Source organism: Anaeromassilibacillus sp. An250, assembly GCF_002159845.1.
GTDB lineage: Bacteria > Bacillota > Clostridia > Oscillospirales > Acutalibacteraceae > Anaeromassilibacillus > Anaeromassilibacillus stercoravium.
Map to the genome: position 1 here is coordinate 172681 of NZ_NFJK01000002.1, position 115343 is coordinate 288023.

Below are 115343 nucleotides of genomic sequence, written 5' to 3' on the forward strand. Positions count from 1 at the left end.
AAATTGTTTTTCATCGAGAAAATAGCAAAGCCAGCCGAGCCAGTCAACGGTCAAGATGAACGGCGCATTTCATGCGCCGCCGTTGACAGTCCCGCCCGTCTTTGCTAAAGGGTAATCAAGGCGGGAAAGCCCTAAAATGGCTTCACACCTATTTCAATAATTGGAGGAGATAAAAATGAGATCAGAAAAGGAAGTTTATGATATTGTTTTGAATTTTGCAAAAACAGACAAACGCATTCGCATGGTTACTTTGGAAGGATCTAGAACAAATACAAATATTCCGCCTGATGATTTTCAGGATTTTGATATTACTTTTTTTGTTACGGATATGGACAGCTTCACAAGTGATGATAAATGGCTAGATATATTTGGTGAAAGGTTGATTCTGCAAAAGCCGGAAGATATGGAATTATTTCCAGCTGTAGAAAAGGGATTTTCATATTTAATGCTGTTTACTGATGATGTTAAGATAGATTTAACTTTGCTGCCGCTGGAACTGATAGACGAGTATTTTACATGGGATAAACTGGTAAAGTTACTGTTGGATAAAGACAACCGTATCGTAAAGCCGCCAATACCAACGGATATAGACTACCACTTGCAGAAGCCTACTCAAAGAATGTTTGACGATTGCTGTAATGAATTTTGGAATACTACAACATATGTAGTAAAGGGCTTATGCCGCAAAGAAATTCTTTTTGCTATTGACCATATGAATGATATAGTACGAAAAGAATTGCTTCGCATGATTTCCTGGCTGATTGGTATCAAACAGGGATTTCATTTCAGTTTGGGAAAAAACTATAAATTTATGAAGCAATATGTCCCAGAGGAATTGTGGGAACGACTTATGTCTACTTATAATATGGATTCCTATCCCCATATGTGGGAATCCTTTGAACAATGTATGGCATTGTTCCGGGAGGTTTCGTCAGAAGTGGCATGCCAGTTGGATTACCAGTATCCACTATATGATGAAAAAATCAGTAATTATGTGATTCGGCAAAAGAAAAAATATGGCATTGAAGATGATAACAAATAAAATTTTTTCAATCGAAAAAATTTATTTTGATTATTCAATTTTGAAAAACTGAATACCTCAAAATCAGAAAGAGCGCGGCCAAGCACTTTGAGGGATTGGCCGCCTTGTCCACCCATCCAGCGGGGCGGCGGGCGGCGGTCAAGGCCGGGTGTAACCCCGTTCATTTCAGCCTTGACGGTTGCCCGCTGTCCTGCTACTTTTCCGGGAGTGTGGCCACAACTTCGGGACACTTTGTCCACAAGTCGGAGCGTAGGACGAGGGACGGGGGCTTTCATATACGCCCTGTCTGCTGATGAAACCAGACCTGCGCTTGCGGCTCCACGCCACGCAAGCACAGCCCTGTTTTCTTGCCGCTTCAAATCTTGCCGCTTCAAATGCCCTTGCCCTCCCCGGCGGCAACGGCATTTTCACGACAACGCCGACAGAGCGTATAACACACTACACTTTGCTTCGCAAAGTCGTGTGCCAAATGGGGGCGTTGCCCCCTTTGGAAACCCCCACAAGAAAAGGCGATATGCTACCCCTCCACGGGGCGCATACCGCCTTTTCTTGTTATCCAGCCCTCCGGCTGTATTGGTTGAGCAAAAGTCAGCGTGGGATTGGTGTGGTATCTTTATCTAAGTGAACCCCCGGCGTCGCTGTCCAGCATATCGATGCCGCCCACCATGCGGTTGATCTCCTTGGCGATGTAAATCCCCTCGGACAGGTCGCTCTCCGCCGTGACACAGCGCACAAGCGCTCCGCTGGGGTGTTGTGCCTCCAAAAGCCGCTGCGATCCTTCGTTTTCCGAGATGACCGGGAGCGCGCAGCGCAGGATCTCCGGCGTGGAGCGGTAGTTTTTCAACAGGCGGATGGAACGCATAGCCGGGAAGCTCTCTTCCAGGCGGGCAAAGCAATGGGCGTCCGACCCGCGGAATCCATAGATGGACTGGTCCGGGTCGCCGATCACAAACAGGCTTTTTCCGTTTCGGTTCCACGCCTGTACCAACCGGAATTGCAGGGCGTTGATGTCTTGAAACTCGTCAACGAGAAGATAGTGGAACCGTTTGGCCCATTTGGCGTTTTTCTCCGTCTCCGCTTCTGCCATCGCAACGGCTTGTAGGAGAAGATCGTCAAAGTCCAGGACATTCGCCGTGTGCAAGCACTCCTGATATGCGTCGAATGCCTCGGAAGAGAACGCGCTTTCCGATGGTTCCAACCCGTTTTTCCGGCGGGAGACCTCTTGCAGAAAGGCTGTGGGGGAGAGCTTGCAGGCGTGCGCTTTGCCGATTTCGTCCGCAATTTCCCGCGCTTCGTATTCATCCAGCAGATTGACGCCCTGCGTGTGTTCGGTCAAAAGCTGAAGGCAAATGGCGTGGAACGTGCCGATGGTCATGGCGCGGACCGCACGTTTGCCGCCGAGCTGCTTTTCCAGGCGTTCGCGCATTTCCCCGGCGGCCTTGTTCGTGAAGGTTACAGCGGTGATTTCCGAAGGCTTGACGCCGCGGTTCTGGATGAGATAGGCGATGCGCGAGACGAGCGTCTTGGTTTTTCCCGTGCCTGGACCGGCGCTCACCGATACCGTGCGTTCCGGCGCGGTTACAGCGGCAAGCTGTTCTTCGTTCAGGCCGTCGAGGGGCCCAGAAGGGACGGTGGGTGTGGATTCGGCTGGGGCGGATTCCGCCTTTGCGGCGCGCTTTTGGAGCTTTCTAGCAGGTCCTTTCTTCGCGGGCGTTTGTCCAAGGAAGAAACTGATCTGCCCGTTTAGTGCGTCGATTTCGTCCGGACGAAGCAGCTGGATTTTTCCATATGCACCGTCGTATCCGGGGGAACGTTCAACCTTCCCGGCGCGCAGGCGGCGAATCCCCTCCGCAACACAGGGGCCGGCGGCGCGCTCGATGTCCTCCGGCGCGATTTCGCGCAGGATGGGGAATTCCGGACCGAGCTGCCGCAGCATGGATTCGTATTGTGCGGAGACCTTGCTCCCAGTGGCGGATAAACCGGTCGAGCCTGCGATTACCTCCGGCAGAGGGGCGAGGCTTTCGAATGGGTTTGCGCCCGGCGCACGGACATCCTCGCCCCGGTCCGCGAGCTGTTCCACCCGGTGCTGCACACCGATGGTCAGCTTACGCCCGCAGACGGGGCATATCCCTCCGTAACGCTCCGCCTCCGCGGGACTTAGGCAGAGGTTGCAGTTCCGGTGCCCATCGTAATGGTATTTTCCTTCTTCTGGGAAGAACTCAATGGTCCCCGCAAGCCCTTCCCCGGTCTGTAGGGCGTGGGAAAGGGCGGGGTAGGAGAGTGAAATATCCAGCAGATTGGCCTCCCTGCCCAGCTTGGACGGGGAATGCGCGTCGGAATTGGAGATGAGATGGTAACCGTCCAGCGCAGAAAGCCGCCAGTTCATGGGCGGGTCCGAAGAAAGGCCGGTTTCCAGGGCGTGGATATGGGGCGTCAGGTCTTCGAAACACTCCTCAATGGTGTCGAACCCGGAGAACGCGCCGAACAGTGAGAAGTGCGGCGTCCATATGTGCGCCGGGATGAAGACGGCGTCCGGGCACGCCTCCAAGGTGATTTCCAGCAGGTCACGGCAATCTAAGCCCAGAATCGGCCGCCCGTCCGAGTGAATGTTGCCGATTGCCTCCAGCTTTTGTGCGAGCGTTTCCGCCGCCTCTAAGCTGGGAAGAAGGATGACGTTGTGCACCTTGCGGACCCTGCCGCCCTTTTTGTAAATGGAACTGATTTCGCCCGTCACCACAAAGCGGGGACGCCGTAGCCCGTCCGTACAGGCGTCGTGCAGGCGGTATTCCTCCCGGAGGGTATAGAGCCCTTCTTCCGCGGGGACCAGCTTTTCGTTCAATTCTTCGCGCCATGCCGGGTGCGTAAAGTCCCCCGTGCCGACGATATCGATACCTTTGCGCCTTGCCCAGAGGTCCAGATATTCGGGGACACATTCCCGGCTGGTGGCGCGGGAATATTTGGAATGGATATGTAAATCTGCAATATACATCTCGTTCACCTGTTTTTGACAAAATTCGCGTTTTCTCCCTCATTATAGGAAGTTTTTGCCCTTTGTGCAATGCAAGAGGTTCCTTGAAAATACAGCGCGCTGAAACTTGCCTTTTTCGACAGAACGCGATACAATATGCCTGTTATACCGGCGGAGGGAACGTCCCCTTCCCGGAAGGCGAGCCCCGCCGCCGCGCGGGAAATCCAACATGAGGAGAATCATTGAATGAACAGTTTAGGATTTTATCCGGCAAATGTCCTGCTGCCCACCCAAACAGACCTCACCAAGTGGAGCGTTGTCGCGTGCGATCAATACACGTCACAGCCTGATTATTGGCAAGAGGTGGAATCGTTTGTGGGGGACGCCCCCTCCACCCTGCGCATGATCGTACCTGAGCTTTACCTGGAGCAGCCAGGGGTTGAGCAGCGGATTGCGGCGGTGAATGCAGCGATGGACCGGTATTTGGCAGACGGGATCTTTCGCACGGTAGAGAATTTTATCTATGTGCGCAGGACGCTCCGCGATGGGAAAATCCGCCGCGGGCTGATCGGTGTGGTCGACCTGGAAAAGTATGATTTCACAAAGGGGTCCCAGTCCCTGATCCGCGCAACGGAGGGGACGGTGTTGGAGCGCATCCCGCCGCGCGTCAAGGTGCGCGAGAACGCTGCGCTGGAGTGCCCGCACATTATGCTGCTGATCGACGATCCGATGAAGACGGTGATCGAGCCAGTGGAAGACCGCGCGGGCGAATTGGAACAGGTGTATCAGTTCGACCTGATGCAGGACAGCGGGTCGCTGGAGGGAATCCTCTGCGATGATTCCGAGGCGCGGCGCATTTTGGCCGCTTTGGATGAGCTGGCAGACCCGGAGGCCTTTAATGCCCGGTATGATCTCACTGGGAAGGCCCCCCTGCTTTTCGCCGTAGGCGACGGCAACCATTCCTTGGCGACGGCAAAGACCTGCTATGAGAATTTGAAGAAAGTCCTCCCGCCCGAGGAAGCCCGCGTGCATCCGGCGCGGTATGCGCTGGTCGAGGTGGTCAACCTGCACGACGCCTCTTTGGAATTTGAGCCGATCCACCGGGTGGTATTCGGCGTGGATGAGAAAAAGCTGCTGGAAGCGCTGAAGGCCCAATGCGGTGCGCCGGACGGCCAGCGTGTGGTCGTATGCAAAGGAAAAGAGAAAACCGAGCTGTATTTCTCCCAAGCATCGTCCAATCTTCCGGTGGGGACGCTTCAAAAGTTCTTAGACGCCTACATAGAAGAAAACGGCGGACGGGTCGATTATATCCATGGAGAGGAAGTCGTCGAAGAGCTCTCCGCCCAGGAGGGAAACATCGGGTTCCTGTTGGAAGCCATGCCGAAAAAAGAACTCTTCAAAACGGTTGTGCTCGACGGCGCATTGCCGCGGAAGACCTTTTCAATGGGCCATGCGTGGGATAAGCGGTTTTACATGGAGTGCCGGCAAATTCAAGAATAATTCAAAAAAGAGAAAGGACTTTTGCATCGGAAGAAAGATGCAGGGTCCTTTCTTTGTTTAGGGTTAAGAATCCCCGGTTTTATGCTTGTCTGTGCCGTCGAGGCTATCCAAAGACGTAACGACGGCATATAGCTGCTCCAGCTTGCAATAGAGTTCATTCTGATTTTGAATGATGGTGTTTAAATTTTGGTTGAGTTGTTCCAGGTCCCGATCGATTTTCCGGTGATGACATCTGCGTTTCATTACAAGTTCTCCCCCAATCTATGTGTTCAGTATACCATATTTTACTTCATAGGCAATATCCCGTAAAGAGACACCTATCGGATTTCTAGGAATACCATAAAGGAGAGGGAGGGACTTGTATGCATCCACAGCAGTTGCTTTGGCAATTAGACGCTGCGCACAGGATCGTCTTGGCTGTGCAAAGACTCCAAAATCAGGTGTTTCAAACGAGAGCGCTGCTTCGAACCGCAGGAAATATAGCGGATCTTTGTTCCCTAGCGGAGGTGATTCAACAGGTTAGCGGTGCTTTGCGGCCAGCGAATAGCCCTCCAAACCGGCGCTCTTTTTAAACATTTTCAAATTTTTCTTACATTTTCATCCAATATTGTGCTAAAATAAAGATACAGCGTGAACGTTTGATAAGGAGTCCCTTAGCTTCAAAGATGGCGCTGCTTGTTTTAGCAAATGGTGAATGCATGGTGCGAGTGGGATGGCCGGTGGGTATGTTCCCTTGACCACCCCGACGAGAATGAACGCAGAGTTCGCCCATTTGCTGACGTTGTGAAAGGATACGTTGGTTGTTTTTTTGGAGGGCGAGAAAATGTTTCAGAAGGGCGATTTGATTGTTTATGGAAACACGGGAATTTGCCGTGTAGAAGAGGTTGGCACGCCGGAGAGCCTCCCCGGGGTCGATAAGGAGAAGCTGTATTATAAGTTGGTCCCGGTTCGAAGTGCCAGCACGATTTATACGCCGGTGGACACCAGTGTGTTTATGCGTCCGGTGATGACAAAGGAAGCGGCGGACCACCTGATCGACCGCATCCCGGAAATTTCGGAGGATTCTTTTGAGTGCCGCGACCCGCGCATGTTGGCAGAGCATTACCGCACATCCCTGCAAACGCATGAGTGCGAGGATCTCATCCGCTTGATTAAGACGGTTTACCGGAAGAGCAAAAAGCTGGTCCAAAACGGAAAGAAACCGGGCAAAACGGATCAACAATATCGGAAACGTGCGGAAGAATTGCTACACGAAGAGCTGTCCGTCGCATTGGGCATCTCGTTTGATGAAGTACCCGCCTATATTGAGCAAAGAATCTCTGCGCTGGAAGTTGCGCAGGGCGCGTGAGTTTTTCCTCGGCAAAAATAAAAAACAAAGGGGCTGTCCATTCTTTGATCTGAACGGACAGCCCCTTTTTGCGTATTCTTATTCGTGCAGGCCGCAGGCGCATTCTTCGCACTCTGCGAGTTCCCCCACCAGCGGGGTGGGGTCAATCCCCTGCCGTTTGTAGTAGTCGGCGACCGCCGCTTTGATGGCCTGTTCCGCCAAAACCGAACAGTGGACCTTAACCGGCGGCAGGCCGTCCAGCGCTTCCATCACCGCTTGATTGGTGAGCTTGAGCGCGTCTTCGATCGTTTTCCCTTTGATCAGCTCGGTTGCCATGGAGCTGGTGGCAATCGCCGCGCCGCATCCAAAAGTCTTGAATTTCACATCGGTGATGGTGTCGCCCTCCACCTTGATGTACATGCGCATGATGTCGCCGCAGCGGGAATTTCCCACCTCGCCGACGCCGCTGGGGTCCTTCATCTCCCCAACGTTGCGGGGATTTGCAAAATGGTCCATTACTTTCTCACTGTATGCCATAAAAAACAACCTCTTTTCTCTGTCCTGGTGTTTTAATTCAATCGGCCTTTTGCCCGTTCACGATCTCTTCCCATAGGGGGCTCATGGAGCGCAGCCGTTCCACAATGCCGGGAAGTACTTCCAAGATGTAATCGACGTCTTCCTCCGTGTTTTGGTCGCTGAAGGAGAGGCGCAGGGAGCCATGCGCAATTTCATGTGGGAGGCCGATTGCGAGAAGCACATGGCTGGGGTCGAGGGAACCGGACGTACAGGCCGAGCCGGACGAACCGCATACGCCGTTTAAGTCCAGCAGCAGCAACAAGGACTCCCCCTCGATGCCCTCAAAGCACAGGTTGACGTTCCCTGGCAGGCGTTTGGTCCGGTCGCCGTTCAGGCGGGTGCGCTCGATCTGCAATGCCCCGTCGATCAGCCGGTCCCGCATAGCGGTCAAACGCTTGGCGCGCTCCGCCATGGTGGCACAGGCCTCTTTGAGCGCAACGCTCAATCCGACGATCCCGGCCACGTTTTCCGTGCCGGCACGCCGTCCGCGCTCCTGCGCGCCGCCGTCGACCAAATTGGGAAGCGAGATGCCTTTGCGGATAAACAGCGCGCCCACGCCTTTCGGCCCGTGGAACTTGTGCGCGGAGAGCGAAAGCAGGTCGATGTGCTGCTCCTTGACGTCGACCGGCAGTGTGCCGGCCGCTTGTACAGCGTCGGTGTGGAACAAAACGCCGTGCTTCTGGCAGATGGCGCCGATTTCCGAAACCGGCTGGATCGTGCCGATTTCGTTGTTCGCATACATGACCGTCACCAGGGCCGTGTCCTCGCGGATCGCCGCTTCCAATTCCTCCGGCCGGACGAGTCCATCAGCGTGGACGTCCAAATAGGTGACGGAAAAGCCCTCTTTTTCCAGCGATGCGCAGGTATGAAGCACCGCATGATGCTCAAATTTGGATGTGATGATGTGCTTCTTCCCCTTTTTGGCAAGCTGATGGGCAATCCCTTTGATCGCCCAGTTGTCCGCTTCGCTTCCGCCCGATGTAAAAAAGATCTCGTTGGGTTCGGCGTTCAGGCAGGCCGCGACGTCTGCGCGGGCCAGTTCCAGGTGCTTTTTGGCCTCCCGGCCCACGGAATATAGGCTGGAGGGATTGCCATAAAGGTCGGTATAAAACGGTTTCATGGCCGCAAAGACGGTAGGGGAAACCGGCGTAGTTGCGGCGTTGTCCGCATAAACAAAACGTGCCATGGATACGCACCTTTCCTTTCCAAAATGTGATTGGTACTTCCATACCCCGTACCAGGGATTGCCGGTACAGGAATATTTAATCCTTACTAATTTACTATGAATTGAATATACACTATTCCAGTATACTTTGCAAGCCCTTTTTGCAAAAAAGTTTCAAAGTGGCAAAGGTTGTTGAAGGATGGCAAAATAGGGGAGAATCCTTGCAGGAGGCCCGTGTAGACAGAGGGGGCACACACGCTTGCATCGCCAAGGGTCAAACGACTGCACCGGCGGCCTTGGCGCGTTCGGCGCCCGCAACGGCCAAACGGTCGCACCGCTCGTTCTCCGGATGCCCATTGTGCCCGCGCACCCAGACGATCTCCACGCGATGGATTTCCAGCAAGTGCAGGAGGATCTCCCAGAGGTCGGTGTTCAGGGCGGGGGATTTGTCTGCTTTCCGCCAGCCATTTTGCCGCCACTTGACCGCCCAACCCTTTTCGATCGCGTTGCAGACATACTGCGAATCGCTGCAAAGCGTGACGGCGCAGGGTTCTTTCAAGCATTGCAGCGCGCGGATCACCGCCATCAGCTCCATGCGGTTGTTGGTGGTGTCCGGGTCGCCCCCGCTGATTTCTTTTTCTACGCCGTTGAAGCGCAGGATAGCCCCCCATCCGCCGGGGCCGGGATTGCCCTGGCAGGCGCCGTCCGTAAAGATTTCTACGTGTTTCATAGTTTCCGTCCTTTGTTTCCGCTTATGCGGTTGATTGCGTATCCCATACAAGCTTTTCCGAGTCCCGTCCACTTAAAAGAGGCGAGAAGCCTGAGAAATGCTTGGGAGGACCCTGGCAGGAAGCATGGCAGCGCTGGCTGCGCCGGTATGGATTGTCCTCATTATATCATAATTTTGCAGAAGAGTTTTTTCGATTTTGGCCTATGAAATGTTTGAAGAAAATTGCAAGGGGCAATAATAGGGATAACGACAGGGATTCCGGCCGGCGGTTCATACCTTGACAGCTATACGGAATCAAGGTACAATAATGACAATTAAAACTGGTGGGCCTGACGAATCCAAATGGACATCCAGCCCGCGGTCGGCATACAATTGAGGCAGAGCGATTAGGAGGCGCCGGGGAACGGGCCTCTTTGCTGTTGTGTACGTTAAGGTTTTGTTTTGGCAATTAATGCGCGCGGTTCCGGGGCGTGTGGGAAGGCACAGCGCGGGGCAATGGAGTGCGGATTAAAAATATATCATTATGATTTTTGGAGGGCCAACGCCGCCAGGCACCGTTTGCAGGCGGGCGTTTTATCGGCGTATCCAAGAGACAATGGAGGTTGTACTTTGATAGAACAAAATAGGAATCATGAAGGAACATCCAATCCGCCTGAGAAAAACGAGATGGGTATAGCGGCGGGCATCCACCCTGCGCTTTATGGGAAAGTGACGCTGCCGCAGCGGCCGGAACAGCCCATCCAGGCGGAGGCGCCGGCGGCGAAAGCGGAACCGTCAAAGCGCCGCACGATGCGCCGTGCTCCGAAAAAGGCGGAGCCGGAAAAGGCACAGCACCAGAACAGCAAGGAAACAAAGGCTGCGGCCCCGCGGGGAAAAAAGCGGGGGCAGAACAGTGGAGCGAAGAAGCCGTCCATCCGGATTTACTTTTTGGGCGGCCTGAATGAGATCGGGAAAAACTTTACCCTCTACGAGTGTGAGGGCGATATGCTGATCGTCGACTGCGGCATGTCTTTCCCAGACGACGATATGCTGGGCGTAGACCTGGTGCTGCCGGATTTCACCTTTGTGGAGCGCAATGCGGATAAGATCCGCGGGATTGTGCTCACGCATGGGCACGAGGACCACATCGGTGCATTGCCGTATCTGCTCAAAAGGGTGAATTTGCCCATCTACGGCACGATGCTGACCCTTGGTTTGGTCGATGGGAAACTCAAAGAGCACGGCCTTTCCGGGAAGGTCAAGATGAATGTGGTCAAGCCGGGCCAGACGGTGAAATTGGGTTGCATGGATGTGGAATTCATCCATGTGAACCATTCGATCCCGGATTCTGTGGGCTTTGCCATCCACTCGCCCGCTGGCACGGTGGTTTACACCGGCGACTTTAAGATCGATTGCACGCCCGCTTGGGGCGAGATGATCGACTTGGGCCGCTTTGCAGAGCTGGGAAACGAGGGCGTTTTGGCATTGCTGGCCGATTCCACCAACGCGGAGCGTCCCGGTTACACCAAGACCGAGCAAATGGTGGACAATACCTTCGAAAGCCTGTTTAAGAAGGCGGAGAAGAAGCGCATTATCATCGCGACATTTGCCTCCAACATCAGCCGCGTGCAGCAGATTATCAACTGTGCGGTGCGCTATGGCCGCAAGGTGGCGCTTTCGGGCCGAAGCATGCTGAACGTCATGGGTATCGCGGTGGAAATGGGCTATTTACAGGTTCCGGACGGCGTGTTGATCGACATCGACCTGCTCAACCGGTACCCGCGCGAGAAAGTGGTCTTGATTACAACCGGCAGCCAGGGGGAGCCGATGAGCGCTTTGACGCGCATGGCGTTTGCCGACCACCGGAAGGTGGAGGTCGGCCCGGAGGACTTTATCATTATTTCGGCAAGGCCGATCCCCGGCAACGAAAAGACCGTGGGCGCGGTGGTCGATGAGCTCTTAAAGCGGGGCTGCGAAGTGATTTACGAATCCATGTATGAAGTGCATGTGTCCGGCCACGCCTGCCAGGAGGAACTCAAAATCATCCAGGGCATCACAAAGCCGAAATATTTCATCCCGTTCCATGGCGAGCAAAAGCACCTGCGTAAAAATGCAGGGCTGGCCATCTCTATGGGGATGGACCCCGCCAATGTCTATATCGGCGACATCGGCGATGTGTTGGAGATCAATCACGAGTATATGAAGAAGCTCACCTCCGTACCCGCCGGGCGTATCCTGGTGGACGGCCTCGGCGTAGGGGACGTGGGGAGCATTGTGCTGCGGGACCGCAAGCATCTGGCAGAGGACGGCCTGATTGTCGTGGTATGTACCATCGACGACAACGGGCAGATCGTGGCCGGCCCGGATGTGGTCTCCCGCGGATTTGTCTATGTGCGTGAGGCGGAGCCGTTGATCGACGAGGCCAAAAAGCGCGTCGCCGCGGCGTTGGAGAGCTGTTCCGAGCACCATATCCACGATTGGGGCACGCTCAAGACGCGCATCAAAGATGAACTTTCCCGGTTCCTGTATGAGCGCACGCGCCGCAGCCCGATGATCCTCCCCATCATTATGGAGGTCTGAGGCCCTGCCATGCGCAAGAAGCACGGGAGTGTTGAAGGAGATCAACCGTGAAAAAAAAGGTTTGGGTGGCATCGCCGATCTGCTTTGTACTGGCGGCGGCGATGCTGATTATGGCGCTGATCAGCTGGTTTACCGGCCACAAGATGGTTTTTTTCATCGAGGCGGTGGTAGCCGTTGTAGCGATCCTCGCCATTGCCATTGTGCATATCCGCTTCCAGAGCTATGTATACACCTCTGTCAAAGCGGCCAAGAAGGTGCTCTTCGGAAAAGAGTACGATGCTCTGGAACAGTTTACCATGCCCATGGCGATCGTGGGGGAGGCGGGGGACATTGTTTGGGCCAACGCCGCCTTTTTAGAGAGCGCGGGTAGGGCGCGCGATTGCCGCGGGGAAAATGTGATGAAGTTCCTGTACCCGCACACCATCCAGCAGGTGGTGGCGGCCAAAGGGACGGATGTGACCATCGGGGACCGGCAGTTTACTGCATTTGCGTCAAAGACGGAGCAGGGGCATATCCTCTGCTTGGTGGACGACACCTATTATAAGGCGATCAACCGGGAATATGTGGAAAAGCACCCGGTAGTAGCGCTGGCGCATTTTGATAACCGGGAGGAATTGGCGCGCGATTCCAGCGGCAGCGAGGACGCGCGCATTGCCTCGGAGGTGGAGCAGGTGCTCACCGAATGGGCGCAGAGCATGGGCGGCTTCCTCCGGCGGCTCTCCGGCGGGCGCTTTTTGATCCTGACGGATGAAATTCATATCCGGCAGGCCATGGAGAAACGCTTTGAAGTCCTGGACAAGATCCGGGAAATCAAGGCGGGGGAGCGCCGCAGCGCGACGGTTTCGATCGGCGTGGCGCGCGGGGCGGAATCTCTGCAAGAGGCGGAACAATGGGCGCGCAAAGCGCTGGAAATGGCGCTGGGGCGCGGCGGGGACCAGGTGGCCGTCAAGCAGAAAAACGATACATATGAGTTTTTTGGCGGCTTGAGCAAGGGCGTGGAAAAGCGCGACAAGGTGCGCACGCGGGTCATCGCTGCGACGCTCTCCGACCACATCAAAGAGTCGGAAAACGTGTTGATTATGGGGCACCGCTTTTCTGACCTCGACTCGATGGGTGCGGCGGTCGGCCTGTGGAGCGTGATTACAAAGGCGCTTCACAAACCCGCTTTTGTCGTGGTGGACCGCCAGCAAACGCTTGCGGGGCAGATCGTGGAACGGATCGATGCCAATTCGGGCGACCGCGTGGTGTTCCTTTCCCCGATGGACGCGATGGAGCAGTTGTCCCCGCGAACGCTGTTGATTGTGGTCGATACGCATTCCCCGGACTTTGTGGAAAGCCGCGAGTTGCTCAACCATGTGAGCCGCGTGGTGGTGATCGACCACCATCGCCTGATGGTCAAGCGCATTGACAATGCCATTGTCTTTTACCACGAGCCCTATGCCAGTTCCGCCTCGGAGATGGTGGCGGAACTGGTGCAATACATCGGGGATAGCACGCTCACCCAGCACGAGGCCGAAGCGCTTTTGGCGGGAATTATGCTGGATACAAAGAGCTTTGTGCTCAAGACGGGCGTGCGGACCTTTGAGGCGGCCGCCTACCTGCGCCGCCGTGGAGCCGATACGGTGGAGGTCAAGCGCATGTTTGCCGATTCCATCGACAGCTATAAGGCGAAGTATAAAATTGTCTCCGGGGCCGAGATTCAACAGAACTGCGCCATCGCCTGCGCCGATAAGGAATTCCCGGACATCCGGGTCGTCTCCTCGCAGGCGGCGGACGAGCTGCTTTCCATCCGGGGCGTTAAGGCGTCCTTTGTCATCTACCCAACGGGGAATGTGATGAATATTTCCGCGCGCTCCCTGGGGGACATCAACGTCCAGCTGGTGATGGAGGTGTTGGGGGGCGGAGGCCATCTCACGATGGCGGCAACCCAGCTTCCCAATTTGACCATTGAACAGGCAAGGACTAAGCTGGTGGCAGCGATCAAAGAAAAAGCGCAGCTCCCGGCTGGGCAGAAATAAAGGGTTTTTTGCATCGGAATCACGGAGAAAGACAGGGCGTTTCCTGCCTTTCTCCGTGGTTCCGGTCCGTCTCTGGTTTCCATCAGGGACTGGAACAGTTTTTTTAAGATGGAGGGAACAATCATGAAAGTCGTATTGCTTCAGGATATTAAGGGGACCGGTAAGAAAGGGGAGCTCGTCAGCGTTTCGGACGGCTATGCCCGCAACTTCCTGTTCCCGCGCAAGCTGGCGAAAGAGGCCAATGCGCAGGCGATGAACGAATTGAAGAACGCAGAGGCTGCGAAGGCGCACAAGATCGAAGTGGAGAAGGCCAATGCGAAGGACGCCGCGGAAAAGCTCGAGGGCAAGAGCATCAAGCTGTATGCCAAGGGCGGGCAGGGCGGCCGCCTGTTTGGGTCCGTCACGGCGAAGGAGATCGCAGAGGAGATCAAGAAGGTCTATCACATCGACATCGACAAGCGCAAGATCGAAATCGACGGCGATATTAAAGCGTTCGGCACATATGAATGCCAGATCAAGCTCTATACAGGGATCAGCGCGAAGATTTATGCGGTGGTTTCCGAAGCGGAGTAATTTTGGATTTTGCATATCAGAAGTAAGGAGGAGGTTCCGGGATGGACAATCTTTCAACGGGCTATAGCGCTTTGAATTTGCCGTTCAGCCCGGAGGCCGAGCAGTCCGTGCTGGGCGCGATCCTGCTGGATTCCTCCTGCCTGGACCGCGTGGCGGAGATTTTGCCGCGGCCCGATTACTTTTACCAGACGAATAACGGCCTGATCTACGGCGCGATGCTGGATATGTTTACCCTGGGCAAGCCGGTGGACTTTGTCACGGTCCTGGAGAAGCTCAAAGAGAGCCGGGAGTTTGACGAGGCGAGCGGGAAGACGTATCTGCTGCAATTGGCGCAGATCGTGCCGTCCATCAGCAATGTGGAGTCGTACGCCCGGATTGTCCGGGACAAGTACGACATCCGCACGCTGATTACCACCGCGCGGGAGATCATGGAAGAGGCAGCGGACGGGACGGCGGATGCAGCGACCCTGTTGGATTCCGCGGAGCAACGCATCTTCGACATCCGGCGCGGGAAGAATATGCAGGGGTTGCAGCGGATTGACGAGATCATCATCCAGACGCTCGACCGGCTGGATCTGCTCAATTCGCCGGACAGTGACCAATATAAGGGCGTGCCCACCGGCATCAAGGAGCTGGACGACACCATCACGGGGCTGAACCGTTCGGATTTGATCCTCTTGGCGGCCCGCCCCGGCATGGGCAAGACGAGCTTTGCGCTGAACATCGCACGCCATGCGGCGGTCAAGGCGGACAAGCGCGTCGCCTTTTTTTCATTGGAAATGACCAAGGAGCAGCTGGTTTCGCGCCTGCTCTCCACGGAGGCCCTGGTGGGCGGCACCAAATTGCGCACCGGCAAGCTCACGGAGGAGGAATGGGTCCGCTTGATCGAGGGCGGCGACATCCTCTCGAAAACGCAGATGTATTTTGACGACAGCTCCGGCATCACGGTCCCGGAGATGAAGGCAAAGCTGCGCCGCCTCAAGGACGTGGACCTCGTGGTGATCGACTATTTGCAGCTGATGTCCGGTTCCACCAAGCGCAGCGGGGACGGAAACCGTGTGCAGGAGATTTCCGAGATCACGCGAAATTTGAAGATCATGGCAAAGGAACTCAACGTCCCGGTGCTGACGCTGTCCCAGCTCTCCCGTGCGAGCGAACAGCGCACCACGCACCGTCCCATGCTCTCAGACCTGCGCGATTCCGGTTCCATCGAACAGGATGCGGACATCGTCCTGTTTTTGTACCGCGAAGATTACTATGCCTCTGCGGATGCGCCGGGCGAATCGGAGGACCGCAACAGCGGCGAGTGTATTGTTGCAAAGAACCGCCATGGCGAGACAAAGACGGTCCCGCTGCATTGGCAGGGTGAATTTATGCGTTTTACCGCCCAGGAGGTGCTGCGTCATGAATGAGGAGATGCAGCAGATCCTAGGCCAAATCAAAGGGGTAATCGCCGAGTTTGGCCTTTTCCCACCGCAGGGCAGGGTGATTGTCGGCCTGTCCGGTGGGGCCGACTCGATGGCGCTTACCCATTTTCTCGTTTATCACACCGATTTGCAGGTGTTGGCGGCCCATGTCAACCACGGCTTGCGCGGGAGCGCGGCCGATCAGGACGAAGAGGTGGTCCGGCGCTGGTGCGAAGAAAGCGGAATCCCTCTGCGCGTCCTGCATGCGGATGTAAAGCAGCAGGCGCGGGAGCGCAATCTCGGCCTTGAGGAATGCGGGCGCGAGGTGCGGTATGCCTTCTTTCAGGAGCTGGCGGACCGCGAGACGGACCGCATCGCCACAGCGCACACCCTTTCGGACCAGGTGGAGACCGTGCTGCTGCATCTGACGCGCGGCGCGGGGCTGCGCGGGCTGTGTGGAATCCCGCCGGTGCGGGGGATGATTGTGCGCCCGTTTTTGCGCATCACGCGGGAACAGGTGGAGGCGTATTGCCGGTTTTACCATCTGCCATACGTGACGGATCAAACCAATGCCGACCGCGGGTTTGCCCGCAACCGGGTCCGGCTGGACGTGGTGCCCGCGCTCAAAGCGGTCAACCCGGCGTTGGAACGGGAGATTGCGGGGATGACAGCGCGTCTTGCCCGCGACGAGGCCTATTTGCAGGAGGAGGCACAGCGGGCGGTCGAACAGGCAAAAACGCCAAACGGCTATTCCCGCACGGAACTTGCGGCGCTGCCCACGGCTATTTTGGTCCGGGCGCTGGAGCGAATCCTCCGGCGTGCGGGAGGCGCCCAGCCGGAGGCAATTCATCTGGAACAGGCGGCGGCGATGGTCCGCGCGGGGCGCGGCAGCCTGAGCGCGCCGGGTGGAATACAACTCGCTGTGCAGGGCAATACTCTCTTTGTGGCGCAGAAGCCGCTTCCCCCTTGGAGTCTGCCCGTCACAGGGGAAACGACCCGCCTGCCGGACGGCCGGATGGCCGCTTTAAGGAAAATCCACAAGAAAGACCTGGAGAACCAAAATAAATTTAAAAATTTGTTATTTCATAATTGCATCAACTATGATACAATTACATCTAAACTGTTCTTTCGAAACCGCCGGGAGGGAGATTGCTTCCGTCCGGCGAAGCGCGGCGTTTCGAAATCGTTAAAAAAGCTGTTTAATGAGGCTAAAATAGAGCCTCTGCTGCGGGATCGCATCCTCCTATTGGAGGATGGGAAGGAAATTCTATGGATGGAGGGCTTTGGTCCGTCGGAGCGTGCCCGTGTGCCAAAGGATGCGGAGCAGATGCTTCTGATTACCGTATGGGAGCCGGAGGAAGCAGCGGATCAACGTGTTTCAGACAATTCATGAGGAAAGGAACGGGCAGAACATGTTAAACGACATCAAAGAGGTGCTTTTTAGCGAAGAATATCTGGCCAACATTGTCCAGCGGATGGGGAAACAAATCAGCGAGGATTATAAGGACAAGAATCTGCTGATGGTGAGCGTCCTGAAGGGGTCCGTCGTCTTTATGGCGGATCTGATGCGGGCCATTTCCGTTCCCTGCCGGGTGGATTTTATGTCGGTGTCCAGCTACGGTTCGGGCGTGAAAACCTCCGGCGTCGTCAAGATTGTCAAAGATCTGGACATTCCGCTGGCTGGCTACGACCTGTTGGTGGTGGAAGACATCCTGGACAGCGGCATGACGCTGAGCTACATACTGGAGCTCCTGCAATCCCGTGGTCCCCGGAGCATCCGGCTGTGCACGCTGTTCGATAAGCCGGAGCGTCGCACCGTAGACATAACCGCAGATTATGTTGGCACAACGGTCCCGGACGCCTTTATTGTGGGCTACGGGCTGGATTACGATGAGAAATATAGGAATCTTCCCTTTGTGGGCATTTTAAAGCCGGAGGTGTACGGCGGCTGACCGTCCCTCTGTGAAGGAGTGGATAACTTGGACAATAGAGACAAAATGAAACGTCTGCTGATCTATCTCGGCATTCCGATTGCGCTGTTTTTGGTGATCGGCCTGTTGTTTAGCAGCCGCCCCACCGAGAAGAGCTATGTCTATTCGGACATCGTGAATTACTTTGAAGATCAGCAGGTCACGGCTTTCTCGATCAATATGGGCACGGGCGAGATGCGCCTCCAGCTCAACGACGAGAGCAAGACGATCATCAACTATACGGCGCCGAATTCGACCTATCTGTTGCAGGAGATTCAGCCCTATGTGGATGAATACAACGCCAACCATCCGGGCAATGCGCGCATGCAGCGCGACATCCAGCGCGCTCCCGAGACCTCCTGGCTGGTGAGCATGCTGCCCATGCTGATCGTGCTGGGGTTGGGCGTTTTCCTGTGGTGGTTTATGATGAAACGTCTGAATTCCACCATGGGGGATGCCGGCAAGCAGATGAACTTCGGCAAGGCCAAGATTAAGCAGATGGCCGACGAAAAGCGCAAGACGACCTTTGCCGATGTAGCCGGTGCGGACGAGGAAAAGGAGGAACTGCGCGAGATCGTAGAATTCCTCAAGAATCCGAAGAAGTACAACGAGCTCGGCGCGCGCATCCCCAAGGGCGTTCTGTTGGTGGGCCCTCCGGGAACCGGTAAAACGTTGCTGGCCCGTGCAGTCGCAGGCGAGGCGGGCGTGCCGTTTTTCTCCATTTCGGGTTCCGACTTTGTGGAGATGTTTGTCGGTGTTGGCGCCTCCCGTGTGCGCGACCTGTTCGAACAGGCGAAGAAGAATTCCCCCTGCATCATCTTTATCGATGAGATCGACGCGGTGGGCCGTCAGCGCGGCGCAGGTCTGGGCGGCGGCCATGATGAGCGCGAACAGACGTTGAACCAGCTCCTGGTGGAGATGGACGGCTTTGGCGCGAACGAAGGCGTGATTATGATCGCGGCCACGAACCGCCCGGACGTCTTGGACCCGGCTTTGATGCGGCCCGGCCGTTTTGACCGCCAGGTGGTGGTGAGCTACCCGGACATCAAGGGGCGCGAGGAGATCCTCAAGGTCCATGCGCGCGGCAAGCCGCTTGCCCCGGATGTGAATCTCAAGACAATCGCAAAATCGACCGCTGGCTTTACCGGCGCCGATTTGGAAAACCTTCTGAACGAGGCCGCACTGTTGGCGGCACGCCGGAATTTGAAGGCGATCACCATGGCGGAAATCGAAGAGGCCACGATCAAGGTTGTGGTGGGCACGGAGAAGAAGAGCCACGTGATGACGGACCGCGAAAAGAAGCTGACGGCATATCATGAGGCCGGCCATGCCGTGGCGACCTACTATTGCCCCACGCAGGACCCGGTGCATCAGATTTCGATTATCCCGCGCGGTATGGCGGGCGGTTATACCATGCATTTGCCGACGGAGGACCGCTCCTATCAGTCCCGCAAGGAGATGAAGGAGGACCTGGTGGTGCTTTTGGGCGGCCGTGTGGCCGAAGCCCTGACGTTGGACGACATCTCGACGGGCGCCTCCAACGACATCGAGCGCGCCACCAAGGTTGCACGCTCCATGGTGACCAAGTACGGCATGAGCGACAAGTTGGGACCGATCCAGTACGGTACGGACGACAGCGAACCGTTCCTCGGCCGGGACATGGGGCATATCCGCAATTATTCCGAGGAGACTGCCTCCGCGATCGACAACGAGATCAAGATGTTGGTGGAGGATGCATATCACAAGACGGAACGCATCCTGACCGAGCATATGGATCAACTGCAGAAGGTGGCCGAATTCCTTTTCCACAACGAAAAGATGAGCGGCGAGGAATTCCGCGCCGTGATGGAAGGGACCTATCAGCCTCCGGAGGAAAAGCCCCAGGAGGAAAAGCCGCAGTCCGATTCGTTCGTCAGCGATTTCGATACAGAGAAACATTGATTGTTGTTTATAAAATGTGTGTCAAAGGGGTCGCTGCCAATGCAGAAGTTGCATTGCGCAGCGTCCTTTTTTTGCCAGTCAGCGGCGGACAATTTTATTTGCAAATTGTATTGTTTTGACATATAATTACGTGTTGTATATGATTTGGACTTTTTGAGTGATTGAGGAGAGGGCAAAAATGGCAAAAAAACCGGTTTACGGCAATGAGAGCATCTCCTCCCTGAAGGGGGCGGACCGGGTCCGCCGCCGTCCAGCCGTGATCTTTGGCTCGGACGGGATCGAGGGATGCGAGCATTCGATCTTTGAAATTTTATCCAACTCCATCGACGAAGCGCGCGAAGGCTATGGCAAGGAGATCACCATCACACGCTTTGCCGACGATTCGGTGGAAGTGATTGACCGCGGGCGCGGCTGCCCGGTGGATTATAACCAGAAGGAGCAGCGCTACAACTGGGAGCTGGCCTTCTGCGAGCTGTATGCGGGCGGCAAATACAACAACGCCTCCGCAGAGAGCTATGAGTATTCCCTGGGGCTGAACGGCCTGGGCCTGTGCGCCACGCAGTATGCCTCCGAGTATATGGATGTGGAGGTGTGCCGCGACGGGTTCCGGTATACCCTGCATTTTGAGCGCGGCGAAAATGTGGGCGGCCTGCAAAAAGAACCGTACAGCGGAAAGGCAACCGGGACCAAGATTCGCTGGAAGCCCGATATCCAGGTCTTTACGGATATCCATATCCCTGTGGAGTACTATCTGGATACCATCAAGCGGCAGGCCATTGTCAACGACGGCATCAAATTTGTGTTCCGCAACCAGGTGAACGGCAAATTTGAGACCACGGAATTTTTGTACCAAAACGGCATTGTCGATCATGTGAAGGAAATGGTGGGGGAGGATGCGCTGACCTCGGTGCAGTTCTGGCAGACGGAGCGCAAGGTGCGCGACCGCGCCGACAAGCCGGAATACCGCACCAAGATCAATGTGGCGCTGGCCTTTTCCAACCGCAATAAACAGGTTGAATACTACCACAATTCCAGCTGGCTGGAGCACGGCGGCGCGCCGGACAAGGCGGTGCGCAATGCGTTTGTCTACCAGATCGACGCGTATTTGAAGCAGACGGGGAAATACAACAAGAACGAGAGCAAAATTACCTTTGCCGATGTGGAGGACTGCCTGGTCCTGGTAATTTCCTCCTTCTCCAACCAGACCTCCTATGAGAACCAGACGAAGAAGGCCATCACCAACAAGGGCATCCAGGAGGCGATGACGGAGATGCTCCGCCATCAGCTGGAAATCTACTTTATTGAAAACCCGATGGAGGCGGACAAAATCGCCGCGCAGGTGCTCATCAATAAGCGCAGCCGCGAAGATGCGGAAAAAACCCGCCTGAATATCAAGAAAAAGCTCACCAGCACCATGGACGTCACGAGCCGCGTGGCCAAATTTGTGGATTGCCGCAGCCGCGACGCGAGCGAGCGGGAAATTTTTATCGTGGAGGGCGATTCCGCCCTGGGCGCCTGCAAACAGGCGCGCGACCCGAATTTCCAGGCGATCATGCCGATCCGCGGCAAGATCTTGAACTGCCTCAAGGCCGATTACGATAAGATCTTTAAGAGCGAGGTCATCACGGACCTTTTGAAGGTCCTGGGGTGCGGCGTGGAGGTCAAAGCAAAGGCCAACAAGGAGCTTTCCACTTTTGACCTGTCGCTGCTGCGGTGGAACAAAGTCATCCTCTGCACGGACGCGGACGTGGACGGCTTCCAGATCCGCACGCTGCTGCTGACCATGCTGTACCGGCTGACGCCGACCCTCATCAACGAGGGGAAGGTGTTCATCGCGGAGTCCCCGCTGTTTGAAATCACGACGAAAAATGAGACGTATTTCGCCTACACGGAGAAGGAAAAGGACGATTTCCTCAAGCAGCTGGAGGGGAAAAAGTACACCATCCAGCGCTCCAAGGGGTTGGGCGAGAATGAACCGGATATGATGAATTTGACCACGATGAACCCTGAGACACGCCGCCTGATTAAGGTCATGCCGGAGGACGCGGCGCGGACGGCGGAGATGTTTGACCTCCTTTTGGGGGACAATCTCTCCGGGCGGAAGGATTTCATCGCAGAGAATGGATACCGCTACATCGATACGGCGGACGTGAGCTAAGGAGGGGAAACAGATGCCGAAAAAACGCAAAGACCCGCCCCAAGCCCGTCCCAAGGCGAACGGCGTGATTGAAGGCGCGGGCGAGGTGGTGGAACAGCGGATCACCCGCACGCTGGAAGAGAACTACATGCCCTATGCGATGAGCGTGATTCTCTCCCGCGCCATCCCGGAAATCGACGGCTTCAAACCGGCGCACCGGAAGCTGCTGTACACCATGTATAAGATGGGATTGCTGGGCCCGACCCGCACCAAATCGGCCAATATTGTGGGGCAGACGATGAAGCTGAATCCCCACGGCGACGCCGCCATCTATGATACCATGGTGCGCTTGAGCCGGGGCTATGAGGCGCTGTTGCACCCATACATCGATTCCAAGGGAAACTTTGGCAAATTTTATTCCAGGGACATGGCGTGGGCGGCCTCCCGTTACACAGAGGCCCGTCTGGACGATCTCTGCAAGGAGCTCTTCAACGACATTGACAAGGACACCGTGGATTTCGTAGACAACTACGACAACACCTTGAAGGAACCCACCCTACTGCCCGCAAGCTTCCCGTCCGTGCTGGTCAATGCCAACACGGGCATCGCGGTTGGCATGGCGAGTTCCATCTGCCCATTTAACCTGGCGGAGGTCTGCCAGACGACGATTGCCCTGATGCGCGACCCGGAGCACGACATCGCCACCACCCTGCTGGCGCCGGACTTCCCCGGCGGAGGCCAGCTCGTTTACGATGCAAAGTCCATCCAGGAGATTTACCGGACCGGACGCGGCAGCTTCCGCGTGCGCGCGCGGTATAGCTACGACAAATCCGTCAACTGCATCGACATCACGCAGATTCCCCCTACAACCACGGTGGAAGCGATTGTCGAAAAAGTGGTGGATCTGGTAAAGCACGGCAAGCTCAAGGAGATTTCCGACATCCGCGATGAAACGGGCCTGGATGGGCTGAAGATCACCATTGACCTGAAGCGCGGCGTAGACCCGGACCGCCTGATGCAGCGCCTGTTTAAGTTTACGCCCTTGGAGGACAGCTTCTCCTGCAACTTCAACGTGTTGATCGCGGGCGTCCCGCGCGTGCTCGGCGTGGGCGACCTGTTGCAGGAGTGGGTGGCGTTCCGCATCGAATGCGTGCGCCGCCGCACGCATTTTGACCTGAGCAAAAAGCGCGACAAGCTCCATCTGCTCAAGGGCCTTCAAGCGATCCTGCTGGACATCGACAAGGCCGTGGCCATTGTGCGCAACACGGAGGAGGAGGCCGAGGTGGTCCCGAACCTGATGATCGGCTTCGGCATCGACGAGGTGCAGGCGGAATATGTGGCCGAGATCAAACTGCGCCACCTCAACCGGGAATACATCCTCAAGCGAACGGAAGAGGTTGGCCAGCTGGAAAAGGACATCGCGGAGCTCCAGGGGATTCTGGACAGCAAGGCAAAGGTCAAGGGGATCATCATCAAGGAATTGCAGGCGGTGGCAAAGCAATACGGCCAGCCGCGCCGCACGATGCTGCTCTATTCCGACGAGTTGGAGGAGTACCGGGAAGAGGAGGAAATCCCCGATTATCCCGTGCATTTGTTTTTCACCCGCGACGGGTATTTCAAGAAGATCACACCGCAGTCGCTGCGCATGAGCGGGGAGCAGAAGCTCAAAGAGGGCGACGAGGTGGTGCAGCAGGTGGAGAGCACCAACAATGTGGACCTTCTGTTCTTTACGGACCGGGCGCAGGTGTACAAGGCGAAGGCCTCCGATTTTGGGGACACCAAGGCCAGCGTATTGGGCGAATACATCCCCGCGAAGCTCGGAATGGACGAGGGCGAAAACGCCATTTATATGGCGGTGACAAAGGACTACGGCGGGTATATGCTGTTCTTCTTTGAGAATGGCAAAGTTGCCAAGGTCAATATGGAATCCTACGCGACCAAGACGAACCGCCGGAAGCTGCTCGGCGCGTACAGCGATAAATCCCCGGCGGCATCCATCGCGTATATCCAGGAGGACTGTGAGTTCCTTCTCACCAGCGCGCAGGGGCGGATGCTCCTGATGCATACGGGCGCCATACAGCCTAAGACGACGCGCAATACGCAGGGCGTTGCGGCGATGACACTGCGCAAGGGCGGGCGTCTGCTGCGGGCGGTGCCGTATGCCGAGGGGATGCTGAAAAAGCCGGACCGCTACCGCAAGAATATCCCTGCACTGGGCGCGCTGCCCACCCCGGAGGAGACCGAAGGGGAACAGCTGACACTGTAATTTTTGCCAGCGCATCCGATTGTGGAGACCGGATGCGGACGAAGGATGGCCGGGGACAGAAACCGGCATATAGCAATCGAAAGATGGAGCGGGAGAACCGAAGAACCGGTTCTTCCGCTTCGCTTATACGCTAGGGGCGAATCCATACCATTTCTTACCGGATTGCGATGTGTTACAAAAGCAAACGGGCGCCAGCGGCCAATAGCCGCCAGCGCCCGAAGCGGTTTCCGAAACGGCAAACGCATGCATCCCGGAATTCCTTTGTTAGAATGTCCGTATCCGGTTCGGTTTATACGTGATTCTGTGCATCAGATTGGAAAATAGCGCGGGACTTCATGCGGCCTCGGGCTGGATGAGGTCCAACAGGTTTTCGGAGACATAATCATAGACGGAGAGAGCCCATTCAAAATCATAGTCGGGAAAGAGATCTTGCTGTTCCTGGATTCGGTCTTCGAAGCTCTCGTCCGAATAGAAAAAGCCTGTCACGTCGCAAATCAAATAGCCGTTTTTTTCCACTATGCATGTTTTCCGGACGTCTGCGGTGGGGATGGATTGCTCGTTTAGCAGGACGCAAGTTCCATCGTTGCATTCGCTCTCTTTAAAACATTGCAGAATAAACATGTTGTTAGGCGTAAAGTCGACCATCCGCTCGCTGGTATCCACATGGATGCGGGTCACGTTTCCGTAAAATTCGCCGCTGTTCCAATAGTCGGGGACTGCCGTGTGTTCCGCTCCCCAGAGGCCATCGGCGTTCCGATTGGGATCGTGAAACGTTTTGGATGTGTCCACCGTCAAACCGATGTCCTGAAGCGAATAGCCTTGAATGACCTTGGCATATTCGGTTGAGGAGTCCGTAGGCAAAAATTCAGGAGCTTGCGAATCATCAATACTTTGGTTGGAAGAAATAGGAGTGGAATTATTTATATTCGATGATGAGGGATTTCCGTAATTTGTACAGCCATAAAAAATGAATAGCAGTACAATTGATGTTAATAGATAACAATGTTTTTTCATAAAAAAGCTCCCTCTTAATATGACGATTCAAAATTAGTACTTGTAACTATAAACCCGATTAATGATATATCCTTGGTTGGTATAGTCTTGAAGAGTGGGATAATTGTAAGAAGCAGGATCTTTAATATAAATTAATTCTCCACTGTATGCATAAGCAACAACGTAATGAGTATTACTTCCTTTCGCCATACCAATCATTACGGGTCTCTTTTTATTGCTAATAGAATCGGCCACAATAGGCGCAAGTTCTGCCGTGGTATATGTCCGAGAACTATCATGCAAATCTAACGTTAAGCTACAACGACTTCCTGCTTGTTCATAATAAAAATGGAATCATCCTCCTATATATCTACTAATTCTAAAATAATAATATACTTTAAAATTGTCAATAAAAATTACAGATTTGAAATTATTTTAAACAATTTTTATAAAGAATATGTGAAAAATATAGATGTATTTAAAATAGAAAATACACCTTTCGAAAAGATGCTTGCAATACAGGCGTGTTTGTGCTATTATATTCTAAGCTAAAAAGCGGATTGGGAGAATCGTCCCAGTTCTATTTTCGGAGGTGCACTATGGGCGTTTGGCAGATTATCTTGGGGATTGTCCTGATTCTGTTCTCCGTCGCCATCATTGTTGTTGTTCTGTTGCAGGAAGGCCATCAGGCAGGGCTCGGAGCAATTACAGGCGGTGCGGATACATTCCTTGCGAAGAACCAGGCCCGCACAGTTGACGCGTTCCTTGCCCGGTGGACAAAGGTGTTTGCAATTGGATTCTTTGTCCTTGTCATCGGTCTGAATGCGCTTGTGTTCTTTGCCCCGTAAATCAAGACGCGAAAAGCCCCGCTTGTATAAGCGGGGCTTTTTTCTGCCAAGAATCCAAAAGAGAAAGCAATAAATTGCACAGGGACTGGGAAGAATTTTTGTTGAGAAGCGCCGCACGATGGGCGCAATAGGAGTATCGAGTATGTTGGAAGAAATGAAAGATCAGATTTTAAAGTTTGTGCAAAAGACGCCGCAGGCGATGACTTCGCGTGGGCTGATGAAAAAAATGCGTGTAAAAGATCCAAAATTGTTTTATCGGGCGATGGACCAGCTGCGGCAGCAAGGGGTTTTGCAGGTCAATAAAAAGCACCGCGTGCGCCTTGCCGCGTCTTCCGCGCGTTCGAAACGGGCGGGTTCCCCAAGGGAAAAGCGGCCTTTCAGCGGCACACTCCGCGAAAAATTGCGCGGTCCGGTGGAGAAGATCAACGGGGTCAAAAGAGCGGTGATTGTCTCCCTGAGCAAGGGGTTTGCCTTTGCCCGCCCGGAGGACGGCGGGGAGGATTTGTTCATCCATGCGGATCATCTGAAGTCCGCCTTCATCGGGGATACCGTTGTGTTGAACCATTTGGAGCGCAGCGGCAAGGGGCTTTCCGCAGATGTGGAACAGATCACTGAACGGGCGAGCCGTCTGCTCACCGGGACGTTGGTGGAGGGCGAAGAGGGGCTGGAATTTGCGCCGGATGACGCCATCCGTTACAACCTTTCTCTTTCCAGGAAAAGCTTGCCACATCTCCGCCCGCATGTGAAAGCGCAGGCGGAGATCCAGCAGATTCCCGGGACGGACCGGCTGACTGCCCGCGTAATCAAGGTTTATGGCAATTCGGACAGCGCAAAGATTTGCGCGGATGCCATCATTGACCAGAATGGGATTCGGACGGAATTCCCGGAAGAGGTCCTCGCAGAGGCGGAAAAGATTCGAAAGTCAAAGATCACGGAGAAAGACCGCAAAGGCCGCCTCGACCTGCGCGGGCTCGGCATCTGTACGATCGACGGGCCGGACGCAAAGGACCTGGACGACGCGATCTCCGTCAGCCGTACGCGACTGGGGTATCGCCTGGGCGTGCACATTGCGGACGTATCGCATTATGTCAAGGCGGGAAGCGCCATCGACTTAGAGGCGCGGGAGCGCGGTACGTCGGTTTACTTTGCGGACCGCGTGATCCCCATGCTGCCGGAAGCGCTGAGCAACGGCGTTTGCTCGCTCAATGCGGGGGAAGATAAACTTACGTTTTCCGCCATCATCGAATTGGACAAGCAGGGGACGATCCTTTCGTTCCGCTTCCGGAAGAGCATCATCAATTCGAAGGTGCGCGGCGTTTACGGCGAGGTCAATCAGCTGTTCAACGGGACGGCGGATAAAGCGCTGCGCAAAAAATATTCGCCGGTCATCCGGTCGCTCCATGCGGCGCGGGAGCTTGCGGAGATCCTGAAGGCACGCGCGAAGCGCAGTGGCACGGTGGAATTGGACAGCACAGAGTCCCGCTTTGTATTGGACGGGCAGGGCGTCTGCGTGGATGTGCAGCCCCGCGAGAGCGGGGAGGCGGAGCAGATGATCGAGCAATTGATGATTACCGCAAACCAGGCGGCAGCGCAATTGGCGAAACGCGCCAACCTCCCCTTTGTGTATCGTATCCACGAACAGCCGGCCCCGGACCGTGTAGAGTCCCTGGCCGATTTAGTGGGGGCCTTGGGATTGAATCCGGTCTCCCTGCGGCACAGCGCAAGCGTCAAGACGGCGGATTTTGCGGCGATCATGGAGCAGGCGGAAGGGACGCCCGCGCAGAGGGTGATTTCCCATCAGCTGCTGCGCACCATGGCAAAGGCGCGTTATGATACCCAGCCGGTCGGCCATTTCGGCTTGGCTTTGGAGGACTACTGCCATTTTACCTCCCCGATCCGGCGGTACCCGGACACGGCGATCCACCGCATCCTGTCCGCGTACCTTGCAAAGGATAAGCAGATTGCCGCGCATTATACGGAGTTTGCCCGCGAAGCAGCGTCGAATTCCTCCAAATGCGAGGTCCGGGCGATGGCGGCGGAGCGCAGTGCAGAGGATTGCTACATGGCGGAATATATGCGGCAGCATATCGGGGAAGAGGCCACCGGTGTCATCAGCGGCGTAACCATGCGGGGGGTATTTGTCGAGCTTCCCAATACAGTGGAAGGGTTTGTCCCCATCACCTCCTTTGAAGGGGCCCATTTTGAATTTGATGGAATGATTACGCAATACGACGCCACCACCGGCCGGAAGCTGACCATCGGCCAGCCGCTGCGCGTCAAGGCTGTGGCGGCGGACGTCGCAAGCGGGCGGATTGATTTCCTCCCGGTGGAGCCTACGCCTGAAAATGCATAATCGGCAATGCCCGGAAAGAGCGCTCTATTTCAGAGTCCCTTTCGGGGCTTTTTTTATTTTTTAAAGCTTTTTACCGCAAACTGGTATAAAGGATGGAATAAATGTCCACCATATTCACATAGAAATAAAAATACACGCGGAAGATTCATGCATTGAGGAAGCGCTCTTTTTCCAATGCATGAGGACGGCAATGGAAAGTGGTGTGCGTATGGAAACGGTGTTGAAACTGATACAACGTGTGGACAGCCGGGAGACAGATAAAAAGCAGGAACAGGAGAAACGGCAGCTCCTGGAGGAACTCCGGGAGGTTGCGCGGCTCATGGCCTGCAACGACCTTTGGTTCCAGCTGGAGTGCGATGAAAATTTGATCGAAGCATGCATCTACCAGCGCGAGGCGTTACAGGCGCGGTACCGTTATCTGTTGGGGACGGCGCGGCGCAAAGGGATCAGCTGCGAACCGTTTCAACCGAAGAGGGCAGAGGGATAAGTCCATGGTGGGCTTGTCCCTTCCCTTGTTTTACGGGGAGTTTTTGGAAAAGGAGTGATGTGAGAAAAAGAAGCCCGGCCGCACCAAGCGTTCCATCTTCCGGGCCATTTTCCGCGGTGTAATGGGCAGATGTTTCAGATTGCTATGGGAAAGGGGAAAGGGACATGAATCATTGGACGATGCTTTTGATTGGATTGGGCGTTTTTGCCCTGTTGGTGCTTTTGCAGGCTATTGTACGGGCAGCGCATCCAGTCCAGCGCGCCATAGGAGGGATTGTGATGGGCCTATGCGCTTTGGTTGCCGTCAATTTGACAGGCGTTTTTACCGGGGTCTCCATCCCGCTCAGCCCCCTGGCGATCGGGGTGTCCGGCGCAGCGGGAATCCCAGGGGTGACGCTCTTGCTTTTGCTAAACCTGATCTTTGTATAGGGAAGAAGAATTGCCAGCCGTTTCAAAAATGGATGATGCTTAACGAAGGGCCTGAGCATCCAGAGCTTTATTTTGAAGGGATCACCGCTTATCTGGATTTTTCCACCGGAATGTGATACAATCGGAAAAAGAAAAATATGGGAGGTCACTTATGAAGGATTTTCTTTTGGAAGCTTGCGTGGACAGCACGGCTTCGGCGGAAGCAGCCCACCGCGGCGGAGCGGACCGCCTGGAGCTTTGCAGCGGATTGGTCGTTGGCGGTTTGACGCCGGGTCTTTCCTTCTTCCGTCAGGTCAAAGAACGCACAGGGATGCGTGTACATGTGCTGATTCGCCCACGGTTCGGAGATTTTTGCTATTCGGAAGAGGAATTCGCAGTGATGGCGGAAGATGTGAAAGCCTTTGTGGAGGCGGGGGCGGACGGAATTGTTGTGGGCTTTTTACAGCCGGATGGGAATCTCGATCTTTCCCGCATGAAGCGGATCCGGGAACTCTGCGGGGACTGCCACTTGACGCTGCACCGCGCGTTCGACGTCTGTGCAGATCCGTTCCGCGCGCTGGAAGAAGCAAAGGAACTAGGGGTCAATACCATCCTAACCTCCGGGCAGAGGGACAGCGCGCTCGAAGGAGCGGCGCTCCTGCATGATTTGGTACAGGCTGCCGGCGGGAAAGTGGACATTCTTGTGGGCAGCGGCGTCCATTCCGCCAATATGGCGCAGCTTGCCGCCAAGACGGGCGCAAAAAGCTTCCATTTGTCCGCCAAAAAAGAAAAAGACAGTGCCATGGCCTATCGGAAATCCGATGTGCATATGGGACTGCCTATGATGAGTGAATATACCATTTTTGAAACCGATGAGCGGGAAATCGCCGCAGCACGGCGCGTGCTGGAGCAATTTGAAGGATGACGGTTCAGCCCTTCATTTCCTTTAAAAGGTCGGAAACCATATCCCGGTTATTGGTGACCAGCGCCAGCATCATGCGATAGACGTTTTCCGGGGCGCGGTGGAAGTTGCGCTTTACCATGCGGGCCTGAAAGAGGTCCGGGACATAGAGTGTAAAGTTCATCAGCTCCATGTCGCCCCCGGAAACGTGGCAGGTCACATTGTATCCGCGCTCTGTCCGGTTGATTTCCACCTTGTTTTCCCGCTCGCGCTTTGCGGCGGCCAATAGGTTGACCGCTGCGGAAACCGCCCGTTCACGAACGGAGAGCGGCACAGCCGCATCCAATTGTTTGGCGATCATGCGCGCTTGCCGTGTGGCGGAAAGCAGATCGGGATGCTCTTCATCGGCGGTAATATTGCCATTGCCCAAAAGTTCCGCTAATGCGTCCGTCACTTCAAAATAATTGGCAAGCCCGTTATCCTGCATAATACCGATGATGTCTTGTCGGGAAAGAGGAGCGTCCACGCTGGAGAGCAGATAGCAGATTAAGATCCGGATCTGATTTTTGGTGCGGAGCCCCCCCGGCTCGACTCCGCCGGTAAAAGCATCAAATTCCATGAGAAATCCTCCCTTTGTCCTTGCGGACGCCGCGACAACCACATGCCCGAAACCTTGCAAAGTCCCCAGGTAAGGGCTATGCGTTACAAAAAAGCCAAAGCCACTCGTCCCCCTTTTGGACAGGTACGCTTTGACTTTGTTTTTCTTCTTTATTAGTTTAACACATGGTACGGCGCCTTGCAAGACGAAAGAGGGGGTTTTATTTTTTCAGACCGCAGATGTCGTTGGCACTCTGTAAGATTTCTTCCTGCTCTTCCGGCGTGGCAGAACGGAAAATGCCAACCAGCAACCGTTCGTCTGCCGAAAGGTCATAGATGTATTTGATGTGGTCAAAACTATCGCTCCTACTCGAATCCCGCAATTGCCCTGCCTCCGACTCGTCCATCAACAGCTCCATCAGGGAAACGTTATAGATCTTCGCCAGCAGCTTTAAAACGGAAATAGAAGGTGTGGTTTTTCCGGTTTCGTAATAGGTATAGGTGGAACGCGAGCAATTTAAAATTTTCGCGATTTCCATCTGTTTGAATCCATTATTCTCCCGCAAAGTACGCAACTTATCGCAAAGCTTTTTGTTAGTCAAGGCCTATTCCCATCTTTCTTATAAATTCTAGATCTATATGCTATATTATAATATAGTTACATGATTTTCGGATTATTATGTCAATAATCTTCACGGAATTAGAGGCGATAAAAATAGTATCCGCGGATATAGAGAAAAGTTTATAGAAAATGTACTTTTTTTTCGAAAAGCCCTTGACGTTTGAATAAAAATTTTGTATACTATCAAAGTCAGCCGTACTAAATATGCTACTGTGGCTCAGTCGGTAGAGCAGCTGATTCGTAATCAGCAGGTCGGCAGTTCGAGTCTGCCCAGTAGCTCCAAAAGGACCGTATGGACAAGCCCTTGTTGGTGTGCCATACGGTTCTTTTTATTTTCCGAGCAGAGCAAAGGAAAGCGCTCCCGATCGCTTAGGGTCAAATCCCCATGCAGTCGGGAGCGTTTTGTGTAGCATAAAACGGGTTAGATTTGTAAAAAAGCCTACCTCTGTTGCGTAGGTTAAAGGCTCAAGATTTCACTCACCGTGGGATGCGGAAAGATGGTCTGGGAGAGCTGCTCCGCCGTCAACCTGGCGTTCACAGAGGCAGTCAGTCCGCCGATCATCTCAGAGGCATGGGGACACATGAGTTGTGCCCCAAGAAGGACGTCCGTGTCTGCGTCAAACACAAGCTTAGCAAAGCCGCGTTCCGCCCCCTCCACCACCGCTTTTCCGTTGGCAGAGGTCAACGATTTGCGCACGGTCACCTTGCGTCCCTCCGCTTTGGCGGCATCCGCCGTCAGCCCCACAGAGGCGATCTCCGGTTCTGTAAAGATGCAGGCGGGGATGGCGGATACATTCTTCACCGGAGCGCCTCCAAACATGGCGTGAACCGCATTTTTGGCCTCTGCCTCCGCTGCATGGGCCAGCTGGATGCCGCCGGATACGACGTCCCCCACCGCGTAAACTCCGGGGATTTGAGTCCGATACTGTTCGTCCACCGGGATATAGCCGCGCTCCATCGGGAAATCAAACGATGCGGCAAAGAGCCCCTCGGTGTTGGGCCTGCGGCCCGTGCACACCAGCAGGCAATCCGCCGCGGTTTCCAGATCGCTGCCTTTTTGCGAAAAGCGGCAGAGGAGTTCGCCGTCCCCGGAGGCGATCTCCTGCACAGAGGCGCCTGTGTAGACCGATACACCGCGCTTTTTGAGGATCATCGAAAGGTTTTGGCTGATTTCGCGGTCCATGGTGGGAAGCAGGCGCGGCAGGGCTTCCAAGATGGTGACCGCGCACCCCAGGTCACTGTAAATCTGCGCAAATTCCACCCCGATCACACCGCCGCCGATGATGGCCAGGCGCTTGCAGTCCACACCGTCCCCCTGCAAGAGCTGGTCGCTCGTTACCACGCCGGGGAGATGAATCCCGGGGATGGGAGGCATTGCCGGGAGGGAACCTGTGGCGATCAAAAGGTTTTGCGCCTCATAGGGGGTCCCATCCACCAGGACACGTCCCGGCGCTTCAATCTGGGCGGAACCGTGCAACAGGGTGATGTTCCCCTTTTGAAAGAGCAGTTCGATCCCGCTGCGCAGCTGCGCCGTTACCTTCTGGACATGCGCATACATCGCCGCCCGATCACAGGAGGCGTTCTGCACGTGGATTCCCAATTCTTCGGAACAGGTAGCCTCTCGAAAGACACGGGAGGCGCGCAAAAGCGCCTTGGTGGGGATACAGCCGCGGTTTAAACAGGTGCCGCCCACCGCGTCGCGCTCTACCACCGCCACGGTTTTCCCCAGCTTGGCCGCTTCCAGGGCCGCCACATAGCCGCCGGGTCCTCCGCCGATGACAATCAAATCAAAACCATTCATAACATGCATTCCTCCAGAAGCGACCGGATGTCCCGAGACATCTGCGCTTGTTCTTGATCTTCCATGGGAAGGGCTTTGACCGCGGCGCACAGGGAGCCGCAAGTAAAAGGAAGGCCCTTCCAGGCTTGTTGGACACGTTGTGCATAGAAAACATCCATCGCGTCGGTATAGACAGCCGCTTCCTCGACCTGTCCGGCGGAGACGCGAAATTGGATCGTAATTTCGCCCCCAAAAAACCGCCGGGAAAGCGCATAGGTGAAGTCCGCCTCTTTCCCCATGCGCCACTCCCAGGAGGCAAATTTTTCTTCCAGACGGCGCAATTCTTCCCCAGCCAGGCGTTCGGTGGGAAAGGGAAGAGGCGTCCCATGGTAGACCTCGCCAAAAGCGGCGGTGAGCGCCTGCCGGACCGTTTCCACGGTGATCCCCGGGACCAGTTCCACGAGGTTCACCACGCGGGACCGCACAGAGGGAACGCCTTTGGATTGCAGTTTCCCGGCGGAAACATGCAGGTAGTGGGACATCTTTTCCGCATCCACATCGATCAGAATGGTCCCATGGTGATAGCACCGGCCGCCGCTGGAATAGAAGGCGTTTCCGGAGAATTTGCGGCCGCCCGCTGTCAGGTCGTTGCGGCCGGATTTTTCCGCCTGAATCCCCAACGCCTGCACCGCCCGGAGGATTACGTCCAACTGGCGTGGTACGCTGTAATCCTCCTTGTGGACCAAAAAGGTAAAATTGAGGTTGCCCAGGTCGTGGAATACCGCGCCCCCTCCGGAAAGGCGGCGGGCCAGAAAGCCCCCGTCGCGTTCCAGGGCTTCCACGCGGCATTCCCGGCGGCTGTTTTGGTTGCGGCCGATCACGACCGTGTTTTGGTTTTGCCAAAGGTAGAGGATACATTCCCCAGGGAGGACAGCGTTTAGCAGGGCCTCTTCCAGGGCTAAATTGGCGTATGGATTGGTACCGCTCGCCGTGGCGATATACAGGGTATTAAGCATCGAAGGAATACCGCAGTTTCGGGGTGCGCGCAGCGCGCACCTCGTCCGGCCGGCGAATGGGCGTGCGCGTGGGCGATGCGTGGAGCGATTCCGGGTCGGTGTGGGCGCGCTCCAGGATTTCAGCGATCGTCTGCGCCGCCCAGTCCAACGTCTCCTTGGATTCAGTTTCCGTCGGTTCAAACATCAGCGCCTCCGGGACGATCAGAGGGAAGTACATGGTCGGCGGATGCATGCCGTAGTCCAGCATCGATTTCGCCACGTCCATGGCGGAGACGCCGGTCTCCTTCTTGAGATGCTCCATAGTGAGCACAAATTCGTGCATACAGAGACCGGGCGTTGCGGCGTCGCAGTGCGGTTCTAAGAGTTTCTTCAAATAGTTGGCGTTCAGGACAGCGGTCTGCGCAGCATCCCGCATCCCATCGCCGCCGAGCATTTTCATATAACAGAGCGCACGGACCACCACCAGGAAGTTTCCGTAGAACGCCTTTACGCTGCCGATGGTCTGCTCTGCATCCTCGAAGGTATAGTGGCCATCCTTTTCCACCACATGGCGGTTGGGGAGGAAGGGCACAAGGAGGTCTTTTACGCCCACAGCGCCGGAACCGGGACCGCCTCCTCCGTGTGGGGTGGAAAAGGTCTTGTGCAGGTTGAGGTGCACCACGTCGAAGCCCATATCGCCCGGACGCGCGACCCCCATCACGGCGTTGAGGTTGGCGCCGTCGTAGTAGTTGAGGCCGCCCGCCTCATGAACGATGCGGGTGATTTCCAAGATGTTTTTGTCGAACAGTCCCAACGTGTTGGGATTTGTGAGCATCAATCCGGCAGTGTCGGGGCCTGCGGCCTTGCGCAGCGCGTCGAGGTCCACACAGCCGTCCGGCGAGGACGGCACGTTGACCACTTCGAATCCCGTCATGGTGGCGGAGGCTGGATTGGTGCCATGGGCCGAATCCGGGACGAGGATTTTGGTGCGCTGTAGGTCCCCGCGAGAGCGGTGGTAGGCCTTGATGAGCAGAAGGCCGGTGAATTCTCCGTGCGCGCCTGCGGCGGGCTGGAAGGTCATCGCTTCCATGCCGGTGACGGCGCAGAGGATGCGCTCCGCCTCGGCCAGTACCTCCATGCAGCCCTGTGCCGTGTACTCCGGCTGCAGCGGATGGATTCCCGTGAAGCCCGGCAGGGCGGCGATCTCTTCGTTGAGCGCGGGATTGTATTTCATCGTGCAGGAGCCCAGGGGATAGAAGCCGTCGTTCACCCCGTGGACCCGCTTGGAAAGCTCCGTATAGTGGCGGCTGATGTCCGTCTCGGAGAGTTCCGGGAGATGAAGGGGTTGCTGGCGGGCGAATTGCTCGGGCAGCGCGGCATTTGGAACGTCGCAGTCCGGCAGGAGCGTACAGGCCCTCCCGGGGACGCTTTTTTCAAACAGCAGGTTCATGCGCACACCTCCTTCAACAGGCCGATCAGGGCATCTATTTGCGCTTTGGTGTTCTTTTCCGTTGTACACCAGAGGATGCCGCCCTCCACGGGGTAGCCTCCCAAGATGTCATGCGCTTCCAGCTTGGCGAGAATTTGCTCCGCCGGGAGAGGCGTTTCTGTGACAAATTCCTGGAAAAACGCGCCGGGATAGCGGCGCGGGAAGCCGATCTTTTCCAGCTCTTCCGCGAGGTAGTGCGCCTTTGCATAGCTGAGCTGCGCTGCTTTTTGCAACCCCTGGGGCCCCATCGCCGCCAGGTAGACGGCCGCGCGCATGGCACAGAGGGCCTGGTTGGAGCAGATGTTGGAGGAGGCCTTTTCCCGGCGGATGTGCTGTTCCCTGGCCTGGAGCGTGAGCACAAAGCAGCGTTCGTCCGCTGCGTCCACGGTTTCGCCCACAATGCGGCCCGGCAGCTTGCGGAATAGCGCCTGTGTACAGGCCATGAACCCGAGGTACGGTCCGCCAAAGGCGAGCGGCATCCCGAGCGGCTGGCCTTCTCCCACAGCGATGTCCGCGCCGCATTCGCGCGGCGATTTGAGTATGGCCGCCGCAATGGGGTGGATGCCCAGGATGAACTTGGCCCCTGCTTCGTGGGCAACGGCGCCGGTGGCCTCCGCATCCTCCAGGTTGCCGTAGAAATTGGGCTGTTGCAGATAGACGCAGGCGTCCGTATCGCAGAGCATGGCGCGCAGGGCGTCCAGATCGGTGCGCCCGTCCTTAGTTGGAATGAGCGCAACCTCCGTATCCGCGCCCGCACAATAGGTTTGGATGGTTTGAATCACCGCCGGGTGTGCGGCGGCAGAGACCAACGCGCGATTGCGTTTGCGGTCGCGGCACATCGCCACGGCTTCCGCGGCGGCGGAGGCGCCGTCGTACACGGAGGCGTTGGAGGCGTCCATGCCGGTCAGCTCACAGATCATGGTCTGGTATTCAAAAATGGATTGCAGGATCCCCTGGCTGATTTCCGCCTGATAGGGGGTGTAGGCGGTCAAAAATTCTTCCTTATTGCAGACGCGCTCCACAATCGCGGGGATATAGTGGTCGTATGCGCCAGCGCCGCGGAAGATGGTGTGGAACACGTGGTTTTTATCGGCCAACGCACACATCTGCGCGGAGACTTCCATCTCCGAGAGGCCGGGGGCGAGGTCTAGGCCGTCCAGACGGATGGATGCCGGCACATTGTCATAGAGCGCCTCGATCTGTGAGACGCCGACAGCCTCCAACATTTGCCGTTTCTGTCCGGCGGTGGACGGAAGGTAACTTCCCATGGCGATTCTTCCCTTCTCAATCGTTTTTGTAGGGCGTCAATGCTTTGCCTCTTCTTCCGCGCAGAACGCTTCGTAGGCGGCGGCGTCCATCAGGTCGCCGTACTCCGTGATTTCCCCCACCTCGATGAACCAGGCGTCATAGGGAGCCTCGTTGATGCGCTGCGGGGCGTCGAGAAGCTCCTCGTTGATGGCGGAAACCGTGCCCCCCACCGGGCTGTACAGGTCGGAGACCGCTTTGACGCTCTCCACATCTGCAAAGCTTTCGCCCGGCGTGACCGGGTCGCCGACCTCGGGCAGATTGACAAACACAAGGTCGCCCAATTGGTTTTGTGCGTAGTCGGTTACACCGACGCGCGCGGATGTCTCATCGAGCTTTTGAATCCATTCGTGGGACCGGGTGTAGAGCAGTTCATTTGGAATTTTCATAAATGCGTCCTCCTTAAAAATGCGTTTCTATGGAATGTTTATTTGGATTTTGTGCGTTTGTAAAAGGGCAACGGGACGATTTCCGCTGCAACGCGGCGCCCGCGGACCTCCACTTCCACGGCGGTGCCGGGGGCGGAACAGGCGGTATCGATATAGGCCATCGCGCAGCTTACCCCCAGATAGGGGCAATGGGTGCCGGACGTGGTGACGCCCACTTCTTTTCCGTCGATCCAGATGGGCTGATCTTCCCGGAGAATCCCGCGCCCCGTCGCTTTGAGGCCCACACGCACGCGGGCGGGCTCTCCCAGCTGCATCAGCGCGCTCTTCCCGATGAAATCCTCCTTATCGAGTTTGACGGCAAACCCCAAGCCCGCACAGAGCGGGTCCATGTGGTCGTTCAATTCGTGCCCATAGAGCGGCATGGAGGCCTCTAGCCGCAGCGTGTCGCGCGCGCCCAAGCCGCAGGGGGTGGCCCCCGCCTGGACCAGCGCCTCCCAAACCGCCGGGGCGTCTTTGGGCTCCATATACAGCTCATACCCGTCTTCCCCGGTGTATCCGGTGCGGGAAACCATGCAGGGGACACTAGCCACGGTCACGTGCTCCACGAAGGAATAATACTTTTTAGGCAGCGCTTCCAGGTCGGCCAGCCCGGAGAGGACTTTGTCCGCCTCCGGCCCCTGTACAGCGATCTGGGCCACGCGGTCCGAGAGATCGGTGAGGGATGCCTCCCCTTGCAGGTGTGCGCGAAGCCATGCGAGATCCTTTTCGGTGTTGGCCGCGTTCAGAACCAGGAAAAAGGAGGTTTCCGAGCGGCGGTAGACGATCAGGTCATCCACCACGCCCCCGGTTTCATTGAGCATCAGGGTATAGCGCGCCTTCCCGACCGGCATCCCTGTGAACTGGTTGGAGAGGATGTAGTTGAGCGCTTGTTCGGCCTGCGGCCCCTCGATCAACGCCTCCCCCATGTGGGAAACGTCAAAAAGCCCCGCATGCTGCCGCACCGCCATATGTTCGGCGATCACACCTGTGGGGTACTGCACCGGCAAAAGGTAACCGGCAAAGGGAACGATGCGCCCTTTGAGGGCAATGTGTTGTTCATACAGGGGTGTTTTCTTTTCCATGGGAACAATCCTCCTCATAAACAAAATTCCAGGAAAATAAAAAAAGACGGGGCGCGCAAATCTTTGCACGCTCCGTCATACAACCTGAAAGATTCTCCCAAAACGGGATTGCTTCTTCGGTGCCGCTTGTTGGCCGGAAGACCGGCAGGCATACGGCTTTTCGGAGTTTTGTCGGATACCGGTCCCTTTTGCCTGAGAGTTTTCGGCGTAGCCCCTTCGGCGCCGCAAATGCGCGGTCTCTCCCGGTATCTTCATCCATCCTATGTACTTTTCAAGCTTAGTATAAGAAATTTTTGGGGGTAAGTCAAGAAAATTTTGATACAGATTTTACACAATTCAAAGGCAAACGGCCGAAAATCGCCGCGGAATTGTATGCGCAGCAGGCCTATTCCAAAGGCTTTTTGGGCGGGAACCTTTTCCATGTATATGAAGGATTTCGTAAAAGATGACCGGCTGTGTGCGCAATGCGCACCCGCTGGATTCCCAGAAAAACAACGAGGGAAACCAGAATCCATTCTGATTTCCCTCGTGTTTTTTTAAAGGCTTTGTACAAAGTCCTTGATGTCGCCCAGCTCTTCCAGCAGGGGGGCGCCGATGACCTTGGAGAGCGCTTGATTCAGCTCGGAATATTCGTTACCTGTGATTTGAATCTGATCGTACTGGTGCTCGCGCAGAAGGTCCATGCGGCGGTCCAGTTCCGCGATGATCTCCTTTTTGATGTCCTTTGCCATGGAAACACTTCCTTTTGTTCAAAATACGTGCAGCCGCAATGGATGCGGCCGTATGGAACGGATGGAAGTAGTGTCCCCTGGGAAGCGGCGCTTATGCGTATTATTTGCTCATCGCTTTGGACTTTTCGGTGCAGACGTTAACCGCGCGGATGACGGCGGCGCGCAGGCCGTCCTGCTCCAGGCTGGCGACCGCCTCAATCGTGGTGCCGCCGGGCGAGCAGACCATGTCCTTCAAAGCGCCTGGGTGCATGCCGGTTTCCAGAACCATGCGTGCGGAGCCCAAAACAGCCTGCGCCGCAAAGGTATATGCCTGCTGGCGCGGCATCCCCTGCAACACGGCGCCGTCCGCCAGCGCTTCGATAAACATATATACATAGGCAGGGGAAGAACCGCTGACCCCTGCGACGACGTCCATCATGTTTTCCGCGACGAACTCCGCCTTGCCGAAGCTTTCAAAAATTTCCCGGACCTCGTTCTTTTCTTCGTCGGTAACATAGCTGTTTGCACAGAGCGCCGCCATCCCTTCGCCAACGAGGGCCGGCGTGTTGGGCATGGCGCGCACGATTTTGATGTTGCGGCCAAAGCGCGCCTCATTGACGGCGATGGTCTGCCCGGCGGCGATCATCACGATCACCACGTCCTGCTTGACCGTGTCACGGATCTCTTCAATGACGTCCGCGTACAGATACGGCTTGACCGAAAGCACCAAAATATCGCATTTTTTTGCGGGGACCAGATTGTCCTGCGTGACACAGATGCCGTATTCCTTCTGCACATGGTTCAGGTTTTGTTCACTGGGGTCGGCGGCATATACCTGCTCCGGGGGGACAAGGCCGGATTTTACAATCCCGCCGATCATCGCCTGCCCCATGTTACCGCAGCCGATAAATCCAATTTTTTTATCCATAAAACGTTTCGCTCCTTTTCCAGACGCCGCGTCCGCCTTGGGCACGGTGTTTTCTTTCTATTTTACAGCGCAAGCCGGAGAAAGACAAGGCGCGGTTTCCCCACCTTCAAAAAATAGGCATGCAGCGTTTTTTGCTGCATACAATGGAATGGCGGATGGATGGACCGGATTTTTCAGTGAAATTTCCGAACTTTTCAAAGTGTCTTCAAAAAACGGTCACATTGCGCCAGTATACTAAAGACAACATCAGGAAAGGAGATGAGAGACCGGAACATAAAATCAAAACGGAAATGCAATTTTTGATACATATGATACTACTGTTGAAGCTGACCGGGTGGCTGGAATACCAGCCCGGTCGGCGGGACAGACAAACGAGAACTCATGCCGAGGGCATGGGCTTTTTTTATTTTATGCACCTTTGGTTGATTTTTGCAGAGGTTTGCCCAACCGGTCCGGTCAGATTCATTTTGAAAAAAGAATATGCAGCTTCCGCAGCAATCTAAGCGTCTACTTTTTATGTGCCTTTTTAGGATATTGGTTGCGGAGCAAGAATCCATAAAAAAGCGGTTAGAAAACCACAAAGATTATGTAAACAATTGACGCATTTTTCCTTGAATATTTTGGGCTTTTACGGTATAATCAAAACATATTTTGGAAAAATAGCCGTTTTTTGTTTGTATTTTATTTTGATTTATCGGAATAATATAGAGCGCCGCCGAAAGGCGGGGCAGGAACCCGGTATGGCATGCCGGTTGGGGAATAGGAGTGAACAGATTTGAGGAAGCATTTTCGGCGGATGGGCTCGGCAGCGGCCGCCCTATTGTGCACCGTTTCTCTCGCAGTCACCGCGCTGCCAACAGGTGCATGGGCGGCTTCGACGGCGCAGACAACGGATTATCTAAATTTGCGCACGGGCGCCGGCCAGTCCTATTCCGTCCTTTTGACCATGCCAAAGGGCACGGAAGTCACCATCCTAGACGATTCCCAGGGCGAATGGGCCAAAGTGCGGTTGGCCTCCGGCCAGGAGGGGTATTGCAGCAAGGAATATTTGACGGCGGTTGGCAGCCTTTCCACCGCTACATACGGGGCCTTGGCGACGGGCGATACAGCGGTCACCACGGCAAACCTCAACGTGCGCAAAGGGGTGGGCACCAGCTATGGCATTGTCACCACCTTGGCGGAAGGCGCGTCGGTCACGATTTTGGACAGCTCCCATGCAACCTGGGCAAAGGTGCGCACAGCCAGCGGGCTGGAAGGGTACTGCCTGAAAGAGTATTTGAGCGGTTCGGCCGCAACGGGCGGTTCTTCGTCCTCTACCGGTTCGGGTACTTCCACCGGCATGACGGCGGTCACCCAGGATTATCTCAATCTGCGCACCGGTCCCGGGACCAATTACGACCGCGTGCTGACCTTGGCACAGGGGGTTTCCGTCTCCGTATTGGATAATTCCAATGCGGAGTGGGTGAAGGTGCGCACGACCTCCGGCCAGGAGGGATATTGCAGCCGGCAGTATTTGACCATCTCCGGGAGCTCGTCCGGCGGCAATACCGGTTCCTCCAGCTCTGGGACCAGCGGGGAGATCATCGCGACCGTGAAGGAAAACTTAAACCTGCGGGAGGGCGCGGGTCCCAGCTACGCGATCATCAAGACCATGCAACAGGGCGATACCGTCACCGTGATCGACAATTCCCATCCGACATGGGCCAGGGTCCGCACAGCGGATGGGACGGTGGGGTGTTGTTCCAAAGAATTTTTGGACATCCAGGCCAATTCCGCTTCGGGTACGCCGTCCGACCCGTCGGATGCGGCGGGCGGATCGTCCACTGCAAATGAAAGCTTGCCCGCAACGGCAAAGGAGAGCGTTGCTATGCGCACCGGGGCGGGGACGAGCTATGAAGTGATCCGTGCGCTCTTCCCCCAGGAAAACGTCACCGTGACGGATAATTCCCATGCGACCTGGGCAAAAATCCGGACGTCGGATGGGACGGAAGGGTACTGCATGAAGCAGTACCTCGACATTCAGACAGCCTCCACGGGCACCGACCCAGGGACCGGGAACACAGGGGACGGGCAGACGATCACCGGGGCGACGGTAACGGCGGATGCGCTGCGCTTGCGCAGCGGCCCGGGTACGCAGTACGACCAGGTGGCAACCCTGCTCAAGGGCGCGACCCTCACGGTACTCGACACCTCCAATGCCGGGTGGACCAAGGTGCAGACGGCCAACAATCTGACGGGATATGTCAGCAACGAATACATTCAATTCCTCTACAATGGGCAGACGGGCGTTTCGGCGGATGCTTTGACGATTTCCCGCACCTCCGGGACGGTTTCCGCGGGCAAGACGCTCTATATCAAGGCGACGGCAAATCCAAGCACCGCGTCGGTGACTTGGAGCAGCAGCAATACCGCTGTGGCGACCGTCACCAACGGCTATATCTATGGCGTTTCCCCCGGTACAGCGGTGATTACGGCCACATCGGGTTCCCAGCCCAAGACCTGCACGGTCACTGTGACGGCGGCGGAGCCGGTGCGCACCGCCTATGCGTCGCCCAACATTGCCGGCGTGGGTTCTGCGGTGACATTTACGGCCATTACGGACACCACCCGCGACGGGGTGCGCTTTACGGTGCAGTTCCCGAGCGGCACGACGCAGATGATTTCCGCCACATCCAGCACGACGGAGACGACCGGCCAGACCAGCACAAAGGTCTGGAAAGCGGCGATGAATCTCACAGAACAGGGGACTTACCGTGTGACGGTCAGCTCTTCGCAGGGCGGCGTTTACAGCGCGGAGAGCTTTGAAACCAGCGCTTATGTGGTGTCCTCGCAGGATTACACCGTGACCACCTCCGAACAGCGCCGCGCCAGCGACAAGATGATCGAGCTGATCGCCAATTGGGAGGGCTACAGCGCATCCGTCTATGCGGACAAGCTGACTTCCACCCAGGTACCGACCCTCGGCTATGGCCTCACGCTCAAAGAGGGCGATACATTCTATAACGACCTCTCCAAGACGGAGGCATGGTCCCTGCTGGTCAACACTGTCAACAGCGCGTCCTATACCACAGAGGTCAATAAGTTTATCACGCAGAACAATTTGCTGATGAGCCAGTGTCAATTCGACAGCCTGGTGAGCTTCGGATACAATGTAGGCGCGGGCTATTGGAACAGCACGTCGTCGGAGATCGACCTGCGGCGCATCATTTTGAATGCCGTGGTCCCGCCCCAGGATTTTGGCACGGGGATGTCTGCCACGATCAGCAAGGCGACAGTGGTGCGTTCCACGCCGAGCTTATCCGGGACGCAGGTCTGTGAAGCCGAAAAGGGAACGGCCATCACGGTCACATCGGCCAATTTCAGCAACCAGAAGGACGGCTGGTATCTGGCGACGCTGCCGAATGGTTCCACGGGCTGGATCAATTCCGGCTATGTGACCTTAAACGGTGCGAATCTGGTCCATGACCTCAATTACACAAACGCCTATGCGTTTGGAACCGATATGCTGCGCTGGAACCAAGCGGGTGGAAAGAGTTATGCGGGGCTCTTGTACCGCCGGTTGGGTGAGGCGAATGTCTACAACTACAACGACTACAGCGCCTCCCGTGTGAACACCTATGGGTATACTTATCCCGCTGCGCTGGCCTATCTGGACACGCAGTAAATCCCAAAGCAACCGAATGGAAAAATCTCCACCAACTCTTTGGTGGAGATTTTTTAAAGCCAGGAGGCCGGAGCGGCCGCCTTTGGTTGTAGAGGGCGGGCAGAATAAAAATGAAAATCGATGGCAATGCCATGATGGGGAGGAGTTTTACAATGACTGAGCGTGAAAAGATGGAAAAGGGCCTCTGGTACGATGCCAATTATGATGCGGAACTGCTGGAAGAGCGGTTGCAGGCCGAAGATTTATGCTTTGCGTTTAACCAGACGCGCCCCAAAGAATCCGAGCGGAAGGAAGAGATTCTGAAGCAGCTTTTACCCCATAAGGGCGAACATGTCACCATCCTGGCCCCGTTTTACACGGACTACGGCTACAATTGCCGGATCGGGGAGGAGACCTTTCTCAACCACAATGCCTACCTGATGGACGGCGCGCCGATCACCATCGGCAAGCATTGCTTTATCGGCCCCAATTGCGGCATGTACACGGCAAACCATCCGCTTGTGGCAGAGGAGCGAAACCAGGGCTTGGAGCAGGCAAGGCCGATTACCATTGGCGACAATGTTTGGATTGGGGCCGACGTCACCATCCTTCCGGGGGTCACCATTGGCGAGGGGAGCGTCATCGGCGCGAAAAGCGTGGTGACAAAGGATATTCCCCCCAATGTCATTGCCTTGGGGAACCCTTGCCGCGTCCTGCGTGCCATCACCGAGGCGGATCGGGTTCAGAAAGCCGATGAACCTCAAGTGGGGAAATAAAGGCTGCATTTCCCAGAAATGCCGGCTTCCCAGGCCGGGAGGATGATGTCTCCAAAGGAAAACTGTCCCTAGAAAAGAATCGTTTGATCGAGCGAAAGCGCCGGAGCACCCGCTGTTTTGCGTGGCTGCCGGCGTTTTTCCGTTGTAGTAGCTGTTCTGCATTTTATGTAGGTGTGTGAGAAAATTTCACAAGAGAAATCTTGACTTGAAACTGGACTGCATTGTAGCGTATGTAATGCGCATAAAGCGAGGTGATCAGGCAGCGCGAAAGAAAACGGGTCATCCTTTTTCTATGGATAACATACGGGAATGATTCCTTCCATAAGGAAATGGAGCATCCCCATTGCTACAGCCGCACGATCGGCGGCCGCGCAAATCTGTCCTTCTGTGTGGAACGGCCATTCAAGGGGCTGTAACAGATGATCTGGAAAGGAAAAACACCATGAGAAGTATTTTAGAGCGCCTATATGAAGGGGAACTTTATCCAGCGGAGAAGATTGTTTCCACGGACCCCAAATATCCTCTTTTGGAACGCGAAATCCACAAAGTGCAGAAGGATCTGCATGTGTTATTGAACGAGGATGGGCGAAAACAGTTGGAGCATTTGGGCAAGCTCTATATGGAAGAAAACACCATGGACTGTTACGCGGGGTTTCGCCACGGTTTCCAATTGGGCGCCCGGCTGATGTACGAGATTTTTATCCGGGAAGAGCGTTAATCAGGAAAGCGGGATAGAGCGTCCTGTGTTCAAATGACAAAAGGCCGGAACCACAGAGGGTTTCGGCCTTGTATTCTGCATATTTTATAGCTCCCGCATCCAATATTTGCGGTCTAAAGCGCGGTATTGGACCGCTTCCGCTGCATGGACGGCTTCGATGCAATCGCTGCCATCCAGGTCTGCGATGGTGCGGGCCACCTTGAGCACGCGGTCGTATGCGCGGGCCGACAGGCCGATGGTTTCGAAGGCGCGCTTGAGAAGCGCCCGGGCGCTGTCGCTCAGAATGCAGTAGGTATGCAGGCGGTCCGGCGTGATGCGGGCATTGCAGGGGATGCCCGTCCCGCGAAAGCGTTCGTTTTGGATGGCACGCGCCGCGTCTACCCGCTTCTTGACCGACGCGGAAGATTCCGCGGGCTCCGCCGAATCCAGTTTGTCAAACTCCACGGCGGGCACCTCGATGTGAAGGTCGAGGCGGTCGAGCAGTGGGCCGCTCACACGGGCGAGATAGCGGGAAACAGCGCCTGCGCTGCAAATACAATGCTTGGTAGGGTGGCCGAAATATCCACAGGGACAGGGGTTCATTGCGGCCACCAGCATGACGCTGCACGGATACGATACCGTCCCCTGCGCGCGGGAAATGGTCACACGGCCGTCCTCGATCGGCTGGCGGAGGACCTCCATGGCGCTGCGGGAAAATTCCGGAAGTTCGTCCAGGAACAGGACCCCATTGTGGGAGAGGGAGAGCTCCCCCGGCTTTGGCAGGGCTCCGCCTCCGGAAAGGCCGGCTGCGGACACCGTGTGATGGGGCGAACGGAAGGGCCTTGTCCGGACAAGGGGAGCGCTGGCGGGCAGTACCCCTGCAATGGAATGAATTTTGGTGGTCTCGATCGATTCCGCAAAGGTCATATCCGGCAGGATGGAGGGGAGCCGCTTGGCCAACATGCTTTTTCCGGAACCCGGCGGGCCGATCAACAGGACATTGTGCATGCCGGCAGCCGCGACCTCCAGGGCGCGCTTGGCTTCCTCCTGCCCGCGGACCTCGGAAAAGTCGGGCAAGGGGACGCCGGTTTGCGTCGGATGTTCCTCCGGAATTGCAGAGGCAAGCGGTTGCCGTCCGGTTAGATGTGCAAAGAGTGCTGCGAGATTTGGGACCGGGTAGACCTCCAATCCCTGCACCACCGCCCCTTCGGGAGCGTTTTGCGCGGGGATATAAAAACGCCGGAATCCCGCTTCCTTGGCCGCAATCGCCATGGGAAGTGCGCCGCGGATGGGGCGCACTTCCCCGGAAAGGGAGAGTTCCCCCAAAAACACACTGTCTTCCAACCCGGCGTCCAGCTGGCCGGAGGCGCGCAGCAGGGAGATCAGGATTGGAAGGTCATAGAGTGTACCTTCTTTGCGCTTGTCCGCCGGGGCGAGATTCACGGTGATCCGGCTGACGGGAAACTGAAACCCCACGTTTTTCAGCGCCGCCCGGACACGGTCCCGCGCTTCACGTACCGCGGCGTCCGGCAATCCCACCATCTCGAAGGCGGGGAGGCCCCGCGAGAGATCCGTTTCTACCTCGACCACAAAGGCGTCCAACCCATACAGCCCCATACTGTGTACTTTTTCCACCATCGTTCCTTCCCCCGCTCCTGCATGAAAGTCTCTTCAAATTATACGGCATGGAGCGAAGGAATGCGGAAAAGGTGGCAAATGGTCACCTAACAGGACGGCTCGCGATACCGCTTGAGCAGATTCGGGATGTCCTCGACGCGGACCGATGCATAGAGCGTTTGGTCGACCGTCAGGTTGGGCGCGCTGCCGCATTGCTTCAGGCAGTTGCGGGTTTCCAGCCGGAAGCAACCGTCCGGCGTGGTCTCGCCGGGGGCAATTCCCAGGGCATTTTCCACAGCGCGCAGAAGGGCCGTCCCGCCTTTTGCCGAGCAGCGCGGGCCGGTACACACTACAATCCGGTGGCGGTAGGCCGCCGGAGTAAGCCCCGGCACCCTCCGCACCAGCGCTGCAATCAGGGAAGGCGCCGTACCGACGGCTTGGGCAACCCGCTGTTGTACGCTGTCGGGGACGCAGCCGTAGAGCTGCTGCACTTCCCGCAGGAGCGCGATGACGGCCTGTTGGTCGCCGGGCCCCGCCGTATCTTTATATCGTTCTAAGATGTTTTCCAATGTGATTTCCTGTTTTTCCATATATTTCAGACCTCCTTGCTGCATTTCTGAGGGTATTTTTCCCTTCCACTTTATTTGGAATACGAACGCCCTGCCAAACGGCAGGGCGTGGATGTTTAGGCAAGCTGCATATTGGGATAGACCTTCTTTAGATATTCGTCTGTGTAATGTTCGTCCAGGAAAACGGCTATGGGATTGTTCGCGGGGATGCCCAAATGCCGGTTGGTCTGCCGGCGGATTGCCGCGGAAGAGATTATAATATCAAACACCATAAAGACCAGCAGCACCCAGGCGATCACCTTTCCGGGCCGGTTGGGGATGCGCTCAATGAGATTGGTGAAAAACGGGAGCATGTGCTTTAAGAAAATCAATCCCAAAATGCCCCAGCAGACCGCGAAAAAGACATTGGTGCGCCCCTGGACATTCAATGGGGAGTCGCTGTATTCCCAGGATACCGTGCCGAAGATCAGCTCCTGGAACAGGGAACACAGGTATTCAAAGACGCCGCCGATGATGCCGCTGGCGAGGAAGATTACCACGCCGTTTGCATGCCGGAAGCGGTAGAGGACCACCGTAAAGATCACAGCCCCGATTCCATAAACCGGGCTGAACGGGCCGTAAATCAACCCCTGGCGGCTCTCAAAATACCCGAGGCGCAAGTAACACCAGAGCATCTCGATGCAGTAGCCGACAACACACCCGATCATAAAAATAAAGAATAACTTATAGAAATTTAAACCGTGGGCAAAGGAATCCTTGCGTCCTTCTACGGGGGTATAGCTATGTACTTTTTCTTCCTTTTTTCCAAATTTGACCATGGGACACCTCTTTCTCATACAATATATGTCGGACAATGTCGGTAAGGGAAATCTTAACACAAAGTACCTCGCCTGTAAAGCAAACAAAGAAATCCGGGAAACCGGAAAAGTCTTTGTGAAAAACCATTCAAGGCTTTTGTGAAAAGAGCTTTGCCCTCCGCATTGACGAAATAAAACAAATATATTTTTTTCGAAGGGTAAATATTTGTTGACTTTATAGAGAGAATGCAGTATGATATAAAAAGTCATAAGGAATGCGAGTCTCATGAGGTGTTTGGTTTGGCCGCAGAAACGCACAACAACCGAATGGAATCTTATCCCGATCAGCAGCTGGCCGCACTTGTGAGAGACGGAGATCCGGATGCCTTTTTGGAATTGACTTCCCGTTATATGACGCTCATCCGGGCAAAGGCGGCGCCGTTTCACGGCACCATGCTGGAGGCGGACGATTTGTGTCAGGAAGGGCTGTTGGGATTGCTGGATGCAGTCCGAAGTTTCCGGGAGGACGGGGGCGCAAGCTTCCGGACGTATGCGGGGACTTGTATCACCAATCGCATCATTATGGCTTACCGGTGGGCGGCCGGTCGGAAAAATCTTCCGCTGAACAATTTCGTCCCGCTCAATGAGGAGGGGACTTCCTGCGGCGCATTCGCCGGGGAGGAGGTCAACCCCGAAAAAATGCTGGTGGAGGAAGAAGACCTGCATCTTCTCAAACAGTTCATCAGCCGTGGTTTGTCTAAAATGGAACGCCAGGTGCTTATGCTTTATTTGGGCGGTTATAGTTACAAGGAGATTGCCGACTCCCTCCGCATTACCTCGAAGGCCGCAGATAACGCCCTGCAACGTGTGCGCCGCAAGCTCAAAGAACCGTTTTAGTCCCATTCATATGCCCAGCTCAAGAGGAGCGTTGTTTTATGGCAAAGGCGCGGTGCAAATCCGGCAAGGGCAAATATCTTTAATCTGAAGCGAGGTATATCAAATGTACGAAGACAAGACTCTCATCTGCAAAGAATGTGGCGCTGAATTTGTTTTCACCGCCGGTGAGCAGGAATTCTATGCTTCCAAGGGTTTCGTAAACGAGCCCCAGAGATGCAAGGCCTGCCGCGATGCGCGCAAGAATGCTGCAAAGCCTGAGCGCGAAATGTTCACCGCCATCTGCGCGAGCTGTGGCAAGGAAGCAAGAGTTCCCTTTAAGCCCCGTGAGGACCGCCCGGTTTACTGCAGCGAGTGCTTTGCAAAGATGAGGGAAGAATAAGTTATATACATTCTTTCATTTGCCAGTCGAGCGCCCCGGAATGTTCCGGGGCGTTTTTCGTTTTGCAGTGGGGAATGTGTCAAATCTTCGTATTGCAATCCGATGGACGGGGTATTATAATAAAAACCAGAATTTTGCTTTCTATATATGAAGCGCAATCGAAACGATAGGAGGAACCAACATGGCTGCTGTTACAAAAGATACCATCATTGGCGATATTCTCGATATGGACAAGACCACCGCTCCTTTCTTTATGGAGATGGGGATGCATTGCCTGGGCTGCCCGGCTTCCCGCGGGGAGACGTTGGAGCAGGCCTGCATGGTACACGGTGTGGACCCGGAGGAAATGGTGAAAAAGCTCAATGCCCATATGGAGGGCAAATAAGCTCGGATCGGTTTACACGCCGCCCGTCAACATGTTTGGCGGGCGGCGGTTCCATATTTGGAGAAAAGGAGGCCCATTGTATGCCCCATCCGTTGTTTCGCCTGGGCAACCGCCTGGCGTTGTGCGCTTCCATGGTGCGGGAGGGGACAAAGCTGGCGGACATCGGGACGGACCACGCCTATTTACCCATCTGGCTCGCGCGCAAGGGGCGGGTTTCCAGCGCCATCGCCGCGGACGTCAAGCCCTTGCCGCTGCGTTCCGCAGAACAGAATATCCGCCGCTACTATGTGGAGGAACAGGTTACCACCCGGCTTTCAGACGGGCTGCGCGCGTTATCTCCGGACGAAGCGGACGACATCGTCCTGGCGGGCATGGGCGGGGAACTCATCATCCGCCTGATCGGGGAGGCGCCGTGGCTGAAAGCGGGTGACAAGCGCCTGATTTTGCAGCCGATGACGTCGGCGGAGGAGCTGCGCCGGTTCCTAGAGCGGGAGGGGTTTGCGATCCTGCGCGAGCAGGCGGCCGAGGAGGACGGCCACGTCTATTCCGTCATGCTGGTGGAGTACTGCCCCGCGCAGGCGGGCGGCGGCGAGCTGTACCCCTATATCGGCAAGCTGGATGGGTCCACGCCGGAAAGCCGCGCCTACATAGCGAAATGTGCGCGGCGGCTTTCTAAAAAAGCGCAGGGGATGCGTCTCTCAGGAAATGCGGAAGAGGCGTCAAGCCTGCAAATGATTTTGGAGAAGCTGCAACAGCTCTGTGAGACGAACAACGAAAAAGGAGGATTGGTTATGGCGACTGTTGGACAATTTTATGATTTTATCGATGCATTTGCACCGTTTCATACCGCAATGGGATTTGACAACCCGGGCCTTCTTGTGGGAGCGCGCGATACGGAGGTCCGTTCGGTGTTGTTTGCTTTGGACATTACGCCGCAGGTGGTGCGTGAGGCGGCGGAAATGGGGGCGCAGTTGATCGTAAGCCACCATCCTGTTATTTTCCACCCCTTGAAGAGCCTTTCGCCCGACTCGGCGCCCTATCTGCTGGCACAGTACGGGATCGCCGCCATCTGCGCCCATACCAATCTGGATATGGCGCAGGGCGGGGTGAACACCTGCTTGGCGGAGCGGTTACAGCTCAAAAACGTGCGGATGCTCAAGGAATACGAGCACAGCGACCTGCCGGAGGGCCTGATCGGGGAGACCGGCCATCCCTACACGCCGGAAGAATTTGCTGCGTTTGTAAAAGATGTGTTGGGGTGCGACGGCCTAAAATATGTGAACGGGGGCAAGACCATCACCACTGTGGGCCTCTGTGGGGGAGCTGGAGCGGACCTCACGCCGGACGCTGCCGCGCAGGGGGCGCAGGCGATGGTCACCGCGGACACGAAGCACAACCAGCTTCTCGATGCGGAGGATATGGGGATCACACTGGTGGACGCAGGCCATTTCTTTACGGAGGACGTGGTGATTGCGCCGCTGATGGAGCGGCTTCAGAACCGCTTCCCGGAGGTAAAAATGGCCAAGTCCGTGCGGGCGCACAGCCCGGCCCGATTCCTCTAATCCCATGCCGGCGGTAAAAGCTCGCCGCGATGGAAAGGATGGATACCAATGGCTCTGGATGGAGCATTTTTGAGACATTTAAAAAAGGAACTTGAAGAAGCCGCGCTCGGGGCGCGCGTGGAGAAGATCGCGCAGCCAAACCGGGAAGAGATGGTGTTTACCCTGCGCACGCGGACCGATCACTATAAACTTCTCCTGTCTGCACGGGCAAACAGCGCGCGCATCCATTTTACCCAGTATGTGCCGGAGAACCCCAAAGTGCCGCCCATGCTGTGTATGCTGCTGCGCAAGAGGCTGTCCGGCGCGAAACTGGCCGCTGTGCGGCAGCCCGGCCTAGAGCGCCTGCTACTTTTGGATTTTGATGCGATCAATGAATTGGGCGACGAAGTGCGCCTGACGCTGGCGGTGGAGATCATGGGCCGCTACAGCAATATCATTTTGGTGGACGAAAACGGCAAGATCGTCGATGCGCTCAAGCGCGTCGATGCGGAGATGTCCTCTGAGCGCCTGGTGCTGCCGGGGTTGACGTATCAGCTCCCGCCGCCGCAGAACAAGCTCTGCATGCTCGAAGCGGAGCCGGAGGAGATTTTGGCGCGCCTGCGGGCGTTGCCCGCCGATACGGAGCTCTCAAAGGCGCTGCTGTCCAGTTTGCAGGGCGTTTCGCCGGTGGTCTGCCGGGAGTTGCAGCATTTGACCGGGCGCGGCGCCGATCTGTATACCCAGGAGATGACGGAGGAACACTGGGAACGTCTGCGCTTTTTCCTGACCCGCCTGGTCCGGGAAGTGCGCGGGACCGAGGGCGCGCCTTACATGGCGGTCAGCGTGGCCAAAAAGCCGATGGATTTTTCGTTTATAAATATTACGCAGTATGGGACGGCGGCCGTCGTCAACCGGCAGGAGACCTTTTCCGGCCTTCTGGATGCCTTTTATGCGGGCCGCGACCGGATCGAGCGCATGCGCGCCCGCTCGCAGGATCTGCTGCGGGTGCTCTCGAATGCGTCCGACCGCCTGAGCCGGAAGATCAACATCCAGCGCGCCGAGTTGGAGAAGTGCGCGGAGCGCGACCAGCTGCGCATCTGCGGCGACTTGATCAGCGCCAACCTCTATCAGATTGAAAAGGGCAGCACGGTTGTGTCCCTGCAAAATTTTTACGAACCGGATGCTCCGCTGGTCAAAATTAAGCTGGACCCTTCGAAGACGCCTTCCCAGAATGCGCAGAAGTATTACAAGGACTACCGGAAGGCGCGCACGGCGGAGGAGAAGCTCACCGAGCAGATCGGCCAAGCCCAGCAGGAACTGGAATACCTGGATACGGTCTTTGAGGAATTGAGCCGGGCCAAGGTGGAACGCGACCTTTCCGAGATCCGGCAGGAGCTGGTGGAGCAGGGGTATATCCGCGCGCAAAAGGGGAAGCAGAAGCCCGTAGCGGCCGCAGCGCCGTTGGAATTTACATCCAGCGACGGCTTCCGTATTTTGGTGGGGCGGAACAACCGGCAGAACGACCGCCTCACGCTGAAGCAGGCAAACAACAACGACATCTGGCTGCATACCAAGAATATCCCCGGTTCGCATACGATCCTGGTGACGGATGGGCGCGAACCGACGGAGACAGCCATCCGCGAGGCGGCGATGCTGGCGGCGGCGCACAGCCGCGCGCGGGATTCTTCACAGGTGCCTGTGGATTACACGCAGGTCCGCAATGTCAACAAGCCATCCGGGGCGAAGCCCGGCATGGTGATCTATGTCAAGTATAATACCGTTTATGTGACCCCCGCAGCCTCCGAAGAGGTATAACGTTGGCGATTGATACAGGGAATGGTTTGAAGAAACGATTTGTTGTTTCAAAGGACATCCGATGGCCAGAAAATGGTTGTTTTGGCAGTGTGGGGGCTTTCTGCTCCAGCCTTCCCGACGCAGAAACCGTCCGGTGCGTTGACAGAAAAGAAACGGAGGGTATATAATAACCCTTATATTTTAGGGACAGCTGGATGGTTTTGGCGAACCATGTGGAAGATACAGGGAATACACAATTTCGGTTTGGAGGATACGGAATGAACGAATATACGGAGAAATCTGGCAATCTGCTGGAGCGGGCCGCAGATTTGCTTGCGGATTTGATGCAGACCATCTTCTTAACAGTGCTCAAGCCCTTTGTAGGGCTGGCGCAGAGGATGAGCGACCGCTTGAAGAATTTTTTGATTAGCGCATCGTTCTTTGGAATCATGGTCATCATCTATTTGGAACACACAAACATCACCAGCCTGATTTTGCAGCATCTTCCGCTGCCGTCGGTCGTGAAATATGTCTTTTTCGACCTGCTCGGCTGTGTGCTGATGGCAGTGGTGGCAGTCTGTTCCATCAAGGGCCCCTTACAGCGGAGGCGCTGCAATGCGATGATGACGCTGTTGTGGGCCGGCATGTGTATCTTCTTTATCGTATCGGCGATCTACACGTCGCTTGACTGGGCGGCCATATCGATCATCTTTACTTTGGTGTTCCCGTGCGTCTATTTTATCTGGAATAACCGCAGGGATTACGGAACCCTGTTCCGCCTGGTGACAAAGGGCTTGGTGAGCTTTAACCTGGTCTTTTTTGTGCTGAGCGTTCTGTTCAGCCCGATCACCGGCGGCCAGTACCGCGCCCTGTTTACCAATGCCAATTCCCTTGGCCAATACCTGACCTGTACCATTCCGCTCTTCATGATGAATTACACGCTTGCATGGCGCAAGATCGGCCAGAAACCCCGTGTTGCCGCGCCGGTGCGTTTCGACGCGCACCGTCCCGGCACATGGTTCCGGTATCTGGCGTTTGTCTGCCGCATGCATAAGGAGCTGATCCCCTCCCTGTTGGGGCTGGGCACCTCGGTCGCCCTGATCGTATTCAGCCGTTCGCGTACCGCGCTGCTCGCCGCGGCGGTCACGCTTGTCCTTTGGTTTGTTTTAAACTATATTGTGGCGCATTGGGGCGAAGGCTTTAAAGCGATCGCTCTGCGCGCTGTCCAGCACATCGTCCCGATGGTCCTGGCGGTTGTCATCTGTGTTCCCGGCACGTTTTGGCTTATTAAGGGCGGCACGTATGTGGTGTATTACTATGCAGCGGTCAACGATTTGCTGCCGGAGGGCTATGAATACCTCGATCCGCGCCTGCAGGGGACAAGGTTGGACGACGCCATCAATGCGGCTATGGACCGCTTGGATACGGAGGGGAAGACCGCCGACCAGGTGACCACGCACCGCACCTTGATTTGGAAGGCGTTTGCGCAGCGCATAGAGCCCTTCGGCCATGAGCGCGGCCAGATCTATGTGCACGATTATGGCGTCGCGGCAACCGCGCACAACTGCATCATACAGATCTTGTATGACAGCGGCATTTTTACCGCTTTGTTCTATTTTGCGATCAATGTGGCGTCCGGCTTCCGCGCGCTGCTGTATTATTTCCGCCGCCGGAAAGGGGATGCGTATGCCATTTTCCCGGTGTTGCTGATGCCGGGCTATCTGGTGACCTCGCTGTTGGCGTCCTCCTATCCGCCGTTTGCCTACAGCATTGCCCTGGTCTATTGGCTGATCCAGGCGCCGCTCTTTGAAAAGAAGATTCACAAGCTGGATAGCCTGCCCGAATCTGTGTAAACAGGAGCATCGTTATGAAACGACTCATTTTAATCACCGATCACTATCCTTATACCAGGGGGGAACTGCCGTTTGTCCAGCCGGAGCTCGCGGTGACGTGCCAGCATTTTGAGGTGAGCGTCATCTGTAAGAGTCCCGCGGAAAAGCAGGAGTATCCGCTTCCTCCTGGTGTGAAATTGTATCACTATCATAAAGACGCGACCATGGAGGAGAAGATCCGCAACCTATTCGGCTGCCTCCTGGATGGCAATTACTACCGCAGCGTATTTGGGAAGGAACATGCAAAAGGGTCGTGGCGTGCCCGCGAAGCAGAGGTGCGCAATTTCAGGCTGTCCGCCCATCTCTTTCGAAAATACCTGCGGGATGAGGGCTTTTTCGACCGCATCGAACATACCATTTATTACTCCTATTGGTACAATTACGGGGCTATGGCGCTTGCATTGGAGAAACAGCGCCACCCGCGGATGCGCATCATCACGCGCACGCATGGCTATGATCTCTATAACGAGCGCTCTCCGGCTGGCGTCCAGCCGTACAAGCGCTTTATGGACCGGCATATGGATGCGGTGTTTTTCGTATCGCGCCGGGCCTGTGCGTACTATAAAAAGCATTTTGCTACGCAGGACAATGGGCATTATCAACTGGCCTATCTTGGCGTACCGGATAATGGCCTAAATCCGCCCGGCAAGGGGGAGGAGATCAGCCTGTTCTCCTGTTCCAACGTCATCCCGATCAAACGTGTGGGCCTTTTGGTGGAAGCGCTCTCCTTGCTCCCGGGGCGGAAGATCCGCTGGGTCCATGCGGGCGGGGGCAGCCAGGAGGAAGCCGTCCGCCGGCTTGCAGAGGAAAAATTGGGTGGAAATCCAGAGGTTTCCTATGCATTTCTGGGGGCTGTTCCGAATGAGGAAGTGATTGCTTATTATAAATCCACGCATGTGGATTTGTTCCTCACTGCTTCGGAGACGGAAGGCGGAACACCGGTGTCCATTATGGAGGCGTTTTCCTTTGGCGTGCCCGCTGTGGGGACGGATGTCGGCGGGATACCGGAGATGATCAATGCAGGGACCGGCTTTTTGCTCAGCGCAAACCCAACCCCGCAGGAGATTGCAGCGGCGATCGCCGCCTATGCTGACGCGCCCGCTGCCAAAAAGACCGCTTTGCGCAGCAATGCACGCCAGATGTGGCATGCCTCTTTTTACGACAAGGCCAACCACACGCGCTTTGCCAGCGAATTGGAAAAACTGTAGCAGGGTGTTGTGCCCGGATATACGCAAGTAAGATGCGAATTTGGTCTTTGGAGGGTACACATTGGATAAATATAAACGATTGATTTCCAATACCGTGATCTTTGCAATTGGCACGTTCAGTTCGAAGGTGCTGGTTTTCCTATTGATGCCGCTGTATACGCGCGTATTGACGGATGCGGAATATGGCGTCACCGATCTGATCGTACAGACAGGGAATCTCCTGCTCCCGCTGGTGTCCTTAGGGATTATCAATGCGGTGATCCGCTTTGGCCTGGACCGGCAGGTCCGCAAGAGCGATGTGTTTACAACGGGGCTCTCCGCCATTCTGGTCGGCTTTTGCGTCATGCTTCTGTTGTATCCGCTCCTGAGCTTGTTGGATTTCCTTTCGGACTATACGGTGCTGATCTACGCCTTCGTGCTGATGTCCAGCCTGCGGTCGCTCTGTTCCCAATTTGTGCGGGCGCGGGGCCAGGTGCGGCTCTATGCCGTGGACGGCATTGTCAGCACGCTCACGACCATTTTATTCAATGTTTTGTTCCTGGTCGCTCTCGATTGGGGCATATTCGGTTATGTCCTGGCAATTGTGTGCTCGGATACGCTCTCGGTGCTCTTTTTAGGATTGAATGCGCAGCTGTGGCGCTTTATCCGGTTCAAGGGGCTCCGCCGCACCGTATCGAAGGCGATGCTGAAATATGCCATACCGCTGATCCCCAACAATGTCCTCTGGTGGATCACGAATGTGTCCGACCGGTATATGGTTGCCTATCTGCTGGGAAACGACGCCAACGGCCTCTATGCGGTGGCCTATAAGGTGCCTTCGATTGTGGTGCTGGTCTCCGGCATTTTTATGGATGCCTGGCAGATGTCCGCCATCACAGAGACGCAGGGACGTGGAAGCTTTTTTACCAGGGTATTCCGTTCTTATACCTCCCTGCTGTTTATCACTGGCTCTGGAATTATCCTATTCAGCAAGGTGATCACGAAGCTTTTGGTGTCCGAAGCATTCTATCCATCATGGCAGTACATCCCCTTTTTGGTTATGGCGACGGTATTTACTTGTATTGTCAATTTCCTGGGAAGCATCTATATGGTGGAAAAGAAGAGTATGCTGTCCCTGGCGACCACAGCGGTGGGCGCTGTGACCAACGTAATTTTAAATTTTTTGCTGATCCCGCGCTTTGGCGTAAACGGCGCGGCATTCGCCACCTTTATCAGCTATTTCGTGGTCTTCCTGCTGCGCGCGGTGGACACACGGCGCTTTGTACGGATGCGTTATAGCGAACTCCGCTTGGCAATCAATATGATTCTTTTGTTGCTGCAAAGCTTTGTGATGATTTTGGAGCTGCCTTATTGGATCGCAATGGAGATTTTCTTGACCGCCTTGATGATCCTGCTGAACGCAGGGGAACTGCTGGTCAGTTTGCGGAAGATATTGGCACGCAGATAAAAAGCGGGCACGCCGGCGTGCATGGGAGCGGTCTGTTCCCATGTACCGGCGTGCCCGTTTCGGATGAGAAAATAAGAAACGTTTTAGGAGGAAACCGGCGCATCAGCGTGTGCGGCTGTTGCCCTCTTTTTGTTGCAGACCGTCTGGATTCCGGTTTTCCGGCTGCGGAATGGCATAGATTTCCGTATATGCCTCCGCTTCCTCATCGGACACCGGCGGGGTCTGGATCAAGCCGGTGCATTCGGTGGCAGAAGCGACCGTGTCATAATCGAAGAAGTCATCCTCCATGTCCATCGGCGCCATCTGCTTGTTTTTTGGATTGTTCATTCTGGCGAGGCTCCTTTCCGCCGGATCCTGTGATTGCCTTCGGCGGCCATTCATTTCCCCGGCATCGTTTAGTTTCTCTCACATTTCGAAAAAAATACCCAGAAATCTCCGCAACAGGCGGGCCGCTTTGGGCGCATCCATTGGTTTGCTTGAAGTGGATATGGCGGAAAAACTGCTGTTTGCCGGCATCCGTTTCGGGATTTTTGCTAGAAGTTGGCGATTCCTTCCGCCGCTGTATTGACTTTGTTCTCCAGATCGGGGTAAACTATACCCGTTTGGTAATTTCCGGTTTGATGTGAAGGGCAGGAGGGACTTGTGAACATACAGATTTTTGGAAAGAAGAAGTGCTTTGACACTAAGAAGGCGGAACGCTATTTCAAGGAGCGCCGCATCAAGTATCAGATGGTGGACCTAGCGCGCTTTGGCATGAGCAAAGGGGAGCTGTCCAGCGTCAAAGCGGCGGTGGGCGGCCTGGAACCTCTGGTGGATGAAAAGGCGGAAGGGGCGCTGCTCCTTCGGTATCTGGCCAGCGAAGACGCAAAAATCGAAAAGCTTTTGGAGTCCCCTGCGCTTTTCCGTACGCCGATCGTCCGGAACGGGAAGCAGGCGACGGTGGGCTATTGCCCGGACATTTGGAAAACATGGGAGTGAAACAGATGGCATATTTGTTTGTGGAATATCCAAAATGCACCACCTGCCAAAAGGCAAAAAAGTGGTTGGAGGAAAACGGCATACCGTATACGGACCGCCACATCGTGGAACAGAACCCCACGGTGGAGGAACTGAAGGAATGGCACACGCGCAGCGGCCGGGAGCTGAAACGGTTCTTTAACACCAGCGGTTTGCTGTATAAGTCCATGCACTTAAAGGAGAAATTGCCGGAGATGTCGCCGGAGGAGCAGTTTGAACTGTTGGCGACAAACGGAATGTTGGTGAAGCGCCCGCTTCTGGTGGGCGATGATTTTGTCCTGATCGGGTTCCGTCCCGCGGAATGGGAAGCCTGGAAGGAGGCACACGCATGACGGAGGTAGCCGCAGCGATTTTGCGCAGGGATGGGAAAATCCTGATTTGCCAGCGCAAAGAGGGCGGAAACTGCTCCCTTCTCTGGGAGTTCCCCGGCGGCAAACGGGAGGCCGGGGAGACCATGGAGCAGTGTGTGGTCCGAGAATGCCAAGAGGAGCTGGGGATCGTGATTCGTCCCAAGGGCCTTTATGCGCAGGAGCATTACACCTACGGCACGGAACCGTTCTCCTTTGCGTTTTTTAATGCGGAAATCGCAGAAGGGGAGCCGGAGAACCACGTCCATCGGGCGATGAAATGGGTGCGCCCGGCGGAACTTCTCAGCGAGCCCTTCTGTCCCGCGGATGAGGGGATTGTCCGCCGGTTGGCGCAAGAGGGCTCCTTCCTCCAGGCGGTACATCATGTGGCGATCATTGTTTCCGACTATGAGAAATCAAAGGCGTTCTATGTGGACACCCTTGGGCTGGAAGTGGTCCGCGAAAACTACCGGGCTGACCGCGGCTCCTATAAGCTGGATGTCAAACTTGGGGATTGCGAGCTCGAAATCTTTTCCTTCCCCGGCAGCCCGCAGCGCCTGACCCGGCCGGAAGCCTGCGGCCTGCGCCATTTGGCGTTCCGGGTGGCCGACATCCACGAGGCCGTCGCAGAATTGGAACGCCGCGGCGTCGAGGTGGAGCCAATCCGCGTGGATGCCTATACAGGGGATTTGTACACCTTTTTTATGGACCCGGACGGCCTGCCGCTGGAGCTCAAGCAGTGTGCGGCGCCCGGACAAAATTAAGCAGTTGGAGGAACAGCCTTGTCTAAGTATGTAAATGAAATTGAGAAAAGAAGAACCTTTGCGATTATTTCGCACCCGGACGCCGGTAAAACGACCCTGACGGAAAAGTTCCTGCTGTACGGCGGGGCAATCGCCATGGCGGGCGCGGTCAAAGGGAAAAAGGCGGCGCGTCATGCGGTCTCCGACTGGATGGAGATTGAGAAGCAGAGGGGCATTTCGGTCACGTCGTCCGTGATGCAGTTCCATTACGAGGGATATTGCATCAATATTTTGGATACGCCGGGCCACCAGGATTTCTCGGAGGACACATACCGCACCCTGATGGCGGCGGACTCCGCCGTCATGGTGATCGACGCGGCAAAGGGCGTGGAACCGCAGACCCGCAAACTGTTTAAGGTCTGTTTATTGCGTGACATCCCCATTTTTACCTTTATCAATAAGATGGATCGCGAAGCGCGCAACCCATACGACCTTTTGGACGAGATCGAATATGAGCTGGGGATCAAAACCTATCCGATGAACTGGCCGATCGGCTGCGGCAAGGAGTTCAAGGGCGTTTACGACCGGAATAAGAAGGAGATCATCGCGTTCCGTGCCAACGATGAAATGGCGAACGGCCAGCGCCAGGTGGCGGCCATCGAAGCCGACCTCAGCGATCCAAACCTGGCGGAGCTGATCGGCGAGGATCACCGGCAGACGCTGGTGGACGATGTGGAGCTGCTGGACGGCGCGGGCTATGAGTTCGACCTGGAGGCGGTGCGCCACGGGCGGCTTTCGCCGGTGTTCTTTGGTTCGGCGCTCACCAATTTTGGCGTGGAGCCGTTCTTGGAGGACTTCCTGCATATGACGACGCCCCCGCTGCCGCGCAAGTCGGACGCTGGGGAGATCGATCCCTTCGACGACGATTTTTCCGCGTTTGTCTTTAAAATCCAGGCGAATATGAACAAGGCGCACCGCGACCGTGTGGCGTTCATGCGCATCTGCTCCGGGAAGTTTGAAAAGGGCATGGAGGTGCTGCATGTGCAGGGGGATAAGCGGATGAAGCTTTCCCAGCCCCAGCAGCTCATGGCGCAGGAGCGCGAGATTGTAGACGAGGCCTATGCGGGCGACATCATTGGCGTTTTTGACCCGGGCATCTTTTCCATCGGCGACACCATCAGCGTGCCGGGGAAGAAGTTCCGGTTTGAGGGCATCCCCACATTTGCGCCGGAGCACTTCGCTTTGGTGCGCCAGGTGGACACCATGAAGCGCAAACAGTTCATCAAGGGGACTTCCCAGATCGCCCAGGAAGGCGCAATCCAGATTTTCCAGGAGCTGGGCGGCGGCATGGAGGAAGTGATCGTCGGCGTGGTGGGCGTCCTCCAATTTGAGGTCTTGGAATACCGGCTAAAGAATGAGTACAATGTGGATATCCACATGGAGCGGCTTCCCTATGAGCATATCCGTTGGATTGAGAATGAGGATCTGGACCCCAAAACGTTGAACTTGACCTCCGACACAAAGCGGATTCAGGATCTGAAAGGGAACCGCCTGCTCATTTTTGCCAATAGTTGGAGCATTAACTGGGCGTTGGAGCACAATGAAGGGCTGAGGCTTGCCGAGTTTGGAAGATAACGTCCTCTAATTTTATAGATAGAAAAATAATTTAGGATTTTTAGGTATATACTTTACCTGAAAATCCTTTTTATTTAAACTAGGATTTGTCTATCTTTTATCTTTGTACATAAAATTTTTAAAAAGATATAGGCTTTTTTCATCTATACCTTGAAAATTTTGCAGATGTACATTATACTTAGGGTAAAGTAACGAAAGGCCGTTGATGGCTTGCTTAACGCTTGTTCGGAAGAAGTAGCAGGGGTTGTATCTTTAATATTTTCCAAAAAGAATAAATTTTCTGCCATTAAATGGTATAATCCATATGAATTAGAAAGTTCGTCTCAATGGCGTTTGATTGGATAGCTCCCTCTATGGAGAAATGCAGAGTTCTTCAAGAGGATGTTAGGTTTAGAAGTTTTATAGACCAGGAGGGGCAGATATGAAAAAGCGGGCATTTTCCGTTTTCCTTTCGCTGACGATTGTTTTTTGTGCGATTTCTGCATATTTAACACAGGCGGCAGCGGAGCAATTCCTGGGAAGCGGCGCATGGCATGTGGATGATGAAGGCGCCCTCGTGCAAGAGGACGGCTATTATGTCTATACCATTAAGCCGGGGGATATTGAAGATGGCGTTGCAACCATCCGTTTTGACCCAATCGCTTCCCCGAATGTTTTGATTGAGGACAATTATCATCCCGGCAGCAATACGGGCGTAAAGGTGAAGCTTGTCAATGAAAGCGGCCAGAAGCTTGTTTGGGAATCCGGCGGTTATGACTTTACGACGGTCAATACTTATCAGGTGGGTGGACCGATCCCGCTGGATATCAGCCAGTACACCGGATTTGTATCGGTGGATTATGGCACGGAAGAACATCCGTATGAAATCCAGTATGGCACCGCTTACCAGACGATCCCCAATTCCTTTGATGTTCTGGGATTTGACGACCAGTACATTCGCTTTGCTGTGGCGGCGGTTCGGACAAGCAACAAGCCTATGGCGCGGCTGTTCGGCAAAGAAGATCCCTATGATGTTACGCTGACCGAAGCGGTGCAGGTGGAGTCGCGCGTCAAAGAAGCGATTTCCTTCCGCGATGCGGACGGCCATGAGCGTACAGTCTCTGCGGATGCGGACCGTACCTATGCAGATTATTTGAAGCTGTATTACAATGTGGATTCGTTGGAAGATCTGACCAACCGGCAGAAATTGGAAGTCTTGGGCGGCGAAATGGAGTTTAAGAGCTTTTCGGAGGACCCTTCGGAGCGCTTCGATCCCAATACGACGGACCCCATGTTTGACCAATTTAAGCTATATGGCATTATTAAGCCGAACAACCATTATCAGATGCTGGAGACGGACCCGGAGCTCTTAGCAATGGGATACCATTACCTCTATAGCAACTGCATGCGTTTTACCTTCGATGCAGAGACGTCTCCGATTGACGGTGTGAAGGATTCCGCAAATGGAATGAGCATTGCGGACTTCATGGAAAAGGATTCGGGCTCGGCGGCTACACAGAGTGCAGAAAATGTTTTCGGCGGTACGGTATTGAATGAAAACGATGTGTTGACATTGGATCATCTGGCGTTTGCTTATCAGGCGCCAAATGCATTCAACTGGATGCCGCATTGTATCGATTTTAATTTCGCTTTGAAGTTCGATGTAGACGATGGGGACGCTTCGAGCGACCCAGGAAGTTCCAGCGAGGATTCCTCCCATGGCGGCGGAGGCGGCGGTGGAGGTGGAGGCGGTGACGACCGTCCCGACCCGACGCCGTCTGAGGATCCTTCCAGCAATCCGCCCACCGTTCCAGAGACACCGTCGGAAGGCGGGGGCTCCGCAGGCGGCGGAACAGATACTTCCGGAACGACAACCGTGCCGCCGGAAGGCAGTGAGGAAGCAAATGCGTCTACAGATGGACTCTCCGGAGGCCATATCGGTGGAGACGATTCCTCCGGCGGGACGAGTGGAAAGCCTAAGACCGGCGATCATACCTTGGCGTTGCTCGCTGTTTCAGCTACTTTAGCGGTAGGCTCCGGGGCCTTGTGTATCTTTTTCCGCGGGAAAAAAGATGAGCAGGACGATGTTCAAGAAGAAAGATGAGATTTTCAGGAGGGAACTCGCAGGCCATAAGCATTGCAGAGGGCTTTCTGTGGAAACGGTGTGACAGCAGTTTATGAGGAAGACGGCTGCCACACGAAACGACGGCGGTATGCAAATACTGGCCATGCCAAAAGGTGGGGGCGCCTGGGCATTTACAGGCGGAAACTCTTACCCACAAAACGTTATCTACATTTTGGCCGCGCGGATTGTCCCTTGACCGGGACGGTCCATAAACCCAAATATATTCAATTAGGAGGAAACAAAAATGAGCGCAAAGAGAAAACTGGCAATGTCCGGTGTAGCAATCCTGGTTGTTCTCACCCTCGTGGCTGGCGCTACCATGGCTTGGTTCACCGACACCGAGAAGGTCAACGCAAACTTTAAGGCCGGCATCCTGGACATCAGTGTTTCCGATGACGATGCATCTGATGGAACAGAGTTGAACTTCGTGAACATGCGTCCGATGGAGGAGGACACGGCAATTGCCGAGATGACGGATACCCTGAATGGCGGCCGCACAGAGTCGACTTATGAAGAAGAAGGCTTTAAGAATCCGACGGTCTATGTACAGCAGTTCGCTATCAGCAATGATGGTACCCTGCCTGTCAACCTGAAGCTCTCCTTTGAAGAGGCTGCTACGGAATCGCACCGGATTCCGAAGCTTGTCCCGAACGGCAACGGCGGCATCAAGAACTTGGGCACCGATGATCCGGCTTGGAAGTGCGAAAATGAGTTGGGCAAGGCGTACAACGGATACACCGGAAACAATATCAACCTTACTTATGATGCGGCTAACTATAGTGGCACGAACGATCACTTCCATGTTGTTCTGTTCCAGAAGGTTCCTGTTGATGAGACATGGATGTGGAAAGTTGTTGCTGAGGACATCACCCTTGACCAGCTGCAGGGCACAGACGGTTATGTCCTGAAGGACAGCGACGGTAATGATCTGCTTCTCCCGGCAGGCGCAACGGCTGAGAACAATACATATGCTCTGGGCGCCTATCTGGATAAGGATGCTGACAACGAGTATCAGGGCAAAGAGTACCATGTCAACTTCACTGTGAATGCAAAGCAGGTTGACAAAGATGCAACGTACGCAGACAAAGCCTAATATTATTTATAGTAGCTTTGTCGTATAGCAAAGTGAAATAGCGAAATATGAATGGGTTTTTGCGGTTATTAAGAGGTCAAATCAACCGGCGCGCCGGGGCAGTTGCCCCGGTGCACCGGCCTATCTTATTTCACAAGGGGGAAGGGCAAGTTGTTCAAACTGCTTAAAGAGTCGTGGCTAAGTCTCACTTTGATACTGGTGATTTTGGCGACTGTATGTACAGCTACGTTTGCGTGGCAGGTAGATCAAAAACAGATGCCGCTGACGGCTACTAGTGCATTGGTCAATGTCAAGCTGAACCTTGCGAACAACGAGGAGTCCGACCCAGGCGTTTTAAACTTGACAGCTTTGCAGGATGGCCAGACGGCCTATATCCCGTTTAAAATGCAGAATGTTTCCAACATTCAAACGGAAGTGAATTTCCGCGTGTTGGTGAAAAATGCAGATGGCGAAGAAATTGAGGATGCGCTTGCGGATTGGGAGATCGCCATACTCGATAACGGTGAGCCTTTGGAGCGTTCAGAGGATGGGACCTCTTTTGTTGCACAGGTTGGCGTAGCGGAAGAGGATGCGGACACGATTGCTTATACATTGCAGTTGAAAGCTGCTTCGGATTCGGACCTCAGTGCTTTAGGGACGGAGGACGCGCAGCTGTATGTCACGGCAGATGTTTCTATCCCTGAGGCAGAGTCCGTTCAGGAATAATAAGGATCGGTTGCCGGTCATACACAGCGTTTTTAGGAAATGTCTGAGTAGAGAGGCTGCGTATGATGGAACGTATAAAAAAAATATGGTCAATTATTTGTAAAATCTTAAATGCTTTTTTTCTGGTCGTGCTGATTGGGCTGATCGTGATCCTATTGTATCTTGCGATTGGTTCAAAAGGGAACGGGTTGCCGTTTTTGCAGAATTACCAAATGTTTACCGTGTTGAGCGGAAGTATGGAACCGACTCTAAATGTTGGCGGCGTAATTATTGTGGAGAAAGTAGACCCGATGACCTTACAGGAGGGGGACATCATCACCTTTATCTCCAATGATACTTCATTGAGTGGACAAGTGGTGAGTCACCGGATTATCCAAGTGGTTGATAACAACAACGGCCGGATGTTTATCACAAAAGGTGATGCGAACGAGGATCGTGACGATGCGGCCGCTGTGCCAACGAATGTCATTGGCCGCGTTATCTTTCATATCCCATATTTGGGCTATCTTTTGAATTTTATGAAGACCAGGAATGGTTTCTTCTTCCTTTTGTTGTTGCCATGTATGATCATCCTATTTGTGGAATCCATTAGTTTATTGAAAAACTTTTGGGCTTACCAGGATGAAAAGAAGGCGCTTAAAGAAGGAAAATCCGAAAATGCTTCCGATGAGCAGGCCCCTTCCGAGCAGGAGGCGCTTCCCGATGGACTACAAAAAGAGCCAGGGGACGCTGAGATGCTAAATTTTGAAGGGCCAACAGAGGAAACGTCGGAGCAACAAAGACCAGAGGCGCAGGAGCTTGTGGCTTCGCAAAGTGCGGATCTGGTTGAACCGTCGGATGAACATGATGCAGAAGATTCTCAAATAAAGGACGATTAATTTGAAAGCAAGCTGAAATCTTGTATATAGATCCATGCTTATGATCAATCGAAGGAGTGGTTGCAATGAAAATGCGTTTTTTAAAATTACCAGTGGCCACCATTTTGAGTATGGGGCTTCTGCTCACAGTGGCGACAGGGACAACGCTCGCTTCGGAGGAAGGCGAAGGGGGTTCTTTCGGTGACCATCAAGAGATGGTCGTCTCCGTCTATGATGGGGATGTTGTAGATTTTTCAAGTGCAGTCGAACCTGAGAACCTGTCCGGTCTAAAGAAGATGGTGAAATCAGGCGGTGAGGATGATACCATCCAAGTTTCTGCAGAGACCCTGTCGGATGGCCGAATCACAATCAGCCGGCCGGTGAACTTGTATGTGGATGGATACGATTCTTTGAGCGGGGCGGATCAGGATAAAGTGAAATTGGTGATCGACCTGCCTGATGAGTTGGAAGAAGACGTAGCGCGTGTGATGACCATCCAAGGATTGCCGGAAGAGTGCGTTCTTGTCCGGAATTTGGGACCTGTGAGCTTATACGTTGTGGGGACGGACGCTGGAGAAGTGTCTGAACCAGCGAAAGAAAGCATACCAGCGGAAGAGAGCACGTCCGTGGGCGAAAATACGCCTGCGGAGGAAAGCGCGCCAGCAGGCGGAAACACATCGGTAGAAGAGAGCGTGCCAGCAGGTGAAAATACATCCGTGGAAGAGAATACAGCGCTGGATGAAGGGCAGAATGGGCCGGTAGAGGGCAATACGACCATACCGGAACCGGCAGGAGAAGAGAGCAGCACCCTGGAGGTATCCGAATAACCGATCAAGACAAAGCAGGAATATCCATAGTGGGAAACGGCTTATTGCCACATCTCAAATCATTTTAATAGCGCCTCGCTCTCTTGCAGGCGCTATTTTTTATGTAAGAATCTTTTGGATTCATTGCAGGAGCTTTGGAATGATGCTGGTAACACAGCATTTGAAGATTTATGGGTTTCTGCATGATAAAGGAGTTTCAAAATGCGGCTCTTTATTGCCATCCGTTTCAGTGAAGCTATCTTAGAAGCACTCTGGTATATAGAAAACCAGCTTTGCCAGCAGGCGTTATCTGGAAATTTTACACGGAAAGAGAATTTTCATTTGACCTTGTCCTTCTTGGGAGATGTTACAGAGGTGGATGCCATTCTACAGGTGATGGATCAGGTGAAATTGCCTGCTTTTCCTCTGCGATTAGAGGGGATAGGCTGTTTTTGCCAAGAAAAGGGCGGGGATATCCTTTGGGCTGGAGTCAGAGAGTCCCAGGGGCTCCGCCAACTGCAAAGTTTTTTAGAGCGTGCCTTGCGGCTCAAGGGGTTCCCGCTTGAGCAGAGGGGGTTTCAGCCGCACATCACCCTAGGAAGAAAGGTAAAATTGTGTGAAGGGTTTCCTTTAGCAGCGTTTTCTGCCACCATCCCCCCAGTGGATATGGAGGTTAGAAAGTTTTACCTGATGCGCTCCGACTCTCCACAGGGAATACTTACATATACGGAAATTTATGAGAGAGAGTTGGAGGGATTGCCAGGCCATTCATACGATTCCGACGAATAGGAGGCGGATAGATGCCGGAGAAAGAAAACGGGATTGTTGTTTATATGCTTCAGTGCATCGATGGGACCCTCTATACTGGATGGACCAACCATCTAGAAAAGCGGCTGGCCGCCCATAATGCAGGCCGTGGGGCAAAATATACACGTTCTCGTAGGCCGGTCCACCTCGTTTATCAGGAAGCGCAGCCGGACCGTTCGGCTGCCTTGCGTAGGGAGGCGGAAATTAAGCGTTTGACCAGGCTGCAAAAGCTGGCGCTAATCCACGGAAGGCCGCTTGATTAAGAGAGATGGATTGTGCTATACTTTTGAAAACAACGATCGATAGAAGGAGGAGTTATACCATGCCATGCATCCAGACGAAAGTCAGCGTTAAAATGACGGAACAGCAGGAAAAAGCGATTAAGGCCAAATTGGGGCAGGCAATTTCCCTAATCCCGGGAAAAAGTGAAAACTGGCTGATGCTCACGTTCGAAGACGGTTGCAAGATCTACTTCCAGGGGGACTGTGACAAACCGGCAGCCTTTGTAGAGGTCAAAATCTATGGGAAAGCCAATGGTAGCGTGTACAACCAAATGACAGCAGCCATTACGGATATTTTGAGCAAGGAGCTACAGATCGCCCCAAACCGTATCTATGTGAAATATGAAGAAGTTGCCTATTGGGGTTGGAATGGAAATAATTTTTAAATAGAGAGATCCGATAAGAGAAAAACGCCTCTGCAATTCGCTAAGATCGCGATTGCGGAGGCGTTTTTTGCGTAGTCCAAAGAGGGCTGGGAAATTTCGCTAGGAATTTTTTGAAATGGAGAGCGCCCTTTATAGCACGTGAATGACCATTTGTAATAATAAGGACAATATATACAAATGGTACTTTTATCCGTTGGCAAATACCAAAAAATAGAGTAGGACGAGTGCCCCCAGAATGATCCGATAATATCCAAATGCTTTAAAATCGTGCTTTTTGATATACCCCATCAAGAATTTGATAGCAAGGACGGAAACCACAAACGCTACAATCAGGCCGGTCAAAAGGATGGCGATTTCCATACCGGTATATGTAAAGCCAAACTTGACCATTTTTAAAAAGCTTGCGCCGAACATCACGGGGATCGCTAGGAAAAAGGTAAATTCTGCGGAGACCGTGCGGGATGCACCAAGCAGGATTCCTCCGAGGATGGTCGCCCCAGAACGGGAAGTCCCAGGGATCAGCGCCAGCACTTGGAACAGACCGATACAAAAGGCAGTGCGGTAGGAGAGATTCGAGAGCGTGCGTACTTTTGGCCTACGGCGTTTGTTCCAATTCTCCACTAAGATAAACAGGACACCATAGAGGATGAGCATGATGGAGACCGTTACATAATTGAAAAAGATGCTTTCGATCATATCATCGAAAAGGAGCCCGATCACCGCCGCAGGCAAACAGGAAACAATAACCTTGCCCCAAAGGGTGAATGTATCACGCCTTTCCGTTGGCGTCTTCTTTCGTGAAAAGGGATTGAGCTTGTGAAAATACAGCACCACAACGGCAAGAATCGCACCTAGCTGGATAACGACCAGGAACATATCCTTAAAGGCCTGCGAAGTGTTGAGTTTGATGAATTCGTCTGCAAGGATCATGTGGCCCGTGCTGCTGATGGGTAGCCATTCCGTGATACCTTCAATGATGCCAAGAATGGCAGCTTTGAGGAGCTCCAGTAAATCCATTGATATACCTCCTAAACGGTTGGTCGTTCTGGCAGAGGGCGCCGTCAGATTGGATGCGCCTCCGGCCGCCGTTATCCATTATACAATGGATGACATAAAAATAAAACGATATTTAGCGATTTCTTAAAAGGATGATCCCGTTTATAAAAAATCCGAATAACATCGAAACAGGTCGAAACTGTGCCTCTTTCACAAAGCGGAAAACAACAAAATCAAAAAAGCTTGCTACCTCGTCTATTGAAAACTTTATTCTGCAAGGCTATAATCCAATTATAGCCTAGAGTTTTCAATATGCCTTTGAAAATGTGGATGGCTTGTAAAACTAGGAGGAGGGTTTCGTAATGTTTGAGCAATTAAAAGAAATGATACGGAATTATGTTCAGGTGGCAGATGAGGATATCCACAGGGATTCCCGATTTGTGGAAGATTTGGGATTCAATTCTTATGAGTTTATGTGTCTCGTCGGAGAGGTTGAGGATGAATTCGACATCGAGGTGGAGGAACGCGAGGCGGCAAAGATCAAAACGGTGCAGGAAGCGCTGGATTACATCGCCACTTTGACAGAAGAATGATTTGTACTTGTCCAGTTCCTTTGGAAGGGCAGGAGCACCGGGCTGCCTATACCTTGCTCGCCTGGGCGCTACATCGTCTACACGGCTTTTCTGGCAGGTTGGTTTTGTCACGGACGCCAGAGGGGAAACCGTTCCTACATGATTTCCCCAAAGTCCGGTTCAGCGTTAGCCATTGCACAGGGATGGTTGCTTGCGCGGTCGATTGCGTGGAAACGGGCGTGGATATCGAAGCGGTCCGCCCATATTCCGAACGCCTGACATACCGGTGTTTGGCTCCGGTTGAGCGGGAACAGCTTTTGGGTGATAGCCGGGAGCGGGAAGAAGCATTCTTTCGCTTTTGGACGTTAAAAGAAAGCTATGGAAAAGCGTTAGGGACCGGGCTTGGGTATCCTCTCCGGGAGGTTTCTTTTCATCTGGGGGACCCCCCAAAGAGCAACGTGCCCGGCTATTTCTTTATACAAAAAGTAATAAATAAAAAATTTATACTTTCTGTGTGCAAAAAAGGAATTCCCCCAGAACAAACGGTAACCGTCTTACGGCATTTGCCAGAACGGATAGGAGGTATTACTTATGAGGATGGATCAATTGCAAAACCTGAAGGATTTGGTTGACTTTTCAGCTGAGACCTATGGGGAGAAGACTGCAATCCGCTATAAAAAGAAAAAGGAGATCATCGACCGGTCCTATCTGGACCTCAAACGGGACAGCGAGGCGTTTAGCCGGACACTGTTGCAGAGAAATCTCCGCGGAAAGCATGTGGCGCTGTTGGGGCCTACAAGCTATGAGTGGATTGTTGCCTATTTTGGAACGGTGAATTCCGGTGGGGTCGCTGTACCGATCGATAAGGAACTGCCGGCTGCCGACATCTGCGACGAGCTGAATCGTGCGGATGTGGAAGTGTTGGTCTATGACAGTAGCTATGCGGATATTGCCGAGCAGGTGCGGAGCGGCTGCCCGCAGGTTATGACCTATTTTGAGATGCAGCGTGCGGAACATGGCGAGGGGACGCTATCCTTTCACCGGTGCCTGGAAGAAACGGCGGGGACGTTTGACGAACCTGTGGATCGGGAAAAGCTCAGCGTGATTATGTACACTTCTGGAACAACTGGAAAGAGCAAGGGGGTTATGCTCAATCATCGGAACCTGATTGATAATGTCGTCCATTTGGAAATGGGCATCGAACCTGGATCGGCCGTATTGATGACAGTATTGCCAATTCACCATGCCTACTGTTTTACCTGCGATATCCTGAAAGGGTTACAGTTGGGGTCAACCATCTGCATTAACGATTCCCTGATGCGTATTGCAAAAAATTTGCAGGTCTTTAAGCCAAATACCATGCTAGTGGTGCCAATGATCGCACAGGTTATGTACAACCAAGTCTGTGAAGCAGCGAAAAAGTCCCTGGTGATCCCCAAAAAGGTGATTGCGAAGGCGGCGTTTGGCGGAAATTTACGCACGATCTACTGCGGCGGCGCGTACCTCAATCCGGAGATGATCGAAAAATTCCGGGAGTTGAACATCAACCTGGTGCAAGGGTACGGTATGACGGAGTGCGCTCCCTGTATCAGCCGCAATTCGGAACAATGTGTCAAAGAGGAATCCGTGGGGAAATTGCTGCCTGGCTGTGAAGCAAAGGTCGTGGACGGAGAAATCTGGGTCAAAAGCAGCTCGGTGATGTTAGGATATTACAAGAACGAAGAGGCTACAAAGGAGACACTGGTGGACGGTTGGCTGCGTACCGGCGATCTCGGCTATGTCGATGAGGACAATTTCCTGTATATCACAGGCCGCAAGAAGAACCTGATTATTCTGAGCAATGGGGAAAATGTTTCCCCGGAAGAGCTGGAAAACCGGATCAGCGAAGACCCTCTGGTCGCCGAAGTATTGGTATATGAGGAGGACGGGCAGATTACAGCAGAGATCTACCCCAACGAGGAGTATGCTGCCAAGAAGCGCATCAAAGATGTCCAAGCAGAGCTTTCTGCACGTGTGGATGCCATGAACCGGGCTTTGCCGATGTTTAAGCAGGTACGCAGGATCAAACTGCGGGAGACAGAGTTTGAAAAAACGACCTCCCGTAAGATCAAACGGCACTACGGGACGGCATCCTCCAAATAGAAGCCAATATAAAAGAATCAGGCGGTCCCTTTTCCAGAGATTTCAGGGGGGGAACCGCCTGTTTGGCAAAGGGGATTGTAGAACTTTGTCTCTTTTGTTGCACTGCTCTTGTAAAGTCCTCAAACTTACGTTATAATATACAGGCATAGGTTACAAAAACCATCGCCTTTTGGCGATTCAGTCTATTAGGAGAGGCGGCGTAAGAGTGAGGACAAGGGGGATTCTGCTTGTAGGAAACATGGGCGCAGAACGTGACAATTTGCGCAAATGGTTTGAATGTTCCTATCAAATGTTGGAAGCCCAGAGCCAGGAACAAATATTGCAAGACTTGGAAACCGGCCATAACCGGATTGCCGCCATACTTTTGGGTATGGAGGACCCACAGTTGAACGGATTTGAAGTCCTAGAGCTTCTATCCGAATTGCATTGGACGGATCGGATTCCTGTTGTCACAATTGTTTCCCGCCATTCGAAAAAAGTAGATGAAGTTATCTTACGTGGGTATGGTTTGGGAATGGCAGACGTCATTTGTATGCCATGCCCTGCTGAGGTTGCCCAGAGGCGCATACAGAATATGATGGAACTCTATGCGCACCGCCTCTATTTGGATAAAATAGCCACCTATCAGACACGGGAATTGCGCCAGCAAGAGTGTAAACTACGCCGTACCTATACCTTCATCATCGATGCGCTCAGCACAGCGGTGGAATTCCGGAACGGCGAATCTGGGCAGCACATCCGCCGGATCCGTGGGATTACAGAGGTGCTTTTGCGCCATCTGGCGGTGACCCACCGGGAACTGGGGCTGGGTGAAGAACAGGTGGAAACGATCATTTATGCCGCTGCAATGCACGATATTGGGAAGATTGCGATCCCAGATTCTGTGCTGCTCAAACCTGGGAAATTGACGGAGTATGAATATGCCATTATGAAAAGGCACACGCTCTATGGGTGTGAGCTTTTGCAGAGTTTTGTCTATGAGCAGGACGACGCGCTGGCTACCTGCTGTTATGAAATCTGCCGTTCCCATCACGAACGTTGGGATGGGTGTGGCTATCCAGATGGCCTTGTGGGAAACCAGATCCCTTTGGCGGCGCAGGTAGTTTCCCTGGCCGATGTATATGATGCCCTGGTGAGCAGACGGATCTATAAGCCCCCTTATTCACATAGCCAAGCGGTACAAATGATCCAGGATGGGGAATGTGGCGCATTCAACCCGATGCTTTTGAAGTGCTTTATGGAAGTAGAAAAACAGCTATGTGAACAGTTTGCCTTCCATGCAGCGGAGTGCTCGGATGGCAGCCTTCCTGCATATAGAGGTGCGTATATGGAAATACAGGATAAGCACATTTATCAGGGAGGACCAAGCGGAGAAAACCGATCCCCGGAGGAGATGGCTACATACAACCTATTGGATCAACTGGGGATTTCTTATGAACGCCTGGATCACAGCCCGGCAGCTACCATTGCAGATTGTGAAGAGGTCAAAGACCTTTTAGGGGTGGAAATTTGTAAAAACCTGTTTCTCTGCAACCGTCAAAAGACCCATTTCTATTTGTTGGTCATGCCAGGGAATAAGGCTTTCCATACAAAGGAGCTATCTTCCCAGATTGGAAGTGCGCGCTTATCCTTTGCGGGGCCAGAGGCGCTGGAGGAGATGTTGGGGGTGACGCCGGGCTCGGTAAGTATCCTTGCGTTGATGAACGACCCAGAGCATCAAGTGCAGCTCTTGGTGGACCGGGATGTAGCAGAGGAACCTTTGTTCGGATGCCATCCGTGCCGCAATACGTCGAGCTTGAAAATCCGCACAAAGGACATCTTTGAGGTATTTCTTCCATATACGGGGCATTCACCGACGTTGGTAACGCTTTCGAATGAGTGATTGATTTTCAAATGTAGGACGGGAATTCCCGTCCTTTTTCTTTATAGACACATAAAAAGAGATTGAAGCATAGGATACCAACAGACAACCGAATGGAAGGTGGACAATGCGATGGTGACCATCAGTCTGTGTATGATTGTGCGCAATGAGGAGGCCGTTTTGGAGAGATGCCTGCATTCTGTTTGCAATGCCGTGGATGAAATCATCCTGGTGGACACCGGTTCAGAGGACCGTACCAAGGAAATCGCCCGGTCCTATACGGACCGGATCTATGACTTCGCCTGGTCGGATGATTTTGCTGCGGCGCGGAATTTTTCCTTTTCCAAAGCGACGATGGACTACTGCATGTGGATGGATGCGGATGATGTCCTATTGGAAGCGGATACGAAGGCCCTTCTGGAATTGAAGGAGACATTGGACCCATCGGTGCAGGTGGTTATGCTGCCCTATCACATCGCGTTTGATGCACAAGGAAAACCGACGTTTTCTTACTATCGGGAGCGTTTGATCCGGAATGGCCAGGGGATGCGATGGGAGGGGGCAGTCCATGAGGTCATCACGCCGGTCCAACCGATTGCATATGGGAAGGCCGCCGTCACCCATCAGAAGATCGGTCCTGGGGACCCGGACCGCAACCTCCGGATCTACGAAAAGCAGCTTGCGTTGGGAAAAATACTTTCGCCGCGGGAGCAGTTCTATTATGGAAGGGAACTGTATGCCCATGGAAAATTTCAAGAGGCGGCAGAGATATTCCAGAACTTTTTGGATGGCGGGCGGGGATGGATAGAAAATTCTATTGATGCATGCCGGCAGTTGGCATACTGCCAATATGCGCTCGGCAATGAAAAAGACGCTTTGCGTTCCCTGCTGCGCAGCCTGGAGCTGGATGCACCCAGGGCGGAGGTATGCTGTGATATTGGCAAGCATTTTTTGGACCGGGGGCAATACCAGCAGGCGATCTTTTGGTACGAGACTGCGGCGGGCAGGACGCGGGACGATCAATCGGGGGCGTTTGTCCAGCCGGATTGCTATGATTATATCCCGTATTTGCAGCTATGTGTCTGCTACGACCGGCTGGGGGAATTCGATATAGCCAACCAATACAATGACATGGCATGGCGTTGTAAGCCCGAATCAGAGGCTTGCAGAAACAATCATATTTATTTTATAAAAATACGATAAGAATAGATATCAATCTGTATATTTATTAGCTAGTCTATAAAGTTTCTTGCCCTGTTTTATATGTAAAGATCTGCCTGACGAATGCAGTCAAATATTGCATTTGTCAGGCAGATACATTTTTTGAAAAAAGGAAAAAAGAAAAACAATTATTTTTTTGCACAAATAGCGAATTTTTTTATAGGATTGTGGTTTCAGCCTTGTAGTTCCTTTTGAAAAATGATACTATATACAATATCTTAGGGCGTCTATTGTAAATCATTATGCATATCCGCAGAATCTTGACCCAGAGGTCTTTTTTAAGGGATATGACACGGACGCTCTTTTTGGATTTTTATGAAGGAGGAGATGTTTTAAAAAAATTTTGGAAGCGAAGATATGAAGAAGAGAAACCGTTTGAAAAGGAGGTTTGTTCACAAGTGAAACAGAGAAGAAGGCTTCTTGCATTGCTTCTGGCAAGCACGATTGCCATGGGGAGTTTCACCGGCGCGCTGGCCCTCACCGATGAGGACGTGAAGGACAGCACGGCCGCGCAGAGCAATGTGGCGGAGGACGCCACAGAAATGGACCGGCAGATTTTATTCAACGATGACTGGAAATTCTATCTCGGGGATGCTTCGGGCGCACAGGAGAAGAATTTCAACGATTCCAGTTGGCGCGATGTCACCCTACCGCACGACTGGAGCATCGAGCTTGACTTTACCAATGGTGCAACCACTTCCGAGATCGGCCACCTGGCAGGTGGTATCGGATGGTACCGCAAGACGTTCACCCTCCCGCCGGAGATGGCGGACAAGCGGATTACCGTCGACTTCGGCGGTGTCTATATGGACAGTTATACCTATGTGAATGGGGAATTGGTTTCCCGCCATCCGTACGGCTATACGCCGTTCTCCTATGACATCACGGACCTGGTAGTCTGCGACGGCGAGACGGAGAACGTAATCGCGGTACGGGCGGAAAACCGGATCGATAGCATGCAAGGCACGACCAGCCGTTGGTATTCCGGCAGCGGCATTTACCGTGACGTCCACCTGACGGTCACGGAACCGGTGCATGTAGCGCGCTATGGCACGAAGATCACCACGCCGGACCTGCAGGAGGAATACACCTCCGGCCAGGATGTTACCGTGAATGTGGCAACCCAGGTGCAGAACGATTCGGAGGATGAAGCGACGGTCACCGTCCGGACCTCCATGGTGGGCTATGAAGACGAGAGCGTCCTCATTGACCCGGTGGAATCGGAGCCCGTTGCTGTAGCAGCCGGCGAAACTGAGACGGTGGAGCAGGTGCTCTCCGCGGTAGAACCGGCCCTATGGTCCGTGGACGACCCGAACCTCTACAACTTGGTGACAGAGATTCTGGTGGACGGCGTTGTTACCGACCGTTATGAGAGCCGCTTTGGATTCCGTTGGACGGAGTTTACCGTCAACGACGGCTTCCTCCTCAACGGCGAGTGGATGAAGCTCAACGGCATGTGTATGCACCACGACCAGGGCGCTTTGGGCTCGGTGTCGAATTACCGTGCCGTCCAGAGACAGATGGAAATCCTCAAGGGGATGGGCGTCAATGCTATCCGCGTCACCCACAACCCGGCGTCCAACGAGTTGTTGCAGGTTTGCGACGAGCTGGGCCTGATGGTCATTGAGGAAGCGTTTGACTCGTGGTTCCTTGGAAAGAAAAATTACGACTATGGCGTCCGCTTCTTTGAAATGGAAGCGACGGACCCGACGGCAACCCCCGGCCAGACCTGGGCGGAATTTGACCTGAAGACCATGGTCAACCGCGGAAAGAACTTCCCCTCCATCATCATGTGGTCCCTCGGCAATGAAATTTATGCCACGGACAATGCGAGAGGCCCCGAGACCGCGCAGAAACTATATGATTGGGCAAAGGAGATCGACGATACCCGCCCCTGCACAATGGGCGAGGACAAGTTCCGCGAAAGAAGCGCGACGGATACCACCTCTACATACATCCAAGTAGCGGACAAGATGGACGTCGTCGGTATGAACTATATCGACCGCTATCCGTATAAATACGATACCCTCCGCGCGACGCATCCGGATTGGATTATCTATGGTTCGGAGAACTCATCTGCAACCAAGAGCCGCGGCGTTTATGCGCACCCAGATAGCGAGGGTACCGGAGACTCCGGCAGCCACCCGGATTACCAGCAGTCCTCCTATGACAACGACCACGTGGGCTGGGGCAGCACCGCGACGCAGAGCTGGACCGCAAACCGCGACCGGAAATTTGTCTTGGGAGAATTTGTCTGGACCGGCTTCGACTACATCGGCGAGCCGACCCCGTGGAACCAGAATGCATACGCGCCGCCGAAGAATTCTTACTTTGGCGTTGTGGATACTGCGGGCTTCGTAAAGGACGACTATTATCTCTATGAGAGCCAGTGGACCTCCGTTGAGGAGAACCCCATGGTCCATATCATGCCGCACTGGAACTGGGACGACGCCTCCCTGCGCGCCCAGGTGACGGTGAACGGGCAAATCCCGGTCCGCATTTATTCCAATGCGCGCTCGGTCGAATTGTTCAAGGACGGCGAATCCCTTGGCAAGCAGACCTTTGCCACCATCACTCCGTATCAGGATGAAAAGGGCGAGGATGTCGTCTATCAGGTGAACCCGGACAATGAGAGCAAGCTCTATCTGGAATGGCGCATTCCGTACGAGCCCGGCACCCTGAAGGCTGTGGCATACGATGAAAACGATGAAATCGTGGCGGAAGACGTTGTGACGACCGCAGGCGACCCAGCGGCGATTTCGCTCTCCGCAGACCGCCAGGTCATCGAGTCCGACGGACGCGACCTCTCTTACATCACGGTGGACGTCCTAGACGCAGACGGAAACTTTGTGCCCACGGCGGACAACCAGATGTATTTCAACATCACCGGCGACGGCAAGATCGTCGGCGTGGACAACGGCAACTCCCCGAGCTGGGAGCGCTATAAGGACTACGACGGCGTGTGGAAGCGCAAGGCTTTCAGCGGCAAGGCGTTGGTGATTGTCCAGTCCACCAAGGAAAACGGTTCCTTCACTTTGACGGCGACAGGCGACGGCCTTGCCAGCGACTCGATCACCTGCTATACAACGGAGAATGCGGGCGAGGGCAAGGATATCCTGGGTTATGACAATCCTGGAACCGTTGTGACCAATGTCAACGAGCGGCCGGATCTGCCGGAGACTGTTATGGCAATCTATAGCGACGGCAGCAAGGAAGAGGTCCCGGTTGTATGGGATGAGATTCCGGAAGAGCAGCTGGCACAGCCCGGCACCATCACGGTCCGCGGCGATGTGGACGGCGCAACGGTCGAGATCACGGTCATTGTGAAGAGCGTCCTCGGCGTGCGCGATACCCGCATGGTCACCCGCACCGGCACGGTTCCCACGCTTCCGGAGACGGTCAAGGTCGTGTACAGCGACGGCACCGAACAGAGCATGGCGGTTGCCTGGGAGACCATTACCGAAGAGGAAGTTGCCCAGGAGGGGACCATCACCAAGCTCGGCACCGTGGAGGGCATCCCGGAGGATATGAAGGCGACTGCGTATATCCGCGTAGGGGAACAGTCGGTCCCAGGCGCGAATGTGGCCGTCCGTGCAGCAGGAGAGACGTATCCGAAGGCAAATGCTTCCTATAACGTTGGAACCGGGCATAATATGTCCGACAGCATCAACGATGGAACCATCGCCTTTAGTCCCTCTTGGAACAACTGGCAGAATGGCGGCGTCGGCCTGGAGGATTCCTGGGTAAGCGTCGAATTTGAGGAAGCGTACACAATCAGCAAGGTTGGCGTGCATTTCTTCACAGACGGACAGACCAAGGAGCCGAGAGAGCTGATCGTCCAATACAGCAACGACGGCGCCGATTGGACCAATGTAGAAAATCAGAGCAAAACCTCTGGGTTTAATGTTGCACAGGGAGATGTGAACACCGAATATTCGATCACATTTGACGCAGTGAATGCGAAGTTTATCCGCCTGTCCATGAAGGGGCAAGTGCGCGATGCAAGCACCTTCAAGCCGGTGGGTATTTCGGAGCTGAAAGTGTACTCGGATATTACAACCGCGCCGGTGCCGAGCAGTGATGCTACATTGACGGCATTGCAGCTGAACGGCGAGGATTTGGAAGGGTTTGCACCGACCACCTATTCGTATACATATGTGCTCGGCTACAACGATTCGATCCCGGAGATCACGGCAGTTCCCGCAGCAAATGCATCTGCGTTTGTTGTCCCGCCGCTGACCAACGACGGTTCCGCGAGCATCATTGTTTCCGCGGAAGATGGAACAACCAACCGCTACACCATCCAGTTCCAGCGCAGCGACGCGACGTTGGAGAGCGTGGTACTCTCTGCGGATAAGACGGATCTGGTGGAAAACGAGTTGGTTCCGTTCACCTTGACCGCCACCATGGAAGATGGCACGACCCTGTCCAGCGGCAGCTATACGGTGGAATACACCGTCACGGCGACCGACGCGGAACAAAAGGGTTGGGTGAAATTCAATAACAACGGACAGATCGAAGCGCATACGGCAGGCGCCGTGGAAGCTGTGGCAGAGGTCACTTACCGCGGTAAGACGGTCGCTTCCGAGCCGTTGGCCCTGACGATTGCAGCGGCAACCGAGCCGATTGTCGTACAGTTCTATGATGCTGTTTCGGTTACGACCAAGTTGAACACCGCCCCGGTTTTGCCGGAGAAGGTTACCGCTTACGTGGCGAACAGCTTTGCACGGGAGCTTTCCGTGCAATGGGATGCGATTGATCCCAGCCAGTACGCAGCGTATGGCCAATTTACGGTGGAGGGCACCGTCGAAGGACAGGAGCTCAAACCGACGGCCACCGTCCTTGTAAAAGACGCGATTGCGGCACAGCAGGTTTCCGCAGCTACGCCGTATGGCAATACCCCGTCGCTGCCGGAAATTGTTACGGTTTACAACAGCGATGGAACGACGAACACGGAAGTCCCGGTCACCTGGGAGCCGATGTCCGCAGACGACTTTAAGGTCGAGGAAGGAACCGTCGTGCTGGTCAACGGCGTGGCGGAATTGGACGGAACGGAATTGCCGGTTATTGCGAGCGTCCGTGTGACGAGCCAGGATGTGGTCGTCAGCAAGAACTATGCAGAGCTTCAGAACGGCTACGAGCTTCCGTTTGCCATCGCTTCTTATACCAACGACGTCCCCGAATCGACGGACCGTGTGGATAAGCTGAACGATGGAAAGATCTCCTTTGCAACTTCGGATGCAGAGGGCAAGAATATCTGGTGCGACTGGCAGCGCAATGCTGGCGGTACGGAAAACTGGGTTGCTGTTATCATCGGCAACAGCGGCGCCGTTGTGAACCGCTTTGTGGATACCCTGAAGGTTGGCTTCTATGACGAAGGTTCTTCCGGCGGCACGCAGAAGCCTTCCGATTACCGAGTGGAATACTATACCGGCCCGATCGACTTTACCCTGCCGGATGGCCCCACAACCGCACTGGGCCCGAACAACCCGCGCGGCCATGTCCGCGACATGGCGGACAGCCCGCTGAACGACGACAGCAATTGGCAGGAAGTATCCTATGTGGGCGGCAAGCCCGCGGTAAAGACCGGTGAGATGATGGAAATCACCTTCGACCCGGTGGAGACCTGCATGCTGCGTGTGTACATGACCCCGACAGGGACTGCCTGCCTGGGTGTGACGGAATTGCAGTACTTCGGCAAGGATGCCGTCGCGAAGTCGGACTTTGCCGTCAATGCCATCAAGATCGACGGCGAACCGCTCGCAGACTTTGATGCGTCCAAGATGGAGTACACCGTAGAGCTCACCTCCGCGGCGGTTCCGGCCGTAACAGCAGAGGCGACCAACAATGCATCCGTTACGATTGTCCCGGCCGTCAGTGCAAACGGCACAGCGAAAGTGATTATCGCGCCGGAGGATGGCAGTGTTGCAAATACAAAGACCTATACCATCCAGTTCCACAGCGAATCTACGGCGGACACCTATCCTGTAGTGACAGAGCCGGTGGAAGGCGCAACCGTTACGACCGACCTCCAGCAGGCGCAGGAAGGCCAGACCGTTACGGTAAACATTGCGGACATCGCTGCGGATAAGCAGTTCCACTCCATTACGGTTGTGGATGCAGACAATAACCCTGTTGATACAACCGAAGTGGTGGCTGGCGAACAGTATACCTTCACCATGCCGGCTTCCGCTGTCACCGTCAAGGTGGTTTTGGAGGATAACGACCCGAATCAGGAACATCTCTTGACCGTTTCTTACTCCGGTAAGGATGTCTCCCTGTGGGTGGACGGCGTCCAGCAGAGCTTTGCAGACAAGATCAACCAGTACCGTGTCAACCTGAAGAAGGGCGAAATCATTGCCCTGACCTTTAAGCCGCGCAACGAAGGCAGAGAGTTCCGCGCGATCCTCTGCAATGATGTAGCACAGGAAGTGACCAACACAACCGAGTATCTGTATACCGGCACCATGGACGGTATGGATCAGGCGTTGAGCTTCACGTTTGATATCGTCTATAAGGAGCTTCTGAAGCAAACCATCGATGCGGCCCAGCAGGAAGTGGACGCGGGCAATACGCAGGGCCTGATCCCGGCGGTTCAGGAGGCGTTTGATACGCGCTTCCAGCGTGCAAAAGAGGTTTATGCAGATCAAGAGGCAACCCAGGCGCAGATCGATGCGGCCCATATGGACCTCATGATGGTTCTGCACTTCCTGGACTTCAAGTCTGGCGATAAGACCTATTTGAAGGACTTGATCGACACAGCGGAAGCGCTCGATCTGGACCTGTTTGTAGAGGCAGGAAAGGCCGAATTGGAGGCAGCTCTTGCAAACGCGAAGGGCGTCTATGCGGACGAAAGCGCTTTGCAGCCGGAGGTCGACGAGGCGGCGGAAACGCTCCTCGAAGCGATGCTTGCCCTCGACCGCAAGGCGGACTTGTCGGTATTGAATACCGTCATTGCGAAGGCCGAAGAAATCCTGTTGGTCTTGGACGAGGATTACATCCCCGATGAAGAGGCGAACGAGGCATTTAAGCGTTCCCTTGCCACTGCGAAGTCCCTCACGGAAGAGAGCGGACAGAGAGTGGTTGACGAAGCGGCTGTCGATCTTTCCAATAAGATGGCGGCGCTCCGGCTGAAGGCAGATAAGTCCCTGCTGGAAGAGCTCTTAAAGGAAATGCAGGACGTTGACCCGTCCGATTATACCGCAGAGAGCTATACGCCGTTCGCTGCGGTGATCAAGAGAGCGGAAATCATGTACAACAATCCGATGCTGAGTGTGGACGACGAGCCGGAGATTCAGAGCACGGTGAATGAAGCAAGAGCTCTGTTTGCCAAGCTTGTACAGAAGAATTCCGGCAGCAGCTCCGGTGGAAGCCATTCGGACAGCTCCAATAAGCCTTCCGGAAGCGGCACAACGGTTGCTGTGACTTCGCCGGTCATCACGGCGGCACAGAATGTCCAGACGCAGATCTATGTTGTCTCGGATACGACATTGCCGTTTGCGATCAAGAGAGGCAGCGCCTATTGCTTCAAGATGACTGTAGTTGGCAGCACGACAGCTGTTCCCAGCTTTACCGTTGGCAATGGCGATGTGCTCAAGACGCAGTACGTTGCAAAGGTTGGCAACGACTATTACTTCCGCGTGTGGGCTATTGGCACGCCGGGCAGCAGCACAGGCGTCTATACGACCCTGCCAGGACAGAACCCGCAGCTGCACTGTGTTGTGACTGTCAAATAAGAATCGGTTTTTTGCTCCCAATGGGTTTGTAACATCCAATCGGGCAGCGGCGCCCCTGGCCAGAAGGAACTGGCCAGGGGCGCTTTTTCTTGAAAATTTGTGAACTACCCAGCAATCTCCATTTGGGCAGAGTGTTAGGGGGATACCCCAAAACGATTGTGAAAACCAGAATGGAATCAAAAGGCGCAAAACGTGGGGAAGATTCGGCCTGTTTTTGTGGCTGTCAACAAGCTTGCCGCGCGTCTATTGACAAATCGGCATTGTATGGTAGAATAATACTTAAAATTTTTTAATTATATGGGATGGATGCTTGGCTACAAAAGGCTGTGGAGGAAGAATGGAATTGGACTTTTGTGCCGGAAATCCATAAGGAGAATCGCCATGTTGGAGCAAACCTTTCGTGAAATCTATACGAAGTTTAAGCTGAATTTTTATAAAAATATTTTCCACACGATGGATCAATCCAACAATCGGCTGAGTGCTACGGAGGCCTTTTCTGTAGAGGTGATCTATGCAATGAAAGGGCCAACGATCCGGGAGTTTGCCGATTTTGTCAATATTTCGCAGCCGAACGCCACGTATAAGATCAATTCCCTTGTGAGGAAAGGCTATATCAACAAGGTCAATTCCGCGTCGGATAAGCGCGAATACCATCTGGAGGTCACGCAGAAGTTCTTGGACTATTACCGTATAAACGATAGTTATATCCATGAAGTGATGGAAAACATCCGAAAACGTTTTGCCCCGGAAGATGTGAAGCGGCTGGAAGAAATTCTGCGAGTAATTGCGGACGAATTGATGTGACGGGCGGCCATTGGTGGATTCATAACTCCCATGCAAACCGGCCCCGGATGCATATTTTTAGATGTGCTTCAAAAGGAAAAATCTATGATGAGAAAATCCTGTTTCAAACATGGTCTTTGAAACAGGATTTTCTATGGGGAAAAATTGTAAGCCATTTGGAACGCCTCTGCCGCAGGAGACGCCGGGAGAGGCGTTTCAAATGGAAGAGGTCTCGTCCAGCTGGCAAAAAAATATAAAATTTGTAAATTTAGTTGAAAAATTGTGCAAAATATGTCATAATGGAGTCCCGTTGAACTGTAATGGCGGAATGACAAATAAATAGGAAATGAGGAGGAGCTTTTGTGGAAAAAAGTAGGAGTAGTTTTTCTGGAAGGATTGGCTTTGTGCTCGCAGCTGCGGGTTCTGCCGTTGGCTTAGGGAATATTTGGCGGTTTCCATATTTAGCGGCAAAATATGGCGGAGGTATTTTTCTCCTGGTTTATGTGATTTTGGCGATTACATTTGGTTTTTCCCTGATGATCGCAGAAATAGCACTTGGGCGGAAAACGGGGCTGAGTGCAGTTGGAGCATATCGAGCGTTAAATAAAAAATATTCCTTTATAGGGACGTTAACGTCCGTTGTGCCGATGATTATTTTGCCCTATTATTGCGTGATTGGCGGTTGGGTCGTGAAGTATTTTGCCGCTTTTCTGAGTGGCCAGGGAAATGCGGCGGCAGGCGAAACCTATTTTGCCAATTTTACGGCTCAAACGGCACAGCCGATCGTTTGGTTCTGTGTTTATGCCATCGCAACAGCAGTCGTCGTGTTGCTTGGAGTGGAGAAAGGCGTGGAAAAGGTCAGTAAGATTCTGATGCCCTTCCTGGTCGTTTTATCCATTGCCGTTGCCGCGTATACAGTTTGCATGCCCGGCGCTATAGAGGGCGTAAAATATTATCTATTCCCGGATTTTAGCAAATTTTCTACTACAACGGTGCTGGCAGCTTTGGGACAACTGTTTTATTCGATGTCCTTAGCAATGGGAATTATGATTACTTATGGCTCCTATATGAAAAAGGATGCGGATATGGAAAAATCTGTGGGACAGATTGAGATCTTTGACACGGGAATTGCTTTTTTGGCGGGCCTAATGATTGTCCCTGCGGTCTTTGTCTTCTCCGGTGGGGACCAAGCGCAGTTAAGCGCCGGCCCAAGCTTGATGTTTATCACACTTCCGAAAGTATTCGCCAGCATGCCGTTGGGCGGATTGATCGGCAGCGCTTTTTTCCTGCTGGTCCTATTTGCAGCACTGACCTCTTCAATTTCCCTGATGGAGACGGTTGTCTCCATTTTGCAGGATAAATTCCAATGGAGCCGCCGTATGGCATGTATGATCGTGATCATTGGAATGCTGCTTATTGGAATTCCGACGTCGCTCGGCTTTGGCATTTGGGACTTTATTCAGCCTTTGGGAATGTCCATTTTGGATTTCTTTGACTTTATCAGCAATAGCGTTCTAATGCCCATCGTGGCTTTCCTGACCTGCATCTTTATTGGGTTTGTTGTGAAGCCCGATCTTGTAGTGGAGGAAGTAAGGCTATCTTCCAAATTTAAGAGGGAAAAACTGTTCCGAGTGATGATTAAGTATGTCGCGCCAATTTTTATTGTTGCAATTCTGGTCAGTTCCGTGCTGAATTCGCTGGGGATTATAACCATCTGATTGAAAGAAAAAGGGACGCCGCCCGGAGTCTATCCGGGCGGCGTCCTTCTGTGTAAAAGGCCTGTGTTTGTATTCAGGAATGCGCAGGCAGGGAAGAAGCTACGTTTATGCTTCCAGACCTTCAAACTGCATGTTGTAATATTTTGCATAGATCCCATTTTTTGCGAGAAGCGTTTTGTGATCCCCGCGCTCCTGAATCCCATCGTCGTCCAGGACGAGGATTTCATCCGCGTTTCGGATCGTGGAAAGACGGTGGGCAATGACAATGGTGGTGCGGTTTTTGGCGAGCCGTTCCAGGCTTTGTTGGATATGCTGTTCACTTTCATTGTCCAAGGCGGAAGTTGCCTCATCGAGGATCAAAATTTTGGGGTTCTTTAAGAATACCCGTGCGATGGATAAGCGCTGTTTTTGGCCGCCGGAAAGCCGTGTCCCGCGTTCCCCAACGTCGGTGTCGTACCCATCCGGAAGGCTGACAATAAAATCATGGATATTGGCATTTTTGGCAGCTTCGATGATTTCCTCCATGGTTGCATCCGGCTTCCCATAGGCGATGTTCTCCCGGATGGTGCCGCCGAACATATAGACGTCCTGTTGGACAATCCCAATCGCGCTGCGCAGGCTTTTGAGGGTTAAACTGCGCACATCTTTTCCGTCTACGGACACAGAGCCCTCCGTTACATCATAAAACCTGGGAAGCAGGGAACAAAGGGTGGTCTTCCCGCCGCCGGACGGCCCGACCAACGCGATGGTTTTTCCCGCCTCGATATGGATCTGGATGTTTTGCAGCACATTGCTGGAATCGTCATAGCTGAACGAAACATTCTGATAGTCGATCGTTCCCTGCACATCGGTAAGCTCCTGTGCATTGGGGGCATCCACAATTTCCGGCTGTGTTTCCACCACCTCTAAAAAGCGCTTGAAACCGGAATAGCCCTTTTGGAACATCTCCGTGAACTCAATGAGCACATCGATGGGGTTGATAAAAATGTTGATGTAGAGCGCATAAACGGCCAGGTCCGTCAAGAGGATATCGCCGCGGGCGACAAAGTAGCCGCCGGACACAAGCACGGTGGTAAATAGAATCCCCTGGAAGAAATTATTCCCCGCGTGATAACTGCCCATGCGCCGGTAATTCCGCTCCTTGGAGTCGAGGAATTCAAGGTTGCTCTTTTCGAATTTTTTCTGTTCCAATTCCTCGTTGGCAAAGGACTTTACCACGCGGATGCCAGCCAGGCTGTCCTGGACCCGTGAGTTGACGCCGGCGATTTTCCGGCGATTGTCCATAAAGACCGCGCGCATCTTTTTGTTTTGGTCGATGCAAAAGAGCAGCATGATGAGCGTAACCGCGGCCAGAATCAGCGTCATCGGCACGTTGATCCAGAGCAGGAGCGCAAAGGAGCCGAGAATCTTTAACAGCGAGATGAAAATATTCTCCGGGCCATGGTGTGCCAGCTCCGAGATGTCAAACAGATCCGAGACCAATTTGCTCATCATTTCGCCGGTATTGTTGCGGTCGTAGTATGAAAAGGAAAGGCGTTGGAAATGATCGAACAGGTCCTGGCGCATATCGCTCTCCATGCGCGCGCCCATGACGTGGCCCTGATAGGTGATATAATACCGGCCCAGGAAGCGGAGAAAATACATCACCAACAGCCCAATCGCCATCCAGGGGAGAATCCGATAGATTGCCTGCGCGCCGTGCGCAAAGAGATCCTTGGTGGCCCAGTTTAGAATTTGGGGGAATGCCAGGTCAACTGCGCTGACCAGCAGTGCGCAAAACATGTCCATCCAGAAGACGGATTGATACGGCTTATAGTATTTGACAAATTTTTTGAAAACGTGCATAGTACCTCCTCAATGCAAATGAAAACGATCAGAGGGAAAACTCCCGCACAGCTTCCCTCAAAAGGGAAACATATCCCAAATCTGTTCCAGATTCAGGATATGTTTCCCTTTACAATCGATCAAATAGTTTTTTCGTCCCTTAAACTTTTTCCGGTTCAGGATAGGACTCTCCAAAGGTTTCCACTGTAATGGATTTGATGGTCTGCTCTTCATAAGGCCGGTCGCTGTAATCCCGGCTGACGTTTACAATGCGGTCGGCTTCCTCCATGCCGGAAATCACCTTGCCAAAGGCGGCATACTGCCCGTCCAGGTGTGGGGCGTCTTCCACCATGATAAAAAACTGGGAACCGGCGGAGTTGGGATTCATGGCGCGCGCCATGGAAAGGACGCCGCGCGTATGCTTAAGGTTGTTTGGGAAACCGTTTCCGGAGAACTCTCCTTTGATGCTGTAGCCGGGCCCGCCCATTCCGGTGCCCTGCGGGTCGCCACCCTGGATCATAAAACCGGGGATGACCCGATGGAAGATGGTGCCGTTGTAAAAACCCTTCCCAGCGAGGGAGACGAAATTGTTCACCGTATTTGGAGCAATTTCCGGATACAACTCGGCTTTGATAACCCCTTCATTGGTTTCAATTGTGATAATGGGATGCTGCATAGTGCTCTCTCCTTCCATTGACCATTTGCACGATTCTTTATACCATATAGAGAGGCCGGATGGCCTCCCGTTTGAACAGAAAACGCCTTGCGGTTTCTGTTATGGTTTCATGTTCCCCTAGGCGTTGGAAGGCGGCGAACTTTCTGTGATGCCGGATTTCATTTGCGCCAGGAGATACCGTGAAGATATTATAACGTGCTTTTCCGGAATCATCAAGGCGGCGCCACTATTTTTCGATATAGAAAAGGATTTTCTTTTTTCGAGCCCCTATGCTATAATGGAAAAAGCTTTTGGAAAGCTATGACTTGGAAACAGGACCGATTAGGGATTGTCTACCAAGGAGAAAGAGGCTTTCCTTTTTAGGAAGACCGTATCAAACCCAGAGGTTTTCAATTTGCTGGAGAATGGTAAAAAATCGTTTTTCCGCGTTAATAGCGTTAATAGATACCTCTAACGCGGACGGATCATAGGAATCGAAATGCTATCAATGAAAGGGAAGATGTATGTTGAAATTGATCTCCTGGAATGTCAATGGCCTGCGGGCTTGTCTAAATAAAGGGTTTTTGGATTACTTCCACGCGGCAGACGCAGACGTCTTTTGCCTCCAAGAGACGAAAATGCAGCCGGACCAGGCGCAAATCGACCTGCCAGGCTACCAACAGTACTGGAATTCTGCGTTAAAGAAAGGGTACTCTGGCACGGCAGTCTTTACCCGGCTGGAACCGCTTTCGGTACAATATGGGATCGGTGCGGAGGAGCACGAAGGGGAAGGGCGCGCAATCACCCTCGAATTCCCCGATTTTTATCTTGTGACCGTGTACACGCCCAATGCACAGCGCGAATTGGCGCGCATTGATTACCGCATGGAATGGGAGGACGCCTTCCGCGCCTATGTGAAAGGGTTGGATGAGAAGAAGCCGGTGGTGATCTGCGGGGATATGAACGTAGCGCATCAGGAGATCGACCTGAAGAATCCAAAGACCAACCGGGGGAACGCAGGATTTTCCGACCAGGAGCGCGGTAAGATGACCGAACTTTTGGACAGCGGCTTTATAGATACCTTCCGGTGGCTACACCCTGATCTCACGGGAGCTTATACGTGGTGGAGTTACATGTTTCACGCGAGGGAAAAGAACGCCGGTTGGCGCATTGACTATTTCTTGGTTTCGGAACGGCTGCGTGACCGGGTACAGGCCAGCGAGATCCATGCCGAGGTGATGGGAAGCGACCATTGCCCCGTGGAACTCCTTCTGCAAGATGCATCCGGTGGGAAAAGGCTCTCTGTATAACAAGTTCATGGCAGATCGGTAGAAAAATAGCCGGGGGCCCTTTATTTTAGGACCGTCCCGGCTGTTTCATCGATGAACAGCGGCTGACGCCGGATGGATTTATTCGGCGTTGCCATCTTCTTTTTTCTTTTTTGCCGCATCGAGTTCACTTAGAATTCGTTCCACGGTGGTGCGGCGTGCATCCGCCTCAATGGAAAGTTCAATTGCCAGGCGGGAAAGACCCGCTTCCCCTTCTGGTAAAGCGGACTCTACGCGCTTGCAGACATCCTGCAACGCGGTACTCTGTGCAGAGCAGAACCGCTCATACATATTGGCGCTGCTGTTGTCCTCCAATAGCCCTTTTAGAAGCATATCAATGTCGGGGATGGCAAGCACCGGTTTTAGCATGCAGATGACCGTCAGCATGGCCAAATGTTCGCGTGAATATTTCTTCTGTTCCGGGCGTGGAAGCACGCCGTCCTTGACGTAATTATTGATCATGCTGGAGGTTAGCAGGTTGGTATCCTCCGTGCGTGCCAATGGCTCCAATTGCTTATTCATATAGGTCAGGACCTGATCCATATACAGATAGATTTCCGGAAGGCGGTCCCACTCTACCGGACGGTATTGTTGAATTTGTTTGATCCATTCTTGGACTCGGGCGGCAGCTTCGCTCATAGAAACTCCTTTCTAAAAAATGTTTGTAACGGAATGCGGGTCCTTTAGGACCTTCCCGAATGGGCAAGCATCCCATATACAAACAATTATGTGGATTCGTTCTTTTTTTGATTTAGGTAACGGCTGGGGGGAACCCCCATGTGCCGTTTGAAAACACGCGAAAAATACAGCTGATCGGAAAAACCAGTGGAATAGGCGACCTCTCCTACGGAAAGATTCCCCGCCTTGAGAAGCGCAGCCGCCTTGTTGATTCGGTAGCGCATTAAATACTCGTTCGGCGGCATGGAGACATGCTGCATGAAAATGCGGTATAGGTGGCTGCGGCTAATACCAGCGCTCTCTGCAACGTCCTCGATGTCGATGTCTCTCGAATAGTTGTAGTCGATAAATTTGATGGCCTTTTGTACGTACTCGTACCCTGTTGTCCGCTGCGTAGAGGCGTTCCCTAAATGATCGATTAACTCTGCCATGAAAAGGTAGAGCCCTCCCAGCATGCGGGCTTCGGCAGCAGGGGTGGAACCGGATACATTGCAAATATCGGTTAACAGGCCCTCTAGCTTGCCATCATGTTCATAATGAAAGACAGGATTTTCTTCGTTTAACCCCGTTTGATCCACCAGCTGTTTGGCATCGCTGCCATTGAATCCCACCCAGCAATATTCCCATGGTTCTTCCGTATCCGCAGCATAGGAAGCAACACAGGACGGCACGACTAGGAAGCCGTCTCCTACGGAAAGATTGTATTCATTTCCCTTAACAGAAAAAATACCGCGCCCCGAAACGATATAATGAATCAAATAGTGGTCGCGGATCGCAGGTCCCCAGCTGTGGCCCGCAGCGCAGCGCTGCACACCGCAACTGTACACCGCAAGCCCCAAATTGTTGTGGTGGGGCACCTTAAAGGAACGCCGGAATTCTTCGTTCGTCATGCCAATCCCTCCAATGAAACGCGGGTGTTGGGTATTTCTATTATAATTCCTCGGGCGCTTTTGTGCAATGACTCTGTGGCAATTATCGAAAAAGAAAACTTAAATTATACCAAAAATTCATTGAAATTGGTCTTGTTATCGGTTATAATATGAATTGTTATTTATGAATTTTTTAATACATAGTAAATATATTGTTTAAAATTGAGATATGCCAGATGTAAAGCACTTAAAGGGTGGTTTGTTTTTCGATCCACCTTATTGTATATTATCTTTAGGAAGAATGGGGAAATTCAAATGGATCCACAAAATGAAGCATTGCTCTCATTAACAATACTGTTGACCGGCCTTGTGGTGGTATTTGCCGTATTGATCTTTTTGATCTTGATTATCAATGTCTATGGCAATATCATTTACAAGGTAACGCAAAAGCGGCACAAAGGAAAAGACAAAACAGAAGATGTTCGTGCGCCTGTTTCTGCACCGGAACCTGCTCCCATTGAGGTAGAGGAGGGAATCCCCGGCGAGGTGGTTGCGGCCATTTCTGCAGCGGTCTATATGACATGCGGCGATTCCGCTCCCGTGATCCGTTCCGTTAAGCGTGCTGCCACAAATCCGCGTTCCCTTTGGGGGGAAGCGGGCAGGCTGGAAAATACACGCCCCTTCTAAAACAACGATTGATTATGTAAGGAATGTTTTTGTAACGGACAGGCCATTCAGCCTGACACAATTTGAAAAAGAAAGGGCTGACATTTTCAGTGCAAATTATCAATGAATTTGTAAATTCCATTTTGGATATTTTGAGAAGTTCCGGTTTTATGACCAACGATTGGCGCAACTATATCATGATCGGAATTGCCTGTATCTTGATCTACTTGGCAATTAAGAAGGAATTTGAGCCGCTTCTGCTTTTGCCAATTGCGTTCGGTATGATGATGGTAAACCTGTATCCAGCGATTATGGCCGAACCGACAGCCACGGCAAACGGAGGCTTATTCTACTACTTATATCAGGGCGTAAAACTTGGTATTTATCCGCCTTTGATTTTCCTGGGGATTGGCGCCATGACAGATTTCGGCCCCCTGATCGCCAACCCGAAGAGCTTTTTGCTTGGAGCTGCCGCGCAGTTGGGTATCTTCCTGACCTTTATCGGCGCGATCTTTATTGGGAATCTTGGTATCCCGAATTTGTCCTTTACGGCACAAGAAGCTGGTTCGATTGCGATTATCGGCGGCGCAGACGGCCCGACGGCAATCTTTGTGACATCCAAATTGGCCCCGCAGCTCTTGGGGCCGATCGCTGTAGCGGCGTATTCCTACATGGCCTTGGTCCCGATTATCCAACCCCCGATTATGAAGGCGTTGACGACCAAGAAAGAGCGTGCGGTGGTTATGGAACAGCTCCGCCCGGTTTCGAAGCTGGAAAAGATTTTGTTCCCGATCATCGTCACCATCCTGATTTCCCTCCTGCTGCCCGATGCGGCAACGCTGGTTGGCATGCTGATGCTGGGCAATTTGATGCGCGAGAGTGGCGTTGTTTCCCGTATTGCTAACACTGCGCAGAATGAATTGATGAATATTATCACGATTTTCTTGGGCGTGACGGTTGGTGCAACGGCGAGCGGTGAAGTTTTCCTGAGCCCGCAAACCATTGGCATTATTATCCTGGGCCTGTTGGCGTTCTGCTTCGGCACAGCCGGCGGCGTGTTGTTCGGCAAGCTGATGTTTATCGCCACAAAGGGTAAGGTAAACCCGTTGATTGGTTCCGCAGGCGTTTCGGCGGTGCCGATGGCGGCGCGTGTCAGCCAAAAGGTCGGCCAGGAGGAAAATCCGGGCAATTTCCTGCTGATGCATGCAATGGGGCCGAACGTTTCCGGCGTAATCGGTTCGGCGGTTGCGGCAGGCGTGTTGATCAGCATTCTCGGTTGATCGAATTTGAAAACGAAATAGGTGTTGAACGAATTGTACCCGCACACTCTTAAAGCGTGCGGGTATTTCATTGAGGGGCACAGTTGTGCTCTGTCTAGGACGTTAGGAGTAAAGATCATGAAGGAACAGACAGCAAATGCAATTTTACAGTGGAAGAAAGCGGTCATGGAGCGGGAGTTTTCCCGGATGAACGGTAGGCAAAAAGAGGCGGTGTTCCATACGGACGGCCCCTTGTTGATCCTGGCTGGTGCGGGAAGCGGAAAGACAACGGTTTTGGTCAACCGCATTGCCAATTTGATCCGCTGGGGCGGGGCATATCACAGTACAGCGCTGCCTCCGGAACTTTCGCAGGAGGATTTGGATCTGCTGCAAGCGGCAGCGGAAGAGGGACGGGCTCTGCCCGATGCGATCCGCGAGCGTTTGGCCGTGGAACCCTGCCGCCCTTGGCAGATTTTGGCCATCACTTTTACCAATAAAGCGGCCGGGGAATTGAAAAACCGCTTGGAGACGATGTTGGGACCGGCCGGGGGCGACATCTGGGCCTCTACCTTCCACTCGACCTGCGCCCGGATGCTGCGCCGGGATGGGGAGCGGCTCGGCTATACCAGCCACTTTACGATTTACGACACCGATGATTCCCGCCGCTTAATCAAGGATTGCCAAAAGGCGCTCAACATCGACGATAAGGTTTTGTCCTATAAATCCATCCTTGCGGCGATCTCCCGCGCGAAGGACAATTTAATTTCCCCAAAGGAATACGAACAGCAGGCGGGCAGGGACAACCGGCTGATCCTGCTGGCGCAGGCGTACAAGCTGTACCAGCAGCGCCTCAAAGAGGCAGACGCCATGGATTTTGACGACCTGATCTGCAATGCCGTGCGGCTATTTGAGGAATGCCCGGATGTATTGGAACATTACCAGGACAAGTTCCGCTATGTGATGGTGGATGAGTACCAGGATACCAACCATGCACAGTATATGTTTGTGAAGCTGTTGGCGCAAAAGCGGCAGAACCTCTGCGTGGTGGGCGACGATGACCAAAGCATCTATAAATTCCGCGGGGCGACGATTGAAAACATCATGAGCTTTGAAAAAAGCTTCCCGCGCGCGGCGGTGATCCGTCTCGAACAGAACTACCGCTCCACGCAGAATATTCTGGACGCGGCAAACGCGGTGATCTCCAACAATACAGAGCGCAAGGGGAAGACCCTCTGGACGGAGAACCCTGCGGGCGCAAAGATCGCGGTACACACGGGATACAACGAACAGGATGAGTCGGATTATATTGCCAAGAAGGTTTTGGAGGAGGTAGCCGCCGGCCGGAAATATTCCGATTTTGCCGTGCTCTACCGCATGAATTCGCAGTCGAACATTTTGGAAAAGATGTTCGTGAAGTCCGGCGTGCCGTATCGGATTATCGGCGGCTTGCGCTTCTATGAGCGCAAGGAGATCCGCGACATGATCGCCTACTTGAGCGTCATCAACAACCCCACAGATGAAATGCGCTTGCGCCGGATTATCAACCAGCCGAAGCGCTCCATCGGGGACAAGACCATTGCACAGGCTTCCGAGATTGCGGCTACCCTGGGCGAATCGCTGTTTGATGTGATTTGCCACGCGGATTCCTACGAACCGCTCAAACGTACGGCGCCGAAGCTGCTCCAATTTGCAGAGCTGATGCAGTCGCTCATCGAGGCCTCCAACGACCCGGATGTCAGCCTGAACGATCTATACCATCTCATCTTGGATCGGACGAATTACATCGAAGCGCTGAAGGCCGCCGAAAACGACGACGCGCAGGACCGCATCGACAACATCAACGAATTGTCTTCCAATATCATCAAGTATGAGGAGGACAACGGGGACGAGGCAAGCCTCTCCGGGTTCCTCGAGGAGGTCTCCCTGATGACGGACATCGACAACTTTGATGAAACCGCGGATACGGTGGTTATGATGACCATGCATTCCGCGAAGGGCCTGGAATTCCCCGTAGTGTTCCTCCCGGGGTTTGAAGAGGGGATTTTCCCTGGGTTGCAGGCGATTTACAATCCGAATGAAATCGAGGAAGAGCGCCGCCTAGCATATGTGGCGATCACGCGCGCCAAAGAGGAGCTCTATATTCTCAACGCGGAAAGCCGCATGATCTTTGGCAGCACCTCCCGCAATAAGCCCTCCCGGTTCATTGCGGAGATCCCGGAGGAGCTGATCGAGCGTTCGCGGACGCGCGAATGGAAAAAGCCGAAGCCCGGGATGGTGCTCCCCACCTCTTCCTATGAAGCGCGGGTGGTGTCCGCCAATGCAGCGCGCCACTTTGGGCCTTCCAGCCTGGAACAGGGCCATGCGCCGTCAGAACCCCTGCGCGTGGGCGACCGTGTGTCGCACCGCACCTTTGGCGAGGGATGCATCCTCACCGCAACGCCGATGGGCAACGATACGCTGTTGGAGATCGCATTTGAACAGGTCGGCACAAAGAAATTAATGGCCAATTTTGCCCGGCTGACCAAATTGAGTGGAAACCAGTGAGCCCCTTTTATGATGCTTTGCACAGCGAAAAGAACGGGGAGGGGCTGCGGCTTCCCTCTCTTGACAAAGCGCTCCGGCGGCTTTGGGGGTTGGAACCCTACCTGCCGGATGATGTGCTTTCCATAAAAGAAACCCGCCGTTTGATGGGGTGGGCGTCAAAAACACGAGCCTGTGAGGTCTTTTCCCCACAGGCTCGTATTTTATGCTCCGACATACGGAGCGATGCAAACGTTTTAGTCGGAACAGCTGGGTTTGCGGTTGCGGCAGTCGCAGCCACACCCGGTTTCGCCCACCTTGGGCGGGAAGAATTCATCCGTCGGAAATTCAATGCGGCGGAACATATCGCACGGGTTGTCGCTGGTGGTGACGCACTCCTTTTCCGGGATGCAGAAGTCATAGGCCGGGATCAGCATCTGGACGTTGCGCACAATCTGCACAATGGTGAATACGCCGATGGTGACATAGACATTGCGGCAGGTGTTGGTTTCGAACTGGCCGCCAAAGCGCTGGCAGATGCTGTCCGGGATGCGGCAGCACGCGTCGCAGCAGCCCATCGGACGGTCACAAATGCGCGCAGAGAGGCCGATCGGCTCCGCAACCTGCACCGTGGCTTTGGGCAGGACCCGGCCGCTGGTGAGTTGGGCGTCCACCTCATCGCAATTCAAGTCGGAGCTGAACATCTTGACGTTGCCCTCGCTGCCGAACAGGATGACCTTCTTGTTAAAGACGGATACGCCGCTGACGATCACCGGGCCGCCGCTCGGCAGGGAATAGACGTCCAGGCAGACGTTGAAGAAGAAGGTCATGTCGATCGAATAGAACCCTTTGTTAAAGGGCACGGGCTCCAGGTCGAGATAGACCGTGATAACCTCCACATTGCGGATACGTACATTGGTTGCTTGTTCGATCAAGTCGTGCTTATCGGGCGTGAAGTAAACGCGAAGGTCCTCTAAGCAGTCTTTATCGCTGCAACTATCGTAGATGCGCATAGCGTCGATGCACACCGCTTCTTTGAAATTCCCGCCTGGTTCCTGCGGCGTGGAGTTGCAATTGTTCTCATCCATGGTAAAAATCCTCCTTACATCTGAAAAGTCGGGAAAAAGAACCCGGCGCGCGGCGTTTCAGACGCACGCACAACCTTGTTTCTCCCTAACAGTTTATGGCAGGCCGCTCTTTTTGCTACTGGAATATTTCAAAAGAAACAGAAGGCGGATGCGCAGGAAGGCAGGCGCCGCGCGGAGCCAAGCGCTATGGGCAAGCGGGTGTGCAGATGCGGGGGATGGAGGCGGCGGGCAAAATCAGGCGGGGCGGATATCAAGGAAAAGCCGTGCACAGAAAAAGAGCAGTCATTTTTGAATGACTGCTCTTTTTTTGTCCCCTGTCGGGGCGTTGATTGTGTTTCATGAACATTCCGAAAGCGATCGCAGGGATGTCCTTTCCGTCCCCTAGCGGGGCAGTAATTTTTTCATGGTGCAATGTCTAAACGAGATGCCTCGCATATTTCCGTCCCCTGACGGGGATTGATTGTTTCGGCAAATTGAGGATGTGATTTCAAATTATCTAGCTTTCCGGCCCCTGACGGGGCGTTGATTGTTTCAAAAGTCATCAATCACTTAAGACAGTATGTAGGACAATTTCCGTCCCCTGGCGGGGTATTGATTGTTTCATACGTTCTTGTTTTTCCCGTAAAAAATGCGACCCGTTTCCGTCCCCTGGCGGGGTATTGATTGTTTCCCCGTAATCCCCTACTGATATAGTATTCGGGGAGTTTCCGTCCCCTGGCGGGGTATTGATTGTTTCCTGTGGGTCTTGTAATGATTATCGGAACTATGTTTCCGTCCCCTGGCGGGGTATTGATTGTTTCTATGAAGACCCCAACCAGCAGGACACCAAGACCCCGTTTCCGTCCCCTGGCGGGGTATTGATTGTTTCGCACTGAAAGCCTATTTGCAGATAAGGCCAGTCTTGTTTCCGTCCCCTGGCGGGGTATTGATTGTTTCCAACAAAAAGCAGAAGGCTGTTAAATCCAATAAGGGTTTCCGTCCCCTAGCGGGGTATTGATTGTTTCCTTTTACGAGTGAAATGGGGACTGCTGGACAAGGTTTCCGTCCCCTAGCGGGGTATTGATTGTTTCAGAGCAGCTGATTGATGATTATTCCCACCAATCGTTTCCGTCCCCTAGCGGGGTATTGATTGTTTCGGCAAATGTGCATAAAATTCTCCTGTATTTTTGCCAAACACATCAAATCTGTTTTCATTATAACATGCGTTTTGCTTCAAGTAAAGCAAATTTGCATAAAATTATCCATGAAATCCATCGCTCTTTTGTAACAGTATCGGCGCGAAGCGGCTGAAACTGGGCGCCGCTTACCCCTCCCAACAGACAGCTTCGCACTTTGCAGCCCTCTCTCGGCTTGCGGCTTCCGCTCTCCGGGTTCAAGCTTTCCCATTGGCGCATCCCCCTTGTTCCGCGTGGTGCAAGGTGCAAAATTGCTGCAAAAAAAGGATGCAACTAGGAAAATTTTATTAAGGAATTGCAAAAAATGACGAATTGTGCTAAAATAATAAAAATAGACGCTTGAGCCGATGCGTTTTTGTAGAAAGCTCAGCGGGAGAGGAGGTCTTATGGAACAAGAACGGTTTGCGTGGAAATGCCTGCTGCATGCCCTGCGGCCGTATGGCCCGCCGGAGGTGTGGCAGGCATCGTTTGGGCCGGACATGGAGACGGCGCTTTCGGAGGAAGAACAGGCGCTTTTGCGCCGGGCGTCCGGGATTGTCGTTGGCACGGCCAAGCTGGATGCATCCGAGAGCGGCCTGCTTTCCATCTTCGACTTGCTGGACGGAGGGACGCCGTGCCGGATGTTCCGTCCGGATGCGGTGGAGTGCTTCCAATGCCCGGCGGAACAGGCTGTCCGCCCAGCCGAAAAGCGGGAGTGGATGCAGCGCTGCCTGGACGAGCTGAAGGCGGCGGACGGGCGCATCGAACCCGCCCTGGAGGTTTGCAGGCAGCAGCTTTCCTATTATCCTTCCGGCATCCCAGGGGTATCCCTGTATCAGAAGGCGCGCCTGGAGGTCTGCCTGGCGTGCTGTATGCGCGAAGCGGGGCGGGAATCCCCGTTCCTGCTGGTCTCCTGCGGCTTGCCGGGGATTCAGAAGTTTTTGTACACGATTTCCGGCAAAGGGGTTTTGAAATCCCTGCGGAGCCGGTCGTTTTATTTGGATTTGCTGGAAGAACATCTGATGACGGAATTGCTGGACCGGCTGCACCTCTGCCGGGCGCACCGGCTGTATGTGGGCGGCGGGAGCAGCTATGCCGTCCTGCCCAATACGGACCGCACGCGGGAAACCCTGGAAGCCTGCCTGCGCAGCGTCAACCAGTGGCTGCTCAAGCGCTTTTCCGGCGCGCTGCAATTCCTCTATGCCTGGGAGCCCTGTTCCGGGCCGCAGCTCAAAAACGAGGGCGGGACAGCTTACCAGGAGATCTTTGCCCGGCTGGAAAACAAGCTGAACCAAAAGCGCAACCGCCGGTTTGACGCCAGCGGTTTGACATGGCTGAATTCCCAGGAGATGAGCGACCCGGAGCGGGAATGCCGGGTCTGCGCGGGCAGCAGCTTGCCGCTGGATGGGGACGACCTCTGCCCGGTCTGCCGGGAATTCCGGGATAGCTCCTCCGGCCTTGCTGCCCCGGGAAAGGTGGCGGCCGTCTGCCGCGCAGTTTGGGAAGAGGGCGGCACGCCCCTGACGCTTCCCTCGCTGGATGGGCAGGATTGGTTTGTCTATATGATGGACCGGGCGCAGGCGGAACGCCTCCGTGCAGAACAGCCGGGGACCGTCGTCCGCGTTTATGCGCCGGGCAGCGGGGGCAATGCGGACATTCCGCTTCCACTCGGCGCTTATGCATATACGATCGATGAAAAAATGGCGACGTTTGAGGGCCTTGCGGCGTGTTCCAAAGGCATCCGGCGTTTGGGCGTCCTGCGGGCGGATGTGGACAACCTGGGCCGGGCGTTCGTCAGCGGGTTTCACCGGCGTTTGCAGTCCGGGGAAACCGGTTCCGGCCTCCCTCTGACGGCGTCGCTCTCGCAGCAGTTGACGCAGTTTTTCAAGGTCCACTTGCAAACGATTTTGCAGGGGACGGAGGGACCGGTCGATCCGTTCCACCTTGTGTGGAACGAAGCGGGAAAACGTTCCCCGCGCAAGGCCATCGTGGTCTATGCGGGCGGGGACGATCTCTTTATTGTGGGCGCCTGGAATGAAATTGTGGAACTGTCGGTGGACCTGTACCGCGCGTTCCGGGGCTTTACCGGGGGCCGCTTGACCTTTTCCGCCGGGATTGGCCTGTTTTCCCCGCACTATCCGCTCTATGCGATGGCGGAGGATACGGCGATCTTGGAGGACGCAGCCAAGGGGATCGACGCCGGGAAAAACGGCCTCGCCCTGTTTGGCTTGGAGCTGCTGCCGGACGCCGGTGGATCGGTGCGGCATGTGGCGCGGCACCTGTACCATTGGGATACCTTTATCGAAGAGGTTGTCACGGAAAAGCTCTATTTGTTGGAGCGCTATTTTGAAATGGACCGGAAGGAACAGAACGGCCGGGGGAGTTCGTTCCTTTACCGCCTGAAGAATTATGCGGAGCAGTTGGACCGAACCCCGGGGCAAACGATCAACGTGGCGCGTTTTGCGTATCTGCTGGCCCGGATGGAGCCAAAAAAGGACAAGCGCGAGCTGTCCGATTTGTATCATGAATTTTCGACAAAGCTGTATCAATGGATCAAGGATGCGGAAAGCCGCAGGCAGCTGCTGACGGCGATGGAACTGTATTTGAGCTTGATCCGGACATCACAGGAGAAAGGGGAAGAGCAACCATATGGCGAGTGATTGGAAAGACGCGCTGGGAGGTTTGATCGGGAAGACCCCTGAAGAGGTCGCTCGGACGCAGCGGCAGCCCGCCGGCCAGAAGGCGTCCTCCGGCAAAGAACCGCCGGCATTTTTCAGCAGGGACGATTATGTAGATTTGGCCGATCAATGTATGCAGCGGCTGGGAAGGCCCAGTAAAAACAAATGGAATAAGGAAAATGAAATCAAACGAAATTATGGGGAGCTGACCAGCAGCCAGATGCGGAATCTCTTTGCGCTTGTTACGCGGCTCTACAACCGAGTGACCATCGGCGGGGAGATCACCCCCGCGGACATCGGGAGCATCAAGGTGCGGATGGTGTACGATGCGGGACGGAAGGCGGATGTGCAGAGCTTTTTGCAGGAGTCGGGGCTTTTAAGGGGCCTCGACTTTATCGGCACGGATAAAGGGCGCTTCCTGCGGTATGCGCGCTATATGGAAGCGTTGGTTGCCTACCACTATTATTACACCGATAAAAAGGACTAAAGGGGTGGAACGATGTATCAGAAATTGATGATTCAAGGGCAGATTGAAGTGCTGACCGGGTTACATATCGGCGCGTCCGACGTCTATGCCGCCATCGGCGCGGCAAATTCCCCTGTGGTGCGGGACCCAAAGACGCAGTACCCCATCATTCCCGGCAGCAGCTTGAAAGGGAAAATCCGGACGCTCCTGGTGCGGGATGCCGTGGAGGGCTATGTCTTGCCGGAACCGAAGGACGATCCACCCCCAATTGCCCGGTTGTTTGGAAAACCAGCTTCCAGTGCAGAAACAAAGGCGGTGGCTTCCCGGCTTCAATTTATGGATTGCTTCCTAGCCAATGCAGACGAGTTGATGGACACCGGCTTTACAGAGGTCAAAACGGAAAACAGCATTAACCGGCTGACGTCGATTGCCAATCCGCGGCCTTTGGAGCGCGTGATCCGGGGGGCAAAATTTTCCTTTGCGGTGATCTATAATGTGGAAAATCCGGCGGAAGTAGAGGAAGATTTCCAAACGCTCGCGAAGGGGATGCAGCTGCTGCAATTGGATTATCTGGGCGGCCATGGCAGCCGGGGCAGCGGACGCATCCGCTTTGAGGATCTGAAGGTCATTCAGGCGGCGGGCGAAACGGAAAAGATCGAAACCCTGCAAAAGACGCTTGAGGGTGTGAAAGATGCGAACGTATTACCTTTATAAATTCCATTTTTATGGGGCGCTCCACATCGGGCCGGACGATGGGCGGAATGTCTTGCAGTCGTCTGGGATTCTGCTGCATTCCGATACGCTGTTTTCCGCCCTGTGTATTGAGGCGCTGCGGGACGAAACAGCGCGAAACAGCCTCTTGGAAGAGGCAAAGGCAGGGCGGTTCCTGCTTTCGGACGCGTTTCCCTACCGGGCAGACGAGCTCTTTCTCCCGAAGCCGCTGATCCGCACAGAACAAGGGCTCCGGCAGATGCAGGACCCGGGACAGCGGAAGCTGTTCAAAAAATTGACGTACCTGCCAGCCTCCCTTTGGGATGCGTACTTGGACCTCTGGCGGGAGGGCCGTCCATTCGACGCGGCCGCCTGCCTGCAACAGCTTGAAAACCTGTCCTTTTTGGATGAACGCGCCTGTGCCGCCGTGCGCGGCAAGGAGGAGACCGACCCATACCTCGTGCGAGGGCTGCAATTTAACAAGGACTGCGGCCTATACTGTATCCTGGCCTTTGACGATGATCGTGTGCGCTCCCTTGTGGAAGGCCTTTTGCAATCCCTGTCCTTTAGCGGGGTCGGCGGAAAACGGAGCATTGGCTTCGGAAAATTTCAATTGGAGCGCTGTGGTGAATTGGCCCAAAGCGCCTGCGAAGCGGCCCGGGTCCTGGGGACATACCTATCCGGAGAACCCGCCGCCCACTGGATGACCCTGAATACCTCGCTCCCGGCAGAGGACGAGCTGGAGCAAGCGATGGAACACGCGGAATATTCCCTTTGCAGAAGAGGGGGCTTCGTCCATGGAATGGGCTACAAAAAGCGGACGGTCTATGCGTTCGCGTCCGGTTCCTGCTTTTCCAAACGGTTTACCGGCCAGGTGCGGAATGTTGCGCCGGAGGGACGCCAACCGGCGCTGCGCATGTTAAAACCGATGTTTTTGGGGGTGGATGTATGAAAGAAACCATCCATATGGTGATGCGCGTCTTGACGCCGGTCTTTGTGGGATGCGGGCAAAAACTCTTGAAGAAGGAGTACATCTATATCCCGAACGAAAACCGCGTCTATGTGCCGGACCGGGACCGCTTTTTCTCCTGGCTACAGGAACGGAATCTGGTGGACGCATATACGGATTTCATTCTCAGCAGCGACAACAGCCTGTACCAATGGCTGCTGTCCCAGAAGGCGTCCAAGGAAGAGATTCGCGGATTGGCCGCGTATACGGCGCACGGCGGGGATCGAACCATCAACGGAAAGCCGATCCGCCTGGACGATATCCATTCCATGGTAAAGGGGCCGGGCGGAAAGCCCTATCTTCCCGGCAGCAGCATTAAGGGCGCTATGCGGACGGCGCTCCTGAACAAGATGGTCGCCGGCAAGAAGCCGTGCCCGTTTCCGGAAGATGCATTCCACAAGGGCGTGCAGGAGATGGACGCGCGTGTAAAATCCGGGAAGGAACCGCATGGCCGTGCCAGCAAGAGCCTTTTTCGCCGGGAAGCCGGAAACATCGAAGAAGGGCAGTTCCACAAATTGCGGCTGGTCAACCAAAAGGGGAAAGAAATTCCGAGCTATAATGCGGTCTGCTCCGCCATGCGCGGGCTGTCGGTTTCGGACAGCCTGCCGGTGGAAGCATCCTGCCTGACGCTGTGCCAGAAGCTGGACGTGGGGCCCAGCGGCGGGATTTCCTCCCGCGTGCCCATGATGCGCGAGTGTTTGAAGCCCGGCACGGAGCTGCACGCCGCCCTCACCCTGGACGACTGCTTCCTGCGGGAGGCGGGGATGGACCGGCAATTTTTGGTCGAGGCAATCCAGGAATTCTATGCGCTGCAAAACCGGCAGTTCGTCGCGAAATTCCATGGGTTCGAACATGAAGCGGAGGAACGCGGGTGCGTGCTCTATTTGGGCGGCGGGTGCGGGTTCCCCAGCAAAACGATCCTCCAGTCCCTGTATGGGGATGCATCGCTTGCTTGCACCGCAGAGCTGCTCACCTTTTTGTTCCCGGATGGCTACCATGAAACCGACGTGGCCGCCGGGGGTTCCCCGCACATGCTGAAATGCACCAAATGGGAAGACCGCCTGGTCCCCATGGGGAAATGTGAGGTGCTGTTTCCATGACGACGAGCATCCGCCTGGAATTGGAGGAAACCCATCGCGCGCCCCTGGTGGCGGAGGACGCCTATTGCCTGTACGGTTGGCTGATGGAGCAGCTTCCACCCGCTTATGCCGCGTATCTGCATGAGGAAGGCGAGCGGCCGTTTTGCCAATATCTGCTCCCGTCGAGGGAAGAACGCCATCGGGCCGTGTATCAATGGACGCTGTTTTCGGAGGACGCGGTGCAGACGGTCGCGCCCATCCTGCTGAACAGCACGTCCTTTCCATTCCGCAGCGGTGGGAAGCAGGTCTGCGTGCGAAGGGCGGAAAAGGAAACGTTCCGCTTTGAAGAGGCGGTCGAGCGCTGTTTTACCGCGCCGGCGCTTCCATCTTCCTATCAGCTGCGCTTCCTGTCCCCCACGACGTTTAAAACCGAGAACCAGTATGCGCTGTTCCCCACCGCAGGGCTGGTGGTAAAGAGTGCGGCCTCGCGCTTTGCGCTGCTGGACAGCGGGGTGACGCTACAGGACGAGGAGGCGATCCGGCAGCTCGTCGAGTCGGCGCGGATCATTGGCTATTCGCTCCACACGCAGAGATACAGCATGAAAGGCGCCGTGATACCGGGCTTTACCGGTTGGATACGGCTGGCCATCCATGGACCAACCTCCATGAAACGGCTGTTTTGGCTGTTGATGTGCGCGCTGCCCCATACCGGCGTTGGAATCAAGACGGCGCTGGGGATGGGCGGCTGTACGGTGGAAGAATCTTTCCCAAAAACAGAGGAGGTTTTTTCATGGAACAGATGAACATCAAGTCCCTGCTTCGCAGCAAGCAGACGCTGCTGGAATCCAAGCTAGATGTGTTGATCAACCATCCGGTCACAAAGGGCGACCACTGCGAGGGGGCCTGGATCGACTTTTTCCGGAGCTTTTTGCCCAGCAAATATGCGGTGGATAAGGGGTTCGTATTCGACAGCAAAGGGGCGGTCAGCGAGCAGATCGATATTATCATCTATGATGCCCTGTACTCCCCGCTGATCTTTGGAACCGATGCGGGCGAAAAATTCATCACGGCGGAAAGCGTCTATGCGGTCTTTGACTCCAAGCAGAAGATCGACAAGGAGACGGTGGAGTACACAAACCGGAAAATCGAAAGCGTGGTGAACCTGCACCGGACATCGCGTGGAATGATTGTCGCCGGTCGGGAGGTTCCACCCAGAGCCCTGCCGCCCATTCTCGGCGGAATTCTGGCCGCGGCATCCGCTGGTTGGAGCACAGTGGAGTCTTATGTGGAGGACAATCCGAACATTGACATCGGATGCGCGGTAAAATCCGGCTCTTTCTTAGTAAAACGCGATCCGGAGAGAAATTTCTTATCCATGCTGCACAGCGAGCCGGAGGAAGCGGTCCTCGCGTTCTTTTATATGATTCTGGATGAGCTTTATAAGCTCGGGACCGTCCCGGCGATCGATATCCGCGATTATGCCAACGCGACATTGACAAACGTCCACTTAAAAACAGACGAAGAAAATTTGCAGACGGAGTCATCCGAAGAAGCTTCCACGGCAGAACTATCTGCCTCGGAAGAGAAGGAAAACCAAGAGGAACCGGCTGTAAAATAAATAACATGTAAATCAAACAAGGCGCCTATCCCATTTTCGTGGGATAGGCGCCTTGTTTTGTCCCCTGGCGGGGCGTAGTTGAGTTGTTTCTCCAATATTCCTGTGCTCACATGACACCCCATAGCCGTCCCCTGACGGGGCGTGGATTGTAACCTGTGATTTTTCGAATGGGTGTTTTAATACCTTTATTTCCGTCCCCTGACGGGGCGTGGATTGTAACTGGCCTGTTTGCAGAGGCCGTAAGAGTTATAAAAATTTCCGTCCCCTGACGGGGCGTGGATTGTAACTGTGGCGGATTTGTATGCGTCAACAAGTTTTTTGGATTTCCGTCCCCTGACGGGGCGTGGATTGTAACGCCGTGTAATGATCTATCCCGATGGGACAATCGGGATTTCCGTCCCCTGACGGGGCGTGGATTGTAACTTTTCAATCCGGTATTCTTCCAAATCAGAAAAAGTATTTCCGTCCCCTGACGGGGCGTGGATTGTAACTGACGGTCACAAATAACATTGCTCGCGGCCTCACCATTTCCGTCCCCTGACGGGGCGTGGATTGTAACTTTAGATCTGTTCCGCCGTGGCAGAGAAGCAATAATTTCCGTCCCCTGACGGGGCGTGGATTGTAACCCGGGATGGCTGAAACCGGAAGTTGAAGTAAAATCATTTCCGTCCCCTGACGGGGCGTGGATTGTAACACCAGGTTTATCGTCTGGTCATGTGGATTGTTAGATTTCCGTCCCCTGACGGGGCGTGGATTGTAACGCAGATGGTTCGGACGATAGAAAGAACAAAGATATTTCCGTCCCCTGACGGGGCGTGGATTGTAACTCCACCCCTATTATACCCAGAAACCATGCGGGTTGTAAAGGCTAAAAGTGCGAACCTCATAAAAATAATCCATCTTTTGCTCGGCTTTTAGCGAAAATACCGCTCCACCCCAGGCGCACTGCGCGGTGCGAACTTCCCGGAAAACGGCTGTGTGCTTGGGGTTCGCACAAAGGCGGGGTTGTGTCCGGGAAACCGCTTTTCTGGTCAGCATTTCGAGGCGGATGTATTTTCCAAACTCTTTTGCAGATGTTTTTCCCAGCCGCTTGTGTCGTATGATTTATGGAGGATTGCCGTGTTCGAAACCAGCGTTCCATTGTGGCTCTTTCCTCCAAAGGGCGTTCCAATTTGTGCATAGTCCGGACAAAAAATGGGCATTCTCCCCCTAATAGGGAACAAATTTTCCGGTTTACATAAAATATTTCATTTGTTCATGATTTGTTCATATATATGCGATATACTTTTAGCACACTCAATAAAAGAGTGCTAAAAATACATCTCAAACCCGCATGAACACTGAATGTGTAAACGATAGGAGGGGTTGAACATGAATGCACAGAAATTCACCCAAAAATCCCTGGAAGCCATCCAGGAAGCCCAAAACCTCGCCATTGAAAACAACAATATGCAGATCGAGGAAGAACACCTCGTGGCGGCTCTGCTGCAACAGCGCGACGGGCTGATCACGCAGCTGCTGAAAAAGATGCATGTAGACTGCGACGCCGTCCAGCGCGCAGTGGCGGAAAAGATTTCCCGCATCCCAGGCGTGACCGGCCCGGGCCGTGAGGCAGGGAAAATCTATGTTTCCGCAGACGTGGATGCAGTCCTGACTGCGGCGGAAAAAGAAGCCGACCGGATGAAGGACGAATATGTTTCCGTCGAGCATATCATGCTTGCGATTTTGAACCGGCCCAACAACGCCATGAAGGACGTCTTCCAGCGCTTTGGCATTGAGAAGAACGCCTTCCTGACCGCGCTGTCCAGCGTGCGCGGCAACACCCGCGTGACCAGCGACACGCCGGAGGAAACCTATGACGCGCTCTCCAAATACGGCCAGGATCTGGTCGAGCTCGCAAAGAACCATAAGCTCGACCCGGTGATCGGCCGTGACGACGAGATCCGCAACGTCATCCGCATTCTGTCCCGTAAGACGAAGAACAACCCGGTGCTGATCGGCGAACCCGGCGTCGGCAAAACCGCTATTGCGGAAGGCCTGGCACTGCGTATTGTGCGCGGGGACGTGCCGAACAACCTCAAAGACCGCAAAATCTTCTCCCTGGATATGGGCGCGCTGATTGCCGGCGCGAAATTCCGCGGCGAATTTGAGGAACGCCTCAAGGCAGTGCTGAACGAGGTCAAGAAGAGCGAGGGCCGGATTATCCTGTTCATCGATGAGCTGCACACCATTGTGGGCGCGGGCAAAACCGAGGGCTCCATGGACGCAGGCAACCTGCTCAAGCCAATGCTGGCGCGCGGTGAGCTGCACTGCATCGGCGCGACGACGCTCAACGAGTACCATCAATACATCGAAAAGGACCCGGCTTTGGAGCGCCGCTTCCAGCCGGTCATGGTGGATGAGCCGAGCGTAGAGGACACCATCTCCATCCTGCGCGGCTTGAAGGAACGTTATGAGGTGTTCCACGGCGTCAAGATCCAGGATCAGGCGTTGATTGCCGCGGCGACGCTCTCCAACCGCTATATTTCCGACCGTTTCCTGCCGGATAAGGCCATCGACCTGGTGGACGAAGCGTGCGCCATGGTCCGCACGGAGATCGACTCCATGCCGACCGAGCTGGATGAGATTTCCCGCAAGATCATGCAGCATGAAATCGAGGAAGCGGCCCTGAAAAAGGACACCGACCCGCTGACGCAGGAGCATTTGAAGGACATCCAGAAGGAACTGGCGGACCTGCGCGCCCAGTTCAAGGAAATGAAGGCAAAGTGGGAAAACGAAAAGCAGGCCATCGGCAAAGTGCAGAAGCTGCGCGAGGAAATCGAGCAGGTCAATGCAGAGATCGAAAAGGCCGAGCGCGCCTATGATTTGAACAAGGCCGCCGAATATAAGTACGGCAAGCTGCCCGAGCTGCAAAAGCAGCTGGCAGAGGAAGAGCAGATCGCGGAAAAGAGCCAGTCCTCGGAGACAAACCTTCTGCGTGACAAGGTCACGGAGGAAGAAATCGCGAAGATTGTGGCCCGCTGGACGGGCATCCCGGTCTCCAAGCTGATGGAGAGCGAGCGCGAGAAGCTGCTGCACCTGGACGACATCCTGCATGAGCGGGTGGTCGGGCAGGACGAAGCGGTGGAGAAGGTCAGCGAAGCGATCCTGCGTTCCCGCGCGGGGATTCAGGATCCGAACCGCCCGATCGGTTCGTTCCTCTTCCTGGGCCCCACAGGTGTGGGCAAAACAGAGCTTGCAAAGGCCCTGGCGCAGGCGTTGTTCGACGACGAGCGCAATATGATCCGCATCGACATGACCGAATATATGGAGAAATTCTCCGTGTCACGTCTGATCGGCGCGCCTCCGGGATATGTCGGGTACGAGGAGGGCGGCCAGTTGACCGAGGCGGTCCGCCGGAAGCCGTACTCCGTCATCCTCTTTGACGAGGTGGAGAAAGCGCACCCGGATGTATTCAATATCCTGTTGCAGGTGTTGGACGACGGCCGTATCACAGATTCGCAGGGCCGTACCGTGGACTTCAAGAATACGATTATCATCCTGACCTCCAACCTCGGCTCCAGCGCCATCCTGGAAGGGATCGGTGCAGACGGCCAGATCAGCGAACAGGCGAAGGAGCAGGTGAACGCGCTGTTGAAGCAGCAGTTCCGGCCGGAATTCCTGAACCGTCTTGACGAGATTGTCTTCTACAAGCCGTTGACGCGCGACGAAATAGGCCATATTGTGGACTTACAGATGGTGGACTTACAGCGCCGTCTGGCGGATAAGCAGCTCGGCGTGAAGCTGACGCCTGAAGCCAAGACGTTCATTGTAGACAGCGGTTATGACCCGGTCTACGGTGCGCGCCCGTTGAAGCGTTTCATCCAAAGCAAGGTCGAAACTCTGATTGCGAAGAAGATCATCCAAGGGAACATCAAGCCGCGTGAGACGCTCCTCGTGGATTATGACGGCAATCAGCTTGTTGTAAAAGACGAGGGATAATAGAAGCTCATTGAAGAATGGATGCAGTGCAATGTGTATCGCACATTGCACTGCATTTTTCTGCCTTTCGGCTTAACATCCCCTGATCCAACCAGGGGTAAATAAGAAAGCCTTGGCGAAACAAGTTCGTATTAGATGAAGATCGTCTTTGATTCCCAAAAAAATAGATTTCGAGCAAAGCACTCGGGAGTTTTTGCAGAATGTTACAGAAAACCAAAGTGAACTGGTTTACCAGTAGCAGGACAAGCGATGCAAGGATTTTTTCGTATCCGTTCCAGGACTCGGCAAGTACGAACCCCTCTGGGGGTGGGCAAACATTAGGTTACTAGTGATTTTGATTATCGGATAAACGATGGGCTGATGTCAAAATTGCTTTCGGTTCATCGCACGAAATATTGTTATTTTATAAGGAATGCGATATAATGAAACCGGTTATATTCTGGGAAGATTCCCTGGTGTGGAGGAACACCGTATGATTGATAAAGATTTTATAGATCATTTGGAGGAGCAAATCCACCAGACAGTCCAGGACGCCCTATATCTGAAAGAGACCGTGGTCCGCACAGTGCGGGAAAACGTAGATGCCCATAAAGGCCCGGCTCCGACTCATAGGCCGGTTCCACCTCGCAGGCCTGCTCCCCCGAAGCCTTATATATATCCGGGGCGGCCCGTTCCCCGCTCAAGTGTCCAGCTGCGTGTCCGTGGGAACCCGGGAACCTCGATTGCGGGTACCGTCATGGAGATCGTCGGGTTGGCTGGGGCAATCCCAACCGGTCTGGCGTTTGTGATCCTTGCGCTCGCTTCTCTGCTGGCGGGAATGCCCTGGGCCGCGTTTGCGATCTCCAGTGTGGTGCTGGTTCCGCTTTGTGTGGGGTTTACCGTATTGGCTATTTGCGGCGTGCGCAAAGTCCGCCGGAAACGCCGGTTTCAACGGTATCAGGCGCAGTTGAATGGCGATACCTTTTGCTCGCTCGACCTTTTGGCGGCCTCTGTGGGTGAATCAAAATCCTTTGTCATTCGCGATTTGCAGAAGATGATCCGGGACGGCTTGTTCCCGGAAGGGCATATCGATGAGCAGGAGACCTGCTTTATTGCCACGAACGAGACCTATCGGCAGTATCTGCAAGCCCAAGAGAGCGCACGCCGCCGGCAGTTGGAAGAAGAACGGAAAAAGCAACAGCCGGAGGCGGATGAGGCCGGCGAATGTGAGCGGGCGATTGCCGAGGGGCGCGATTATCTCTGGCAGATTCGCGAGGAAAACCGTGCGATTCCGGGAGAAGAATTTTCGCGGAAGCTGTCCCGATTGGAAGAGATCTGCGCGAAGATTTTCGATCATGTAGAGGCCCATCCGCAGAAATTGCCGGACATCCGCAAATTTATGCAATACTATTTGCCGACCACTTTAAAATTGCTCAAGGCCTATCGCGAGTTTGACGGACAGCCGGTGCAGGGAGAAAATGTCACCAAAGTGAAGGCTGAGATCAGCGATACGTTGGATACGATCAACACCGCCTTTGAGAATCTCCTGGACAGCCTGTTCCAGGATGATGTGATGGATATTTCGACGGATATCTCCGTGTTGGAAACCATGCTCGCGCAGGAGGGCCTGACCGAGGATGCGTTCCGCAAGAAGAAACCGTAAATGAATCGGAGGAAATTGCTATGGACGAGACTTTTCAGGAGCAACCCGTATTGACCTTTGAGCCCTTTGCGGATGAGCCGTCCGCCTCACTGCAAAAGGCAGAACCTGCGCAGGCGCCCACCGAAGCGCCGGTGTTCGACGAGAGCAGCCTGTCGCCGGAAGAGCGCAAAATGGTGGACGATTTTGCCGCAAAGATCGAATTGAGCAATTCCAATATGATCTTGCAATACGGCGCGGGCGCCCAGAAAAAGATGGCGGACTTCTCGGCGGATGCGCTGAACAATGTGCGCGCAAAGGATCTCGGCGCGGTCGGGGATATGCTGTCCAGTGTGGTAACGGAGCTGAAAAGCTTTGACGTGGAGGAAGAGGAGAAAGGATTCTTCGGATTCTTTAAACGGGGAGCCAATAAGATGACCGCGTTAAAAGCGAAATACGACAAGGTGGAAGCCAATGTCGAAAAGATTTGCGCGGTTTTGGAGCGCCATCAGGTGCAGTTGCTTAAGGATGTCGCCATGATGGACAAGATGTACGAGATGAACAAGGTCTATTTTAAAGAGCTGTCCATGTACATTTTGGCAGGAAAAAAGAAACTGGCGCAGGTGCAGCAGGAAGAACTCCCCAAGCTCGTGGAAAAGGCTAAGCAGTCTGGCCTGCCGGAGGATGCACAGGCCGCCAACGATCTGAACGCCCTGTGCAACCGCTTCGACAAAAAGCTGCATGACCTGGAGTTGACCCGCATGGTGTCCATCCAGATGGCGCCGGAGATCCGGCTGGTGCAGAGCAACGACACGCAGATGTCGGAAAAGATTCAGTCCACGCTGGTGAATACCATCCCGCTTTGGAAGAGCCAGATGGCCCTGGCCTTGGGGATAGCCCATTCGCAGCAGGCGGCGCAGGCACAGCGCGAGGTTACGGACATGACGAACGAGCTGCTGCGAAAGAATGCCGCGGCGCTGAAAATGGCGACCGTGGAGACAGCCAGGGAGACCGAGCGCGGCATCGTGGATATGGAAACCCTGCGCGAAACCAACCAAAATTTGATCTCCACCCTGGACGAAGTGATGCATATACAGGAGGAAGGCCGGCAGAAGCGCCGCGAGGCGGAGGTGGAGCTGGGCCGCTTGGAAAACGAACTCAAACAGAAGCTGCTGGAAATCCGCGGATAATGCGAAAGATAGCAGATCGGCCGCTCCGGTGCATGGACACCGGGCGGCTTTCTGTTTTTCCAATACAAACCATTTGAGAGTCACTGGATTTTTGTGCGGCAGCGTTCTATAATAAGGTAGAACATTTGATTGGAGATGAGCGTATGGAGGGCCCGGACCGTGTGATTCTGCACTGTGACTGCAATGCATTTTACGCATCAGTGGAATGCCTGCTGCATCCGGCTTACCGGGATGTGCCGATGGCGGTCTGTGGGGACCCCGAGAACCGGCACGGGATCATATTGGCAAAAAATGAGCGGGCCAAGCGGTTCGGCGTCCAAACCGCGGAGACCATCTGGCAAGCGCGGCGCAAATGCCCCGACCTGGTGCTCGCCCCGCCGCATCGTGACCAGTATGCCATATATTCCAAGCGGGTCAACGCGATCTATCAGCGCTATACGGATTTGGTGGAGCCCTTCGGCATCGATGAAAGCTGGCTGGACGTCACCGGGAGCCAGAGGCTGTTCGGTTCCGGGCCGGAGATTGCGGACCGCCTGCGCGCCGAGGTCCAGCGGGAGACCGGCCTGACAATTTCGGTTGGGGTTTCCTTCAATAAGATTTTTGCCAAGCTGGGCAGCGACTATAAAAAGCCCGATGCGACCACGGTGATCTCGCGGGAAAATTACAGGGACATTGTGTATCCTCTTTCGGTGAGCGCCCTGCTCTATGTTGGGAAAAGCGCACGGGAAACCCTGCAAAACATGCGCATCCGCACCATCGGGGACCTGGCCCATGCGGACCGCAAGGCGCTGGTGGCAAGCCTGGGAAAGATCGGCGGGGAACTCTACGACTATGCCAACGGGCTTGACAGGAGCCCTGTGAAGAGCATTTATGAGCCGAAAGAGGTCAAGTCGGTGGGAAATGGGCTGACTTTTAAAAGGAACCTGGTCGGGTGGGACGACATCCGGCTCGGCGTTACAGTCCTGGCCGATACCGTTGCAGCGCGTATGCGCCGCAGTGGGGTGAAATGTTATACGGTACAGCTCAATATCCGCAATCCAAGCTTTAAAACCATCTCGCGGCAAAAGCCGCTCGCGGTGCCGACCTTTTTGTCAAAGGAGCTGGCCCGTGCAGCTATGGAGATATTGGCGGATTCGTGGAATCCCAATGCGCCGATCCGCATGTTGACGCTTACCGGGACCAACCTGGTGCCTGCGGATGAAGCGCCGGGGGAACAGCTCAGCCTGTTTGAGCACTCCCGGCAGGAGGAACGCAAAAAGCAGGAAAAGCTGGAGACCACTCTGGACGCCATCCGGGAAAAGTTTGGCAAGGATGCGGTGTCCATCTGCGGGGTGCTGCAAAACGACATCGGCGCGGATTGACTTGCATTCCGGCCAAGGTCTTGCTAAAATGAGGACAAATCAGCGTTCGGCCGGTGTGTTCGCCGGACGGATGGAAAGGATCGCGATACCATGCAATACCGTGTGTTTGGAGATACGTATGTTGTGCGCCTGCAAAGGGGCGAGGAGGTGCTCGCCTGCCTGCGGGAGTTATGTGAGAAGGAATCCATCTCGCTGGGGACGGTTTCAGCCATCGGTGCGGTCAACCATGTGGTGGTGGGCGTGTACCGGGTGGATGAACAGAAATATGTTGCCAACACCTTTGACGGCGTGATGGAATTGACCTCCCTGATGGGGAACATCACGGAAAAAGACGGAGAACCCTATCTGCACCTGCACGCCACCTTCGGGGACCTCACCGGAAAGGTGATCGGCGGGCACCTCAACGAGGCGGTGGTCAGCGCCACCTGTGAGCTGTTTGTCCGGAAGGTCGAGGGCCATGTAGGGCGCAGGTTGGACCCGGAGACGGGGCTGAATATCTTTGATTTTTAAGGAGGATCTACCAATGGTCAAGCATATTGTCATGTGGAAATGGAAGGACGAGGTAAAGCAGGACCACCCGGAAGCACTGGTTGCTTCCCTGCAGGAGCGCTTCAAGGCGCTGTTGGGCGTGGTGCCGGGCCTGAAAGAGATTGAATTCGGCGCGAATTACAACGGCGGGGAATATGACATCGCCCTGTACTGCGCGTTTGCGACCAAGGAGGACCAGGACGCCTATCAGACCAATCCGGCGCATCTGACCGTTGCGGAAATAGTGCGCGCCTCCACCTGCGGACGCGCCTGCGTCGATTACGAAATCGCATAAACGGCGTTGAAAAACCGTTCGCCTGCTTTGTTGGGAAGGATACTTTCCAATGTTTGATAAATATTTGTGAAGAACTTTTTTAGAAATCAAAAAGGAACACCTGGTGTTGCTGTACCAGATGTTCCTTTTTTTCACGGGTATCTAAGCAGATTAGACGCTGTGAAACCCTTTACCGATGATCTCGCTGGTATTGGAAATGAGGATGAACGCACCGGGCTCCACCTGCTTGATATACTGCCGGAGCTGCACAGCCTGATACCGCTTGAGAACCGTAAAGATAATGTATTTTTTATCATGGGAGAAGGCGCCTTCCGCTTCACAGACGGTGGCGCTGCGGCCAAGCTTATGCACAATGTAGTCGCAGATGGGCTCCGGGCTGCTACAAACCACATTGAAATATTTGCACAGGTTGATGCTCTCAATCACGTTGTCGATCACCAGGGATTTGGAGAACAATCCCAGCATCGAGAACAGGAATGTTTTAATATCGAAAATGAAGAAAGCCGACAGCGTGATCAGCAGGTCGCTCAGCAGGAGTGCGTTGCCGATGTTGACGCTGGTGAATTTCTTTAGGATCATCGCCACGACGTCCGTGCCGCCGCTCGAAGCGCCGATGTTGAACAGGATGGCGGAACCAAGGCCCGGCAGCACAATGGCGAAGATCAGTTCCAGAAGGGGATCGTCCGTCAGAGGCTTGTCCAGTGGCCAGAGATATTCCATCCCCGAAAGCGCCACCGACAGCAGCATACTGGAATAGACAGTGCGTACGCCGAATCCCTTGCCCAAAAAGAGGAATCCTAAGAGCAATAAGACGAGGTTTACAATAAAGTTGACCGTACTGGGGGAGATGGGCATCACCTGGCTGACAACCACTGCCAGACCGGTCACCCCACCAAACGTGAAATTGTTTGGAAACTTGAAGAAATAGATGCCCACAGCCATCAATAGGGTGCTGAGAGTGATGAGCGTATACTCTTTGGCGGCTTTTAGAATAGTTTCTTGGCTTGGCAGAGCGAATTTCATCGCGATCCCTCCGTAAAACGGTGTCGTTTCTTTTATGTTAGAAGAGCAGCAAAATGGTAGTTTTAGCAGTTGCGGCGTTTTGGCCATCCCTTGGAAAAGGTTCGTGGTACCGCTTCAGAAATATTGATGGAAAGCCGGACAGTGAAAAATCGATCCGGAGGATTTCTCCGTGTTTTCAACGCTGTGTGGG

General features: G+C 54.2%; 95 protein-coding genes, 1 tRNA gene, 1 pseudogene, 2 CRISPR repeat arrays and 1 riboswitch (1 of these 100 running past the window's edge). Of the genes and pseudogenes, 69 read left to right on the plus strand and 28 right to left on the minus strand.

Translation table 11 applies throughout. The annotated features are described in order from the left end of the window. Both B5F54_RS02420 and B5F54_RS02425 read left to right on the plus strand, forming a co-directional pair. Positions 1–2, plus strand: a 2-nt sliver of a protein-coding gene (locus tag B5F54_RS02420; RefSeq protein ID WP_015573183.1) for a hypothetical protein. Its footprint begins 514 nt before the window's first position; a 2-nt sliver of its 516-nt coding sequence is all that appears in the window; its start codon lies beyond the left edge, outside the window; only part of the stop codon is in view: it crosses the left edge, with 2 bases visible at positions 1–2. Between the two features lie 173 nt (positions 3–175). After that, the gene (locus tag B5F54_RS02425) at positions 176–1042 is read left to right on the plus strand and encodes an aminoglycoside 6-adenylyltransferase AadE (RefSeq protein WP_001255868.1); all 867 of its coding nucleotides are present in this window, start codon (positions 176–178) and stop codon (positions 1040–1042) included. On the opposite strand, the gene B5F54_RS02430 is transcribed toward B5F54_RS02425, so the two are convergent. After that, positions 991–1416 (minus strand): hypothetical protein, encoded by a 426-nt coding sequence (locus B5F54_RS02430; protein ID WP_032548332.1) that lies wholly within the window; start codon positions 1414–1416, stop codon positions 991–993. The genes B5F54_RS02425 and B5F54_RS02430 overlap by 52 nt on opposite strands. Positions 1417–1655: 239 nt before the next feature. Further along, positions 1656–4031, minus strand: a complete 2376-nt coding sequence (locus tag B5F54_RS02440; protein WP_087229992.1) for a UvrD-helicase domain-containing protein — start codon at positions 4029–4031, stop codon at positions 1656–1658. Between the two features lie 225 nt (positions 4032–4256). On the opposite strand from B5F54_RS02440, the gene B5F54_RS02445 reads away from it, so the two are divergent. Beyond that, positions 4257–5510, plus strand: a complete 1254-nt coding sequence (locus B5F54_RS02445) for a DUF1015 domain-containing protein (protein WP_087229995.1) — start codon at positions 4257–4259, stop codon at positions 5508–5510. A 63-nt stretch (positions 5511–5573) separates the two neighbouring features. Here B5F54_RS02445 and B5F54_RS02450 read toward each other — a convergent pair whose 3' ends face one another. Beyond that, entirely contained in the window at positions 5574–5753 is a 180-nt protein-coding gene (locus B5F54_RS02450; RefSeq protein ID WP_087229998.1) for a hypothetical protein, read from the minus strand. A 580-nt stretch (positions 5754–6333) separates the two neighbouring features. Between B5F54_RS02450 and B5F54_RS02460 the strand changes: the two genes are divergently transcribed. Then, positions 6334–6858: a CarD family transcriptional regulator gene (locus B5F54_RS02460; protein ID WP_087230004.1), complete on the plus strand. Its 525-nt coding sequence runs from the start codon at positions 6334–6336 to the stop codon at positions 6856–6858. Positions 6859–6936: 78 nt separating this feature from the next. On the opposite strand, the gene nifU is transcribed toward B5F54_RS02460, so the two are convergent. From nifU to rnhA, 3 genes are all read right to left on the minus strand, one after another. Beyond that, positions 6937–7374 (minus strand): Fe-S cluster assembly scaffold protein NifU, encoded by a 438-nt coding sequence (gene nifU, locus B5F54_RS02465; protein ID WP_087230007.1) that lies wholly within the window; start codon positions 7372–7374, stop codon positions 6937–6939. A 37-nt stretch (positions 7375–7411) separates the two neighbouring features. Further along, positions 7412–8599, minus strand: coding sequence for a cysteine desulfurase NifS (nifS, locus tag B5F54_RS02470; RefSeq protein WP_087230010.1), 1188 nt, complete (start codon positions 8597–8599; stop codon positions 7412–7414). Between the two features lie 253 nt (positions 8600–8852). Continuing rightward, the gene (gene rnhA / locus B5F54_RS02475) at positions 8853–9308 is read right to left on the minus strand and encodes a ribonuclease HI (protein ID WP_087230013.1); all 456 of its coding nucleotides are present in this window, start codon (positions 9306–9308) and stop codon (positions 8853–8855) included. Positions 9309–10097: 789 nt separating this feature from the next. Between rnhA and B5F54_RS02480 the strand changes: the two genes are divergently transcribed. The 9 genes from B5F54_RS02480 to B5F54_RS02520 all read left to right on the plus strand — a co-directional run bounded on the left by B5F54_RS02480 (position 10098) and on the right by B5F54_RS02520 (position 24178). Further along, entirely contained in the window at positions 10098–11867 is a 1770-nt protein-coding gene (locus B5F54_RS02480) for a ribonuclease J (protein WP_419761402.1), read from the plus strand. Between the two features lie 47 nt (positions 11868–11914). Continuing rightward, the gene (locus B5F54_RS02485) at positions 11915–13885 is read left to right on the plus strand and encodes a DHH family phosphoesterase (RefSeq protein WP_087230016.1); all 1971 of its coding nucleotides are present in this window, start codon (positions 11915–11917) and stop codon (positions 13883–13885) included. A gap of 123 nt (positions 13886–14008) precedes the next feature. Continuing rightward, the gene (gene rplI, locus B5F54_RS02490; protein WP_087230019.1) at positions 14009–14458 is read left to right on the plus strand and encodes a 50S ribosomal protein L9; all 450 of its coding nucleotides are present in this window, start codon (positions 14009–14011) and stop codon (positions 14456–14458) included. Positions 14459–14499: 41 nt separating this feature from the next. Beyond that, complete coding sequence (gene dnaB / locus B5F54_RS02495; protein ID WP_087230021.1) at positions 14500–15870, plus strand: replicative DNA helicase; 1371 nt, start codon at positions 14500–14502, stop codon at positions 15868–15870. Continuing rightward, positions 15863–17257, plus strand: coding sequence for a tRNA lysidine(34) synthetase TilS (tilS, locus tag B5F54_RS02500; RefSeq protein WP_242969613.1), 1395 nt, complete (start codon positions 15863–15865; stop codon positions 17255–17257). The genes dnaB and tilS overlap by 8 nt, the downstream gene beginning before the upstream one ends. A gap of 19 nt (positions 17258–17276) precedes the next feature. Further along, entirely contained in the window at positions 17277–17816 is a 540-nt protein-coding gene (gene hpt, locus B5F54_RS02505) for a hypoxanthine phosphoribosyltransferase (RefSeq protein ID WP_087230316.1), read from the plus strand. Between the two features lie 27 nt (positions 17817–17843). Beyond that, positions 17844–19775 (plus strand): ATP-dependent zinc metalloprotease FtsH, encoded by a 1932-nt coding sequence (ftsH, locus tag B5F54_RS02510; RefSeq protein ID WP_087230024.1) that lies wholly within the window; start codon positions 17844–17846, stop codon positions 19773–19775. A gap of 178 nt (positions 19776–19953) precedes the next feature. Further along, the gene (locus B5F54_RS02515; RefSeq protein WP_087230027.1) at positions 19954–21933 is read left to right on the plus strand and encodes a DNA gyrase/topoisomerase IV subunit B; all 1980 of its coding nucleotides are present in this window, start codon (positions 19954–19956) and stop codon (positions 21931–21933) included. A gap of 13 nt (positions 21934–21946) precedes the next feature. Further along, positions 21947–24178, plus strand: coding sequence for a DNA gyrase subunit A (locus B5F54_RS02520; RefSeq protein ID WP_087230030.1), 2232 nt, complete (start codon positions 21947–21949; stop codon positions 24176–24178). Between the two features lie 333 nt (positions 24179–24511). Here the strand turns inward: B5F54_RS02520 and B5F54_RS02525 are convergent, their stop codons facing one another. Then, a complete protein-coding gene (locus B5F54_RS02525) occupies positions 24512–25039 on the minus strand; it encodes a hypothetical protein (RefSeq protein ID WP_140400312.1) in 528 nt (175 codons plus the stop codon). Between the two features lie 731 nt (positions 25040–25770). Between B5F54_RS02525 and secG the strand changes: the two genes are divergently transcribed. The 5 genes from secG (at position 25771) to B5F54_RS02550 (ending at position 30191) form a co-directional block, all read left to right on the plus strand. Next, the gene (gene secG / locus B5F54_RS02530; RefSeq protein WP_087230036.1) at positions 25771–26019 is read left to right on the plus strand and encodes a preprotein translocase subunit SecG; all 249 of its coding nucleotides are present in this window, start codon (positions 25771–25773) and stop codon (positions 26017–26019) included. Positions 26020–26161: 142 nt separating this feature from the next. Next, positions 26162–28372 (plus strand): ribonuclease R, encoded by a 2211-nt coding sequence (gene rnr / locus B5F54_RS02535; RefSeq protein WP_087230039.1) that lies wholly within the window; start codon positions 26162–26164, stop codon positions 28370–28372. 190 nt (positions 28373–28562) lie between these two features. Next, the gene (locus B5F54_RS02540) at positions 28563–28859 is read left to right on the plus strand and encodes a DUF2508 family protein (protein WP_242969614.1); all 297 of its coding nucleotides are present in this window, start codon (positions 28563–28565) and stop codon (positions 28857–28859) included. Between the two features lie 164 nt (positions 28860–29023). Next, complete coding sequence (locus B5F54_RS02545) at positions 29024–29287, plus strand: pro-sigmaK processing inhibitor BofA family protein (RefSeq protein WP_087230042.1); 264 nt, start codon at positions 29024–29026, stop codon at positions 29285–29287. A gap of 151 nt (positions 29288–29438) precedes the next feature. Then, entirely contained in the window at positions 29439–30191 is a 753-nt protein-coding gene (locus B5F54_RS02550) for a copper homeostasis protein CutC (RefSeq protein WP_087230045.1), read from the plus strand. A 4-nt stretch (positions 30192–30195) separates the two neighbouring features. Here B5F54_RS02550 and B5F54_RS02555 read toward each other — a convergent pair whose 3' ends face one another. Both B5F54_RS02555 and B5F54_RS02560 read right to left on the minus strand, forming a co-directional pair. Next, a complete protein-coding gene (locus tag B5F54_RS02555; protein ID WP_087230048.1) occupies positions 30196–30786 on the minus strand; it encodes a DUF4364 family protein in 591 nt (196 codons plus the stop codon). A 199-nt stretch (positions 30787–30985) separates the two neighbouring features. Beyond that, positions 30986–31366 (minus strand): helix-turn-helix domain-containing protein, encoded by a 381-nt coding sequence (locus B5F54_RS02560; RefSeq protein ID WP_087230051.1) that lies wholly within the window; start codon positions 31364–31366, stop codon positions 30986–30988. 226 nt (positions 31367–31592) lie between these two features. Here B5F54_RS02560 and B5F54_RS02565 point away from each other — a divergent pair. After that, positions 31593–31668 (plus strand) — tRNA-Thr (locus tag B5F54_RS02565). 175 nt (positions 31669–31843) lie between these two features. Here B5F54_RS02565 and lpdA read toward each other — a convergent pair. The 8 genes from lpdA to proC form a co-directional block, all read right to left on the minus strand. Continuing rightward, positions 31844–33187: a dihydrolipoyl dehydrogenase gene (lpdA, locus tag B5F54_RS02570; RefSeq protein ID WP_242969615.1), complete on the minus strand. Its 1344-nt coding sequence runs from the start codon at positions 33185–33187 to the stop codon at positions 31844–31846. After that, positions 33184–34182, minus strand: coding sequence for a lipoate--protein ligase (locus B5F54_RS02575; protein WP_087230057.1), 999 nt, complete (start codon positions 34180–34182; stop codon positions 33184–33186). The genes lpdA and B5F54_RS02575 overlap by 4 nt, the downstream gene beginning before the upstream one ends. Then, a complete protein-coding gene (gene gcvPB / locus B5F54_RS02580) occupies positions 34175–35611 on the minus strand; it encodes an aminomethyl-transferring glycine dehydrogenase subunit GcvPB (protein WP_087230060.1) in 1437 nt (478 codons plus the stop codon). The genes B5F54_RS02575 and gcvPB overlap by 8 nt, the downstream gene beginning before the upstream one ends. Beyond that, entirely contained in the window at positions 35608–36918 is a 1311-nt protein-coding gene (gene gcvPA / locus B5F54_RS02585; RefSeq protein ID WP_087230063.1) for an aminomethyl-transferring glycine dehydrogenase subunit GcvPA, read from the minus strand. The genes gcvPB and gcvPA overlap by 4 nt, the downstream gene beginning before the upstream one ends. A gap of 36 nt (positions 36919–36954) precedes the next feature. After that, a complete protein-coding gene (gene gcvH, locus B5F54_RS02590) occupies positions 36955–37344 on the minus strand; it encodes a glycine cleavage system protein GcvH (protein ID WP_087230065.1) in 390 nt (129 codons plus the stop codon). 38 nt (positions 37345–37382) lie between these two features. Then, a complete protein-coding gene (gene gcvT / locus B5F54_RS02595; RefSeq protein WP_087230068.1) occupies positions 37383–38465 on the minus strand; it encodes a glycine cleavage system aminomethyltransferase GcvT in 1083 nt (360 codons plus the stop codon). Positions 38466–38634: 169 nt separating this feature from the next. Next, a riboswitch (glycine riboswitch) is annotated at positions 38635–38720 on the minus strand. A 281-nt stretch (positions 38721–39001) separates the two neighbouring features. Beyond that, positions 39002–39196, minus strand: a complete 195-nt coding sequence (locus B5F54_RS02600) for a hypothetical protein (RefSeq protein ID WP_087230072.1) — start codon at positions 39194–39196, stop codon at positions 39002–39004. A gap of 100 nt (positions 39197–39296) precedes the next feature. After that, positions 39297–40103: a pyrroline-5-carboxylate reductase gene (gene proC, locus B5F54_RS02605; protein ID WP_087230075.1), complete on the minus strand. Its 807-nt coding sequence runs from the start codon at positions 40101–40103 to the stop codon at positions 39297–39299. Positions 40104–40258: 155 nt separating this feature from the next. Here proC and B5F54_RS02610 point away from each other — a divergent pair, with 155 nt between their 5' ends. From B5F54_RS02610 to B5F54_RS02625, 4 genes are all read left to right on the plus strand, one after another. After that, a complete protein-coding gene (locus tag B5F54_RS02610) occupies positions 40259–40606 on the plus strand; it encodes a hypothetical protein (protein ID WP_087230078.1) in 348 nt (115 codons plus the stop codon). Positions 40607–40878: 272 nt separating this feature from the next. Then, positions 40879–43767, plus strand: a complete 2889-nt coding sequence (locus B5F54_RS02615) for an SH3 domain-containing protein (protein ID WP_140400314.1) — start codon at positions 40879–40881, stop codon at positions 43765–43767. A gap of 152 nt (positions 43768–43919) precedes the next feature. After that, positions 43920–44522 carry a sugar O-acetyltransferase gene (locus tag B5F54_RS02620; RefSeq protein ID WP_087230085.1) on the plus strand — a complete coding sequence of 201 codons (603 nt, stop codon included), beginning with the start codon at positions 43920–43922 and terminating at the stop codon, positions 44520–44522. A 442-nt stretch (positions 44523–44964) separates the two neighbouring features. Beyond that, a complete protein-coding gene (locus B5F54_RS02625) occupies positions 44965–45240 on the plus strand; it encodes a DUF6809 family protein (RefSeq protein WP_087230087.1) in 276 nt (91 codons plus the stop codon). An 84-nt stretch (positions 45241–45324) separates the two neighbouring features. Here B5F54_RS02625 and B5F54_RS02630 read toward each other — a convergent pair whose 3' ends face one another. From B5F54_RS02630 to B5F54_RS02640, 3 genes are all read right to left on the minus strand, one after another. After that, complete coding sequence (locus B5F54_RS02630) at positions 45325–46857, minus strand: YifB family Mg chelatase-like AAA ATPase (protein ID WP_087230090.1); 1533 nt, start codon at positions 46855–46857, stop codon at positions 45325–45327. An 86-nt stretch (positions 46858–46943) separates the two neighbouring features. Then, positions 46944–47426 carry an NADH-quinone oxidoreductase subunit NuoE family protein gene (locus B5F54_RS02635; RefSeq protein ID WP_172749509.1) on the minus strand — a complete coding sequence of 161 codons (483 nt, stop codon included), beginning with the start codon at positions 47424–47426 and terminating at the stop codon, positions 46944–46946. Positions 47427–47521: 95 nt separating this feature from the next. Further along, positions 47522–48223 carry a putative ABC transporter permease gene (locus B5F54_RS02640; RefSeq protein WP_087230096.1) on the minus strand — a complete coding sequence of 234 codons (702 nt, stop codon included), beginning with the start codon at positions 48221–48223 and terminating at the stop codon, positions 47522–47524. Between the two features lie 279 nt (positions 48224–48502). Between B5F54_RS02640 and B5F54_RS02645 the strand changes: the two genes are divergently transcribed. The 8 genes from B5F54_RS02645 (at position 48503) to B5F54_RS02690 (ending at position 57745) form a co-directional block, all read left to right on the plus strand. Continuing rightward, positions 48503–49099 (plus strand): sigma-70 family RNA polymerase sigma factor, encoded by a 597-nt coding sequence (locus B5F54_RS02645; RefSeq protein WP_237967120.1) that lies wholly within the window; start codon positions 48503–48505, stop codon positions 49097–49099. 103 nt (positions 49100–49202) lie between these two features. After that, positions 49203–49478 carry a zinc-ribbon domain containing protein gene (locus tag B5F54_RS02650; protein ID WP_054323897.1) on the plus strand — a complete coding sequence of 92 codons (276 nt, stop codon included), beginning with the start codon at positions 49203–49205 and terminating at the stop codon, positions 49476–49478. Between the two features lie 181 nt (positions 49479–49659). Beyond that, complete coding sequence (locus B5F54_RS02655; RefSeq protein WP_087230099.1) at positions 49660–49863, plus strand: DUF1858 domain-containing protein; 204 nt, start codon at positions 49660–49662, stop codon at positions 49861–49863. Positions 49864–49943: 80 nt separating this feature from the next. Next, complete coding sequence (locus B5F54_RS17995; protein WP_242969616.1) at positions 49944–51425, plus strand: Nif3-like dinuclear metal center hexameric protein; 1482 nt, start codon at positions 49944–49946, stop codon at positions 51423–51425. Between the two features lie 69 nt (positions 51426–51494). Next, positions 51495–53219 (plus strand): Rqc2 family fibronectin-binding protein, encoded by a 1725-nt coding sequence (locus tag B5F54_RS02670; RefSeq protein WP_330396766.1) that lies wholly within the window; start codon positions 51495–51497, stop codon positions 53217–53219. A 257-nt stretch (positions 53220–53476) separates the two neighbouring features. Next, positions 53477–55051, plus strand: a complete 1575-nt coding sequence (locus B5F54_RS02680) for a hypothetical protein (RefSeq protein ID WP_087230108.1) — start codon at positions 53477–53479, stop codon at positions 55049–55051. A 14-nt stretch (positions 55052–55065) separates the two neighbouring features. Further along, a complete protein-coding gene (locus B5F54_RS02685) occupies positions 55066–56298 on the plus strand; it encodes a glycosyltransferase (RefSeq protein ID WP_087230111.1) in 1233 nt (410 codons plus the stop codon). A gap of 61 nt (positions 56299–56359) precedes the next feature. After that, on the plus strand, positions 56360–57745 hold the full coding sequence (locus tag B5F54_RS02690) for an oligosaccharide flippase family protein (protein ID WP_172749510.1): 1386 nt from the start codon (positions 56360–56362) through the stop codon (positions 57743–57745). 102 nt (positions 57746–57847) lie between these two features. Here the strand turns inward: B5F54_RS02690 and B5F54_RS02695 are convergent, their stop codons facing one another. Further along, on the minus strand, positions 57848–58072 hold the full coding sequence (locus B5F54_RS02695; protein WP_242969617.1) for a hypothetical protein: 225 nt from the start codon (positions 58070–58072) through the stop codon (positions 57848–57850). A gap of 315 nt (positions 58073–58387) precedes the next feature. Between B5F54_RS02695 and B5F54_RS02700 the strand changes: the two genes are divergently transcribed. The 13 genes and pseudogenes from B5F54_RS02700 (at position 58388) to B5F54_RS02755 (ending at position 68526) form a co-directional block, all read left to right on the plus strand. Next, positions 58388–58723: an arsenate reductase family protein gene (locus B5F54_RS02700; RefSeq protein WP_087230117.1), complete on the plus strand. Its 336-nt coding sequence runs from the start codon at positions 58388–58390 to the stop codon at positions 58721–58723. A 5-nt stretch (positions 58724–58728) separates the two neighbouring features. After that, positions 58729–59094 carry an arsenate reductase family protein gene (locus tag B5F54_RS02705; protein WP_087230331.1) on the plus strand — a complete coding sequence of 122 codons (366 nt, stop codon included), beginning with the start codon at positions 58729–58731 and terminating at the stop codon, positions 59092–59094. Beyond that, a pseudogene (locus tag B5F54_RS18000) lies at positions 59091–59396 on the plus strand ((deoxy)nucleoside triphosphate pyrophosphohydrolase); the annotation flags it as partial. The gene B5F54_RS02705 and the pseudogene B5F54_RS18000, both read left to right, overlap by 4 nt. A 60-nt stretch (positions 59397–59456) precedes the next feature. Beyond that, complete coding sequence (gene gloA2 / locus B5F54_RS17490) at positions 59457–59873, plus strand: SMU1112c/YaeR family gloxylase I-like metalloprotein (RefSeq protein ID WP_242969620.1); 417 nt, start codon at positions 59457–59459, stop codon at positions 59871–59873. Between the two features lie 18 nt (positions 59874–59891). Next, complete coding sequence (locus tag B5F54_RS02715) at positions 59892–61487, plus strand: peptide chain release factor 3 (RefSeq protein WP_087230124.1); 1596 nt, start codon at positions 59892–59894, stop codon at positions 61485–61487. A gap of 421 nt (positions 61488–61908) precedes the next feature. Continuing rightward, a complete protein-coding gene (locus B5F54_RS02720; protein WP_087230127.1) occupies positions 61909–63570 on the plus strand; it encodes a hypothetical protein in 1662 nt (553 codons plus the stop codon). A 265-nt stretch (positions 63571–63835) separates the two neighbouring features. Continuing rightward, positions 63836–64684 carry a TasA family protein gene (locus tag B5F54_RS02725; RefSeq protein WP_087230130.1) on the plus strand — a complete coding sequence of 283 codons (849 nt, stop codon included), beginning with the start codon at positions 63836–63838 and terminating at the stop codon, positions 64682–64684. Positions 64685–64834: 150 nt separating this feature from the next. Next, positions 64835–65389: a hypothetical protein gene (locus B5F54_RS02730; protein WP_140400315.1), complete on the plus strand. Its 555-nt coding sequence runs from the start codon at positions 64835–64837 to the stop codon at positions 65387–65389. 62 nt (positions 65390–65451) lie between these two features. Continuing rightward, positions 65452–66267, plus strand: coding sequence for a signal peptidase I (locus B5F54_RS02735; RefSeq protein WP_087230136.1), 816 nt, complete (start codon positions 65452–65454; stop codon positions 66265–66267). A 65-nt stretch (positions 66268–66332) separates the two neighbouring features. After that, entirely contained in the window at positions 66333–67073 is a 741-nt protein-coding gene (locus B5F54_RS02740; RefSeq protein ID WP_087230139.1) for a hypothetical protein, read from the plus strand. A gap of 201 nt (positions 67074–67274) precedes the next feature. Beyond that, positions 67275–67841: an RNA 2',3'-cyclic phosphodiesterase gene (thpR, locus tag B5F54_RS02745; RefSeq protein WP_087230142.1), complete on the plus strand. Its 567-nt coding sequence runs from the start codon at positions 67275–67277 to the stop codon at positions 67839–67841. 11 nt (positions 67842–67852) lie between these two features. After that, entirely contained in the window at positions 67853–68122 is a 270-nt protein-coding gene (locus B5F54_RS02750) for a GIY-YIG nuclease family protein (RefSeq protein ID WP_087230145.1), read from the plus strand. Positions 68123–68181: 59 nt separating this feature from the next. Then, positions 68182–68526: a phenylpyruvate tautomerase MIF-related protein gene (locus B5F54_RS02755; RefSeq protein WP_087230148.1), complete on the plus strand. Its 345-nt coding sequence runs from the start codon at positions 68182–68184 to the stop codon at positions 68524–68526. Between the two features lie 186 nt (positions 68527–68712). Here the strand turns inward: B5F54_RS02755 and B5F54_RS02760 are convergent, their stop codons facing one another. Further along, the gene (locus B5F54_RS02760) at positions 68713–69543 is read right to left on the minus strand and encodes an undecaprenyl-diphosphate phosphatase (protein ID WP_087230150.1); all 831 of its coding nucleotides are present in this window, start codon (positions 69541–69543) and stop codon (positions 68713–68715) included. 341 nt (positions 69544–69884) lie between these two features. Between B5F54_RS02760 and B5F54_RS02765 the strand changes: the two genes are divergently transcribed. The 8 genes from B5F54_RS02765 (at position 69885) to B5F54_RS02800 (ending at position 85555) form a co-directional block, all read left to right on the plus strand. Then, positions 69885–70115: an acyl carrier protein gene (locus tag B5F54_RS02765; RefSeq protein ID WP_087230153.1), complete on the plus strand. Its 231-nt coding sequence runs from the start codon at positions 69885–69887 to the stop codon at positions 70113–70115. Positions 70116–70333: 218 nt separating this feature from the next. Beyond that, the gene (locus tag B5F54_RS17495; RefSeq protein WP_172749512.1) at positions 70334–70726 is read left to right on the plus strand and encodes a 4'-phosphopantetheinyl transferase family protein; all 393 of its coding nucleotides are present in this window, start codon (positions 70334–70336) and stop codon (positions 70724–70726) included. Continuing rightward, entirely contained in the window at positions 70686–72236 is a 1551-nt protein-coding gene (locus B5F54_RS02775; protein WP_442856098.1) for an AMP-dependent synthetase/ligase, read from the plus strand. Before B5F54_RS17495 ends, B5F54_RS02775 begins: the two co-directional genes overlap by 41 nt. A 205-nt stretch (positions 72237–72441) precedes the next feature. Next, positions 72442–74118 carry an HD domain-containing phosphohydrolase gene (locus B5F54_RS02780; RefSeq protein ID WP_140400316.1) on the plus strand — a complete coding sequence of 559 codons (1677 nt, stop codon included), beginning with the start codon at positions 72442–72444 and terminating at the stop codon, positions 74116–74118. A 111-nt stretch (positions 74119–74229) separates the two neighbouring features. Then, entirely contained in the window at positions 74230–75300 is a 1071-nt protein-coding gene (locus B5F54_RS02785) for a tetratricopeptide repeat-containing glycosyltransferase family 2 protein (RefSeq protein WP_087230162.1), read from the plus strand. A gap of 416 nt (positions 75301–75716) precedes the next feature. Next, entirely contained in the window at positions 75717–83054 is a 7338-nt protein-coding gene (locus tag B5F54_RS02790) for an Ig-like domain-containing protein (RefSeq protein ID WP_172749513.1), read from the plus strand. 381 nt (positions 83055–83435) lie between these two features. Further along, a complete protein-coding gene (locus B5F54_RS02795) occupies positions 83436–83858 on the plus strand; it encodes a MarR family winged helix-turn-helix transcriptional regulator (RefSeq protein WP_087230168.1) in 423 nt (140 codons plus the stop codon). Positions 83859–84199: 341 nt separating this feature from the next. After that, positions 84200–85555, plus strand: coding sequence for a sodium-dependent transporter (locus B5F54_RS02800; RefSeq protein ID WP_087230171.1), 1356 nt, complete (start codon positions 84200–84202; stop codon positions 85553–85555). Between the two features lie 105 nt (positions 85556–85660). Here B5F54_RS02800 and B5F54_RS02805 read toward each other — a convergent pair whose 3' ends face one another. After that, positions 85661–87400, minus strand: a complete 1740-nt coding sequence (locus tag B5F54_RS02805) for an ABC transporter ATP-binding protein (RefSeq protein WP_087230174.1) — start codon at positions 87398–87400, stop codon at positions 85661–85663. 139 nt (positions 87401–87539) lie between these two features. Continuing rightward, the gene (locus B5F54_RS02810) at positions 87540–88055 is read right to left on the minus strand and encodes a peptidylprolyl isomerase (RefSeq protein ID WP_087230177.1); all 516 of its coding nucleotides are present in this window, start codon (positions 88053–88055) and stop codon (positions 87540–87542) included. A 506-nt stretch (positions 88056–88561) separates the two neighbouring features. Here B5F54_RS02810 and B5F54_RS02815 point away from each other — a divergent pair. Beyond that, complete coding sequence (locus tag B5F54_RS02815) at positions 88562–89344, plus strand: exodeoxyribonuclease III (RefSeq protein WP_087230339.1); 783 nt, start codon at positions 88562–88564, stop codon at positions 89342–89344. 99 nt (positions 89345–89443) lie between these two features. Here the strand turns inward: B5F54_RS02815 and B5F54_RS02820 are convergent, their stop codons facing one another. Beyond that, positions 89444–90001, minus strand: coding sequence for a DUF1836 domain-containing protein (locus B5F54_RS02820; protein WP_087230180.1), 558 nt, complete (start codon positions 89999–90001; stop codon positions 89444–89446). An 86-nt stretch (positions 90002–90087) separates the two neighbouring features. Next, complete coding sequence (locus tag B5F54_RS02825) at positions 90088–90930, minus strand: AraC family transcriptional regulator (protein ID WP_087230183.1); 843 nt, start codon at positions 90928–90930, stop codon at positions 90088–90090. Positions 90931–91224: 294 nt separating this feature from the next. Between B5F54_RS02825 and B5F54_RS02830 the strand changes: the two genes are divergently transcribed. From B5F54_RS02830 to B5F54_RS02840, 3 genes are all read left to right on the plus strand, one after another. Continuing rightward, positions 91225–91596 (plus strand): OadG family protein, encoded by a 372-nt coding sequence (locus B5F54_RS02830; RefSeq protein ID WP_087230186.1) that lies wholly within the window; start codon positions 91225–91227, stop codon positions 91594–91596. A gap of 89 nt (positions 91597–91685) precedes the next feature. Next, positions 91686–92855 (plus strand): sodium ion-translocating decarboxylase subunit beta, encoded by a 1170-nt coding sequence (locus tag B5F54_RS02835; protein WP_419761397.1) that lies wholly within the window; start codon positions 91686–91688, stop codon positions 92853–92855. A gap of 117 nt (positions 92856–92972) precedes the next feature. Next, entirely contained in the window at positions 92973–95378 is a 2406-nt protein-coding gene (locus B5F54_RS02840) for an ATP-dependent helicase (RefSeq protein ID WP_172749516.1), read from the plus strand. 233 nt (positions 95379–95611) lie between these two features. Here B5F54_RS02840 and B5F54_RS02845 read toward each other — a convergent pair whose 3' ends face one another. Next, positions 95612–96442 carry a hypothetical protein gene (locus B5F54_RS02845; RefSeq protein WP_237966629.1) on the minus strand — a complete coding sequence of 277 codons (831 nt, stop codon included), beginning with the start codon at positions 96440–96442 and terminating at the stop codon, positions 95612–95614. 500 nt (positions 96443–96942) lie between these two features. Continuing rightward, positions 96943–97578: a CRISPR direct-repeat array (repeat unit 33 nt; unit sequence GTTTCCGTCCCCTGGCGGGGTATTGATTGTTTC). Positions 97579–98003: 425 nt separating this feature from the next. On the opposite strand from B5F54_RS02845, the gene cas10 reads away from it, so the two are divergent. From cas10 to B5F54_RS02915, 13 genes are all read left to right on the plus strand, one after another. Next, positions 98004–100256 (plus strand): type III-A CRISPR-associated protein Cas10/Csm1, encoded by a 2253-nt coding sequence (gene cas10 / locus B5F54_RS02855; RefSeq protein WP_172749517.1) that lies wholly within the window; start codon positions 98004–98006, stop codon positions 100254–100256. Next, the gene (gene csm2 / locus B5F54_RS02860; protein WP_087230194.1) at positions 100246–100761 is read left to right on the plus strand and encodes a type III-A CRISPR-associated protein Csm2; all 516 of its coding nucleotides are present in this window, start codon (positions 100246–100248) and stop codon (positions 100759–100761) included. The genes cas10 and csm2 overlap by 11 nt, the downstream gene beginning before the upstream one ends. Before the next feature lie 12 nt (positions 100762–100773). Further along, entirely contained in the window at positions 100774–101454 is a 681-nt protein-coding gene (gene csm3 / locus B5F54_RS02865; protein WP_087230197.1) for a type III-A CRISPR-associated RAMP protein Csm3, read from the plus strand. Then, positions 101432–102403, plus strand: coding sequence for a type III-A CRISPR-associated RAMP protein Csm4 (gene csm4 / locus B5F54_RS02870; protein ID WP_087230200.1), 972 nt, complete (start codon positions 101432–101434; stop codon positions 102401–102403). Before csm3 ends, csm4 begins: the two co-directional genes overlap by 23 nt. Next, positions 102400–103560: a type III-A CRISPR-associated RAMP protein Csm5 gene (gene csm5 / locus B5F54_RS02875; RefSeq protein ID WP_087230203.1), complete on the plus strand. Its 1161-nt coding sequence runs from the start codon at positions 102400–102402 to the stop codon at positions 103558–103560. The genes csm4 and csm5 overlap by 4 nt, the downstream gene beginning before the upstream one ends. Then, a complete protein-coding gene (gene cas6, locus B5F54_RS02880; protein ID WP_087230206.1) occupies positions 103557–104342 on the plus strand; it encodes a CRISPR system precrRNA processing endoribonuclease RAMP protein Cas6 in 786 nt (261 codons plus the stop codon). Before csm5 ends, cas6 begins: the two co-directional genes overlap by 4 nt. After that, positions 104330–105157, plus strand: coding sequence for a DUF6602 domain-containing protein (locus B5F54_RS02885; protein WP_207651942.1), 828 nt, complete (start codon positions 104330–104332; stop codon positions 105155–105157). The genes cas6 and B5F54_RS02885 overlap by 13 nt, the downstream gene beginning before the upstream one ends. Before the next feature lie 120 nt (positions 105158–105277). Then, a CRISPR array of direct repeats spans positions 105278–105984; the repeat unit is 33 nt; unit sequence ATTTCCGTCCCCTGACGGGGCGTGGATTGTAAC. A 544-nt stretch (positions 105985–106528) separates the two neighbouring features. Next, complete coding sequence (gene clpB, locus B5F54_RS02890) at positions 106529–109138, plus strand: ATP-dependent chaperone ClpB (RefSeq protein ID WP_087230209.1); 2610 nt, start codon at positions 106529–106531, stop codon at positions 109136–109138. Between the two features lie 472 nt (positions 109139–109610). Next, a complete protein-coding gene (locus B5F54_RS02895) occupies positions 109611–110780 on the plus strand; it encodes a 5-bromo-4-chloroindolyl phosphate hydrolysis family protein (protein ID WP_172749519.1) in 1170 nt (389 codons plus the stop codon). 20 nt (positions 110781–110800) lie between these two features. Beyond that, positions 110801–111946: a toxic anion resistance protein gene (locus B5F54_RS02900; protein WP_087230215.1), complete on the plus strand. Its 1146-nt coding sequence runs from the start codon at positions 110801–110803 to the stop codon at positions 111944–111946. A 143-nt stretch (positions 111947–112089) separates the two neighbouring features. Next, the gene (gene dinB, locus B5F54_RS02905; RefSeq protein WP_087230218.1) at positions 112090–113307 is read left to right on the plus strand and encodes a DNA polymerase IV; all 1218 of its coding nucleotides are present in this window, start codon (positions 112090–112092) and stop codon (positions 113305–113307) included. Between the two features lie 90 nt (positions 113308–113397). Beyond that, positions 113398–113817, plus strand: a complete 420-nt coding sequence (locus tag B5F54_RS02910) for a PPC domain-containing DNA-binding protein (protein ID WP_087230221.1) — start codon at positions 113398–113400, stop codon at positions 113815–113817. Positions 113818–113830: 13 nt separating this feature from the next. Beyond that, positions 113831–114130 carry a Dabb family protein gene (locus B5F54_RS02915; protein ID WP_087230224.1) on the plus strand — a complete coding sequence of 100 codons (300 nt, stop codon included), beginning with the start codon at positions 113831–113833 and terminating at the stop codon, positions 114128–114130. Between the two features lie 150 nt (positions 114131–114280). Here the strand turns inward: B5F54_RS02915 and B5F54_RS02920 are convergent, their stop codons facing one another. After that, positions 114281–115153, minus strand: a complete 873-nt coding sequence (locus B5F54_RS02920) for a YitT family protein (protein WP_087230227.1) — start codon at positions 115151–115153, stop codon at positions 114281–114283. Positions 115154–115343: the final 190 nt, after the last annotated feature.

What these genes read in the sequence shown, in the direction of transcription:
- B5F54_RS02425 (WP_001255868.1), top strand. Translation starts at nt 176, where the DNA reads ATGAGATCAGAAAAGGAAGTTTATGATATTGTTTTGAATTTTGCAAAA.
- B5F54_RS02440 (WP_087229992.1), bottom strand. Translation starts at nt 4,031, where the DNA reads ATGTATATTGCAGATTTACATATCCATTCCAAATATTCCCGCGCCACC.
- B5F54_RS02445 (WP_087229995.1), top strand. Translation starts at nt 4,257, where the DNA reads ATGAACAGTTTAGGATTTTATCCGGCAAATGTCCTGCTGCCCACCCAA.
- B5F54_RS02450 (WP_087229998.1), bottom strand. Translation starts at nt 5,753, where the DNA reads ATGAAACGCAGATGTCATCACCGGAAAATCGATCGGGACCTGGAACAA.
- B5F54_RS02460 (WP_087230004.1), top strand. Translation starts at nt 6,334, where the DNA reads ATGTTTCAGAAGGGCGATTTGATTGTTTATGGAAACACGGGAATTTGC.
- nifU (WP_087230007.1), bottom strand. Translation starts at nt 7,374, where the DNA reads ATGGCATACAGTGAGAAAGTAATGGACCATTTTGCAAATCCCCGCAAC.
- nifS (WP_087230010.1), bottom strand. Translation starts at nt 8,599, where the DNA reads ATGGCACGTTTTGTTTATGCGGACAACGCCGCAACTACGCCGGTTTCC.
- rnhA (WP_087230013.1), bottom strand. Translation starts at nt 9,308, where the DNA reads ATGAAACACGTAGAAATCTTTACGGACGGCGCCTGCCAGGGCAATCCC.
- B5F54_RS02480 (WP_419761402.1), top strand. Translation starts at nt 10,098, where the DNA reads ATGCGCCGTGCTCCGAAAAAGGCGGAGCCGGAAAAGGCACAGCACCAG.
- rplI (WP_087230019.1), top strand. Translation starts at nt 14,009, where the DNA reads ATGAAAGTCGTATTGCTTCAGGATATTAAGGGGACCGGTAAGAAAGGG.
- dnaB (WP_087230021.1), top strand. Translation starts at nt 14,500, where the DNA reads ATGGACAATCTTTCAACGGGCTATAGCGCTTTGAATTTGCCGTTCAGC.
- tilS (WP_242969613.1), top strand. Translation starts at nt 15,863, where the DNA reads ATGAATGAGGAGATGCAGCAGATCCTAGGCCAAATCAAAGGGGTAATC.
- hpt (WP_087230316.1), top strand. Translation starts at nt 17,277, where the DNA reads ATGTTAAACGACATCAAAGAGGTGCTTTTTAGCGAAGAATATCTGGCC.
- B5F54_RS02515 (WP_087230027.1), top strand. Translation starts at nt 19,954, where the DNA reads ATGGCAAAAAAACCGGTTTACGGCAATGAGAGCATCTCCTCCCTGAAG.
- B5F54_RS02520 (WP_087230030.1), top strand. Translation starts at nt 21,947, where the DNA reads ATGCCGAAAAAACGCAAAGACCCGCCCCAAGCCCGTCCCAAGGCGAAC.
- secG (WP_087230036.1), top strand. Translation starts at nt 25,771, where the DNA reads ATGGGCGTTTGGCAGATTATCTTGGGGATTGTCCTGATTCTGTTCTCC.
- rnr (WP_087230039.1), top strand. Translation starts at nt 26,162, where the DNA reads ATGTTGGAAGAAATGAAAGATCAGATTTTAAAGTTTGTGCAAAAGACG.
- B5F54_RS02540 (WP_242969614.1), top strand. Translation starts at nt 28,563, where the DNA reads ATGGAAAGTGGTGTGCGTATGGAAACGGTGTTGAAACTGATACAACGT.
- B5F54_RS02545 (WP_087230042.1), top strand. Translation starts at nt 29,024, where the DNA reads ATGAATCATTGGACGATGCTTTTGATTGGATTGGGCGTTTTTGCCCTG.
- B5F54_RS02550 (WP_087230045.1), top strand. Translation starts at nt 29,439, where the DNA reads ATGAAGGATTTTCTTTTGGAAGCTTGCGTGGACAGCACGGCTTCGGCG.
- B5F54_RS02555 (WP_087230048.1), bottom strand. Translation starts at nt 30,786, where the DNA reads ATGGAATTTGATGCTTTTACCGGCGGAGTCGAGCCGGGGGGGCTCCGC.
- lpdA (WP_242969615.1), bottom strand. Translation starts at nt 33,187, where the DNA reads ATGAATGGTTTTGATTTGATTGTCATCGGCGGAGGACCCGGCGGCTAT.
- B5F54_RS02575 (WP_087230057.1), bottom strand. Translation starts at nt 34,182, where the DNA reads ATGCTTAATACCCTGTATATCGCCACGGCGAGCGGTACCAATCCATAC.
- gcvPB (WP_087230060.1), bottom strand. Translation starts at nt 35,611, where the DNA reads ATGAACCTGCTGTTTGAAAAAAGCGTCCCCGGGAGGGCCTGTACGCTC.
- gcvPA (WP_087230063.1), bottom strand. Translation starts at nt 36,918, where the DNA reads ATGGGAAGTTACCTTCCGTCCACCGCCGGACAGAAACGGCAAATGTTG.
- gcvH (WP_087230065.1), bottom strand. Translation starts at nt 37,344, where the DNA reads ATGAAAATTCCAAATGAACTGCTCTACACCCGGTCCCACGAATGGATT.
- gcvT (WP_087230068.1), bottom strand. Translation starts at nt 38,465, where the DNA reads ATGGAAAAGAAAACACCCCTGTATGAACAACACATTGCCCTCAAAGGG.
- B5F54_RS02600 (WP_087230072.1), bottom strand. Translation starts at nt 39,196, where the DNA reads ATGGCAAAGGACATCAAAAAGGAGATCATCGCGGAACTGGACCGCCGC.
- proC (WP_087230075.1), bottom strand. Translation starts at nt 40,103, where the DNA reads ATGGATAAAAAAATTGGATTTATCGGCTGCGGTAACATGGGGCAGGCG.
- B5F54_RS02610 (WP_087230078.1), top strand. Translation starts at nt 40,259, where the DNA reads ATGGATGGACCGGATTTTTCAGTGAAATTTCCGAACTTTTCAAAGTGT.
- B5F54_RS02620 (WP_087230085.1), top strand. Translation starts at nt 43,920, where the DNA reads ATGACTGAGCGTGAAAAGATGGAAAAGGGCCTCTGGTACGATGCCAAT.
- B5F54_RS02625 (WP_087230087.1), top strand. Translation starts at nt 44,965, where the DNA reads ATGAGAAGTATTTTAGAGCGCCTATATGAAGGGGAACTTTATCCAGCG.
- B5F54_RS02630 (WP_087230090.1), bottom strand. Translation starts at nt 46,857, where the DNA reads ATGGTGGAAAAAGTACACAGTATGGGGCTGTATGGGTTGGACGCCTTT.
- B5F54_RS02635 (WP_172749509.1), bottom strand. Translation starts at nt 47,426, where the DNA reads ATGGAAAAACAGGAAATCACATTGGAAAACATCTTAGAACGATATAAA.
- B5F54_RS02640 (WP_087230096.1), bottom strand. Translation starts at nt 48,223, where the DNA reads ATGGTCAAATTTGGAAAAAAGGAAGAAAAAGTACATAGCTATACCCCC.
- B5F54_RS02650 (WP_054323897.1), top strand. Translation starts at nt 49,203, where the DNA reads ATGTACGAAGACAAGACTCTCATCTGCAAAGAATGTGGCGCTGAATTT.
- B5F54_RS02655 (WP_087230099.1), top strand. Translation starts at nt 49,660, where the DNA reads ATGGCTGCTGTTACAAAAGATACCATCATTGGCGATATTCTCGATATG.
- B5F54_RS17995 (WP_242969616.1), top strand. Translation starts at nt 49,944, where the DNA reads ATGCCCCATCCGTTGTTTCGCCTGGGCAACCGCCTGGCGTTGTGCGCT.
- B5F54_RS02680 (WP_087230108.1), top strand. Translation starts at nt 53,477, where the DNA reads ATGAACGAATATACGGAGAAATCTGGCAATCTGCTGGAGCGGGCCGCA.
- B5F54_RS02685 (WP_087230111.1), top strand. Translation starts at nt 55,066, where the DNA reads ATGAAACGACTCATTTTAATCACCGATCACTATCCTTATACCAGGGGG.
- B5F54_RS02695 (WP_242969617.1), bottom strand. Translation starts at nt 58,072, where the DNA reads ATGAACAATCCAAAAAACAAGCAGATGGCGCCGATGGACATGGAGGAT.
- B5F54_RS02705 (WP_087230331.1), top strand. Translation starts at nt 58,729, where the DNA reads ATGGCATATTTGTTTGTGGAATATCCAAAATGCACCACCTGCCAAAAG.
- B5F54_RS02720 (WP_087230127.1), top strand. Translation starts at nt 61,909, where the DNA reads ATGAAAAAGCGGGCATTTTCCGTTTTCCTTTCGCTGACGATTGTTTTT.
- B5F54_RS02725 (WP_087230130.1), top strand. Translation starts at nt 63,836, where the DNA reads ATGAGCGCAAAGAGAAAACTGGCAATGTCCGGTGTAGCAATCCTGGTT.
- B5F54_RS02735 (WP_087230136.1), top strand. Translation starts at nt 65,452, where the DNA reads ATGATGGAACGTATAAAAAAAATATGGTCAATTATTTGTAAAATCTTA.
- B5F54_RS02740 (WP_087230139.1), top strand. Translation starts at nt 66,333, where the DNA reads ATGAAAATGCGTTTTTTAAAATTACCAGTGGCCACCATTTTGAGTATG.
- thpR (WP_087230142.1), top strand. Translation starts at nt 67,275, where the DNA reads ATGCGGCTCTTTATTGCCATCCGTTTCAGTGAAGCTATCTTAGAAGCA.
- B5F54_RS02750 (WP_087230145.1), top strand. Translation starts at nt 67,853, where the DNA reads ATGCCGGAGAAAGAAAACGGGATTGTTGTTTATATGCTTCAGTGCATC.
- B5F54_RS02755 (WP_087230148.1), top strand. Translation starts at nt 68,182, where the DNA reads ATGCCATGCATCCAGACGAAAGTCAGCGTTAAAATGACGGAACAGCAG.
- B5F54_RS02760 (WP_087230150.1), bottom strand. Translation starts at nt 69,543, where the DNA reads ATGGATTTACTGGAGCTCCTCAAAGCTGCCATTCTTGGCATCATTGAA.
- B5F54_RS02765 (WP_087230153.1), top strand. Translation starts at nt 69,885, where the DNA reads ATGTTTGAGCAATTAAAAGAAATGATACGGAATTATGTTCAGGTGGCA.
- B5F54_RS02775 (WP_442856098.1), top strand. Translation starts at nt 70,686, where the DNA reads ATGAGGATGGATCAATTGCAAAACCTGAAGGATTTGGTTGACTTTTCA.
- B5F54_RS02785 (WP_087230162.1), top strand. Translation starts at nt 74,230, where the DNA reads ATGGTGACCATCAGTCTGTGTATGATTGTGCGCAATGAGGAGGCCGTT.
- B5F54_RS02795 (WP_087230168.1), top strand. Translation starts at nt 83,436, where the DNA reads ATGTTGGAGCAAACCTTTCGTGAAATCTATACGAAGTTTAAGCTGAAT.
- B5F54_RS02805 (WP_087230174.1), bottom strand. Translation starts at nt 87,400, where the DNA reads ATGCACGTTTTCAAAAAATTTGTCAAATACTATAAGCCGTATCAATCC.
- B5F54_RS02810 (WP_087230177.1), bottom strand. Translation starts at nt 88,055, where the DNA reads ATGCAGCATCCCATTATCACAATTGAAACCAATGAAGGGGTTATCAAA.
- B5F54_RS02820 (WP_087230180.1), bottom strand. Translation starts at nt 90,001, where the DNA reads ATGAGCGAAGCTGCCGCCCGAGTCCAAGAATGGATCAAACAAATTCAA.
- B5F54_RS02825 (WP_087230183.1), bottom strand. Translation starts at nt 90,930, where the DNA reads ATGACGAACGAAGAATTCCGGCGTTCCTTTAAGGTGCCCCACCACAAC.
- B5F54_RS02830 (WP_087230186.1), top strand. Translation starts at nt 91,225, where the DNA reads ATGGATCCACAAAATGAAGCATTGCTCTCATTAACAATACTGTTGACC.
- B5F54_RS02840 (WP_172749516.1), top strand. Translation starts at nt 92,973, where the DNA reads ATGAAGGAACAGACAGCAAATGCAATTTTACAGTGGAAGAAAGCGGTC.
- B5F54_RS02845 (WP_237966629.1), bottom strand. Translation starts at nt 96,442, where the DNA reads ATGGATGAGAACAATTGCAACTCCACGCCGCAGGAACCAGGCGGGAAT.
- cas10 (WP_172749517.1), top strand. Translation starts at nt 98,004, where the DNA reads ATGGAACAAGAACGGTTTGCGTGGAAATGCCTGCTGCATGCCCTGCGG.
- csm2 (WP_087230194.1), top strand. Translation starts at nt 100,246, where the DNA reads ATGGCGAGTGATTGGAAAGACGCGCTGGGAGGTTTGATCGGGAAGACC.
- csm3 (WP_087230197.1), top strand. Translation starts at nt 100,774, where the DNA reads ATGTATCAGAAATTGATGATTCAAGGGCAGATTGAAGTGCTGACCGGG.
- csm4 (WP_087230200.1), top strand. Translation starts at nt 101,432, where the DNA reads ATGCGAACGTATTACCTTTATAAATTCCATTTTTATGGGGCGCTCCAC.
- csm5 (WP_087230203.1), top strand. Translation starts at nt 102,400, where the DNA reads ATGAAAGAAACCATCCATATGGTGATGCGCGTCTTGACGCCGGTCTTT.
- cas6 (WP_087230206.1), top strand. Translation starts at nt 103,557, where the DNA reads ATGACGACGAGCATCCGCCTGGAATTGGAGGAAACCCATCGCGCGCCC.
- B5F54_RS02885 (WP_207651942.1), top strand. Translation starts at nt 104,330, where the DNA reads ATGGAACAGATGAACATCAAGTCCCTGCTTCGCAGCAAGCAGACGCTG.
- clpB (WP_087230209.1), top strand. Translation starts at nt 106,529, where the DNA reads ATGAATGCACAGAAATTCACCCAAAAATCCCTGGAAGCCATCCAGGAA.
- B5F54_RS02895 (WP_172749519.1), top strand. Translation starts at nt 109,611, where the DNA reads ATGATTGATAAAGATTTTATAGATCATTTGGAGGAGCAAATCCACCAG.
- B5F54_RS02900 (WP_087230215.1), top strand. Translation starts at nt 110,801, where the DNA reads ATGGACGAGACTTTTCAGGAGCAACCCGTATTGACCTTTGAGCCCTTT.
- dinB (WP_087230218.1), top strand. Translation starts at nt 112,090, where the DNA reads ATGGAGGGCCCGGACCGTGTGATTCTGCACTGTGACTGCAATGCATTT.
- B5F54_RS02910 (WP_087230221.1), top strand. Translation starts at nt 113,398, where the DNA reads ATGCAATACCGTGTGTTTGGAGATACGTATGTTGTGCGCCTGCAAAGG.
- B5F54_RS02915 (WP_087230224.1), top strand. Translation starts at nt 113,831, where the DNA reads ATGGTCAAGCATATTGTCATGTGGAAATGGAAGGACGAGGTAAAGCAG.
- B5F54_RS02920 (WP_087230227.1), bottom strand. Translation starts at nt 115,153, where the DNA reads ATGAAATTCGCTCTGCCAAGCCAAGAAACTATTCTAAAAGCCGCCAAA.